This window comes from Deinococcus planocerae (genome assembly GCF_002869765.1).
In the GTDB taxonomy this organism is placed as follows: domain Bacteria; phylum Deinococcota; class Deinococci; order Deinococcales; family Deinococcaceae; genus Deinococcus; species Deinococcus planocerae.
Window position 1 is genome coordinate 1 of sequence record NZ_PNOR01000020.1, and the last position, 88,172, is coordinate 88,172.

Here is an 88,172-nt window from a genome sequence, read left to right on the forward strand (position 1 = left end):
TCGCCCCGGGCTCTGCCGCCGCCGCCGCCGTCCCCTCGGGGCCCGCGCTCGCCAGGGTGAGCTGCGCGGCGCGGCCCGCCGGAACGCCCGCGCGCAGGTGCGACTGCATCACCTCGATCAGGGCAAGGTCGTGCGGGGAGTACAGGCGGTAGCCGCTCGCACTGCGCGCCGGGGAGGGAAAGCCGTATCTGCGCTCCCACTGCCGCAGGGTGGCGGCGGGCACACCGACCCGCGCCTCCACCTCCGACGCGGTGAACATCGCCGTGGTGTCGGTGGCCGTGCCCGGTGCGGCGGGCGGGGGGGAGCCTTCCATCTGAGCCCCATTTCGCCACATGGCCCCCCCGTGAGACCGTAAGGATTGTTAGCGGTTGCGCTTGCTGGCCGGCTGGGAAGGACGCGGCGGGAAACCTCCTTTGTCCCGGCGCGCGTCTGCCGCCCCCTCTACAATGCGGCGAGGCGTCCGGCTCCGGCCCGCTCCCCCTCCGGACCTCCCCCCACGATGCGCACCCTCACCGTCCCCGCCCGACTGCCCCTGCGCCGCGTGCTCGCCGTCTCCCGCCCGGCGCTGTGGGTGAACACCGTCGGCACACTGGTGACGGGGGTGTGGCTCACCGGACACCTGTACGCTCTGCACCCCGGCGTCCTCGCCCTGCTCGTGTACCTCACCCTGCCCTTCAACCTCCTGATCTACGGCCTGAACGACCTCGCCGACCGGGAGGAGGATGCCGTCTCGCCCCGCAAGGGTGGGTGGCAGGGCGCGAGACTGCGGGCGGGGGAGGGCGGGCCGCTCCTCGCCGCGGTGCTCGCGGTGAACGGGCCGTTTCTCTGCGTCCTCGCGCTGCTGCTGCCCCCGGCGGCGAGCGGGCTGCTGCTCGTGACGGCGGCGCTCTTCGTGGCGTACAGCGTGCCGCCGCTGCGCCTCAAGGGCCGCCCCTTCCTCGACGGGCTGAGCAACGTCGCCTACGCGCTGCCCCTCGCGCTGCCCGCCCTGACGCTGGGCACCCCCGTGCCGTGGCTCCCGCTCGCCGCCCTGATGGCCTACTCGGTGGGCAAGCACGCCTTCGACGCCGCGCAGGACGTGCCCGCCGACCGCCTCGCGGGGACGCGCACGGTCGCCACCGTCCTCGGCGTGCCCGGCACCGCGCGCTACGCCCTGGGGTGGTTCGTCCTCGCCGGGGCGCTCCTGTGGCCGGTCAGCCTCCTCACCGCCGCCGCCCTGTGGGCCGTGTGTGGGGGGATGGCACTCGCCCTCCTCCGCGAACCCACCCCCGAGCGCGCGGCGCGGCTCTACCCCCTGAGCATCGTCACGCCCTGGGTCGTGGGGACGGTGGCGGGGGTGGGGCTGGTGTACCTGCTGGCGCGGGGGCTGTGGCCTTGAGCGGTCAGCCGCCAGCCGTCAGCCCTCAGCCTTCAACCTCTGCGCCTCTTTCTTCCTCCATCGGCCTCCTCGGCGGCGGCCTCGCCGGGCTCGCGCTCGCTGCGCTGCTGGCGCATCGGGGGCACGCGGTCACCGTGTACGAGCGGGACCGGGCGGGGGGGAAGCTGCGGCGGGTGACGGTGGGCGGGCTGAGCTTCGACACCGGGCCGAGCCTCTTCACCCTGCCGGGGGTCTGGCGGGCCTTCCTCGCGCGGCTGGGGGAGCCAGACCCCCTCGACCTGCGCCCGCTGCCCGGAGGGTTGGGGGTCCACCACACGCCGTTCGGCCCGGTGCCGCTGCCCCTTCCGCCGGATCATCCCCTCCACGCGGCCTGGGAGACGTACGGTGCCCCCGCCCGCGCCCTCACCCCGCACCTCGAAACGCTGCTCACCACGCCGCCGCGCCTGACCAATTCCAGCTTCCGGCGGGCGAGCGCGGCCCTCTTCCGGGCGACGGGCGGCCACCTGACCGCCGAGGGGTGGGTGCGCTCACGACGCCTGCCCCCCGCCCTCGCCCACGCCGTTCGCACCCACGCCCTGAACGCGGGGCTGGCCCCGGTGGACGCGCCCGCCCTGTACGCCCTGCTGCCCGCGCTGATCGCCGGGGACGTGGCCCGACCGGCGCGCGGGATGGGGGCGTTGCCCGACGCCCTGCTTGACCTCGGGGCGGCGCGCGGGGCGCGGGTTTTGGAGGGGGCGGAGGTCGTCCGCGTGGACCTGGCGGGCGGCACCCTGGCGCTGAGGGGGGGAGAGGTCCGGCGTCACGACCTCTTTGTCAGCGCCCTCGACCCGGCCCGACTCGCCGCGTTAACGGAACGTCCTGCCCGCTCGCCCGTCTCGCGCCGCACGGTGAGCGGGGTGGCGCTGTACGCCGCGCTGCCGGAGGACGCGCCGCTGCCCGCCACCAGCGTCCTGCCGCCCGCCGACTTCGCCACCTTCCGCGCCGCCGTGCGGGCCGGGGCGCTGCCGCCGGACACCCTCGCCCTCGTCCACGCGGACGGGCCGCGGCTGGCCGTGCTGCTCACCGCGCCCGCGACGGGCCGGGACCTCCCGCCCGATCACCCCTGGGTGCGCGCTCAGGTCGAGCGGGTCGAGCGGACCCTCGGCGTGCCCGGCCTGCTCGCCTCCGCCCGCGACGTGGTGGCCCTGCCGCCCGCCCTCTACGCGGCGGGGGGGCATCCCGGCGGGGCGATCTACGGCGCGGCCCCCCCCGCCTGGCGTGGCGGCCCCCTCCACCCCCAGCCGTACCGCCCGCACCGGAGGCTGTGGCAGGTCGGGACGGGCGTTCATCCGGGCGGCGGGATTCCGGCCATTCTCGGCGGCGCGCTCATCGTGGACCGGCTGATGGGGGAGGGCGGGGTGTAGAGGCACCGACAAGGCCGCCCCCAGGATCAGGAGCGGCCCCTCTCTTGCCTGCGCTTACTGCCCGGTGATCGCCTTGAGGGGATCGACCAGCCCGTACCCGAAGCTGTCGTCCTTGCCCGCTGCGCCGAGGTCCTTCGCGGTGCTCGTCAGCAGGCTCAGGAGCTGCGCGTTCGTGAGGGTCGGCTTGGCGGCCCAGACGACGGCGGCGGCGGCGCTGACGTGAGGAGTCGCCATGCTCGTGCCGTCGAAGTACTCGTAGTCCGCGCCCGTCACGCTGACGGTGCCCGTGGTCGGGAGCTTGCCCAGCAGGCCCTGCCCGTCCGCCTGGGTCAGGCCCACGACGGGCACGCTGTAGGTGTTCGTCAGGCTCATGCCCAGGGAACCCGCCGTGTTGTTGTAGATCATGACGGCCTTGGCGCCGCTGGCGACGGCGTTGGCGGTCTTCTCCTCGAAGGAGCAGGTGCCGCGTGCAATGAGGGCGATCTGGCCGCTGAGTTGAGCGTTGCGCGTGGTGGTGCCGCAGAACTCGTTGTTCGTGCCGCCCGCGGCCACGATGGTGCCGCTGGCACTCCCCTTGCCGCTGAGGTCGGCAGACTGCACGTCCGCGAAGGTCACCCCGCCGCCGCTCGCCGAGGCGCGGGTGCCCTGCCCGAGGGGCACGCTGCTCAGGACGTGGACGCCGGGCCCGGCGAGATCGACCTGGGGGCCGAAGTTGGAGAAGTCCGCCTTCGCCCCCGCGTCGTCGATGGCGCCCACGCCGACCACGTTGTCGTACGCAGCGGGGTAGGAGACGGCGGCCCCGTCGTTGCCGGTCGCGGCGATGATCAGGACACCCTTGCTGTAAGCGCTCGTGTACGCCCGCTGCTCGGTCTTGCTCGCGCGGCCCCCGCCGAGCGAGAGGCTGACCACCACCTTGTCCTCGGTGCCGCCCTGGCTCTTGAGCTGCGCCGCGCACCAGTTCACCCCGTTGATGATGCCGCTCGACGCCCCCGACCCGTCGTCCCCGAGCACCCGCGCCATGTAGAGGTTCACCCCGCTCGCCACACCGCCCACGCCGTTCGGGTCCATGCCCGACTGCTGGCCGCTCGCGCCCGTCCCCGCCCCGTACTGGGCGAACACCGTGCCCGCCACGTGCGTGCCGTGGTGCGACACGTCGTTGAGCGCGTAGGGATCGTTGCGGTTCGTCTCCGTCGTGATGAAGTTCTTGAAGCCCTTGAGTTTGCGGGAAAACTCGGGGTGGTTGCCGTCGATCCCGGTGTCCCCGATGCACACGGCGACCCCCGCCCCCGTGTAGTTGCTCGTCCGGAGGTTGGCGACCCGCAGCGCGCTGTCACCCCAGGTGTACTCGCCGCTCGCCGTGTAGAGGGGCGTGGCCTGCGCGGTCAGGGCCTGGGCGCCGAGCGAGGTCCGGGCCACCCCCGCGTCCGTCCCCCCGCTCCGGGCTCCCAGCGCGCGGCGCACGAGGTCGGGCTCCACGTACTCCACCAGCAGACTCCTCTGGAGGCGGGCGAGGGCTTCCGGCGACAGACGCGCGGCGGCGGCGCTGATCTCCGCCCACTGGCCCGTGAGCTGGCCCCCCGCCGCCGTGATCGCCTGCGCCTGAAGCTGCGCCTGCGCCGCGAGGTCCTGTGCGCTCAGGCTCTGCGCGCCGAGCCCGCTCTCCTTGAAGCCCACGAGGTAGGCGCCCCCCTCCGAGGTGGTTGGGCTGGGCGCGGTGGCGACGGGCGCACCCACCTGCCCCTGCTGTCCGCAGGCGGCGAGCGTGAGGGCGAGGGTCGCGGCGAGCAGCGTGCGGGTGTGCTTCATGGGAGACCTCCGTGGAGTTCGGAACGAGGAGGAAAACCGCGCCGGAAGGAGCGGAAACCGGAGCCGGGGCAGCCTGCACTTGAGGTGGGTCTGAGCGGGATGCTAGAGCGGCCTTCACCCTCTCCTCACGGCTTATCTAGACTTTTTTGGATCAGGTTCAAATCATCTTCCCTCACGGACCATCCTGCCCGCGCATCTGTAATTGTCATTCGGAAGATATGAGGAGGCTACTGAGGACAAATGCCAAGACAGCAAGCCGCCCGGCGTATGTGGCAGAGGGGCAAGCCCCAGGCCGGGCCGTGATGACCAAAGGGACAGGACGGGCCAGCCTCGACCCGTCCTGCCTCGGTTGCCTTGTTGTCAGGCTTGGCCTTACCAGCGCTCGGTCACGGTCTTGAGCTGGAGGAAGTTGGCGAGGTAGTCCGGGCCACCCGCCTTGGAGTCGGTGCCGCTCATGTTGTAGCCGCCGAAGGGCTGCACGCCCACGATGGCGCCCGTGATCTTGCGGTTGAAGTACAGGTTCCCGGCCTCGAACTCCTCGCGGGCCTGCTCCAGCCGCTCGCGGACATTGCTGCACACGCCGCCCGTCAGACCGTACTGGGTGCCGTTGGCGATCTCCAGCGCGTGCGCCCAGTCGCGGGCGCGCAGGACGCTCACGACCGGCCCGAAAATCTCCTCCTGGGCGAGGCGGGCCTGCGGGGGCACGTCCCCGAAGATGGTGGGCTGGACGTAGTACCCCTTCTTCCCGTCATGCTGGCCGGGCGCCTCGCCGCCGAGGAGGAGCTGGCCTTCTTCCCTGCCGATCTCCAGGTAGCCGCTCACCTTGTCGAAGCTCATCTGGTTGACGACCGCCGTGACGTTCGCGTTCTCCTCGCCCGTGCCGACCTTCAGCGTCCGCGCCCGCTCGACGAAGGCGTCCACCACCCGGTCGTACACCTCGTCCACCACGATCAGGCGGCTCATGGCCGAGCACTTCTGGCCGTTGAAGCCGAACGCGCCCTGCACGGCGGCGGTCACCGCCACGTCGAGGTCGGCGGTCTCGTCCACGATCATCGCGTCCTTGCCGCCGAGTTCGAGGATCACCTTCTTGATCCACTTCTGGCCGGGCTGGACCCTCGCGGCGACCTCGTTGATGTGCAGGCCCACCGCCCGCGAGCCCGTGAAGGTGATGAAGCGCGTCCTCGGGTGGTTGTTGAGGTACTCGCCGACCTCCTTGCCCACCCCGGGCAGGAATTGCAGCACCCCGGCGGGCAGCCCCGCCTCCAGCATGATGTCCACCATGAATCCGGCGATGAGCCCCGAGTCCTCGGCGGGCTTGGCGATGACGCAGTTGCCCGCCACGATGGGCGCGGCGGCCATGCCGATGAAGATCGCGCACGGGAAGTTCCAAGGCGAGATCGAGACCCCGACGCCCAGCGGCAGGTACATCAGCCCGTTTTCCTCGCCCTCGAACCACGTCGTCTCGGCGGCGCCGAAGCCCACGTACTTCATGGCGCTTCTGGCGTAGTACTCCAGGAAGTCAATCGCCTCCGCGACCTCCACGTCGGCCTCGGCGTAATTCTTGCCGACCTCGATGCTCATCAGGGCGCACGCTTCCAGGCGGCGGCGCTTCAGGATCGCGGCGGCCTTGAGCAGGATGCGCGCGCGCGCGTCCATGTCCCACCGCTTCCACGTCTCGAAGGCTTTCCAGGCGCCTTGCAGGGCACGCTCGGCGTCCTCGACCGTGGCCTTGGCGGTCGTGCCGACGACCTCGCAGGTGTCGCAGGGGTTGAGGGAGGTCAGCCGCTCCGCCGTGTCCACCCGCTCGCCGTCGATCACGAGGGGATAATGCTTGCCGAGGAGGTCGGCGCGGACCTGTTGCAGCGCGGTCTGGTACGCCTGGCGGTTTTCCTCCAGGGTGAAGTCGGTGAAGGGCTGGGGGCGGTAGTCCTGGATTTTGAGCATGGGGGTGCGTCCTTTGCGGGAGTCAGGGTCGGTTGCCAGGCGGCGGCAGGAGGTCGAAGAGAAAATCATCGGGCCGGTCGATCCGCCGGGCGTGGGGGTCGTGGGCGGGAAGGCCCGCCGGGAAGAGGCGGTCAGCGACCTCGGCGAGGAAGGCGCGCGGGTGGGGAGTCGCGAAGGGGAGAGTGCCGAGCAGGAACCACGCGAGGTCGCGGTCGTCGAACTCGGCGACGGCGTAGGCCCAGGTGCGGACGAGCGCGGCCTCCTGCGCTTCTCCCAGGGCGTCGAGGTGGGGGATCAAGAGGGCCGCGACGGCATCCAGCCCCTCGGGGGTGCGCGGGTCCACGTACTCCAGCGGGTGGTCGTGCCCGCCCGACGCCCATTCGGTCATGCCGAAAAACTGGCGGAGGTAGAAGCCGTTGACGTGCCCGGGATCGGGAAAGGTCACGCCCCCTCCCCGCGGATGAGGTCGGCGTGGTCGCGCGCGAAATCGTCCACCGTGCGCGGCGAACGGCCCAGCAGCCGGGCGAGGTCCGGCGTGACCCGCCCCGCCAGCCCGAGCCGGGCGACCCCGTAGATCGCCTCCATCACGAGGATCTGCCCCGGCGCCACCCCCCGCGCCCGCAGGTGGCGGTAGAAGGCGAGCGGGCTGGGGTCGGCGTAGCGGATGGGCCGCCCCGTCACCGCCGAGAAGTGCGCCGCCACCTCCCCGTAGGTCAGCGACTCGGAGCCGGTCAGCTCGTAGGCGCGGTTCTCGTGCCCGCCTTCCGTCAGCACCACCGCCCCCGCCTCCGCCACGTCGCGCACGTCCACGAAGCTCGTGCGGCCCCCCCCAGCGGGCACGTAGATTTCGCCCCGTTGCAACTCCGGCAGGTGGGTGGTCGTCAGGTTTTGCAGGAAAAAGGACGGGCGCAAGAAGGTGTACCGGGCGCCGCTCTCCTGCATGTACGCCTCAAGCTTGGCGTGCGGCACGAAGCGCAGCCGCTCGACCCCCTGGAGGGAGAGCAGGGCCATCTGCTCCACCCCCGCCCCCAGCGCCACGTCGAGGGCCGGGATCATGTCGCGCCCCACCTGACTGAGCTGCGGGGGCCGCGTGACGAAGAGGCGCCGCACCCCCCGGAAGGCCGCCACGTACGTGCGGCGGTTCCCGAAGTCCAGGTGGCCGAACTCCACCCCCGCCAGCGCCCCCTCGCCGAGCACGTCCCCCAGCACCTGCCGGGCGTGGTCAGGGCGGCGGGCGAGCACCCGCACCCGTGCCCCGCGCGCGAGCAGCTCCGCCACCAGCGGCGTGCCCACGTTGCCCGGCACGCCCGTCACCCCGATCAGGTCCATAGCCCCAGCCTACCCCTAGCCCCTCAGCATTCCGCGCAGCACGAACATCACGTTCGCCGGGCGCTCGGCGATGCGGCGCGAGAAGTAGGGATACCAGTCGCGCCCGTAGGGGATGTACGCCCGCACCCGGTAGCCCCGCGCGGCGAGGTCTTTTTGCAGGTCGCGCCGGATGCCGTAGAGCATCTGAAACTCGAAGGCTTCACGCGCGATCCCGTGCGCGAGCGCGAAGTGCTCCACGTCCGCGATGATCCCCTCGTCGTGCGTGGCGACGTTGACGTAGCTCCCCGCCTTCATCTGCGCGTATACCAGCCGCCGGTACGCCGCGTCCACGTCCGCCTTGTCGGGCATCGCCACTGTCTCGGGTTCGAGGTACGCGCCCTTCACGATGCGCAGGTTGGGCTTCAGGTCCTGCAAGTCCGCCCAGTCGCCCTCCGAGCGGTAGAGGTAGCTCTGGAGCACCGTGCCGACGTGCTCGTGCCCGAACTCGCCGACCAGGGTGCGGAACTGGGCGAGGGTCACATCCACCCGGGGGTGGTCCTCCATGTCCAGGCACACAAAGCCGCCGTAACCTTTCGCCCTGGCGACGATACGCCGGGCATTCGAGAGGCCGAGGTCCTCACCCTCCGGCGTGGTCATCCCCTGCCCGATGCTGGAGAGCTTGACGCTGACGTAGGGCTTCAGGCCCGCCGCGTGCGCGTCGTTCAGGAGGCCGAGCACCTTGGCCGCGAACTCGTTCGCCGTGTCCGGGGACGTGACGAACTCGCCGAGAAGGTCGAGGTTGCCGAGGATGCCGTCTTTGTGCAGGTCCTGAACGGCGCGGATGGCCGAGGTGGCGTCCTCGCCCGCCACGAAGCGCTGGGCGACCCCCCACCCGCGCGAGCGGACGAGGGACTCGACGGGCTTTTGCCCCGAGACGGTGAGGACGGCCTTGCGGTAGAGCTGGTCGATCATGCGCTATCTCCGAGTTGGTGCAGCACGAGGGCGGCGAAGGTGCGGACGTGGTGCCGGGCGGCCTCCCGGGCGGCGGGCGCGTCGCGGGCGAGGACCGCTTCCAGGATCGCCGCGTGCTGCTCGCCCGTCTCGGGGTGCGCGTTGTACGTGCGCGTCTGGTGCTTGATCAGGGTGACCCGCAGCGAGAGCCCCCGCGCCAGATCGGCCAGGGCGGCGTTGTGCGCGGCGAGCGTCACCGCCTGGTGGAAGGCGAGGTCGAGCCGCGTCTGAACGCGGTAGCCCGCCTCCCGGGCCGCGTTCAGGGCGCTTAGCGCCGCGCGCAGCCCGGCGGCGTCGGCGGGGGTGTGGGCGCAGGCGGCGAGGGCGGCGGCCAGCCCGTCGAGTTCCTCGCGCACCACGTAGGTGTCCCGCGCCTCCCCGGCACTCACCGTGCGGACCCGCACCCCCTTGTTCGCCTCCGCCACGAGCAGCCCGTCTTGCGTCAGCCGCGCCAGCGCCTCACGGATCGGCGTGCGGCTCACCCCCAGCCGCTCGCCCAGCTCCACCTCGCCCAGCCGCTCGCCCGGCGCGATCTCGCCGTCGAGCACCGCCCGGCGCAGGTGACCGTACACGCCGTCACGCACCAGGGTGGGGCGCTCGAAAGGAGTCATCGTGGATATTGTATACAATCCTGGGCAGGTGTCCAGAGGTGGGGGCGCAGAGGGTTCTAGCCGTCGTCCTCCGCCTCCTGCCGGGCCTTGATCCTCTCGCCGACGAGGGGACCCAGCCACCCCAGGGTGAAGAGGAAGAGGAGGGTCGCCCCGGTCGCCAGCACGTAGAGGTGCAGCCCGCAGGCGACGCCGACGCTCGCGGTGGCGAGGAGACCCGCCGCGGTGGTGAGGCCCCGGGCGCCCTGCCCGCGCCGGTCGGAGAAGATCGCGCCCGCGCCCAGGAAGCTCACGCCGCTGACGACCGCGCCGAGCACGCCCACGAGGTCGAAGCGGACCTGCTCGGAGTCGTCGGCGAAGCGGTAAATCAGGGTGTCGGCGAGCACGACGAAGAGGGCCGCGCTCACCCCCACGAGGATGTGCGTCCGCAACCCCGCGCTGTGGTGGCGCCGCTCGCGCTCCCAGCCGATGAGCCCGCTCAGCACGAAGGCGGCGACCAGGCCCTGCATCAGCCGCAGTTCCGCCCAGAAGGTTTCCATGCGGCCTAGCCTAGGCGCAGGCGCGGCGGGGGCCTTTCCCCGTTCCTTCAGCCGCCTGTCATGGGGAGGTCAGGTGGCGGCCTCGGTGTGCAGGCAGCTCGCGCACACCCAGTCGTCGCCGCGCGTCCCGCGGGCCCGGCGCCGCCGGATGTGCCTGCGCCACCAGAAGGTCAGCCACATGGAGCCCACCGCCCACACGAACCCCGCGAGGATCACCACGCCCGCCGAGCGTCGCCCCCCCAGAAGCATCCACAGCACGCCCGGCGCCACCAGCCCGAGGCCCGCCAGCAACGCTACCCCCTCCCACGGCACCGGCAGCACCCAGCGGCCCGGGTCCCAGATCAGCCAGGGCCGCTCGGGGAGCCGTGCGAGCGAGGCCCAGCGCGTCATGGGGTGGCGGCAGCGCGGGCACTCGCGCCAGACCTCACGCCCGGGCGCGGCGCCGGGACGCCGAGAACTCACCCTCAGTCCGCGTACACGGGCTCGATGGGGAAGATGCGGTCGGCCAGATTCTCCAGCCCCCGGCTTCCGGCGCGCCTCTGGCAGCCCTCGGTGCCCAGGCAGAGGGTCACGTAGCGGGTGCGGCGGGCGGCGACGACCACCCGGTAGACGGCGGCTTCGGAACGCGAGCGGGTGTAGTGGCACAGGTCGCAGTGCAGGGCGTTGCGGCCCCTCGGCTCCAGCGGCGTGAACTCGGCGAGCTGCTCACCGTGAACGAGGGCGAGGCGACCGTCCGCGACCGGGTAGAGCCCCAGGGTGGGCGCTCCCCCCTGCGGGTCCTCGCCGAACAGCTCGCGGTACGACTCCGGGAAGAGTTCCCGCAGCACGTCGCGGGCGCTGTGCCTCTTCGGTGGGGTGTCACTCATGAGGGGCAGTGTAAGGGGCGGGAGAGGCCCCGAACGTGGAGGACCTGACGCATGTTGGAGAGGCGAGCCCTCACCACGCGCCCTGTGCTCCGAGCCGTGCGACACCTCATCCTCTGCGGCGGCCTGCGCGGGACGCTCAGCTCTTTGCGTCGTAGCTGCGCTCCCGGATGCCGTCCCCAGCGGTCATGGAGAGGATCAGGGCCAGGGAAGCCGCCGAGCGGGCCCTGGGTGTCCCAGTTCACGGGCCGGGAGAAGGTTCGCCATAAACAGAACGCCACCCGGCTTCTTCGCTAAACTGTTCTTGTGAGATCGCGCAGCACCACCCGCAGCGGCATCGTGATACGTCGGCGCGTGACACCCGCCGGGGACATCATCGTCACGCTGCTCACCCCGCAGGGCAAGGTCAAGGCCATCGCGCGCGGCGGGGTGCGCGGGCCGCTGGCGAGCCGCCTGAACCTCTTCCACCACGTCGGCGTGCAGGTCTACCAGACGCCGCAGGCCGACCTGGCGACCGTGCAGCAGGCGGTGCTGGAGGGCGCCCTGCCGAAGCTCGCCGAGCCCGGGAGGTACGCCTTCGCGCACCTGATGGCCGAACTCGCCGACGCCCTGTTTCAGGAGGGCGAGTTCAGCGAGCAGGCCTTCGAGCTGTTCGCGGGGGCCCTGCGCGGCGTCTCCCACCAGCCCGACCCCGAGTGGGTGGCCCTGGTGATGAGCTACAAGCTGCTCGGCCTGGCGGGCTTCGTGCAGCAGACGGCCCGCTGCGCCCGCTGCGGCGCCCCCCACCCCGAGCACCCCGATCCGCTGGGCGGGCAACTCCTGTGCTCCGCGTGCTCCAGCCTCCCCGCCTACCCGGAGGCCAGCCTCGACTTCCTGCGGAACGTGGTGCGGCGGAGTGTCCGGGTCAGCATGGAGGCCCCGGTGCCGGAAGGCGAGCGGCCCGCGCTGTGGCGGGCGCTGGAACGCTTCGTGACCGTGCAGGTGGGGAACGTGCAGAGCTGGCGGCAGTTAGTACCGCAGACATCTGTCGTTTCTGTTTAACCTGTAAATCCAGAGTGTTTCATTACTGGCCGTCAGTACCGCCGATGTGGTTTCCCTCTTCTGGCGCAAAACCATTCTATTCCCCTGTTGTGAAGAACGAGGTAGGCGCTATTCCTACCAGGGCACGGCCATACCAGGACGTTCACAATCGGAATGACCACAGCCGAGCTGCCCACCTGCGCTTTGATCTGAGCAATGTTTCCGAGGCTCAGGAGCCAAAAGAGGCCACAGATAAAAACCACGCGCGTAAGAATTGCCGGACGTTTCCCAAAAGAAAGCATCAGGCTAAGCTTACGAAGCCATCCGTCACCTCCGCCTGACAGCCGGTCGTATTACTTGTGTCTTTCGATGAAATCAATCATCGCCTGCCGCGTCCCCCCCAGGAACGTCAGGGGCCGGGCGATGGCGGCGGCGATGGTGATGTGGTTGACGCGCGGCAGCACCGTGCGGGTGACGGGCACCCCGGCGGCCTTGAGGGCGGCTTCCATGTTCAGCGCGTTCTGCGGGTGGACGGTCCGGTCGTTCGCCGCGACGAGCAGCAGGTGCGGCGGCGCGTCCCGGCGGACGTGGCGGTCGGGCATGACCCCATCCGGCGTGCCGTTCTCGGGAAAGGCCACCCGGCTCTGGAACTGCCGGAAGTCGTAGGAGTACGGCCCCGCGATGCCGATGACGCCCCGCACGGCGCGGATGGGCACGCCCGCCTCACGCAGCCAGCGTTCGTTGTCCACCGCCTCGACCGCGTTGAAAGCACCCGCCGAGTGCCCGGTCACGAACAGCACGTCGGGGTTGCCGCCGAAGGTCTTGGCGTTGTCGCGCAGCCACCTCAGCGCGGAGGCGGCGTCTTGTACGAAGTCGGGGTAGCGGTTTTTCGGCGCGAGGCGGTAGTTCATCACGCCCGTCACGTACCCGGCCCGCGCGAGGCTCTCGCCCACGAAGCGGTGCCCGGACTTGTCGCCGTTTTGCCACGAGCCGCCGTGGATGAAGAGCACGACGGGCGCGTTCTGCACGTTCCTGGGCGCATACACGTCGAGCGTGTTGCGCGCGTCCGGGCCGTAGCGCTGATCCGTAACGACGTTGAGCCCAGCGAGGTTCACGGCGCGGTTGAGGCTCTGCTGCGCGTCCACCCCCGAGCAGGCGGTGAGCAGGGCGGCCAGGGTCACGGCCAGCGTGCCGAGGGTGAACTTCCGGCGCCGGGAGGAGGCGCGGGCGGGGAGGCGGGTCATGGGGCGCAGGCTAGCGGCTGCGGCGGCGGGACTCGGGCGCAGGAGGCACAGTCGGACTTGAGGGTGGCTTGACGCGCGACTTACCCGGCGGTCAGGCGCCCTGTCGTGAGAAGGGCCCGGCGGGAATCCCCACACTCACCCCGCCGCCCGCCGCGTTAGGCTGCCCGCGATGGCCCCGCACCCCGACCTCACGGACGCGCTGGTGATCGGCGGCGGCCCCTCCGGGCTGAGCCTCGCCGCCGAACTCGCCGCGTGCGGCCTGAGCGTGCGCCTCGTCGCCCCCCACCCGCCGCGCCCCTTCCCCGCCACCTACGGCGCGTGGCTGGACGAGGTGCCGCTCCCCGTTCGCCCCGCCCTCGCCCAGGTGTGGACGGACGTGCGGGTGTACACGGGCGAGGCCCCCACCCCCCTCCTGCGCCCCTACGCCCTGTTCGACAATCCCCGCCTGCTGGAAACGCTGCTCGCGCGGGCGGGCTCGGGCCTGACCTGGACCGTCGGTGCGGCGGCGTGTGCCGAGCGGGTGGGGGAGGGGTGGGAGGTCCGGGGCCGTGGCGGCGAACGGTGGCGGACCCGGCTGGTGGTGGACGCGGGGGGGCATCTCGGCGGGCTGAAGCGGCCCGCCCACCCGGGCGGCGCGGCCCTCCAGACGGCCTTCGGGCTCGTCGCGCGCTTTGGCCGCCCGCCCGGTCCTCCCGGCGGAATGGTGTGGATGGACTACCGCGCGGGCCACCTCCCGCCCGACGAGGTTCGTGCCGCCCCGACCTTCCTCTACACCATGCACCTCGGAGAGGACCGTTACCTCGTGGAGGAGACGAGCCTGATCGCCCGCCCCGGCCTCACGAGAGAATTGCTCGAACGCCGGTTGCACGCCCGCCTCGCCGCGCAGGGCACCCCGCCGGGTGAGGTCGAGAGCACCGAGTGGGTCGCCTTTCCGATGAACACGGCGGCCCCCGCGCCCGGCGCCGTCCTCGCCTTCGGGTCGGCGGCGGGGCTGGTCCACCCGATCAGCGGGTTTCAGGTCGCCGGGGCCCTGCACGACGCTCCCGCCGTCGCGCGGGCGGTCGCGGGGGCGCTGGACCGTCACGGCCCCGCCCAGGCCGTCCAGGCCGGTTGGGACACGCTCTGGCCCGGGGAGCGCCGCGCCGCCCGCGAGGTCGCCCTGCTCGACGCCGACGCCCTGCTCGCCCTGCCGGGAACCCTGCTGCCCGCCTTCTTCGCCGCCTTCTTCCAGTTACCCGCCTCCGAGTGGCACGCCTTCCTGGCCCCCCGCACGAAGGCCGGGGCCCTCGCCCGCACGATGCTGCGGCTCTTCGCCCACGCGCCGAACCCGGTCCGGGTGCCCCTCGCCCGCGCCGCGCTGGGGCAGGCGGGCCCGAGCGGGCGGGCGCTGCGGGCGGCGGTGGGGGGAGGCTGACCTGGGCAGGCCGCAGGCCCTCCGCCTCGACCCTCACCGGGATGCGCCGGGGCAGTTCCGACCTCCGGGCAGAAGACCGCCCGAATTGGGTCGGGAACGCCGTTGATCACGCCGGGCATTTCGGTGAAGCCGGGCGTGGCGTTCACCATCCCGAAGACCCGCCCCCAGGCCGCTCCCCGGTCGAGGCTCCCCAGCATGGAGCGGGCCACCGACCGCGCCGACTGCCACGCCTGCTCCGGGCTGACCTCGGCGCCGATCTCGCAGAAGGGTGGGGCGAGCGAGCTGCCCCGTGTCTGTGGACCGTCCCCCGAGATGATCGCCCACAACGCGCACCAGGACGAAAGGCCGCACCACCTCGGCGAGGGCGGAATGAGACCGGGTTCACGGCCCTGGGATGCTGGAGTGCTGGCCGAGCCTCCCCACTCCGGTCCAAGCGTCCCTGCGCCCCGGACAATTGCCTAGACGCCTGCCTATACTGGGGTCATGTCCCTGCTCGACATGATCGGTCCCGTGATGATCGGGCCGAGCAGCAGCCACACGGCGGGTGCCTGCCGTCTGGGGCTGGTCGCCCACCACCTGCTCGGGGAGGCTCCCCGCCGCGCGGTGATTGGCCTGCACGCGAGTTTCGCCAAGACGGGGCGCGGCCACGGCACCCACCTCGCGCTCGTGGCGGGGCTGCTCGGGTACGGGCCCGACGACCCCCGGTTGCCTCGCGCGTTCGAGGAGGCCGAGGCGGCGGGCCTCTCTGCCGAGTTCCGGGACGTGGACCTCGGCGACGTTCACCCCAACACCGCGCACATCGAGCTGCACGGCGCAGAGCAGGCCGTGACGGTCCAGGGCAGCTCCACGGGCGGCGGGGTGATCCGCGTGACCGAGGTGCAGGGGCTGGGGGTGAACTTCAGCGGGTCGAACCCGACCCTGCTGCTGCGCTACGCCGACGCCGTGGGCATGATCGCCCGGGTCGCCAGCACGGTCGCCGCCGACGGGGTGAATATCGCCGCCCTGACCTGCACCCGCGAGGCGCGCGGCGGTCAGGCCCTGCTCGCCATCGAACTCGACCAGGCGCTGAGCCCGGAAGCCCTCGCCTTCCTGAACCGCTGGCCCGACATGAACTGGGTCCGCCCCCTGCCCAAGCTGATGGACGGCTGAGCCCGACCCCCAAGGAGTTTTCCCCCCATGACCACCCTCGAAAGCCTGATGAACGCGCCCGCCCCCGCCTCCGCCTGGGTGCTGGCGCAGGATTGTGCGGAGACGGGCCTCGACCCGGAAGCCATCCGCGCCGAGATGGCCCGCCGCATCGGGGAGATGCGCGCCTCGGTCGAGCGCGGTCTGCGGAGTGACGCGAGGAGCATCACGGGCATGGTGGGCTGGAACGCCAAGGGGCTGTGGGACGCGCCCGACGTGCTGGGAGCGCCGCTGCTGAGGCGGGTGCAGGCCTACGCGATGGCCGTGAACGAGGAAAACGCCCGCATGGGCCGCATCGTCGCCGCACCCACGGCGGGAAGCGCGGGCACGATTCCCGGGGCACTCCTCGGCGTGGCGGATCACCTCGGCCTCCCCGACGAGCGGCTGGTGGACCCCCTGATCCTGGCGGCAGGGGTGGGCAAGGCGATCAGCAAACGGATGTTCATCTCGGGCGCGGCGGGCGGCTGTCAGGCCGAGATCGGGTCGAGCGCCGCGATGGCCGCCGCCGCCGTCGTGGAGTTGCTGGGCGGCAGCCCCCGCGCCTGTGTCCACGCCGCGTCCCTGGCCCTGATGAACACCATCGGCCTGGTGTGCGACCCGGTGGGCGGGTATGTCGAGGTGCCCTGTGTCAGCCGCAACGCCTTTTTCGCCGTCCACGCCGTCAGTGCCGCGCAACTGGCGCTGGCGCAGCTCGAATCGTTCATCCCGCCCGACGAGGTGGTGGGCGCGATGGCCTCGGTAGGCCGCCTGATGCCCGCCGAACTCCGGGAGACGGCGGAGGGCGGGCTGGCGCAGACGCCGACGGGGTTGGCGGTGACGGCGCGGATGGAAGGCCGGGAGGGCGAGAGCGGCATGATCGAACTGCCGATGGCCTGAGTGGGCGGCGTTTTCTCCTTCTCCCTACAGAACTCCCCGGTACATCTCCTCCAGGCTCAGCGAGCGGCCCAGGCAGGGCACGGCCACCTGCCCCGCCCCCCGGTGCTCGCGCATGACCCAGCCCGCCTCCCCGCGCTGGTACTCCACGACGTACCGCTCGTCCTGCGAGACGATGAGGTAGGTCTGGAGCGTGGGAATGGCCGTGTAGACCTGATGCTTGGTGCGACGGTCGTTGTGGGCCGTGCTGCCGGAGAGGACCTCGACCAGCAGGCAAGGGGCCGTCTCGAAATAGCGCCCCGGCTGCTCTCCGCTGCACACGAGCATCACGTCTGGGTAGAAGTAGCTCGACGCGCTGGGGATGTAGAGTTGCATGTCGGACTGGTAGATGCGGCAGCCCAGACGGTCGGCGTCGGGCAGCAGGGCCGCCATGATGCGCCCGCTGATCCGCACATGCTCCCCGCTCGCCCCCGCCTGGGCATGCAGCGGGTACACGAAGCCGCCCACGTACTCGCGCTTGTAGGGACTCTCGCGCTCGGTACGCAGGTAATCGGCCTCGCTCATCGCCCGGGGGGCAGGGTCCGTCATGGGGTTAGTTTACGGCGGCGGAGACGGATCCCTGCCGTGATGCTGAGCAGCCCCACCACGAGACAGCTCAGCGAGAAGATCAGGCTGCCGGTAGTAAAGGTGTAAGTCGCGAAATCGTAGCTGGGGCTGTCCGTTAACGTGCCGTCGGGTTCATGCCAGACCCCCTCCGAACGCACGAGAACACCTAGCACCCAAATCCAGAGCGGAATGAGCGTCAGAATGACGGTCCCCAGCCAGAGCCTCACCCGCAACCACCCCAGCGCGAGGCCGGTGCCGGTCAGGAGGCCCAGGAACAGCAGGTCGAAGCGAACCGGATTCGCCAGACCCCAAGTGCCCAGCGGGTTGGTATCGATGTGCCAGGCCGCCCGGGAGATCAGAACCGGCACCGCCAGCCAGCAGGCGGCCAGGGCCAGTGCGGCGGTCAAGGAGAGGAGGCCCTGGGAGAGCAGGGAGGTCACTCTGGCCCGGCGCAGGGTCCGCCGGACGTCCGACGCCCACCCCGCATCCTCCACGCTCGCCGCCTCGTTCTCCATCCCGCGCCGCCAGTCGTCGGGCCTCATGTCAGGGCTCCTCTCCGGGGGGCGGCGGGTGCGCTCTCCGACTTCTCCCGCGCCAGTCTCAGCCCCTCTTGGGTCAGCGTGTAGACGTGCCTCGGCGGCTTGCCCGCGTGCGGCGAGTCCTCCCACTCGGCCTCCAGGTAGCCCTGCGCGTGCAGCCGCTGGAGGATCGGGTAGAGCGTCCCGCCCTTCAGCCCCGCCCTCCGGCTCAGGTCGTAGCCGTAACTGGGGCCGGGATGGGAGGAGAGCAGGGCGGCGAGCACGGCGCGGGTGTGCGGGCTGGAGTTGGGCGAGCGGGCCATACTCTATTTCTATATATAGACTTTGAAGTCAAGAGGAGGCGAACCTCCCCTGTCCTCAGGCGGGGACGCTCAGGCCCAGGGCCTCACGCAACTCGGCGTGTGTACCGAGGACCCGTGCTGCGCCCGCGCCCAGCAGCGCTCCCGCGCCGTCCGGGTGGGCGTGTCCGCCCGCGAGGAGGCCCCAGACGGTCGCTCCCGCCGCCACGCCCGCGCGCAGGCCCGTCACGCTGTCCTCCACGACGAGGCAGCGGGTGGGGGAGACGCCGAGGGCCGCCGCCGCGTGGAGGTACAGGTCGGGGAGGGGCTTGCCGCGCCCGCCGACGTGCGCCGGGTCGTAAGCGTGCTGACCCACCAGCCCCGCGAGACCCGCCGCCGCGAGCTTGAGGTGCAACCTCCCCCGCTGGCTGTTGCTCGCCACCGCGAAAGGAAGGCCCGCCGCGCTCAGCGCCCGCAGGGTATCCGCCGCCCCCTCGATGGCCGGGGTGTCCTGGAAAGCGGCGGCGAGGCGCTCGTCCAGCAGGGAGACGAAGTGGCCGGGCCGCTCCCAGCCGTGCTCGGCGCGCAGCCAGGCGAAGAGCGCCTCGTGCGTCCCGCCCACCGCCCGCGCGAGCAGGGCCTCCCGGTCGAGCATGAGCCCATGTTCGGCCAGGGCCTGGGTCCACACGGTATTTGCCAGCGCCTCGCTGTCCACGAGCACACCGTCGAGGTCGAAGAGGACAGCTTCAAAGTCGTGCCCGCTCACAAAACGTCGCTCTCCGGCCCCTGCTCCCACCCGGCGAGGATGTGGACGTGGGTGTGGAAGACAACCTGCCCGCCGCCGGGGCCGCAGTTCACGACGAGGCGGTAGTCCGGCGCGTGCTGGCGGGCGACCCTGACCGCCGTGAGCCACAGCTCGCCCATCTCGGCGGCGTCCGTGATCTCATCCACCCGGGTCGTCACCTTCTTGGGGATCACGAGGAGGTGGATGGGCGCCTTGGGGGCGATGTCGCGGATGGCGATGAACTGATCGTCCTCGTACACCACGTCGCTGGGGAGCTCGCGGGCGATGATGCGCTCGAAGAGGGTGCGGGTCCGGGCGGAGTCGGGGGCGGGCTCGGCGTTGGTCATGCCTTCACTCTAAGGGGGCCGCGCCCCCCGGAACGGCAGACTCAGGGACATGAGCCGACGTTCTCCCCGTCTTTCCAAGCGTCTGCTGCTCGCCGCCGGGATCGGGCTGCTCGCCGCCCGGCGGACGCTGGCGACTCCCTACGCCCTGAGCGGCAGGCGCGTGCTGATCACGGGCGGGTCGCGCGGCCTGGGGCTGGCGCTCGCCCGCGAGTTCACGTCGCGGGGGGCCCGGGTGGTCCTGATGGCTCGCAGCGCCCCCGAGCTGGAGCGCGCCGCCGCCGACCTGCGGGGCCGGGGGGCCACCGTCCACACCGTGACGGGCGACCTGACCGTGGCCGCCGACATCGAGCGCGCGGTCGAGGAGGTCGCCCGGGTGTACGGCGGCCTCGACGTGCTCGTGCACAACGCGGGGCTGATTCAGGTCGGGCCGCTGGAGAATATGACGGAAGCCGACTTCCGCGAGATCACGGAGATCAACGCCTTCGCGCCCCTGCGCCTCACCCGCGCGGCCCTGCCCCTGCTGCGCGCCTCGCGGGGGCGGGTGCTGATCGTGTCCTCCATCGGCGGCAAGGTCGCCGTGCCCCACCTCGCCCCGTACTCGTTCAGCAAGTTCGCCGTCACCGGGCTCGGGCAGGCCCTGCGCGCCGAACTCGCCCGCGAGGGGGTGGGCGTGACCACCGTCTGCCCCTGGCTGATGCAGACCGGGAGCCCGCGCCACGCCCTCGTGAAGGGGCAGGTCACGAAGGAATACACCCTCTTCGCCACCCTCGACAACCTGCCCCTGCTGTCTCTCGACACCACCGTCGCCGCCCGCCGCATGGTGGACGCCCTCGTGCGCGGCGACGCCGAGGCGATGATCGGCGGCCCCGCCCTGCTGATGCGCTACGCCCAGGCCCTCGCGCCGCAGCTCACCGCCGACCTCCTGGCGCTGGGGAACCGTTTCCTGCCGGGCCCCTCCACCGGGGACCGCGCGGTGCCGGGCGCGAGTGCGGAAACGGCGCTGACCCGCAAAAACCCCATCAAGCGCGCGTCGGAGGCCGAGTTCAACGAGGGGGGCAGCGTCGCTTCGGGGGGAGAGGGGCGGTCCTGAGCCGCGGTCAGCTCTCCGCCATCCGCATAAGGGAAGCGTTCGCCCGGGCATCGGCGAACACTTCTTCCTGTCTTCGCTGAGGGCTGACCGCTCACCCCACCCCCTCGTCGAACGGCGTCACCGGCACCGCCCGTTTGTGCCGGGTCGCCAGGAAGAGCCGTTCGAGCCGCTCGGCGACCTCCCCCGGCACCTCGCGCCCCTCCAGGTAGTCGTCGATCTGGCGGTAGGTCAGGCCGAGCGCCACCTCGTCGGGGAGGCCGGGGCGGTCGTCCTCCAGGTCGGCGGTGGGCACCTTGCGCCAGGTGCTCTCGGGAGCGCCGAGGTGTTCGAGGAGGCGCGCCCCCTGCCGCTTGGTCAGGCCCGTGAGCGGCGTGAGGTCCACCCCGCCGTCGCCGTACTTGGTAAAAAAGCCCGTCACCGCCTCGGCGGCGTGGTCGGTGCCCACGACGAGCAGGTTTTCCTGACCGGCGACCGCGTACTGGGCGATCATCCGCTCGCGCGCCTTGATGTTCCCCCGCACGAAGTCGCGCAGCGGCGTGCCCAGCGCGGCGTGGGCCGCCCCCGCGCTCGCGTCCGCCGCCGCCTTGATGTTCACGGTGAGGGTGCGGTCGGGGCGGATGAATCCCAGGGCGGTCTGGGCGTCCGCCTCGTCGGCCTGCTCCCCGTACGGCAGCCGCATGGCGACGAAGGTGCACTCCCCGCCGCCCCCGCGCACCCGCTCGGCGGCCAGTTGGCACAGCCGCCCCGCGAGGGTGCTGTCCTGCCCGCCGCTGATCCCCAGCACGAAGCCGCGCGCGGGAGTGCGCCCCAGGTAGCCCACCAGAAAGGCCACCCGGCGCTCGACCTCGGCGGCGGGGTCGATGTCGGGCAGGACGTGGAGGTCGCGGAGGATGTGTTCCCGGAGGGCAGGGTCGGCAGGCATGGCGGGAGTGTAAGCCGTCCGGTCGCGGGTAGGCTTTCACCGTCTTTCCGCGACCGGCGCAGAAGGCGGAAGGCAGAAAGCAGCAGGCCGGGGGCAAGCTTTTCTCTTGACCAGGTTCAACCTATCGGGGCAGAAGAGGTTTGACCCTCGCCCCTTGCGGGAGAGGGCGTTGCGAAGCAACGGGAGAGGGGGCGTGTGACCCACATGGCCGCCCCCTCAAAGCCAACGGACGCAGGCCACTCGGCACAGAGAAAAGCCTGGGCCATAAGCGAGTGCCCTGGCCTTCTGCCTTCGACCTTCTGCTCGCACTCGTGCAGAAGGTCTACTCCACTGTCACGACCACCTTGCCGCGCACCTGATGTCCTTCCGCATAGGCGTGGGCCGCCCCGATCTCCTCCAGGGAGAAGGTCCGGTCGAGGGGCACCCGCAGCTTGCCGGAGTCGATCAACCGGGTGAGCAGGCCGAGGTCGAGCCCGCGTTCCGCCGTCCGCACAGAGGCGAAGCGGGGCTGGGGGCGGTGCAGGGAGGCGCGCACCTCGGCGGGGGAACCCGGAAAGGGCTTGGTGCTGACGAGCCTTCCCCCCGGCGTCAGGGCCCCCTCCACCCGCGCGAGGGTAAGCGCAGGGGGCGTGTCGAGGATCAGGTCCCACCGCCCGCCCCGCCCGCCCAGGTCGGCCTCCCCGGTGGCGAGGACCTCGTGCGCGCCCAGTTCCCGCACGAAGTCGAGCTTGGCGGCGCGGGCGACCCCCGTCACGTGGGCGCCGAACAGCCGCGCGAGGAGCACCGCGAAGGCGCCGATCCCGCCCGCCGCCCCGTACACCAGGACCCGTTCCCCGGGCCGCAGCCTCCCCAGCCCCCGCAGCGCCTGCAACGCGGTGAGCCCGGCCAGGGGCACCGCCGCCGCCTGCGCGAGCGGCACGCTCTCGGGGGCAATCGCCACCCGCGACTGCCGGATGGTCACGTACTCCGCCGCGCCCCCGCCCCCGTGGCCCACGACGGCGTACACCCGCTCGCCCGGACGGAAGGCCGTGACCGCCGGACCGCACGCGGCGACCTCGCCCGCCACGTCGAAGCCCGGGGTGAGGGGCAGTTGCAGCCGTCCGAGAAGGCCCAGCCCACCCCGGCGCAATCGCAGGTCGGTGCCGTTGACGCTCGACGCGCGCACCCGGATCAGCACCTCGTCCCGCTCGGGGAAGGGCCAGGGCACCTCCTCGATCCTCAGGACCTCGGGAGGGCCGAAGGCGTGGAGTCGGGCGGCCCGCACCTCAGTTGCTGATGGCGGGGGCCTGCCGCACGTACTCGCGCCCCTCCACCTGGTCGAGCATGAAGCGCGACACGCTCGCGCGGGTGATCTGCGTGCCGACCATTCCGACCATTCCGACCCGCAACGGTCCCTCGGGCCCGTCGGTGAGGCGCGGCACCCGCACGACCGTCCAGTCGAGGCCACTCTCGCGGATCAGGGTCGCGTGCGCCACCGAGTCGCGCAGCACGTCGGGCTGGAGGAGGCGCAGCGCGGTGCGGAACACGTGGTCCACGACCTTGGGCTGGTCCCCGGCAAAGGGCACCCCCGCCCCCGTCAGCGTGATCAGGCGCCCGATTCCCTGCTCGGACAGCACGCCGGTCAGGTGCCGCGCCGCGAGGGTCATCACGTCGGGCGGCCCGCCCCGCACCGGCCCGAGGGCGCTGAGCACCACGTCCGCCCCCCCCACGAGCCGGGCGACGGCCTCCCGGTCGCGGGCGTCCCCGGGAACGACGGTCAGGAGGTCATCTTCCTTGCGGTGCACCTTCTCCGGCGTGCGCGCGAGCACCCGCAGGTGGTGGCCCCCCACGAGGGCCTGGTCGATCAGGAGCCGTCCCGTGCGGCCCGTGCCGCCGAGCAGCGCGAGCGTCGTCATGCCCGCCCCGCGCCGGGAAGACCGGGAAGGAGGAGCGGGGACGCGAGGGGCAGGGGTGGATTCATGGTTTCGCCTCCAGGGCGCGCGCCGAAAGGGGGGACAAGCGCCGCGTGCCCGGAGTGTGACAGAAAGCCGGGTCCGTCAGCGGAGGAAATCTGACGGTGGGGCCCCGAGCCGTGGTTCCCACGCCCGAGAGCGGTCCTTCATGCAGGGGAAGCGGGACCGGGAGCGCAGGAGGACCGTATTAGACTCTCCGGCGATGACCAGCACCGTCTCCCCGCCCGCCCCACTTCCCGTGGACGACGCCATCGACCGGCTGGGCCTGGGCCCCTTCCAGTGGAGGTTGCTCGCCATCTGCGGCCTGACCTGGGCGGCGGACGCGATGGAAGTCCTCCTGATGGGCTTCGCCCTCCCCGGCATCAGCGCCGCCTTCAGCCTGGAGCGCGGCTCGGCCTCCGCCACGCTCCTCCTCACCGCCACCTTCGCGGGAATGCTCGTGGGCGCCCTCTTCTGGGGCTGGCTCGCCGACCGCATCGGGCGCCGCACCGTCTTCCTGATCACCGTCACGCTGGGGGTGGTCTTCGGCCTGGCGGGCGCCTTCGCCCCGGGGGTGGCGTGGCTCGTCGTCGCCCGCTCCCTGACGGGTTTTGCCATCGGGGGGACGCTCCCGGTGGACTACGCGATGATGGCCGAGTTCGTGCCGACGGCGTGGCGGGGCCGCTTCCTGGTGTACCTGGAGAGCTTTTGGGCGCTGGGAACGGTGGCGGTCGCGGCCCTCGCCTGGGGACTGAGCACCGCCTTCGAGCCCGAGGTGGCGTGGCGCTGGCTCCTCGCCCTCGCGGCGCTGCCGGGGGTGGTCGGGCTGGTCGCCCGGCTGGGCATCCCCGACTCGCCCCGGTCGCTCCTCGCGCGGGGGCGGCAGGGGGCGGCGCGCTCGGCGCTGGAACGGGTGGCGCGGGCGAACCGGACCCGCCTTCCCGACGCACCTCTCGCCGTGCCTCCTCCTGCTCCTCGCGTGACGCCCGCCGCGCTGTTTCGGGGATCACTCAGCCGCCGCACCATCCTCCTCGCGCTGGTCTGGTTCGGGCTGAGCCTGGGGTACTACGGCATCTTCTCGTGGCTCCCCTCCTACCTGCGGGCGCAGGGCCTCGACCTGGGGGCGGTGTACCGAACCTCCCTCCTGCTCGCCCTCGCGCAGATTCCGGGCTACGTCCTCGCCGCCTACCTCGTGGAGCGGATCGGGCGGCGGGCCACGTTGGTCGGTTACCTCGCCGCGAGTGCCCTGGGGGCGTACCTCTTCCTCCTCGCGGACACGGCCAACGGGGTGCTGCTGACCTCCGCCGGGCTGTCCTTCGCGCTGCTGGGCGCCTGGGGGGCGCTGTACGCCTACACGCCGGAACTCTTCCCCACGCCGCTGCGGACAACGGGCATGGGCTTCGTGAGCGGCATGGCCCGCCTCGCCAGCGTCCTGTCGCCGAGCGTCGGGGCGCTGCTGCTGACCGGGCAACTCGCGGTGGCGCTGACCCTCTTCGCCGTGTGCTTCGCCGTCGCCGCCGTCTGCGGGTGGGCCATCGGGGTCGAGACACGGGGCCAGCGGCTGCCGGAGGTGGTGGGATGACCGCCTCGCCGCTCTTCACCGACCTCTACCAGCTCACCATGATGCAGGGGTACTTCAGTCACGGGCTGCACGCCCAGGAGGCGGTCTTCGATCTGTACTTCCGCAAGCTGCCTTTTCAGGGCGGGTACGCGGTCTGGGCCGGGCTGGAACCCGCCCTGGAGATGCTGGAGGGACTGCGCTTGTCTGAGGACGACCTCGCCTATCTGGAGTCGCTGAACCTCTTCGCGCCCGACTTCCTGGAGGCGTTGCGGGGCTGGCGCTTCACGGGCCGGGTGACCGCCTTCCGCGAGGGCCGGGCCGTCTTCCCGCACGAGCCGCTGCTGACCGTCACCGCGCCGCTGTGGGAGGCGCAACTGGTCGAGACGGCGCTGCTGAACACCCTCAACTTCCAGACCCTCGTGGCGACGAAGGCGGCCCGCTGCGTCCTCGCCGCCGGGGCCAGCCCGCACGGTGGGCAGGTCGTTGAGTTCGGCGCCCGGCGCGCGCAGGGACCGGACGGCGCCCTGAGTGCGGCCCGCGCGGCGTTCGTGGGTGGAGCGGTGGGCACGAGCAACGTGGAGGCGGGGCGGCTGTTCGGCATCCCCGTCAGCGGCACCCACGCCCACGCCTGGGTGGAGAGCTTCCCGGACGAATTGGCCGCCTTCCGCGCCTACGCCGCGCTCTACCCGGACGCGACCACCCTGCTGCTCGACACGGTGGACACGCTGAGGAGCGGGTTGCCGAACGCCCTGACCGTCGCCCGCGAACTGCGCGCCGCCGGGCACGAGTTGAAGGGGGTGCGGCTCGACAGCGGCGACCTCGCGTACCTGTCGCGGCACATCCGCTCGGCGTTCGACGCGGCGGGCTTCCCGGACGTGCGGATCGTGGCGAGCAACGACCTGTCCGAATCCGTCATCGCCTCCATCATCGCGGAGGGCGGGCGGGTGGACGTGTACGGGGTGGGCACCGGGCTCGTCACGGCGGGCGGCGAGGGGGGCGGGGCGCTTGGCGGCGTGTACAAGCTCGCAGCGCTGAACGGCGTGCCCAAGATGAAGCTGACGGGCGAGCCCGCCAAGTCCAGCCTGCCGGGGTCGAAACGGGTGTGGCGGGCGGTCGATGAAGACGGCCAGTATGCCCTCGACGTGCTCACGCTGGGGGACGAGCCGCAGGCGGGCGAGCGGGTCAGCGACCCCACCAATCCCCTGCGCTCCACCCGACTGCCGGACGGGTTGGTCTGGACGGACGCCCGCGAGGTCGTGATGGAGGGCGGACGGCGCACTGGGACCCCCGAGACGCTGGCCGAGGTGCAGGCACGGGCACGGGAGGAGCTGGGTCGCCTTCCCGCGGGCACCCTCCGCCCCCTCAACCCCCACCTCTACCGGGTGAGCCTGGGCGGGGACGTGGCCGAGTTGCGCGACCGGGTGGCCGACTCGCTGCGCGCCCACACGGGATGAGTGGGGGGGAGGCTCGGGCGGCGGTCTACGTGGGCCGTTTCCAGCCGCCGCACCGGGCGCACCTGGGGACGGTGCAAGGCGCCCTGGGCGCCTTCCCGCGCGTGCTCGTCCTGCTGGGCAGCGCGAACCTCGCCCGCTCGGTCCGCAACCCCTTCACGGCGGAGGAACGGGCCGGGATGTTCCGCGCGGCGTTGAGGGACGTGGGGGTAGCCAAAGGCCGTGTCCTCTTCCGCCCCATCGCCGACCGCTTCGACGCGGACGCCTGGGCGGCGGACGTACGGGCGGCGGCGCGGGACGTGCTGGGGGACGTGACGCCCGCCCTCGTCGGCTTCGAGAAGGACGCGAGCACGAGCTACCTGCGCTGGTTCCCCGGCTGGGAGCGCCTTCCCACCCCGTCCGTCCCCGGCCTGAACGCGACCGACCTGCGGGCAGCGTTCCTGACCGGGCGACCCCTGCCGGAGGGGGTGCCGGAGGCGGTGCGCGCCTTCCTCGCCCGCTTCGCCCTCACCCCCGCCTTCAGACGTTTGCAGGTCGAGTGGGCGGCGGTGGAGGCGTCCCGCGCGTCCCTCCCGCCCGGCGTCCATCTCCACGAGGAACGCTGGCTCTGCGTGCGGGGGGAGCAGGTGTGGCTGCACACCCGGACTGAACCCATCGGACGCGGCCTGTGGGAACTCCCGGGGCGTGTCCTCCCGCCCAATGAGCGGCCCGCTCTCCCCGCCGATGTCGTCATCGACCACCCCGCCCGCGCCCTCGTCGCCCCCACGACGGCGCACGTCTACCTGCGGCCCGTTCCCGACTTCCTGCCCGCCCGCCCGCGGACCCTCGCCCGCGCCCTCGTCCAGCCGCGCCGCTTCCACGAGGATCACCACGTCTTGCTGACGCGCTGGCTGGCGGGGGAGTTGCGGGGCGAAGGGTAGTCACTCCCCCAGCAACTCCCGCACTCCCTGCACCGGCGTCAGCGTCCCCGCCAGCACCTCCGCCCGCAGCGACCGCAGCCGCTCGGCGTCGATCCCCGCCTGAAACGCGCGCCACGCCGCCTCCCGAAGCAACTCCCCGAACCACGCCCCGGTCTGCGTGCGGCGGCGGCGCTCCACCCGCTCCGGGTCCGAGCGGTACTCCTCCACCGCCGCCCACACCTCGTCCAGCCCGGCCCCCGTCAGCGCGGAGGCTTGCAGGGCGCGGGGTCGCCACGGCGCGTCGTGGGGGGTCAGCAGCCGCAGCGCCGCCGAGAGTTCCCGCTGGGCGACCCTCGCCGCCGCCGGGTCCGCGTCGGCCTTGTTCACCACGCACAGGTCGGCGAGTTCCATGATCCCGCGCTTGATGCCCTGGAGTTCGTCACCTGCATTGGGCAGCGTCAGCAGCACGAAGAGGTCGGTCATCGCCGCCACCTGCGTCTCGCTCTGGCCGACGCCCACGGTTTCGACGAGGATCACGTCGAAGCCCGCCGCCTCGCAGAGGGTGATCGCCTCGCGGGTGCGCCGCGCCACCCCGCCGAGCGTCCCGCCGCTGGGGCTGGGGCGGATGTAGGCGTTCGGGTGAACGGTGAGGGCGGGCATCCGCGTCTTGTCCCCCATGATCGACCCGCCCGTCCGCTGGCTGCTCGGATCGACCGCCAGCACCGCGACCCGGTGCCCCGCGTCCGCCAGCCGCACCCCCAGCGCCTCGATGAAGGTGGACTTGCCCACCCCCGGCACGCCCGTCAGCCCCACCCGCACGCCCCGCCCGGCGTGGGGCAGCACCTGACTGATTAACGTCTGCGCCTCCCGCTCGTGGTCGGGTCGGGTGGATTCGGCGAGGGTGATCGCCTTGGCGAGGGCGCGGCGTTCCCCGGCGAGGAGGGGAGCGGCGAGGGGGTGCGGCGGGTCGGCGGCGGGCATGGGGCTCAGTCTGGCGCGTTTGGGGAGGGCAGCACTACTCCCGGACGCCCGTCCAGACCAACGGCGTTTCATCGGCACACAGCGGGCAGCTCTCCGCCGCGAAGGTCCGGTAAGGGTGAGGCGCGAGCGGCACGGCGGGCACGTCCGGCAAACGGGCCCCATCCCGCACCGCCCAGGCACTCAGCCCCAGCGCCTCGTGCCCCCCCTCCCGCAGCGAGCGGACGAGGACGCGGGCGCCCTGCCCGGTGCAGATCAGGTCGTCCACGAACACGACCCGCTCGCCCGGCTGCGGCACGTGCATCCGGTGGAAGACGGCCCGCTCCCCCTCCACGTTCAAGAAGGCGACGGGAAGTCCCAGGTGCCGGGCCACGAAGGCCGCGAGCACCGCGCCGCACTGGCTGGCCCCGACGATGAGGGTCGCTCCCGGAAAGGCCACGGCGATCTGTCCCGCCTGCGCCGCCGCCAGCGAGTCCAGCCGCGCCGGGCCGCGCGTCACCTCCCCCTTCTTCAGCCAGCCGGCGCCATGCAGGCCATTTCGGAAGGCCGTGTGTCCGCCGCGGCGCATCAGGTCCAGAGTCACGCCGCACACGGTAGAGCATGGGGGCAGCAAGGCGGGGAGCCCGCGCTCGTCAGGCTCCCCGGTGCTGTGCTCGGTCCCCGCTCAGGCGGGCTGGAGGTCCAGCATCCGGTTCTTCGCGTCCACGAGGACAACGCGGGGCTCGAGAAGGCGGGCTTCTTCCTCGCTGTAATTGCCATACGCGGCGATGATCACCATGTCGCCGGGCCGCATCAGGTGGGCGGCGGCCCCGTTGATGCCGATGACGCCGCTGCCGCGCGGGCCGCTCAGGGCGTAGGTGCTCAGGCGGTTGCCGTTGGTGATGTTGTAGATGTCCACGCGCTCGTTGACCAGGATGTCCGCCGCGTCCAGCAGGTCCTGATCGATGGTGACACTGCCCACGTAGTCGAGATCCGCCTGGGTGACGGTCGCGCGGTGGATCTTGGCCCTGAACATGATGCGTTCCACAACCGGGAATTGTACGGCCCACCCCCCACCTTTTGCCGTGACCTGATCCTTGATCTGACGGGGGAGGCAGGGCAGGCGTCAGCCCGCCGCCGCGCTTTCCTCCGGCAGCGTGCCGTCCACGAAGACCGTCTTCTGGTCGGTGTAGTGGACCTGCCCGGCGGGAGACCCCCGGGGCCGCCACACGAATTTGACCCGGGTGTAGTCCACCGGGACGTTGCTGCTCCCGCGCGCCTTGGAGTGCGCGGCGGCGAGACGGGCGGCGTACAGGATGTCCGGCAGCGCGAGGTCCTTGCCCCCCGCCCGCACGAGGACGTGGCTGCCGGGATACCCCTGCGCGTGGAACCAGTAGTCCAGGCTGCGCCCGATGCGGTGGGTCAGGGTCGCGTTCTCCTTGTTGTTCCGCCCGACCAGCGCCTCGAAGCCCCCCGGCGTGGTGAAGCGGATGCCGTAGGGACTCTTCTCGGGCCGCTCGGCCTGGAGGGTCTGCGAGAGCGCCTCCAACTCCTCCAGGCTCGCGGCGTCGAGTTGAGCGAGCCGTTCGCGCGCCTCCTCCAGCTCCGAACGCAGGGCGGGCTCGCGTTCGGCCAACCGCTCGTACACGTCCTCGCGGCGGCGGGCGCGGGTGTAGCGTTTCTCGGCGTTCTGCACGGCGGAGAGCTGCGGGTCCAGAGAGACGGGCACCTCGCCGCTCCCGTCGAAGGCGGGCAGGAGGGCAGACGCTGCGCCGGGCTCCACCGTGTGCGCGTACGCCATCAGGAGGTCGGCCTCGGTGCGGTCCTGGGCGGCGTTGTCGAGCCCCGCATCCGCCCGCGTCACGTCGGCGAGCTGGTTTTGCACGAGGGTCAACCTCTTTTCCAGCGGCTCGCGCAGGGCCTTGCGGAGCTGGGCGGCCTTCTCTGCCCGCGCCGCCTCGCGCGCCCCCTCCCGCATCGTCCCCTCGCTGACGGTGGGGTCCTCCACGAGGGAGCGCAGGGCCGCCAGCGCCTCCGGCCAGCGGTCGCCCGGCGCCTCGTCGGGGGAAAGGCCCGTTCGCCGGACGAGTTCGGCCCCCAGGAGCAGCCCCAGCCCGTCCACCCGTTCCCGCCACTTGCCGAGGGGAAGGGAGGCGAGAGAGCGGGCGTCCTCCTCCGTCACCCTGCGCGGGTCGAGCTTCTCGTAGGGGGGCGGCGGCGTGTAGACCCCGCCCGTCCGCACCGTGCGGAAGCGGTTGCGGCTCCCCGTGATCTCCCGCGCGGCGAGGACGATCCGCCCCTCGAAGCCCTCGCCCGCCTCCAGCACGAGGAGGTTGGCGTTGCGGCCCGTGACCTCGAAGAGGAGCCGCACGGGCGGCTGGTCCACGAAGCCCGTCTCGCCCGCGAAGTGCAGCGCGAACACCCGGTCGAGCTTGAGCTGCTCGGCCTGCACGAGGTCCCCCCGCACCCGGTTCGCCAGATACCGCTGGAACCCGTTGTGCGGGTCGCCCCTCATCCGCTCGCGCGACAGGAAGACCACGGGCTGCGGCGGTCGGTACGAGAGCACGAGGTTTCCAAGGCCGTCGAGGAGCAGCGCGGCGGTCGTCTCGTCGGGGAAGGCCCAGCCGAGCGTGCGTGCGGGCAGATGCCGCGATAAGTCCCGCAGCACCCGGGCGAGCATCAGCCCTTCCATGTGTGGCCCTCGGATCGGTGGTCGGTCATCGGGGCATGGTAGCGGCTGGGTGGAGGCGACAGACGAAAACCGCCCCGGCAAGGGCGGCAAACAAGGTGAAAGGAAGGGTGCAACCGGGAGCGAGGGCTTTACTTCAGGGCTTGCAGGACCGCCGCGAGGCCGGTGAGGAAGGCGCCGAGGGCCGTGAGGATCACGGCGATCTCAGCAGGCTTCCATTGCCTGCGCGGGCGTTTCGGTTTATCCTTACGGTGTCGAGCCATAAGGAATCACCTCCTTTCTGCACCCGAGCGGCAACTCGGGTGCTTTCGCTTGTACCCGTGTTGCGCCCCCCACCCGGTTGTCATGCACCCCGTCCCGTGAAGGGACACGGTGACTCTACCTCATTTCGGGAGCATGGCCGGGCGGTTCCCAAGCTGCCCGACCCAACTTCCCCAGATAAAACGAGAGGCGGGCCCCGCAAGGCCTGCCCCTCCCTTTCCCTGCGTCTTACCAGAAGTTGCCGATGCGGAAGTAGAACTTGCTGCTCGCGTTCTGGGGGCTGTAGCCGTAGTCGAAGCGCAGGCTGGGCAGCCGAGCCCCGCCGAAGCCCAGGTTGAGCTGGACGCCCGCGCCGACGCCGTAGTTAAGGCTGAAGGCCTCGCCGTCGTTCCAGGCGTCGCCCGCGTCGGCGAAGAGGACGCCGTACACGCCCTGGGTAAATGAATTGGTGAGGTTGAAGTCGTAGCGGTACTCGGCACCGGCGGTGAAGTAGTTCGTGCCGAAAAGCTGGTTGTTCTCCAGCCCGCGCAGTTGCCGCGCCGCGACCGGGGTGCTGCCGCCGCCCACGTAGTAGCCCGTGCCCGTGGGAGTGGTGCCGTTGATCGTGCCTGCGTTCGCCCGCACGGCAATCGTCTGCTGGCGGGTCTGCACGCCGAAGCCCTTGTCGAGGGTGCGGCCCAGCCCGAAGTAGGTGCTCGCGCCGCCCTCGATGTCCGTCCAGCCCACCGAGCGCGCCCCCGAGACGCCGAAGTTGTACGACAGGTCGGCGCTCGCGCGCACGCCCCGGCTGGGGAACTCGGGGTTGTCGGTCGTGTCGTAGTTCAGCCCGGTGCGCAGGGTGGTCGTGCGGGTGGCGGGCGTCAGCAGGGTCCGCGCCTGCTCGTCGGTGGTGGCGCTCGTCTCGCCGTCCTGGAGCCCTTCGAGGAAGTAGGTGCGGTAGCTCGTGCCCACGCCCACCGAGCCCCTCAGGTTGCGGGTGAGGTTGCGCCCCACGTTTACGCTGAAGCCGCTCGTCCGCACCGTGTACTGGCGCCCGGTGTCCTCGTCCTCGCCCGTGGTGGGATTGTTCTGCGTCAGCGGCAGGTTGCCCGCCACCGAACTCCCCACCGAGGCCGTCAGGCTGGTGCGGTTCTCGCGGAAGTCGAGGAAGTTCAGGTCCAGCCACGGAATCGTGTACGAGACGTTGCCGACGAGGTTTTGCCCCGCGTCGTTTTGCTGGGCCCCCGCCGTCACGCTGACGTTGTGCCCCAGCCCGAAGACGTTCGGGTTGCTGTACGACGCCTCGCCGCCGAAGCCCGTCAGGCTGTCGTAGGAGAGCGCGAGGCTCACCGGGATGCCCTGGTTGCCCTCCGCCACGGTGAGCACGTACGTCACGCTCTCGGGGTTTTGCGGATCGCTGCGGACGTTCTCGCCCACAACCTGCACGTAGCCCAGGCGGCTCACGTTGGCGAGCCCGGCGCGCAGTTCGTTCAGGTTGAAGAGGCCTCCCGGCCTCGGCAGCTCGCGCAGGATCACCCGGTCCTGGGTGCGGTGGTTGCCCTGCCACTGAAGCTCGTACCCGGCCAGCCTCACCTCCCGGAGGTTGAAGGTCAGCGTGCCGTTCTCAAAGGTGATCGCGTCCCGCGTGCTGACCTCGTACCCGGCCTTGCGGTAGGCGTCGCGGATCGCCAGGAAGTCCTCCTGCGCGAGCTGCGGCGAGTACACGTCGCCCACCTTCGTCTTCACGGCGGCGCTCAAGGTGGCGGTGGGCACCCGGGTGTTGCCCCGGAAGGCGATGGTCCGCACCGGCCCGGTCGTCACCTCGGCGGCCCCGAAGAACACGGCGGCCTGACCGGGATTCTGGGGGTCGGGTTGCAGCGCGAAGCCCACCGGCTTGCCCGTCGCGTTCGAGAGCGCGCGCACGTCCGCCTGGATGCGCGAGAGCACCAGCGGCTGCCCCACCCGCGTCTGGAGGGCGGGCGTGGCCGTCCCGGCGGGCAGCCCCAGCGCGTCGAGACTCACCGCGCTCGCCCGGCCCTCGACCACCCGCACGCGCAGCACGCCGTTTTCCAGGGTGGTGGACGCCGTGTTCACGCCGCTCTGGAGGTATCCGGCAGTCGAGTAGGCCCGTTGCAGGCCCTCGACGGCGGCGTAGTACGCGGGCACGGAGAAGCGCTTGGCGTCGTAGATCGGGCGGAAGAGGTTCGTCACCGTCTCGCGGGGGATCAGGGTCACGCCCTCGACCTCCACGCGGGTCACGGGGGCGGTCTCGTCCACCACGAAGTTGACGTTCACCGTGCCGTCGCGCTGCGTCTGGGTCTGCGCGCTGATGCTCGGCACGAAGGGGAAGCCCTCCGAGCGGAAGTTCTGCGCCAGCGCTTCTTTGGCCTGATCGAGCCGCCCGGTGTTCAGCGTGGCGCCGGGCGCGATGTTGAGCAGCTCGGCGATGCTCGACTTGAAGCCCTCGGCGGGGAGGAAGGTCAGGCCCGTGACATCGACCTTGCCGATGGTCGCGTTGGGCGTGACCGTGATGACGAGCGTGTCGCGCCCGCCGATGGTCCGCAGGTCGGCGGTGGCGGTCTTGAAGTACCCGGTCGCCAGCACGTCCTGCTCGACGAGGCGCAGGTTGACGCTGGAGAGCGCGGCGCCCGGCTGGACGCTGAGCGTGGCCCGAACATAGTTGGAAAGCAGGTCGTTGGTGCCGTTGACCACCACGTCCTGCACGGTGGCGGCGGTTTGCGCCACGGCGACCGGAGCGGCGAGGACAAGAGTCAGGGCGAGGGTGTGGGGATGTCGCATGCTTCTCCTAGTCTGGCACGGGGCGGCGGGGCTCTCCCCGGCAAAGTGCCGCAGATGGACACGGAACCTCACCTTTCCCGCTCCAGGGCTGAGAAAGGTGAAGGGGACTTGACGCGCCCTCCACCTCCGGCGCCCGCCTGGACGTGCCCCACCGCTCCGGCCCACAATGTCGGGCGTGTGCCCCGCCCCCCGTTCCCCCGCGAGCCCGCCCCGATGAGCCTGCCCGAGGTCCTGGCCGGACTGCGCGAGGCCGAGGCCGCCTCGGGCCGCCCGCCCGGCAGCGCGCGCCTCGTCGCCGTGACGAAGGGGCAGCCGCTCGCCGCGATCCGGGAGCACGTGCTCGCCCACGCCGCCCTTCAACCCGGAGGCTTCCCCCTGGGTGAGGGCCGCGCCCAGGAGCTGCGTGACAAGGTGGCCGAGTTCGAGGCGGAGGGCTTGACCGGCACCGAGTGGCACTACATCGGGACGCTGCAACTCAACAAGGTCAAGTACATGCGGGCTGTGACGCTGATTCACGCGCTGGAGGACGTGCGGCAGGCGCAGACCATCGCCGACCTCGCCGCGAAGTGGGGCCGCGCCCCCGACGTGCTCCTGCAACTCCATAACGGTGAGCCGCAGAAGCACGGCGTTGCCCCGGGGGACCTGCGCGCCGTGTACGACGGCGTGAGGGCGACCGGCCTGAGTGTGCGCGGCCTGATGGTGATGGCCCCCGACACGGAGGACGAGGCGGCGATCCTGCGGGTTTTCAAGGACACGGCCCGCCGGGCGTACGACCTCGGGCTCGGCGAACTCAGCATGGGCATGAGCGGCGACTACCCGCTGGCCGTCCGGGCGGGGGCGACCCTCGTGCGGGTGGGCACGCGGCTCTTCTCATGACGCGCGGGCCCATCATGAAGCCGTCATGAACGTCCCCATTCCATCCTCGCCCCTCCCCGCGTCCGAGCCCGGCCTGAGTCCCCGTGACATCCGCTACCAGGAGTTCCCCAGCCGCCTCCAGGGCCTCGACCGCGCGAGCGTGCGCGCCTTCCTGGGCCGGGTGGCCGACGGGCTGGAGAGCCTGCTCAAGGAACGCCAGGTCCTGCAAGGCCGCCTCGCCGCGCTGGAGACCGAGCTGGAGGAACGCCGCGAGGCCGAGGACGCCATCCGCCGGGCGGTGGTCGCCGCCGAGAACATGGGGCGCGACCTGCGAGAGGCGGCGGGGCGGGAGGGCGAGGCCTTGATCGAGCAGGCCCAGGCCCGGCGCGAGGCCATCGACCGTGAGGCGGAGGCCCGCGCCGCCGAGCTGACGGCCCGGCACCGCGCCCGCCTGAGCGAGCTGGAAGACGAGTTCCGGGGGCGGCGCGCGGAGTTGGAGCGCGAGCACCACGCCCTCACGCTGGAGCGCGACCGGGCGCACGCCGAGCGCACCGTCTACCTGGAGAGGGCCTACAGCGAGCGCCACGCCGACCTCACCGCCCGCCTGAGCGCCGCCCGGGGCGAGTACCTGCAATTCGTGGCCCAGTACCGCGCCCTCGTCCACGCCTTCGCGGAGATGAGCACCCGCCACCTCCCCAACGCGGACGACCCGGCCCTGCCCGCCGGGGCCCCCCTCGACCTCCACGCCCGCGCCGTCCCCCTCCCCGAGGAGCACGAGACGGCCCACGACTCCCGGGCGGAGGCCCAACCGTCGTAGCCCCCTTCTCAGGCGTCCACGCGCCGCGCCCGGAACCGGGCGTTTCTCTTGACTGAGGACCAGGCGTTTCCTGGCTTTGAGTGAGCGGTTTCGTGGGTCACACGTCCCCTCTCCCGTTGCTTCGCGGACGCCCTCTGCTCCGCAGCTCTCCGAGTCACCCGCAAGGGGCGAGGGTCAACAACCTTCGGCCAGCGGCAATTTCCACCTTCCTTGGCTGACCCGGTAGGGTGAATCTGGTCAAGATCAAAGCCTGGCCCAGAACCGCTCGACTGGAACGCCTGGGCTCAGCCACACCAGGGCCACGCGCGCGCCCATCCCCCACAGCACCGCCGCCTGCCCGAACTCGCGGCCCCAATCTGTCGCCTGCCGCAACGTCGCGCCGGGGACGATGAGCGCCTCCTCCTCCCACTCGCCCTCGCCGTTGAGGGCCGGGAGGGGGGAGAGACCCGCCGCCGTGACCCGGGCCAGCAGGTCGGCCCCCGCCCGCGCGTTGTCCTCGTTCCTGGCCCGCCGCCCGCCCGGATTCCACGCGGTGACGACGGCCCAGCGTTCCCGTGCCCAGGAGGGAGCCGGCCCGCGTGCCTCCGAGAGCCGGAAGCGTTCGCCCGGAGTGCCGTACGTCGTGGCGAGGAAGGCCGCCCGCTGTGCCGGGTCCCCCCCGATCACGGACGGCGGACGGCGGCGTCCACGTTCAGCAGGCCCGCGCCCCGGAATTGCAGGGTGAGCTTCACGCGCTGCCCCGGCGGGAAGCTGCCTCCCAGCGCCACCCGGTACGGCGTGTCCCCGTTCACGAGGAGCGTGCCCTGGACAGGGATGGAGGAGACGGCCACGCACAGCGGCGCGCATCTCAGGAGCCGGGCGCGGCCCTGGGGGCTCCACACCCCGCTCAGCTCGTCCGCCCCCGCCGCCGTGACCCGGCCCTCCAGCACCGCCCCCGCGAAGGCCGGGCGCAGCGTCACCTCCGCCGTGGGTGACCGCGCCGCCAGCCCCGCGCCCAGGGCGGCGAGCAGGGCGAGGGGAAGGGCCCGCCTCACTCCCCCTCCTCCGCGTCCCCGTCCTCCGGCTCGCCCGCCGCCGCGTCCACGTCCGTCTTCATCAGCTCGCGCAGGACGCTCGTGGCGAAGCTGCCCCTGGGCAGGGTGAAGGCCACCGTGTAGCCGTCCTCCCCGGGCCGGAGCTCCGCCCCCTCCAGAAACACGCGCGTCAGGCGGCGGTCTCCCCGGCGGGAGGCGAAGACCTCGGGCGTCAGGCCGAACTCGGACAGCGCCTCACGTTCCAGCTCGCCCGCGTCTAGGGTCAGCGGTCTGGCCTTCTTCCCGAAGAGGGTGCCCGTCGCGCTCACCTCGCCCCGCTCGGCGCGGGGGGACTCGGCGTGCGGGTCCTCGACGAGGAAGACCCCGCCCGTGTCGTGCTTCTTCGCCATGTCGCCCGCGAGCAGCCGGTCGAAGAGGTCCCGCTCCAGCCGCAGGCTCAGGAAGCGGTTGAAGACGAGGCTCTGCACGCTCGTCGTCAGAAAGCGCCGGACGCGGGGATCGCGCAACCTCGACTCGCCGCGCAGCACCCGCAAGCCCTCCTCCGCGTTCAGACCCCGCAGGCCGAAGCGTTGCGGCCCGAAATAGTTCGGCACCCCCCGCGCCACGAGGAGGGCGAGCGTGTCCGCCGCCGTGTCCGCCGCGCCCGGCGCCTCCCGCACCCGCACCACGAAGCGGTTGCCGCGCAGGTGGCCCAGCCCGAGCTTGTTGGTGTGCCGCGCCGTCTCCAGCACCCGCACGCCCTCCATCCCGAAGGCGGGCAGCCGCTCCTCATATTTCGCGGGCACGCTGACCCACTGGGTCGTGACGGCGTGCCGGTCCTTGAGCCCCGCCACCCCCACGTCGCGGTCGCGCACGCCGAGCTGGGCGCACAGTTCGCGCACCACGTGGGCGGTCGTGTGCCCGGTCTTTTCCAGGTGGAGGTAGAGGTGCTCGCCCTCGCCGGACAGGGGGTAGGCGGGCAGTTCCTCGACGCGGAAGTCTTCGGGTCGAGCCCGCAGCCGTCCCCGCGTGCCGGGCGTGTCCGTCAGCGCGGCGAGGGCCGACCAGTCGAAAGCGAGACTCACGATGGTTGCCACCATACGCCGGGGCGGGGAAGGGGGTCCAGTCTCGGGCGGTCAGGTGGAGAGGGCGGCTGTTTTGCTCCTCCCCCTTGAGGGGAGGAACTGAACGGCGCTGGGTCTGCTCCCTCTTTACCAGTCTTCAGTTCAGCACCCGCATGTCCGCATAGGCGGGCGGCGTCCAGTCCGCGCTGAAGAGCCTGGCCTCGGCCCCCCCGCCCCGCCCCTCGGGCACGTACCACACGCGCACGCCGCCCGCGCGCTCGCCCAGCGGCAGGAGGGCGCTTTGCCCGGCGGCGAGGCGGTTGAGGGGCAAGCCGCCCTCGTCGCGCACGCGTAGCCAGGCGTTCACACCGGAAGGAGACCAGCCCGCCACCCGCACCGGACCGCTCGACACGTTCACCAGGCGCGCGCCCCGCTCGGTCAGGGTCACGCTGAGGTCGGGCCACTCGGGCTGGCGCACCCGCCCGAAGCGGACCTCCAGCCCCGGCAGCCGGGGGGCTGCGCGCCCCGCCGGGAACAGCCCCGCCGCGAGCAGCCCGCCCAGCCCCGCCAGCAGCGCGGCGAGCGCGGCGGTGACAGACGCCCCGCCGCCCCCCTGCACGGCGACGAGGCCGAGCAGGGTCAGGCCGCTCAGCAGGAAGGTCAGCGGCCACGCCCAGCCGGGCCGCTCCCGGGTGGGGCGGAAAGCACCCGGCCAGAACTCCGCGAGCAGCAGCAGGGCCGCCCCCACCCCGAAGAGGGCGGGCACGTCGGTCAGCGGGGTCAGCCACAGCAGCGCGAGGCCGGGCACCGCCCACCACGCCGCGCGCGGCACCCACCGCCGCCTCGCCTCGCCCGCCACCCGCCACAGCCAGTACGCCGCGATCAGACCCAGCACCAGCGCGTAGAGCGGCGTCAGGCGCGAGATGGGCGCGAGGGTCAGCCAGTCGTCCACGGCCTCAGCTCCCCCCTCCGGGCTGCCCCCCCGGCTGGCCGTGCCGCGCGACCTCGAAGGCGAGGTGGCCGAGTTCGTCCCGGAGGAGTCCCGTCCAGGCGGTCTGCACGGCGTTGAGGCTGCCGGGCAGGGCGAAGAGGAGCGTGCCCCCCGCCAGCCCCCCCACCGCCCGCGAGAGCATCGCCGCGCCGCCGACCTCGCGGTAGGAGAGCATCCGGAAAAGTTCCCCGAACCCCGGCATCGGCTTGGTGAGCAGCGACTCCACGACCGGAATCGTCACGTCCCGCCCGGTGATGCCCGTGCCGCCGCTGGAGATCACCACCACCGCGCCCTGCATCAGCTCGCCCAGGGCCCGGCGAATCTCGTCGGCCTCGTCGGGCACGACGCGGTAGCCTGTGACCTCGTGCCCGTGTGCGCGCAACTCCGAGAGCAGGTAGGCGCCGCTCGTGTCGGTTTCGGGGGTGCGCGTGTCGCTCACGGTGAGCACGGCGGCCCGCACGGATCTCGGCGCGGCCCCGTGGTGCTCGGTGGGGGGGTGCTCGGTGGGCGGCGGGTGGGGGGCGGGGGCGTCCGTCATGTTCGGCACGATACGCCGGGGAGGGGCGGGGGCGGGGTGGACCACTTCACCGTGCGGCCCCCGCGGCCCGGGCCCCCTCCCTGTGGCCCGTATACTTGACCGCGTGAAGCCCATCGGCCCCTACGTCGCCGCACGTGACCTGACGGGCGACCTGCCCGGGGGTGAGGTGCGGACCCTCCGCGCCACCGACCGCCTCACCGGGATGCCGGTCTTGCTCCACGTGCTGGACCAGGCCGTGGCCCTGCCGGCGCTGCCCCACGACCCGGCCCTGCTCCCCTTCACCGACTCGGGCGTGGACGGCGAGGCCGTCTACCTCGCCACCGAACTGCCCCCCCACGCCGTTCCCGCCGCCGACCCCCTGCTCGCCGCACGCGGGGCGCTCGCCGGGCTGGCGGCCCTGCACGAGGCGGGTCTCACCCACGGCGGGGTGGGGCCCGCGCAACTGTGGAGCGTCGACGGTCGCGTGGCCCTCGCCGGGGCCGGGCTGCCGTGGGCCCGGGGCAAAGCGCCGGGGGACGACCTGCGCGACCTCGCCGCCACCCTGGAGACGCTCGGGGGCCTTCCCGCGCCGCTAAGGGGCGCCCCCGAGACCCTCTCCGCCCGCGACCTCCTGGCTCGGCTGGGGCACCCCGCCGCCCCCGCCCACCACGGGACCTCCATCCTGCCGGGCGAGACGGACCCGGACGAGGCGGCGCCGGAGGAGCCCGTCCCCTCTGGCCGCCGGCTCGGCCAGGGCCGCGTCGGTTGGAAGGTGCCGGCCCTGGGCCGCGCGTCCGGGCCGGGCGGGGATGACCGGGCCGGCCCGGAGCCCGGGACCGCGCAGGGGCCCGCCGCCCTGCCCGTGGTCGAGCCGCTCGCGCCCGAGGTGCCCGGGGGGAGCCGCGGCGGCCAAGGCGCCGAGCCGCCTGTCCGGGAGGGCCCCGCGACGCGGGGGGAACCCTCCGCCGCGCCCGCCCGCGAGGTCGCCCTGGTCCCCCCGCCCCGGGTGGACATCGACCTCGGGGCCGCCGACCTGGAGGCGCTCGCCGCCGATCAGGAGGACCTGGCCTCGGTGCGGGAGAGCCTGCGCGAGACGGCGGGCCTGCCGCCCGAGCCCGACTCGCTCATCGCCGCCGCGATCCGCAGCCAGGCGGGGGAGCGTCCCCGCCCGGGCGCGGCGCCGGGTGGGGGGGCCACCCCCCGGCGCGTGGTGGACAAGCCCATCCGCATCGGTTGGGAGGACGACCACTCGTGGCGGGTGGTCCGAGGCGGGCAGAGCGCCCCCGCTCGCCCCGCCCGGAACGTGCCGCGCTGGCTGGGGCCCGCCCTGGCGCTGGGGGCCCTGCTCCTGATCGTGGCGCTGGTGTGGGCGCTGATCGCCGGACGGGCCACCCGCACTGGGGTCGCTGCCCCCCAGGCGCGGGTGGCGCAGGCCTGCTGCGACGTGCGCTTTACCGTGCGCGGCGGGGCGGGCGTGCCCGTGCGCCTGAGCATCGTCTCGGCCCCCGAGGGGTCGGGGGTGCCCTCCGGGGCGGCGGTCGGCACCGTGCCCGGCTCCGTGCGCCTCCCCGGCCCCGGCACCTACACCCTGCGCGTCGTCGCCGAGGGCTACACCCCGGGCACCGTCACCATCACCGCCCCGAGTTCGCAGCCTATCGCCATCGACCTGGGCCTGTGACCGGGTTTCCCGGCGCCCCCGTGAGAGAATCGGCCCCGTGAGCGTCGTCATCCTCGACTTCGGCAGCCAGTTCACGCGCCTGATCGCCCGGAGACTGCGCGAACTCGGCGCGTACAGCGTGATCCTTCCCGGCACGGCCAGCCTGGAGCGTATCGCGCAGGAACATCCCCAGGGCCTCGTCCTCTCCGGCGGCCCGAACAGCGTCTACGACCCCCAGTCGCCCCGCCCGGCCCCCGGCGTCCTCGACCTCCCCGTGCCCATCCTCGGCGTGTGCTACGGGATGCAGTTCCTCGCCCACGAGGCGGGCGGCGAGGTGCAGCGGGTGGGCAAACGCGAGTACGGCAAGGCCGACCTCACCCGCTACGGCGGGGGGCTTTTCGCGGGCATCCAGGGCGAGTTCGTCGCCTGGATGAGCCACAGCGACTCCGTGACGCGGCTGCCCCAGGGCTACGAAGTCGTCGCCGAGACGGCAGACACCCCGGTCGCCGCCATCGAGAACCCGCACACCCGGCGTTACGGCGTGCAGTTCCACCCGGAGGTCGTCCACACCCCCAAGGGCGGGCAACTGCTGGCGAACTTCCTGGAGATTTGCGGCGTGAGCCGTGACTGGAACGCCCAGCACATCATCAACGAACTCGTGGAGGGCGTGCGTGGGCAGGTGGGCGAAGGGCGGGTCCTCCTCGCCATCAGCGGGGGGGTGGATTCCTCCACGCTCGGGCTGCTCCTTGCGCGGGCCATCGGCGACCGCCTTACCGCCGTATTCATCGATCACGGGCTGCTGCGGCTGGGCGAGCGGGAGCAGGTGGAGGCGGCCCTGCGCCCCCTCGGCGTCAACCTGATCACGGTGGACGCGCGCCGGGAGTTCCTGGGCCACCTGGAGGGCGTCTCCGACCCCGAGCAGAAACGCAAGATCATCGGGCGCGAATTCATCCGGGCCTTCGAGCGCGAGGCGCGGGAACACGGCCCCTTCGACTTCCTCGCCCAGGGCACCCTCTACCCGGACGTGATCGAGTCGGCGGGCGGGCTGGCCGCGGACAAGCACGGCGCGGCGAACATCAAGAGCCACCACAATGTCGGCGGCCTGCCCGAAGACCTCCAGTTCAAGCTCGTCGAGCCCTTCCGAACCCTCTTCAAGGACGAGGTGCGGGAGATCGCGCGGCTCCTCGGCCTTCCCGACGCGATCCGGATGCGCCACCCCTTCCCCGGCCCGGGGCTGGCGATCCGCTGCCTGGGCGCGATCACCGAGGAGAAGCTCGATATCCTCAAGCGGGTGGACGACATCTTCGTCTCGGGGCTGCGCGAGTTCGGCCTGTACGACGGCTGCTCGCAGGCCCTCGCCATCCTGACGCCGATCCAGTCGGTCGGGGTGATGGGCGACGGGCGCACGTACTCCTACACCGCCGCCCTGCGCGCCGTGACCACCGACGACTTCATGACCGCCGAGTGGGCGCGGTTGCCCTATGACTTCCTGGCGACGATGAGTAACCGCATCGTCAACCAGGTCCACGAGATCAACCGCGTCGTCTATGACATCACCGGCAAACCGCCCGCGACCATCGAGTGGGAGTGAGGCGGGGTTCGAGGCAGTCGGAGGGCTGGAAACGCACGGTCAGAAGGATTGTGGTCCGATTCGAAGGGTGGATGGCGCGGCAGTTCGGTCACCCGGCAGGAGCGTTCGGTGGGCTGATCGGACTCCTCATGGACTGGGAAAATCGCCAGCTCAATCACTTGGTTTACAGTCAGCTCGCGCTCACGGGCCATGAGCGCATTTTGGAGATCGGCTTTGGGACTGGGCGGACGCTCGCACGCATCGCTGGGAAGATTCCGCAGGGATTCGTGGCTGGCATCGATCCTTCCGAATCGATGGTCACGAGCGCTCGCCGTCGGTGCCGACGTTGGATTCGTGCGGGCCGGGCCGAGGTCCGTCAGGGTGAGGTCTCGGTGCTTCCTTACGGGGATGGATGCTTTGATGCCGTTTTGTCCGTCAACACCGTCTACTTCTGGCCTGACCCTGAACGGGCACTGTCTGAGATTCACCGTGTGTTGAAGCCGGGTGGGCGCCTTCTGCTCGGGTACCATCCGGCGGCGGGCCTGAAAAATAAGGGCCTGGAGCAGTATGGCTTCCGGTTGTACTCCGAGGGGGCGCTGGACGCGCTGCTTCGTGAGAGGGGGTTCGCGTCCATCCGCCATACCCACGGCACCGGCACCCCCTATGGCGCTATATGCACCCGCGCATACCGCGGACCAGCTCAAGCTGATTAGTGGATTGAGGTTTCGTCAGGTCGTCACCCAACATGGGCAGGACGGCGCAGATGATTTGTCGAGTCGTTTTTGACATCATCAGCAATTCGCTTGTCACAGGTGGGTGTAAAGAGCCATCGCCCCCGAATACCCTAGTCCAGCCCGAGGTCGGTGACGGGCTCGCCCTCGAACAGCACCCCCAGCGCGGCGGCGCGGTCGTGGTCATATTGGGTCAGGTCCTCCGGGAAGGTCTTGCCCGGCTTCATGGAGAGGTACAGCGTGCCGTGGCGAAAGCCCATGCGGGTATGCCCACCCAGCGTTTCTCCCAGCAGCCAGGGCGTGCCGTGGGGAGGCAGGGGCCGCGTGTATTTCTCTCCGGTCGCGAGCAGTTCCAAACGGGTCGGCGTCTCTGCCATGATTAAGTTTGAATAAAGATGCGGCGGAAGGGTATCCCCACGGTGGGGGAAGGGAGGCCCGAGCGGTGTGATGAGGCTTCCCAACCGACCGGGGAAGCTCACGGCAACACCTGCACGAAATGCTCCACCGTCGAGAAGGAGTTGTAGAAATAGTGAAGCAACGAGCGCCACTCCTGGTACTCCGCACGTTCCTAAAAGCCCACCGTGTGGTTCTCCAGAGCCAACGCGGCACGCCCCAGTGGAGGGAAGCCCAGGGTCGGGTCTCTACCCGAACCCCTCACGCCGTCGTCTGATCCACCTGGGCGCTCTGGGAAGGCTCATCTATACCGTGCGCCAGGATGAGGTGGCCGGTCGCCATCTGCTGCCGCAGTGGGCGAATCCGGGCGTACCCCTCCGAGTCGTACCAACCGCGGGCCTGCTCGGCAGAGGGAAAGGCGAGGACCACCACCCGTTCCGGCACCGTGCCTTCCAGCGCTTGGGGCTCGCCGCCGCGCACGAGAAACTGCCCACTGTAAGGTTCGAGGGTCGCAGAGACCTGCCGCGAGTAGGTGGGGTAGCCCTCCGGGTCCTGCACGTCGATCAGGCCGATCACGTAGACGGTCATGCTTCCTCCTGAACTTCGGGGCCAGACACCTGGGGTGAAACCGCATCTCAGCCGGTCTCTGCGCTTCTCAAAGGGCAACAGGCGGAGTTGCCCCCGCCCCCTGCCTTCTCCCCCATTACACCGTCGTCTGGCTCACCTGGCGGCTCTTGCCCACCCCGGCGACGATCTGGTTGATCACCCGCAGCCACGCCCGCGCCGACGCCTCCACCACGTCCGGCGCGACGCCCGTGCCGTGAATGCTCATCTCGCCGTAACGGGTGTTCACGCTGACCTCGCCGAGCGCCTCGGCCCCCTTCGTGACGGCCTGGACGCGGTAAATCTCCAGTTCCGGCTTGATGCCGGTCACGCCGTTGAGCGCATTGAAGACGGCCTCGACCGCCCCGTCGCCGCTCGCCGTGCCCTCGCGCGGGCCGTCGGGTGTGGTCAGGCGCACGAAGGCGAGGGGCTGCATGTCGGTGCCGCTCGTGACCTGGAATCGCTCCAGCACGAAGGTCTGCGGCACGTCGGTCCGGCTTTCCACCAGGGCGCGCAGGTCGTCGGCGTAAATCTGCCCCTTGCGGTCGGCGAGGTCCTTGAAGCGGGCGAAGAGGTCCTTGACGCGCTCCTCGGGCACGTTGTAGCCCAGGTCGGTGAGCGCCTTGCGGAAGGCGGCGCGGCCCGAGTGCTTGCCCATCACCAGGACGGCGGCCTCGCGGCCCACCAGTTCGGCGTTCATGATCTCGTAGGTCTCGCGGGCCTTGATCACCCCGTCCTGGTGGATGCCCGACTCGTGCGCGAAGGCGTTGTCCCCCACGATGGCCTTGTTGGGCTGCACCGGCATCCCGCTCAGGCGGCTCACCATCCTAGAAGCGCGGTACAGCTCGCGGGTGCGGATGCCCGTGGTGAAGCCGTACACGTCCCCGCGCGTGTGGAAGGCCATCACGATCTCCTCCAGGCTGGCATTTCCCGCCCGCTCGCCGATCCCGTTCACCGTGCACTCGATCTGCCGCGCCCCGCCCTGCGCCGCCGCGACCGAGTTCGCCACCGCCATCCCCAGGTCGTCGTGGCAGTGGGCGGAGAGGATGACGTGCCCCGGTAGCGCGCCCTTCAGGTAGGCGAACAGGGCGCGCATTTCCTCGGGGGTGGTGTAGCCCACCGTGTCGGGGACGTTGATCGTCGTGGCGCCCTCGGCCACCACCGCCCGGAAAATGCGCGCCAGGAACTCGGGCTCAGAGCGGGTGGCGTCCTCCGCGCTGAACTCCACGTCATCCACGAAGGAGCGGGCCAGGCGCACCGCCTCGACCGCCCGCTCGATCACGGCGTCGGGCTCCAGGTTCAGCTTCTTCGCCATGTGAATCGGGCTGGTGGCGATGAAGGTGTGGATGCGGGGCTGTTCCGCCAGCTCCACGCCCTTCGCCGCCGCCTCGATATCGGCCCGGTTCGCCCGCGCCAGCCCGGCGATGATCGGCCCGCGGACCTCGCGCGCAATACGGCTCACACCCTCCAAGTCGCCGGGGGAGGCGATGGGGAAGCCCGCCTCGATCACGTCGACGCCCAAGCGGGCGAGCTGGTGGGCGATCTCCAGCTTCTGGGTGTGGTTCAGCGCCACGCCGGGCGACTGCTCACCGTCGCGCAGGGTGGTGTCGAAGATGCGGATGGGCTGGGGTTGTTGCTCTTGCTGGGTCATGTCGGGGCTCCTGGGGGCGCGAGGTCGGAGACGGACAAAGAAAAGCCCCGGAGGGCGGTTCCTCCGGGGGTTCAGGCAAACCTCTTTGCCGCTCACTCCACCGGAGGAACGCCAAGAAGAAGGAGGCCGAACGCTTTCATGGCTGGCATGGTAACGAGGGACACCCTGGCGGAAGGCGCAGGTGTCTAGACGCTCAGACCTCCAGCTCCTTCTTGCTGATGAAGGGCATCTGGTCTCTCAGTTCCTTCCCCACGACTTCCAACGTGTGATCCCGCATCTTGCTCCGCTGCTCGTTCATGTACGGGAAACCGCTCTCGGCGTCCCGGATGAAGCTCTGGGCGAACTTGCCCGACTGGATGTCGCCCAGCACGTCCTTCATGGTCGCCTTCGTCTCGTCCGTGATGATGCGCGGGCCGGTCACGTAGTCGCCAAATTCCGCCGTGTTGGAAATGGAGTGTCGCATCCCCTCGAAGCCCTTCTCGTAGATCAGGTCCACGATCAGCTTGACCTCGTGCAGCGTCTCGAAGTAGGCGATTTCCGGCTGGTAGCCCGCCTCCACCAGCGTCTCGAAGCCCGCCTGGATCAGGTGCGTGACGCCGCCGCAGAGAACGGACTGCTCGCCGAAGAGGTCCGTCTCCGTCTCCTCCTTGAAGGTCGTCTCCAGCACGCCCGCCCGGGTGCCGCCGATGCCCCGCGCGTAGGCGAGCGCGATCTCCCGTGCCTGCCCGGTCGCGTCCTGCCCCACCGCGAAGATGCTGGGCATCCCCGCCCCGTCCACGTACACGCGCCGGAGCATGTGGCCGGGACCTTTTGGAGCGACCAGGAACACGTCCACCCCGGCGGGCGGCTTGATGCGCCCGAAGTGGATGTTGAACCCGTGCCCGAAGGCGAGCGCCTTGCCGTCGGTGAGGTTCGGCGCGATGCTCTCCTCGTACACCTTCGGCTGCGTCTCGTCGGGGATCAGCAGCATCACCACGTCCGCCTCGCGCGTCGCGTCCTCGATACTGGCGACGCGCAGGCCCGCCTGCTCCGCCTTGACGCGGCTGCTCGACCCTTCCCGCAGACCGACGACCACGTTCAGGCCGCTGTCCCGCAGGTTCTGCGCGTGCGCGTGCGCCTGCGAGCCGTAGCCGATGATGGCGATGAGCTTGTCCTCGATGGGGGAGAGGGACACGTCGCGGTCGTAGTACATCTTGGCTGGCATTGGGGGATTCTCCTACAGAGTGTGAGGTGGGGGGGAATGTGAGCTAGGGGAGGGGGCGGCGTAAACCCCTCAGTCGCCTTCGGCGCCAGCTCCCCTCAAGGGGAGCCAGGGTGCTTTTTGGCTCCCTTTTCAGGGGAGCTGTCAGTGAAGCTGACTGAGGGGTCGCCCTCGACTCAGAACAGATTCGGCACCCCTCCCGCCTGCGTCTCGCGCGCCTCGGCAGCCTCCACGACGGGCCTCAGCGTCTCCGTCTCCCCCTCGTGGTAGACGTGGCTGGGAATGTCGGCGTTCGAGCCGCGCGTCAGGGCCACCCGCCCCGTCCGCATCGTCTCGATGATGCCGAAGGGGCGCATCTGCTCGATAAAGGCCGTGATCTTGCCCTCGTCGCCCGTCACCTCGAAAGTCAGGGCGTGGCGGCCCACGTCCACGATGCGGGCGCGGAAGTCCTCGGCGATCTGGCGCACCTCCACCCGGCTTTCCGGCGTGATGGCGACCTTCACGAGCACGAGTTCGCGGTCCACGAACTTCTCCAGGCTGTGGTCGATGATCTTCACCACGTCGTGAAGCTTTTCGAGCTGGCGCATCGCCTGTTCCACCACACCCCGGTCGCCCGTCACCACGAAGGTCATGCGGCTGAGGCCGGGGTGTTCGGTCGAGCCCACGCTGAGACTCCTGATGTTGTACCCGCGCCGCCCGAAGAGTGAGGTGATGCGGGTCAGCACGCGCGGCTCGTCGCGCACGAGGGCGGAGACGAGGTGGTCTTTCTGGCCGGGGTCGAAGGGGGCCGTCATGCGTTCTTCGCCTCCTCGGCGGCCTCGTTCTTCTCGATGCCGGGGGTGGGGCGGGGGGGTTCCGTCTCGATCATCTCGCTCAGGGAGGCCCCGGCGGGCACCATCGGGAAGACGCCGTGCTCGTTGGGCACCACGATCTCCAGCAGCGAACTCTTGGGGTCGTTCAGCCACGCGTCGATGGCCTCGGGCAATTCCTCGGCGCAGTCCGCGCGGTAGGCGGGCACCCCGTAGGCGTCGGCGAGCTTCAGGAAGTCGGGGTTGGAGTCGCCCAGGTACACCTCGGAGTAGCGGCGCTCGTGGAAGAGTTCCTGCCACTGGCGGACCATCCCCAGGAACGAGTTGTTGATGATGCAGATCTTGACGTTCCGCACGTCGTACTTCTTCAGGGTGGCGAGTTCCTGGGCCGTCATCTGAAAGCCGCCGTCCCCCGCGACCACGATGCTCCGCACGCCCGGCTCGGCCATCCCCGCTCCAATCGCCGCCGGGAAGCCGAAGCCCATCGTTCCCAGGCCGCCCGAATTGATCCAGCGCCGGGGCTTCTCGAAGCGCGCGAGCTGCGCGGCGAGCATCTGGTGCTGGCCCACGTCCGAGGAGAGGATGTCGTCGGGCCGCAGCCGGTCCACCACCGCTTTGACCGCGTACCCGGCGCCCCAGTGGTCGGGGTCCTGGGTGCGGGTCTTCCACTCGGCGACCCTTTCCCGCCACTCGGGCAGGTCGAGCTTCTGCGCCCCCTCGGCGAGAAGCCCGGCGGCCACCCGCGCGTCCCCCCGCACCGGAACATGCGTCCGCACGATCTTGCCGATCTCGGCGGCGTCGAGGTCCACGTGAATGATCGAGGCGTTCGGCGCGAAGCCGTTCACCCGGCCCGTCACCCGGTCGTCGAAGCGGAGCCCGATGCCGAGAAGCACGTCCGCCTCGGAGATGGCCCGGTTCGCCGCAACCGAGCCGTGCATCCCCGGCATCCCCAGCCAGAGGGGGTCGGAGGACGGAAAGGAACCCAGCCCCATCAGCGTCGTAATGACGGGAATGTCCCAGGCGCGGGCGAGGGCGGTGATCTCCGCCGCCGCGTCCAGCGAGCCGCCGCCGACCATGATGACGGGCTTTTTCGCGCTTTGGAGGAGTTCGCGGGCCTTCTCGATGGCCTCAGGCTTGGGCGCGGGAATCTCGGGCCGGGCGTGTGGGACGGCGATCTCCCCGTGGTAAGGCGCGAGCTGGATGTCCTTGGGAATGTCCACGAGCACGGGACCGGGCCGCCCGCTGCGCGCGATGCGGATGGCCTCGGCGATCACGCGGGGCAGTTCCTCCACGTCGCGCACGACGTAATTGTGCTTGGTGACCGGCAGGGTGATCCCGGTGATGTCCGCCTCCTGGAAGGCGTCCGTGCCCATCAGGTGCCGGGCGACGTTGCCCGTGATCGCCAGGATCGGCACCGAGTCGAGCATGGCGTCCGCCAGCCCAGTCACGAGGTTGGTCGCCCCCGGCCCGGAGGTGGCGATGCATACGCCGATCTCGCCCGTCGCCTTGGCCCAGCCCTCCGCCGCGTGGATGGCGCCCTGCTCGTGCCGCGCGAGCACATGCCGCACCTCCGGGTAGAAGGTCAGCGCGTCGTACACGGGCATGATCGCCCCGCCGGGGTAGCCGAACACGGTCGAGATGCCGTGCGCGGAGAGGGCGGCCCAGAGGGCCTTGGCGCCGTTGAGTTCCGTCTGCGTCATGCGTTCCTCCTCACAGTCCCGCTCGTGGCCGACTCCAAAAGACGCGCGCCACGCTTCCCCGAAGGCGGCGCGGCGCGAAGTGACAGCCCCTGTCGGGCCGCTTCTCGTTGTCCTTGCTGTCCCCTGATCCCCATGCCTGACCTCTCCTTTGCCCCCATTGAGAACCCCCCGCCCTGTGGTCGGCGGGGGGGTGGCACGCGCTCGCGCTTAGCGGCCATCAACCCCCGGCGCTAAGAAATACCACCACGAGAATGCGGCTCATGGGTTCACCCTACGGCGCGGGCAGGGGAAGGATCAAGGCGCGTCTAGATGAGGCGGGCGGTACGGGACAGGGAACAGACGGGCGTTCGGGAAAGGGTGGCTCCGGTCAGGACGAAGGGCGCCGCATCCCCTCGTGACCCTGAACGGGGAGAGTCCTGCGGGCCAGCACGGGTGTCCGCGGACCTTTTGCCCACCCCCACAGCAAAAGCGCCCCCACCACTCGGGCAGGGGCACGACCTGAAAAGTTGCTTCAGCGTCCGGCGGGCACGAACTCGCGGTCGGCGAAGTCCTCGCGGCGACGCTCGCCGCCCTGGTTGCCACCGTCGCGCTCGCGGCTCCAACGGCCCTGACCGCCACGGTCGTTCCGGTAGCCGCCCTGGTTGCCGTAGCCGCCGCGCCCGCCCTGGCCGTTCCCGTAGGAGCCGCCGCCCTGGCGTCCGCCACGGTAGCCGCCCTCGTCGCGGTAGCCACGTCCGCCGCCGGAGTTGCCACCCTGGCGTCCCTCGCGGGCAGGCTGCTCGAAGAGTTCGGGGAGTTCCTCGGCGACTTCCACGCCGATCTCGCCCTCCAGAGGGGAGGCGGCGAGCAGCTTCTCGACGTACTCGCTGGGCACGTCCGCCACCGCGCCGCCGCGCCACTGGCGCACCCGGCCCAGGCGGCGGGTGTCCACGTCGCTGCCCCGCGCCAGCAGGGCCACCGCGCGGGCCACGCTCAGGCGCTCGCCGTGCAGGATCAGGGTGGTCAGCCCCTCCTCACCGCTCAGCAGGCTGGCGGCCTTGACGGGCTCGCTCACGCCACTGACCTTGGCAAGCGCGCGGGTCAGCGCCTCCAGGCCGAGTTCGCTGAAGAGGCGTTCGGCCTCTGCCTGGAAGCTCGTCGCCACCTCGGGGTCCACCTTGCGGATCAGGTCGGCGGCGGACTTGGCGCTCGCGGCCTGCACTTCCTTCGGGGTGGGCAGGGGACGCTCGACGAACTGCACGCCCGTGCGGTACTCCAGGCCCCGCATCTCGCGGCCATCACGGTCGCCGTACATCACGATGGCGGTGCCGGTGCGGCCCGCGCGACCCGTGCGGCCCGAGCGGTGGATGTAGCTCTCGTGGTCCTGCGGCAGGTGGTACTGCACCACGAGGTCCACTTCGGGGATGTCCAGCCCACGCGCCGCCACGTCGGTCGCGACGAGCACGCCGACCCGTCCGGCACGGAAGGCGCCCAGCGCCCGCTCACGTTGAGACTGCGCCAGGTCCCCGTGCAGCGCCTCGGACTCGATGCCGCGGTGGATCAGCTCGTTCGCCAGCTCGTCCGCCTCTCGCTTGGTGCGGGTGAAGACGATGGCCTTCTCGGGGTTGTAGACGGTCAGCAGGTCGGCCAGCACGCGGGTGCGGGTGCGGCCCACCTTCACCTTGAGGTGCTCGACGCTCTGGGCGGCCTGGCTGCGGCCCTCGCCCACGAGGTCCACCACCACGGGATCCTTGAGGTACTTGCGCGAGATACGGCGGATGTCGTCGTTCAGCGTGGCGCTGAAGAGCATCGTCTGCCGGGTCTCGGGGGTCGCCTGGAGGATCGTCTCGATGGCGTCCGCGAAGCCCACGCTCAGCATCTCGTCGGCCTCGTCCAGGACGGCGTACTCGACCTTGCTCAGGTCGATGTTGCCGCGCTCCAGGTGGTCGATCAGGCGACCGGGGGTGCCCACGATCACGTCCACGCCCCGGCGCAGCGCGCCCTCCTGCGGGCCGTACGCGGCGCCGCCGTACACCGTCGCGGTCACGAGGTCGCCGCCGCTCTTGGCGAACTCCTCGGCGACCTGCTTGGCGAGTTCGCGGGTGGGGGCGAGCACAAGGGCACGCGGCGCGCGGCCCCGCTCGCGACTGGGTTCGAGGTTCTGGATGATGGGCAGCGCGTACGCGAGCGTCTTGCCCGTGCCCGTGCGGGCGCGACCGATCAGGTCCTTGCCCGCCAGCGCGTGAGGCAGGCTCTCGACCTGGATGGGGGTGGCTTCGGTGATGCCGCGCTGGGCGAGACGCGCCGCGAGTTCGGGCGCGATCAGTTGATCAAAGTTCATTTGTGGTCCTTTCGGGAAAGCACGACCCCAGTGACCAGCAAACGCCTCAATCGGCATCCAGCATGTCCTGAAAGTGGGGGCACCTTCCAGCCGCCGGGCACATCCCGAGCGGCGCACGAAGAGAAAGTGTACACGGTACGCTTGGGAAAATCAAGTGGGGAGGCGGCGGTCCTTGGGTGAAACAGGTGTCGGTTCTGACGCTGGTAGCGTTGAGCTATGGACGCCACGCCCAATCGTCTAAGCCAGGCCGCCGCCGATCTTGGGTTGCCTGACCATGAGGGTCACCAGGACTGGGGCATCGAGTTCGCCGACCCGGAACGCCTGCCAGAGTTCGTCGCGTACTACCGGGACCATCAAGCAACGTTCGACGAGTACGCACAGGAATATCACCTGGGCGAACTGCTTTTAGGATCGGCTCGTGAGGCCATCTACGCAGGATGCCAGCCGCGCTCGCTGATTGAAGAGGCGGTAGCGCTGGTCGCGGCACGCCACGAATGCGAGCCAACTCAGGACCTGTTCACGGACTGGACCGGACTTACGCCTCATGACTGGACGGACCGGGAGAAGATTGCTGCTGTTCTTTTTGAGGAAATGGACAGGGAGTAGCCCTACCCCGACTCCGTTTCCAAGCTCCCCGGAACTGTCCCCCCCAGCGTCACCCACGCCCCCAGCATGTCGTCGGGGGCGGGCGCGTGGAGGTTCAAAGCCTCACCTGTGACAGGGTGAGGAAGAGTCAGAAAATGTGCGTGCAGCGCGTGTCGTCCGATCACGGCACTCTCTCGCCCGTACACCGGGTCCCCCAGAATCGGACTTCCCAGGTGCGCGAGGTGGACGCGAATCTGGTGGGTGCGGCCTGTGCGCGGCTGGGCGCGGACGAGGGCCAGGGTGCGCCCGTGCCCGTCTCCATGTGAGGCGAGCGGCGTGAAGAGGGTCTGCGCCTCGCGGGGGCTCGCACCGCCGACCGTCATGCGCTGCCTCGCGGTGGGATGTCGGCCAATCGGGGCGTCCACCCGCACCGGCCCCTCGGCCCGCCACGTCCCCGCCGCGATGGCGAGGTACGTCTTGCGGGTGTCGCGGTCCTTGAAGGCGGCGGCCAGCCGCGCGTGCGCCTGCACGGTCTTGGCGACCACGATCACGCCGCTCGTGTCCTTGTCGAGGCGGTGGACGATGCCGGGACGGTAGCCCTCGGGTCCCTCGAATCCCTCCTGCTCGGGCAGGGTCATGCGGCCCAGCAGGGCGTTGACGAGGGTGCCGCTGAACACGCCGGGCGCCGGGTGGGTCACCATGCCGGGCGGCTTGTTCACGGCGATGAGGTGTTCGTCCTCGTACAGCACGTCGAGGGGCACATCCTCGGGCGAGACGGTGGCGTCCGGGGGAGGGGGGACCTGCACGGTCAGCGCCTCGCCCCCCTTCAATTTCAGGCTGGCTTTCCGGACGACCACGCCCCCCACCTCCACATGCCCGCCCCCGATCCACCCGGCGACCTGCGAGCGGCTCTGCCCCGTCAGCTCCGCGAGCACCGTGTCCAGACGGCCCGGCGTGGCGGTGAGGTGGAGGGGGCCCGGGCGGTCGGTCACGGCGGGCAGTGTAGCGCCGGGCTGAGCGAGTCTTGAGGAAGGGTAGGCGGGCAATCCGAACCGGGGCGGGCGGCATATGGCCGGGTGAGGGCACAGACGGCTCTGGCCCGCAGACCAACCCCACGCCCCCTCTTCCGGCGCCGCCGGTCGCCCCCAGGGAGAAGCCCCATGCCCAACATCGGACCCGGTGAACTGCTCGTCGTCCTCCTGATCGCGCTGCTCGTCTTCGGGCCGCGCAAGCTGCCGGAACTCGGCAAGAGCCTCGGCCACGGCCTGCGCGAGTTTCGCAAGTCCACAGGCGCGGTCGGCGAAGAACTGCGCCGCGGCCTCGAGACCACCCCGGACGTGCCCGCGCCGGTGCCGGTGCTGTCTCCTGTCGGGAGGGCGGGAAAGACACCCCAGCCCGAGGCCGCCCCCGTTGATCCGCCCCACTCCTGACGCCTCGCCCCGCGGCCCTGTTAGGCTGAGCGTCACCCCATGACCCCAGCCCCCCCGCCCGCCGACGACGCCTCCGACGAGGCCCTCATACAGAGGGTGGCGGGCGGACACGAGGACGCCCTGCGGGAGCTGCACCGCCGTCACGCCCGGCTGCTCTACGCCCTCGGCCACCGGATGCTGCGCCAGCGCGAGGACGTGGAGACGTGCGTGCAAGACGCCTTCATGAACGCCTGGCGCCACGCGGCCCGCTTCGACCCCTCGCGGGCGAGCGTCAAGACGTGGCTGGTGAGCATCGCCCACCACCGCTTCTTGCAAGAACTCCGCGACCGACCCGACACGGCGCTCGAACTCGAAGACTGGGACGCGCCCGTGGCGGCGCCCGACCCCCTGGGCCGTATCCTGGCGGGCCGCGCGGTGCAGGCCCTCGACCCCTCGCAGCGCGAACTCGTCGAACTGGCCTACTACCGGGGCCACTCCCACTCGGAACTCGCCGCGCTGACGGGGCTGCCGGTGGGCACGGTCAAGTCCCGCCTGCGCGCGGCGCTCGACCGGATGCGCCGTCACCTGAGCGGCAAGGCCCAACCCGACCCCTCGACTGCACCGGACGCCCTGGAAGGAGGTGAGCACCCGTGACAAGCCCCGACCGCGACCAGCTCACCGCCTACGCCCTGGGCATCCTGCCTCCCGAGGAGGAGGCCCGTGTCCGCGCCGCGCTGGAGGCCGACCCGGAATTGCGCGCGGGGGTGGACGCCGACCAGCAGGCCCTCGCTGCCCTGGCTGAGGAACTGCCGCAGGAGCCGGTGCCGGACGGCGCCGAGGAGCGGCTGATGGCCCGCCTGACGCGGGAGAGGTCGGTGACCGCGGCTCCGGTGGTGTCCACCCCCCCACCCGCTCCCGCCCGCAGGAAGAACCGGCCCTGGCTGCCCTTCGCCGCCCTGGGCCTCGCGGCGGCCCTCGCCCTCGTGTTCGTCCTGCGGCCCGGGGATGACCCGCTGCGGCGCTACGCGAACACGCCGGGGGCGACCGTTCAGCGGCTGGAGGCGAACGGGGGCGACCTCGGGCAACTCGTGCGCCTGCCGGATGGCCGGGCGTACGTGCATCTGGCGCGGCCCGCCGAGGCCGGGCGGGTCTACCAGATGTGGCAGATTCGGGGCGGCGTCCCCGTCTCGCTGGGGGTGTTCGAGGGACAGGGCTTCCTGCTCACGGGGCTCACGCCCGGCGCGACGGTTGCCGTCAGCGTCGAGCCCCCCGGCGGCAGCCCCCAGCCCACGACGACGCCGATTCTGGTGCGGCAACTCTGACTCGTACGAACGACACGGCCCGCCTGGACGCAGGAAGGTCCGGGCGGGCCGCCCTCTTCCTCAGCGCGACGACGTTTCCGATTTCAGAGGCGGCACACGCAACCCCCCGCGCCCGTCCCAGCCCTTGAAGGCGTAGAAGCGGCCCGGCTCGCCCGTGCGCAGGTAGTCGCTCAGCGGCTCGCGCATGGGGGGCGACTCCAGCCTTTCGAGCGCCTCGTCGGGCGTGCAAAACCGCGCCTCCACGATGAAGCCGTCGGGGTCGGCGGGGTTTAAGAGGCCCTCCCAGGTCGCTTCGAAGGCCACGGCGATGGCCCGCTCGCCCCGGCGCTCGTCCTCGATATGGACCGTGTAGGCCATGTGCTTGATCCCGGTGAGCTTGAGGCCCGTCTCCTCGGCGATCTCGCGGTAGAGGGCTTCGAGCAGGGTCTCGCCGCTCTCCACCACCCCGCCCGGCAGGGTGTAGCGCACCCGTCCGAGCCCCTGCCAGTCGTTCCCGACGAGCAGCACCCGCCCGAAGCGGTCGCGCAGCACCCCGGCGGCGACGAGGAGGTCACGCCGCCCCATACTGCCCGCCCCCGTCCGCGCCGCCCATCTCCAGCAGTTGCCGCTCGCGCTCGTCTCTCGCCAGGGCCGCCACGACGGGAGCGAGCCCCCCCGCCATGACCGTCTCCAGCGCGAAGTTCTTGACCTCGCCCTCCAGCCGGTGATCGGTCACCCGGTTCTGCGGGTAGTTGTAGGTCCGGATCTTCTCGCTGCGTTCGCCCGTCCCGACCTGCGAGGCGCGCGTCTGGCGTTCCTGCTCCTCCCGCGCGGCCCTTTCCCGCTCGGCAAGGCGCGAGGCGAGGACGAGCAGGGCTTTTTCTCGGTTCTTGATCTGGCTTCTGCCGTCCTGGCACACGACCACGATCTCGTCCGGGGTCCCGGCGCGGTACACGGCGCGCACGGCGGAGTCGGTCGTGTTGACCCCCTGCCCGCCCGCCCCCTGCGAGCGGAACACGTCGATCCGCACTTCCGAGAGGTCGAGCCCCACCTCCCCCTGCTCGGCCTCGGGCAGCACGGCGACCGTCACCGTGCTCGTGTGGATGCGGCCCTGCGACTCGGTGGCGGGCACCCGCTGCACCCGGTGGACACCCCGCTCCCACTTGAAGGCGCGGAAGGCGAAGTCCCCCGTCACCTCGGCCACCACCTTGCTCGCCCCGCCCAGGTCGCTCTCGGAGGCGTCGAGGACGCCCAGTTTCAGGCCCAGCCCCTCGGCGTACCGGGTGTACATCCGCAGCAGATCGACCACGAAGAGGCCCGCCTCCGCGCCCCCGGCCCCCGCGCGCAGTTCCAGGATCACATCCTTGGCATCGTCGGGGTCGGTGGGGAGGAGCAGCACCTCCAGCTCGGCGTCGATCTCGGAGAGGCGGCTCGTCAGGGTCTCGACCTCGCCCGCCGCCAGCTCGCGCATGTCGGGGTCGGCGAGGAGGTCGCGGGCACCTTCGAGGTCGCCGAGGACCGCCTCCCGCTCGCGGTGGAGGGTGACGAGGGGCAGGAGTTCGCGGTGGCGGCGGGTCAGGCGGGTGTATTCCCGACCGTCGGAGAGGGCCGCCGGGTCGCCCAGCGCCCGTTCGACCATGCCGAATTCGGAGGCCAGCTCCTCCAAGCGGCCTCCACGCTTGGCGTCCCTCACCACGGCGGACGCGACCAGAGAAAAAACGGGGTGGACACGGGCATCATGAACCCAGTCTAGCGCCCGCCCCGGCAGGGCGACCGGAAGGCCACCCCAATTTCCGCCTCGGTCTAACCCGCCCGCCGCCCGCTGCCGCCGACGACGTTACATTCCGGGGGATGAGAACCGTCACGGTGGGCGTGCTGGGCTGCGGCACGGTGGGACAGGACGTGCTGCACCTCCTGAAGCGCCGCAAGGACATCTTCGACAACCTCGGCGTCGTGGTCGAGGTGGCGGGCGTGCTCGTCCGCGACACCGCCAAGGGCCGCAACGTTCCCGAAGGCACGCCTCTGACCACCGACCCCGCCTTCCTCCAGGAGTGCGGCGTCATGATCGAGGCGCTGGGCGGCATCGAGTCGCCCCTCGCCCTGCTGCGGCCCTACCTGCGTTCGGGTAGGCCCGTCATCACCGCCAACAAGGCCCTGCTCGCCGAGCGGTGGGAGGAATTGCGCGAGTACGCCCTGGACGGTCGTCTCTATTACGAGGCCAGCGTCATGGCGGGCACCCCCATTATCGGGCCGATGAGCACCGTGTTGCGCGCGAGCACCTTCGTGCGGCTCCAGGCGGTCCTCAACGGCACCTGCAACTACATCCTCACCCAGATGGAGGGGGGGAAGACGTACGCGCAGGCGCTGGAGGAGGCCCAGGCGCTCGGCTACGCGGAGGACCCGCCCACCCTCGATGTCGGCGGCTTCGACACCGCCCACAAGCTCACCGTGCTCGCCCGCTTCTGCGCGGACGGGAACTTTCCCTACGAGGCGGTGCAGGTGCAGGGCATCGAGGGGGTGACGTTGGAGGACGTGGCCGGGGCGCGGGCGGCGGGGGAGCGGATCAAGCTCGTCGCGGAGCTTTCCCGCGAGGGGGACGGCTGGCATGCCCGCGTTTCTCCGCAGCGTCTGCCCGAGACTCATCCCCTCTGCACGGCGGGGGCGAGCCGCAACGCGCTCGTGTACGAGGGGGAGGAGAGCGGCACGCTGATCTTCGCGGGGGGTGGGGCGGGGGGGATGGTCACCGCCTCAGCGATAGTGGGGGACTTGCTCGACTGGCTGATCGGGTTCCCGGGGCACGTGCCGCTGCATTGAGGAGTGTGAGGGGTTGGGGGGCGGGGCGACTTGCGACGGTTTGCCCCCACCCCCCAGCCCCCTCCCCCCTGAGGGGGCAGGGGGAGCTTTCCGCTGCGCTCGGCAAGGGCACATGGGCGGCGCGGGTGGTTGGGTCTTTCTCAGCGCAAGGTCGGATCTTGTCGCGTCCCAGTCGCCACCCCACCGTCTCGCTGCGCGAGCAAGGCGGGGCCGTGGGCCAGGAGCGTTCACTCTCTGTCACTCATGGGGCGTCCGGATTGACGTTTTGAATAGCGCGAAGGCTTCAGCTTTTTTCTCCCTCTCCTCTTGCGGGTGACTCGCAGAGCTGCGAAGCAGAGGGGTGGGGTGAGGGGGCGTGTGACCAGCTCCACCGAACCTTCCCCACCCGACACGCTGTCTTTTTGCTCCTCCCCCCTTGTGGGGGAGGCTGGGAGGGGGGGTGTCAGCGACCCCACCGCCCCACCCCCACCTTCCGGCCACCAGTTTCCAAGGGCGGCGAAACGGCCTTTCCACGCCTTGTTCTCTCTTTGTGGAAAACCCGGAGAGCCGCGGAGATGCGGGAGAGTACACCCCCAGCCCTCTTCATTCCACGCTTCCGCTACCCTCTGACGAGCACCACCGCCCCGCGCGCCGGAACCTCCATCTCGGTATCCCCGCCCAGCTCGAAGGTTCGTCCGCTCAGCACGTCCCGGTAGGTGCCCGGCTGCACGCCCGCCAGGGGGAGGCGGGCGGGGTCCTGGCCGCAGTTGAGGGCGACGTGGGCGTTCCCCTCCGCGTGCCTGCGCGTGTAGGCGAGGTGGTCACCCTGGGCGTGGGTCACCTCGAAGGTGCCGCGCCGCAGGGCCGCCGAAGCGTGCCGGGCGGCGGTGAGGGTCCGCGTGAGACCGAGGGTCTGGCGGTCCCAGCCCTCCTCGCCCTGCCAGGGAAAAGCGCGGCGGCAGTCGGGGTCGGGGCCGCCGTGGAGACCCACCTCGTCGCCGTAATAGATGCACGGCGCCCCCAGGTACGTCATCTGGAAGACGGTGGCGAGGCGGTAGGCCGTCGCGTCCCCGCCCACCGCCGTCAGGTAGCGGGCCGTGTCGTGCGAGCCCAGCAGGTTGAGCTGCGCGGCCACGATGTCGGGGTGGTAGAGCCGGGTCACTTCCGTCATACGGCGGGCGAACTGGGCGGCGTCCATCGGCTCCACGCGGCCCGTGCCGCTGCGCTCGTTCATGGGGTGGTCGAGCGTCCGCCCACCGAAAAAGGCCAGGCAGGGCCGGGTGAAGTGGTAGTTCATCACCGCGTCGAACTGGTCCCCGGCGAGCCAGCGGTGGGCGTCGCCCCAGATCTCGCCCACGATATAGGCGTCGGGGTTGATCCCCTTGACCCGGCGGCGGAACTCGCGCCAGAACTCGTCGTCGTCGATCTCGTTGGGCACGTCGAGGCGCCAGCCGTCGATCCCGAAGCGGGTCCAGTGTTCGGCCACCTCCCACAGGAACTCGCGCACGGCGGGGTTGTCCGTGTTGAACTTGGGGAGTGCGCGGTTGCCCCACCACGCCTGGTAATTCGCGGGTTTCCTCTGATGGTAGGCGTACAGCGGCCAGGAGGACACGTGGAACCAGTCACGGTACGCGCTCGCCTCGCCCTGTTCGAGCAGGTCGTTGAACTGGAACAGGCCCCGGCTGGCGTGGTTGAACACCCCGTCGAGCACCACCCGCAGGCCCCGCGCGTGCGCCTCGCCCAGGAGGTGGCGCAGCGCCTCGTCTCCGCCCAGCATGGGGTCCACCCGGAAGTAGTCGTGGGTGTGGTAGCGGTGATTGCTCGCCGACTGGAAGACCGGGCAGAAGTAGATCGCGCTGACCCCGAGGGCCTGGAGATGGTCGAGGTGCTCGGCCACGCCCCACAGGTCGCCGCCCATGTACCCGTGGAGCTGCGGCGGGCTGCCCCACGGCTGGAGGCTCAGCCCCCGCACACGACCGCTGCGTGCGAAGCGGTCAGGGAAGATCTGGTAGAAGATAGCGTCCTTGACCCACTCGGGCGTGACGGAGGGCGACTCGGGGCTCATCGCAGGGCAGGATACCGAGCGGGGCCGCGCCGGAACGTCACAGCACAGCGGAAGAGGGTTAACGCTCCCCGGCCCGCGCGAGCACCAGCGCCCGCGCCTCCTCGGGCGTCCGCACCTCGCCCAGCGCCTGCGCCTCCGCCACCTCCCGCAGCGCCTGACCGACGGCGGGGCCCGGCCCAATGCCCAGCAGCGCCATCACGTCCTCACCCGTCAGGAGGGGCGGGGGGGCGGCGGGCTGCTCTTCCAGCGCCGCGAGCACCCGGTCCATCGCTTCCGCGTAGGCGTGGCGGATCGCCGGGTGGCTGTCGGGCCCGCGCGCCGCCTCGCGGTCGGCGAGCATCAGGCGCAAGAGGTCGGGCAGGAGGTCGCGGCGGCGGTGGACGAAGCGCCGGGCCTCGCGCTCCCCCGCCGGAAGCGGGGCCATGTGCGCCCGCACGAGGGCGGAGGCCCGCTCGACCTGCGCGGAGGGCAGCCGCAGCCGGGTGAGAATCTGCCCCGTGAGCGCCGCCCCGATCCGGTCGTGCTCGTAGAAGGTGGTGCGGCCCGACCGGGGATTGGTGCCCCGCGCGCGCGGCTTGCCCACGTCGTGCAGCAGGGTGGCCCAGCGCAGGGGCAGGTCGGCGTCCGGGAAGCGGGCGAGAAGCTGGTGCAGCGCCTCCACGCCGTGCCCGAACACGTCGAGGTGGTGAAAGCCTCCCTGCATCACCCCGAGGCCCTCCCTCAACTCGGGCAGGGTGAGGGCGAGCAGGCCGAGGTCTTCCATCCGCAGGAGGCCGCGTGCCGCGTCCTCGTGGGCGAGCAGGGCATGCATCTCCTCACGCACCCGCTCGGGCGCGGGCATGGGGAGCGTCCCCGCCGCCAGCTCCGCCGTGACGGCCCTCACCTCCGCCTCTGTCTCCGCCTCCAACCGGAAGCCGAGGGTGACCTCGAAGCGTGCGGCCCGCCACGCCCGCAACGGGTCCGCGCGCAGGTTCGCCGCCGAGACCATCCGCAGCCGCCGTGAGCGGAGGTCGGCCCGCCCGCCCGAGGGGTCGAGCACGTCATGCCTAGCCGTCAGGGCAAGCGCGTTCACGGTGAAATCGCGCCGAAGCAGGTCGTCCGTCACGTCCTCCGGCAGCGGCACGAAGTCGTGTTGCACCCCGGTCCCCGTGTGAACGCGCCAGTAGCCGCGCTCCTCGTCGAGCGGAAAGGCCGAGCCTCCCAGCGCCGCCGCCAGCGTCCGCGCCGCGCCTTCCGGGTCGGGGGCCGCCCAGTCGAAGTCTCTGGGGGCCACGCCGCGCAGCCAGTCGCGGGCCGCGCCGCCCACGAGCAGGGCGCCCGGCGGGAAGGAGGGGAGCGGAGGGCGGCGGCGGAACATGGGGGCCATGCTAGCGGGGCTGCCCCGCCGTCACGGTGGGCGTGTTGGCTTAAGCCTTGCCTCGTCTCCCGGGCTCTGCTAGCCTGGGGCCGCTGGGGATTTAGCTCAGCGGGAGAGCATCCGCTTTGCAAGCGGAGGGTCTGGGGTTCGAATCCCCAAATCTCCACCAGTCAGGAAGCCGCGCCAGGAGCGCGGTTTTTCTTTTCGCCCCGGTGGAAAGACGCAGCCTTGCGGATTTCGGAGCAGGAGCACCGAGTTCCCAAGCGGCAGGATGTTGCTGCCCGCCAGGATGGTTACCCCTCCCCGTGACGTGCCTCGATCCCCCGCAGCAGCACCGCCGCGAAGTGCTCGGCCACCTGCCCAGGGCCGAGGCTTCCCTCAGGACGAAACCAGTTGGGCAGCCAGTTCGCCCCCGAGAGCGCGAGGACGGCGGTGAGCTTGACATCCGTGTCCGGCACGAAGTCTCCCACCGCCACTCCCTCCTGGAGGATGTCGCGAAACACGCGCTCCACCGCGTCGCGCCGCGCTTTGACCTGCGCCTGCCGCTCGGGAGGAAGTTGCCGCCACTCGCTGAAGAGCACTGTCGCATACTCCAGGTTGCGGGTGACCACCTCGGTGTAGGCCGTCAGGGCAGAGCGCAGCCGCTCGGAAGGAGAGAGGGCCTCGTCCCCGGCGGGCCGCAGGGCCTCGTCGAACTCGTCGGCGACCCGGGTGACGATGCCCCACAGCAGCTCCTCCTTGCCCTCGATGTGCGAGTACAGGCTGCCCGCCTTGATCCCCAGCGCGGCGGCGATGTCGCGCATGGACGTGGAGCGGTACCCGACCTCCGAGAACAGCCGGGCCGCCGTGCGGTAAATCTGCTCCTTGCGTTCCGAAGAAGGGCCGGGGGCCGTCGTCATCTCCCGCGCAGGGTAGCAGGTGAGACGGGCCCGGCAGGCACCGGGCAGACGGATTTGACGCCGCCCCTCCCATCTTCTATACTTGCCTAACTACTGTTAGTTCAACTCCCGCGAGCCGCCCTCGCCGCCCCACCCAGGAGGACCCCATGACGACGAACATGGACAGTGTCGTGACGGAGAGTGCCGAGCAGCACGCCGCCTTCGAGGCCCGTATTGGGCGCGGCGAGAAGATCGAGGCTGGCGACTGGATGCCCGCCGAGTACCGCCGCCAGCTCATCCGCATGATCTCCCAGCACGCGCACTCGGAAGTCGTCGGGATGCTCCCCGAAGGCGAGTGGATCACCCGCGCGCCCAGCCTCAAGCGCAAGACCATCCTGATCGCCAAGGTGCAGGACGAGGCGGGGCACGGCCAGTATCTCTACCACGCCGCCGAGACGCTGGGCGCGACCCGTGAGGAGATGCTGGACGCGCTGCTGAGCGGCAAGGCGAAATACAGCTCCATCTTCAACTACCCCACCCACACCTGGGCCGATGTGGGCATGATCGGCTGGCTGGTGGACGGTGCGGCGATCAAGAACCAGACGATGCTCGCCGGGTGCTCCTACGGTCCCTACTCGCGGGCGATGGTCCGCATCTGCTCGGAGGAGACCTTCCACCACAAGCAAGGCAAGGAGATGATCGTTACCTACGCGGGGGGCACGCCCGAGCAGCGGCAGATGGCGCAGGACGCCCTGAACCGCTGGTGGTGGCCCGCCCTGATGATGCTCGGCCCGCACGACGCCGACAGCCCCAACACGGGCGCGCTCGCCAAGTGGGGCATCAAGCTCAAGACGAACGACGAGGTGAGGCAGGAGTTCATCAACGAGCACGTTCCCGAGTTGCTGGAGGCGGGCCTGACCATCCCCGACCCTGACCTGCATCAGGACGCAGACGGCAACTGGCGGCACGGGCCGATCAACTGGGACGAGTTCTGGGCGGTCGTCAAGGGGCAGCGTGGCCTCAATAAGGAACGCCTCGGCGCCCGTCAGAAGGCCCACGAAGACGGCGCCTGGGTGCGCGAGGCCATGCAGGCTTACGCGGCGCGGCAGGTGGCGCAGGCGGCGGACTGAGGCGAAGGCGAACCCCTCAGGCAGCTTCGCTGACAGCTCCCCTTAAAGGGGAGCCGGGCAGGCATCTTGCCTCCCCTTTAAGGGGAGGTGCCCCGAAGGGGCGGAGGGGTCACACGCCGCACCCCCGCCCATCAAGGACCCCAACCCATGACCCAGCCTCAGCCCACCCCCGACACCCAATGGCCCCGCTGGGAGGTCTTCAAGCAGGACGCGCCGAACCGTCCCTGGCAGGCGGTGGGGAGCGTCCACGCCGGGGACCCCGACCACGCCCTGCTCACCGCCCGCAACGTCTTCGCGCGCCGTCCCTCCGCCGTGAGCCTGTGGGCGGTGCGCGAATCCGACATTCTGACCGCTACCCCGGAAGAGATCGCGGCCCGGCCCGAGGTGCTGGAAACTCCCGGTGAAGCGGGCACCTACCACCTGGGGCTCAAGCGGACGCACAAACGCTCCATGACCTTCGTTGACCTCGTGGGCACGCTGGAGGCGAGCGGTCCCGGCGACGCGCTGCGGCAGGCGCGGGAACTGCACCCGGACGCGCTGACCTGGCTCGTCTTTCCCGAATCCGCCGTGGTCCGCACGAGCGACGATCCGGGCACGGTCGAGAGCTGGTTCGCCCCCGCCAAGGACAAGACGTACAAGCAGCAGCAGTATTACGGGGTGATCGGGCGGCGCGTCGGCGAACTCAAGCGGGAGGGCAAGATGCCGGGGCGCGTGAACGAGGAACCCCATGTCGGCGACCATAAGGTCTACGACCACCCGCACGACAGGGCGCCGAAGGTGCAGCGATGACGGGGAGCGGTCAGCCGTCAGCCGTCAGCCGTCAGCAGGAGATGCTCACGCCCGAGCTTCAGGCCGTATTGATCCGCAAGCTCACCGCCCTCGCCGACGACGAAATCATCCTGGCGCACCGGGACGGCGAGTGGACCGGGCACGCGCCCATCCTCGAAGAGGACATCGCCCTCGCCAACATCGCGCAGGACGAGTTGGGGCACGCCACGCTCTACCTCGACCTGCGGCGTGCGCTCGACGGCTCTGACTCCGACCGCCTCGCCTTCTTCCGGGACGCGGGCGAGTTCACGAACGTCCGCCTCGTCGAACTGCCGAAGGGCGACTGGGCCTTCACGATGCTGCGCCAGTTTCTCTTCGACGCCTACGAGGCGCTGTGGCTGGACGCGGCGCGGGGGAGCACCTACGCCCCGCTTGCCGAGGTTGCCGCCAAGGCCGTGCGCGAGGAGAGGTTCCACCTTCAGCACACCGCCCTGTGGGTGGAGCGCCTCGCCCTCGGGACCGAGGAGAGCCGCCGCCGCACGCAGAACGCGCTGAATGAGCTGTGGCCCCACGTCGCCCAACTGTTCGACCCGGTGCTCGGAGAGGCGGAGTTGGTGGCCGCCGGAATCGTCCCCGACCTCGGGGAAGTCCGCGTCCGCTGGGAGGGTTTCGTCGTGCCTCACCTCACTGGGAAGTGTGGCCTTCTCCTGCCGATGACCCTGGCAGAGGTGGCGGAAGGGCGGGACGTGCACACCGAACACCTCGCCCCCCTCCTCGCCGAGATGCAGGGCGTGGCGCGACAGCACGCGAACGCGGAGGTGTGGTGATGGAGCGGTCAGCGATCAGCCGTCAGCTTTCAGCAGATGACGTGTGGGCCGCCCTCGCCCACGTTCCCGACCCCGAGATTCCCGTCGTGTCCGTCACCGATATGGGCATGGTGCGGGATGTGGCGGTGGACGGCGGGCGGGTGACGGTCACGTTTACCCCCACCTTCTCCGGCTGCCCCGCGCTGCACGTCATCCGCGAGTCCATCGGCGAGGCGGTGCGGGCGCTGGGCGTGCCCGACGTGGAGGTTCGCAGCACCCTCACGCCCCCCTGGACGACCGACTGGATTCAGCCCGACGCCCGCGAGCGGCTGCGCCAGTACGGCATCGCGCCCCCCGCCCCCGCCGGAGACACCCCCCTCATCACCCTCGACCCCGAACCCACCCGCTGCCCCCGCTGCGGCTCGCTGAACGTGAGAATGACGGCTAGCTTCGGCCCGACGCTGTGCAAGAGGTTGTACGTGTGCGAAAGCTGCAAGGAGCCGTTCGAGGGGTTTAAGAGTGTTTAAAACGGAAACCGAACGCAGAGGACAGGTAACCGTAGATGGAGGGAACAACAGATGACTGCAACGGATACGCCTGTCTTTCGCCCGGACTTCCCGACCGAATGGCAGCCTATTGTTCATCAGGTGTCTGATACGCTCCGTTCTCTGGCGTTGCGCGAGGATGTCAAGGCTTACCTGGAACAAGACCCGGTTCTACTTGCGATTTTCCAGAGGGTGAGCAGGCGCTATGTCGCAGGAGAAACGCGGGAGGAAGCGTTAGCTCGAATTGCCGAGATTAACGCCCGTAGTCATGCGGCCACTGTGGATTACATGGGCGAGAGCTGCCGTGATGCTGGAAAAGCGAGAACCGAGACACAAGCTATCTTGGAGCTTGCGGCGGCTCTGGGCGAGCGGGGGCTGGAATCGTCCCTGTCCCTGGACATTTCGCATGTCGGATCACTCGTTGACGAAGATCTCTGTTACGAGAACATGTGCCACATCGCGCGGGCTGCCCAGAACATCGGTCAGGAGGTCATGATCTCGATGGAGGGGTCAGACCGCACGGACGCCACGCTCGAAATGTATAACAGGCTGCATAAGCGGCTAAACGAGCAGTTCGGGAACGTGGGCATCACCATCCAGGCCAGGATGCTTCGCACGGAGCGCGATCTTTCGCGCCTTCTCGAACGGCCTGGCCGAATTCGGCTCGTCAAGGGGGCTTATCATGAAAGCCCCTCGGTGGCATACCCGTTCGAGAGCACGGAGACGGGAGACGCCTACCGCCGTTATGCTCGGCAACTCATCGCGTCCGGCCACCCGTGCTCCATAGCAACCAGTGATCCCGGAATTCACACGGATTTGCAAGCTTTTATCGAGGCAGAGCACCATCGGGAACAGCCGTTCGAGTTTGAGATTCTGATGGGGCTGGGCAGCGAGCGCCTCGATTCTCTCCGTTCGAGGGGCTACCGGACTCGGGAATACGTCGTCTTCGGTAGTGAGTGGTTTTTGTATGTCTGCAACCGCATTGCCGATCAACCCATCCGTGTCCTCCAGGCGGTCGTTGACGCGATAGGGATAGATTTGGGCGGGCGGCGGCAGTAACGGCTTTCGAGCCTTCATTCTTTTGCTCCCGGCTCTGCACATCCGTTCTCGTTGACGAACAAGGAATTCCATGACCACCCTTCCCACCCCCGATATCCTGCGCCCCGCCTCCTACGTGTACGGCACCTGGCACGCGGGCGCCGACGGGCAGACGCTCGTGGACGCCGTGTATGGCCGCCCCGTGGCCGTCATCTCCTCCGAGGGGGTGAATTTCGGCGAGGCGTTGCGCTACGGGCGCGAGGTGGGCGGCCCGGCGATCCGGCGGCTGACCTTCCACGCGCGGGCGCGGGCGCTGCGGGCGCTGGCCTCATACCTGCTGGAGCGCAAGGAGGACTATTACACCCTCAACCTGCTGACGGGCGCGACCCGGCGCGACGGCTGGGTGGACATCGAGGGCGGGATCGGGACTCTGTTCAGCTACGCGAGCATGGCCCGCCGCGACCTGCCCGACGAACGCTTCCTGCCCGAAGGCCAGGTGGAGCGGCTGGGCAAGGGCGGGACCTTCGTGGGCCGCCACCTCCTCGTGCCGCGCGAGGGCGTGGCGGTGCAGATCAACGCCTACAACTTCCCGGTGTGGGGGATGCTGGAAAAGCTCGCGCAGGCCTTCGTCGGCGGGATGCCCAGCCTCGTCAAGCCCGCGCCGCAGACGGCCTACCTCACCGAGCGGGTGGTGCGCGACATCATCGCCTCGGGGCTGCTGCCGGAGGGGGCGCTGCAACTCGTGACGGGGGAGCCCGGCGACCTCCTCGACCACCTGGAGGAACAGGACCTCGTGGCCTTCACGGGCTCGGCGGCGACGGCAGCGAAGCTCAGGATTCACCCGAACATCGTCGCCCGCAACGTGCCCTTCAAAATCGAGGCCGACAGCCTCAACGCCTCCGTGCTGGGCCTGACCGTGCGGCCCGGGGACCCCGAGTTCGCCCTCTACGTCAAGGAGGTGGCGCGCGAGATCACGAGTAAGGCCGGGCAGAAATGCACCGCGATTCGCCGCGCCATCGTGCCCCGTGACTGGGTAGAGGAGGTCGTGGAGGCCCTGCGCCGCGAACTCGGCAAGGTGACCCTGGGCGACCCCGCCCGCGACGACGTGCGGATGGGCGCCCTGGTGAGCACCGACCAGCGCGAGCGGGTGCGGGGGACGCTGGATGCCCTGCAACGTGAGGCCCGCCTCGTCATCGGCGGCGAGGAGCGCGAACTGCTGGGCGGCGACCGCGAGAAGGGAGCCTTCCTCGACCCCACCGTGCTGCTGTGCGAGTCGCCCCTCACGGCACGCGGCCCGCACGAGTTGGAGGCGTTCGGCCCGGTCGCTACCCTGTTCCCTTACGACACGCTGGAGGACGCCGCCCGCCTCGCCGGGATGGGGCGCGGCTCGCTCGTCGGAAGCATCGTCACCCACGACCGCGCCGAGGCCACCGAACTCGTCCTGGGGATGGCGAGCACGCACGGTCGCCTGTTGGTCCTCAACCGCGAGAACGCGGGGGAGAGCACCGGGCACGGCTCGCCGCTTCCCCAACTCCTGCACGGCGGCCCCGGGCGGGCGGGCGGCGGCGCGGAGCTGGCGGGCCTCGCGGGCGTGCGGCACCACATGAACAAGGTCGCCGTGCAGGCCGATCCCACCACCCTCACCGCCGTCACGCGCGAGTACGTGCCGGGGGCCCAGGTGCGCGAGGACGTGGTGCATCCCTTCCGCAAGACCTTCGAGGAGTTGCAGGTGGGTGACAGCCTCCTGACCCCGCGCCGCACGGTGACGGAGGCGGACGTGAGCGCCTTCGCGGGCCTCTCCGGCGACCGTTTCTACGCGCACACCGACGAGATCGGGGCGCGGGAGAGCCTGTTCGGGCGGCGGGTGGCGCACGGGTACTTCGTGCTGAGCGCGGCGGCGGGGCTGTTCGTGGATCCGGGGGTGGGGCCGGTGCTGGCGAACTACGGGCTGGAGGGGCTGCGCTTTACCGAGCCGGTGGGCTTCGGCGACACCATCCGCGCCCGCCTGACCGTGCAGAGCAAGACGGCGAAGGACCCGAGGCCGGGCGAGCCCACCACCGGGGTCGTGAAGTGGCGGGTAGACGTGACCAATCAGAACGAGGTGCTCGTGGCGACGTACTCGATCCTGACGCTGGTGGCGCGGGAGGAGGGGACGGCCCATGCCTGACCCGGCGGTAACATCAGCCATGTTCAACCCGTCTGCGGAGGCCATGCCGCTTCCCGCCCTGCGCGCCCTGCAATTGGAGCGTTTGCAGGCCACCGTCGCCCGGCTGAACGAGCGCGTGCCCGCCTACCGGGAGAAGTTCGACCAGGCCGGGGTCCTGCCCGACGACCTGCGGACGCTGGCCGACCTGCGCCGCTTCCCCTTCACCCGCAAGAGCGACCTGCGAGACGGCTACCCCTTCGGCCTGTGCTCGGTGACCCGCTCCGAGTTGCGCCGCGTTCACGCCTCCAGCGGCACGAGCGGCAAACCGACCGTCGTCGGCTATGACGAGAACGACCTCGACGTGTTCGCCGAGGTGGTCGCCCGCAGCCTGTACGCGGCGGGGGCGCGGCCCGGGATGCTCTTCCACAACGCCTACGGCTACGGCCTGTTCACGGGCGGGCTGGGGACGCACGCGGGCGGCGAGCGGCTGGGGCTGGGCGTCATCCCCGTGTCGGGCGGCGGCACCGAGCGGCAGGTGCAGATCATCGAGGACCTGGAGCCCGAGGTGATCGCCTGTACGCCGAGCTACGCCCTCGTCCTCGCCGACGCGCTCTCCCGGCGCGGGCACACCCCGGAGACCCTCAGCCTGCGCTACGCCGTCCTGGGCGCCGAGCCCTGGTCGGAGACGATGCGCCAGGAGGTGCAGGCCCGCCTGGGCGTGAGGGCCACCAACATCTACGGCCTCTCGGAGATCATCGGCCCCGGCGTCAGCAACGAGGACGCGGAGGAGCAGCGCGGCAGCTACCTCTGGGAGGACCATTTCTACCCCGAGATCGTAGACCCGGAGACGGGCGAGGTGTTGCCCGACGGCGAGTACGGCGTCCTCGTCCTCACCTCCATGACCCGCACCGCCCTGCCGCTGCTGCGCTACTGGACGGGCGACATCACTCGCCTGCTGCCCGGCGAGAACGCCACGGGCCGCACGGTGCGCCGCATGGACGCCATCCGGGGCCGCAGCGACGACATGATCATCCTGCGCGGGGTGAACGTGTACCCCACCCAGATCGAGGCGGTGCTCGCGCACCTGTCCGAACTCAGCCCGCACTACCAACTGGTGCTCTCCCGCTCCGGGATGATGGACGAACTCATGCTCCGGGTGGAGAGCACGACCCTCGACGGAACCCTTCGCCACGAGGTCGTCCGGCTGGTGAAAACGCAGGTGGGCGTGTCCATCGCCTGCGAGCTGTGCGAGGTCGGCAGCCTGCCCCGCAGCGAGGGCGGCAAACTGCGGCGTGTGCTGGACCTGCGGGAGAGCCGTTGACCGCGCCCGACCTGACCCTCTACCGGGAGCGCTTCGCGTCCCTGAAGTTCGGGGCGCACCCGGACGGGATTCTCGAACTCATCCTGTCGAACGAGAAAACGCTCAATTCCGCCGACGCGACCATGCACCGCGATCTGGCGTACGTGTGGCGCGAGGTGGACCTCGACCCCCGGGTGCGCTGCGTGGTCGTGCGCGGGGAGGGCCGGGGCTTTTCCTCCGGTGGGGACCTGGGCCTGGTGGCGGAGATGGCCCAGTCGTGGGAGACGCGCGCCCGAGTTCACAAGGAAGCGCGCGACCTCGTCTACAACATCATCAACTGTTCCAAGCCCGTCGTGAGCGCCATTCACGGGCCCTGCGTCGGGGCCGGGCTCGCCGTCGCCCTCCTCGCGGACATCAGCCTCGCGGCGCCTAACGCCCGCATCCTCGACGGCCACACGCGGCTGGGAGTCGCCGCCGGAGATCACGCCGTCATGGTCTGGCCGCTGCTGTGCGGGCTGAACAAGGCCAAGTATTACCTGCTCCTCAACGAGCCGCTGAGCGGGGCGGAGGCCGAGCGGATCGGGCTGGTCAGCCTGTGCGTGCCGGAAGAGGAACTGCTGGGCCGCGCCTTCGCCGTCGCCCGGCGTCTTGCCCAGGGCAGCCCCACCGCCGTGCGCTGGACGAAGGAGGCGTTGAACAACTGGCTGCGGCTGGCGGGGCCGAGTTTCGACGCCTCGCTGGCGCTGGAGTTCCTGGGCTTCTCGGGGCCGGACGTGCACGAGGGCGTGGCGTCCCTGCGGGAGAAGCGCCCGCCGAACTTTCCCGACGCGGGTGAGGGTTGAGGCCCGCCTGTCAGAAGCTCATCACCCTCTTCCCCCACCCTGGGGTATGCGTCCTTTCCTCCTCCCGCTGGCCCTGGCGACCCTGCTCCCCGCGGCACACGCAGCCACGGCCTCCCCGCTGAGCGGCACGTGGCAGCTCACCCACGTGCAGGGCCTGGGGGGCGGCCACGTCTCCCCGGGCACGGCCTACCTCGTGATCGCGGACGGCACAGTGCAGGGCCGCTTCGGGTGCGGGGGCTTCGACGGGTCCGCCCAGGCCGCCGACAGCAGGGTCGCCCTCAATGTCCGGCCTCTCGCCCCCACGCCCGGTGAACGCTGCCCCTTCGCCATCCCGGAGGCGTTCCTCGCGGCGCTGAACGGCGCGGAGCAGTACGTCGTGGGCGGGGGGGCGGGACAACTCGTGCTGTTTTCCAAGACGACCCGGCTGACCTTCGAGCGCCCGGGAGGCTCGGGCGACGAGCGCTAACCCTCAAGCGGGCACGAAATCGAAGACGACCACCTCGGGCAGGCAGTTCAGGCGGAAGGGAATGGTCGTCACGCCGAGCCCGCGAGAGACGAAGCCGGGCGCCGGACCCCGCACGAGGCCGGAGGCGAACCGGCGCCCATAGCGGCTGGACGTGACGACGGGCCAGGGCCCGGGCAGGCACACCTGGCCCCCGTGCGTGTGCCCGCACAGGGTGAGGCCGACGCGCCCCGGCACCTCGGGCAGGAGATCGGGGGTGTGGCTCAGGAGGAGCACGGCGCCGTGGGCCGGAGCGTGGGCGAGGGCCGCCCCCAGGTCCACCCGTCCCCGCCGCAGGTCGTCCACGCCCGCCAGGAACAGGTCCTCCCGCAGTCTCACGCCCCCGTTGCGCAGGAGGCGCACACCGGCCCGCCGGAGGTCCAGCTCGAACGCCTCCCGCACCCCCTGAACCGTTTGCCGGGAGCGCCGGGCCACCTTGCCCACGTACTCGTGGTCGTGGTTGCCCCACACCCCCCAGACGCCGAGGGGGGCGCGCAGCCGGGCGAGTTCTGGAAAGAGCGGGGCGGGGGAGACGACGGACTCGGCGTCCACGAAGTCCCCCGTGACGAGCACCACGTCGGGCCGCAGGGCCAGCGCCGCGTCCACCCACACCCGCACCGACCCGCGCCCGATGTAGGCCCCGTAGTGGAGGTCCGAAAGCAGCACCACCCGCAGCGGGGCACGCAGGCCGGGCAGCCCGCGCTCGTGGCGATTGACCTCGAAGGTGTACGCCTGCGCCAGCGCGACTCCGGCGAACGCACTCAGGCCCAGGGCGCCCAGCCAGGCCGCCGCGTGCCTCACCCCTCCCGCCGGAACGCCACCTTTCCGTGCACCACCGTCAGGGTCGGCCAGCCCCTCAGGGTCTCGCCCGCCCAGGGGGTGAACTTGGCCTTGCTCCGGAACTCGGCGGGGTTGACCTCGCGCTCGGTGCCCAGGTCCAGCACCACGAGGTCGGCGGGGGCGCCCTCCTCCAAGGTTGGCTCGGGCCAGCCCATCACGCGGGCGGGGGCCCCCGTCATCAGGTCGAGCAGCTTCTCCAGCCCCAACCGCTCCCCGAAGCGCGTCCACATCAGCGGGAAGGCGATCTCGATGTACGCGATGCCGGAGGGCGCACTCAGCAGGTCGCGCTCCTTCTCCGCCCGCGTGTGCGGCGCGTGGTCGGTGGCGAGGCAATCCACCGTGCCGTCGAGCAGCCCCTTGAGGAGGTGGTCGGCGTCCGCCCGGGTCCGCAGCGGCGGGGCGACCTTGTAGATCGCGTCGAAAGACCGCAGCGCCTCGTCCGTCAGCGTCAGGTGGTGTGGGCAGACCTCGCAGGTCACGGGCAGGCCGCGCGCCTTCGCCTCCCGCACGAGGTCGAGCGCGCGGGCGGTCGAGAGGTGCTGGACGTGCAGCCGCCCGCCTGTCTGGGCCACGATCTCCAGGTCGCGGGCGACGCGGGCCGCCTCCGCCGCCGCGGGGTTGCCGGGCAGGCCCAGTTCCTCGGACACCGGCCCCTCGTTCATCACCCCGTCGGCGCGCAGGGAGGCGTCCTCGGCGTGGACGCTCACGACCATGCCGAGGGAGCGGGCGTACTCCAGCCCCAGGCGCAGCACGCGGGCATTCTCGTTCGTCCGCCCGTCGTCGGTGAACATGACGGCCCCCGCCTCCTTGAGGTAGGTCAGCTCCGCCAGTTGCTCGCCCTGCTGCCCCTTCGTCAGCGCGGCGGCGGGCTTCAGCCGGGCAAGACCCAGCCCCTCCGCTCGTTCGATCAGCGCCCGCACGGTGGCCGGGTCGTCCACGACTGGGAGCGTGTTGGGCATGGACACGACCGTCCCGTACCCCCCCGCCGCCGCCGCCGCGAGCCCAGAGGCGAGGTCTTCCTTCTCCGTCTGCCCCGGCTCGCGCAGGTGGGCGTGCAGTTCGATGAGGGCGGGTGCGACCGTTCCACCTTGCCCGTCAACGACTTCCCCGAGTTCGCCGAGGTTCCAACCCTGGATGACGCCGTTTTCGACCGTGATGGATTCGAGCCGTTCGGAGCCGGGGCGTTTGATGTTGGTGATGGTGAGTTGTGTCATTTCAGTTCCTTGAATGCAGCAGAACGCATCGGCCCTTTTGCTCCTCCCCCCTTGTGGGGGAGGCTGGGAGGGGGTGAACGCAAGCGACCTGCGGCGCGGCCTGTGGAAGAGGCAGGGCATCTTGCCCACGTTGGCGCCTGCGTCGTCGCCCCCTCATCCCGGCCCTCTCCCGCAGGGGGAGAGGGAGAAGTCACTCCCGCCCCACCAGCAGGTGATACAGCACGCTCATCCGTACGGCCTGCCCGTTCTCCACCTGGCGTACGATGCGGCTGCGTGGGCCGTCGGCCACGTCCGAGCTGATCTCCAGGTCGCGGTTCATGGGGCCGGGGTGCAGGGCGATGGCGCCGCTCTCGGCCTCCCGCATCAGAGACTCGTTCACCTGATAGGTGTCGGCGTACTCCTGAAGGCTGGCGAGGTATCCGGCGTCCATACGCTCCTGCTGAAGGCGCAGGGCCATGACCGCATGCGCGCCCCGCACGGCCTCGCGGGGGTCGGTCGTCAGCGTCACGCCGGGCAGCGCGGCGAGCCCCTCGGGGAGAAGGGTCGCCGGGCCGCACAGCACGACCTTCGCGCCCAGCTTCGGCAGCAGTTCCGCGTTGCTGCGCGCCACCCGCGAGTGCCGCACGTCGCCGACGATGGCGACCGTCAGGCCTTCCAGGGTGCCGAACTCCTGCCGCACCGTGTAGGCGTCGAGGAGGGCCTGGGTGGGGTGCGAGCGACGCCCGTCCCCCGCGTTGATGACGGGTTTGCCGGAGTAGCGTGCCACCAGATGCGCCGCCCCCGCCGCGTGGTGCCGCACGACGTAGGCGTCCACCTTGTAGGCGGTCAGCACCTCCACCGTGTCGCGCAGGGATTCGCCCTTACTCAGGCTGCTCGCGCCCGCCGCAAAAGAAACCACATCCGCGCTCATGCGCCGGGCGGCCAGCTCGAAACTCACGCGCGTGCGGGTGGAGTTCTCGAAAAAGGCCGTGCAGACCGTCAGCCCTTGCAGCGCCGGGACTTTCCTCACCGGGCGGTCGAGCACCTGACTCATCGTGTCCGCGTTGTCGAGAAGGGCCGTCAGCCGCTCGCGCGACCAGCCCTGAAAGTCGAGCAGGTGCCGGGGGCGGGCGGACGTGGAGAGGGTGAAGGCCGTCATCGCAGCGTCTCCACGTCGTGCAACTCCACGAGGTCCACCCCGTCCGTCTCGGTGAGCCGCACCTTGACGACCTCCGTGCGGGCGGTCGGGAGATTCTTGCCCACATAGTCGGCGCGGATGGGCAGCTCGCGGTGCCCCCGGTCCACGAGGACGGCGAGTTGGATGCCCTCGGGCCTGCCCAGGTCGATCAGGGCGTCGAGCGCGGCGCGCACGGTGCGGCCCGTGTACAGCACGTCGTCCACGAGGACCACGCGGCGCCGGGCGAGGTCGAAGGGCACCTGCGTCTCCCGGATGATGGGCTGGCGGGCGATCTCCGTCAGGTCGTCGCGGTAGAGGGTGATGTCGAGCCGTCCGGTGGGCACGTCCACCCCCTCCAGCTCGCTCAGTTTCGCCGCCAGCCGCCCAGCGAGCGGGATGCCGCGCGTGTGAATGCCGATCAGGGCCAGGTTCTCCGCCCCCCGGTTGCGCTCCACGATCTCGTGCGCGATGCGGGTCAGCGCCCGGCGCACCTCGTCGGCGGTGAGGATGGTGGCTTTCGGCGTCACGGGCGCTCCGCCTTGGGGAGAGCGGAAGGCCGAAGGCAGAAGGCAAAGGCGTTCCCGGCCTTCTGCCTTCCGCCTTTCGCCATCTGCCCAAAAAAAACGCCGCCCAGCGCAGGCTGTCGGCCCGTCAAATCATGGTGCATCTTCGCTCCTTCTCCTGCCTCACGGGGCGGGTGCGGTCTCACGGGGCCGCTGAGAAAGGCCGGGGGGCGTGTCTGCCCGCTGCCCCGGGGAGTGTACACCGGGGCGAGGCAGGTGGGGAGGGGATGACCAAAGCTCAGCCTGACCGCCCCCTTAAAGACGCACTAAACTTGACACGTCGGCACTCAGGTTTTAAGCTATAGGCAGTTGAGCGGAGGGCGATGCAGGAGCTGCCGAGCCGCTTCCAGTCACAGGAGGTAACGACCTTGATGCGTTTTGACCCTTTTCGTGAGATCGAGGAACTGACCCAGCGGATGGACCGTGCCTTCGGCGGCGGCGTGAGCGGCCAGGTGGCCCGTCTGGCCCCGCCCGTGGACGTGCACGAGGACGAGGGGGGCTTGGAGCTGACCCTCGACCTGCCGGGCGTGCAGCCTGACGACATCCAGATCGAGGCCGAGAACCAGACGCTGACCGTGCAGGCCAAGCGGAGCTACAGCCGGGGCGAGGGCCGCACCGCCCACCGGGTCGAGCGCGCCTACGGCACCTTCTCGCGCACCTTCAGCGTGCCCGCGAAGTACGACCTCACCAAGGTGGAGGCGAATTTCGACCACGGCACCCTGACCCTGCGCGTGCCCCGCAGTGAAGCCGCCCAGAAGCGCACCGTCCAGGTCCGCACGGGCGGGCAACTGAATGCCCCGAGGACCGTCGAGGCCGGGCAGGACACGCCCGCCACCGAGACGCAGAACGCCGAGAGCACCCAGGGCGCATAAGCCTCTCCCAGACGAAACTCCCGCCGGGCATCACCTCGGCGGGAGCTTTGCTGTCTGGAACAGGGGAGGCGGCTCAGGCCAGCACATCCGGCGAGAGCTTGGACGGTTCCAGCGCGCCCGTCATCACCGACACGGTGTCCGCCATGCTGAGCTTGCGCGGGTTGACGACGGCGGCGCGGCGCCCCAGACGCTGGATGTGGATGCGGTCGGCGATCTCGAAGACGTGGGGCATGTTGTGGCTGATGATGATGACGGGCAGGCCCTTGTCGCGCACCCGGCGGATCAGGTCGAGCACCATATTGCCCTCCTTGACCCCGAGCGCGGCGGTCGGCTCGTCCATGATCACCACGTGCCGGGCGAAGGCCGCGCTGCGCGCCACCGCTACCCCCTGCCGCTGACCGCCGGAGAGGGTCTCGACGGGCTGGGTCATCGAGCGGATCGAGAACTGGAGGGTCTTCATGTGCTCGGTCGCCTCGGTCAGCATCCGCTTCTTGTCGATCAACCGCAGCATCCGCCCAATCGCCCCGCCCCGGTACAGCTCGCGGCCCAGGAAGAGGTTCTCGGCGATGGTCATGGCGGGCGCCACGGCGAGGTCCTGGTACACCGTCTCGATGCCCTGCCGCCGCGCGTCGATGGGGCTGCGGAAGTGCACCGGCTGGCCGTCGAGGAGAATCTGCCCGCTGTCGGGGACGATGGCGCCCGAGAGCGCCTTGATCAGGCTCGACTTGCCCGCCCCGTTGTCACCGATCACCGCCAGGATTTCCCCGGCGCGCAACTCGAAGTCCACGCCGTCGAGCGCCGTGACGTGGCCGTAGCGTTTGACGAGTTGCCGCGCCTCGAAGACGGTGGAGACGGGGGGGCTGACCGGCACGGCGCCCGCCTGTGAGGGGGAGGTCTGCATGGTCACGCCTTCCTCCGCGAAATCTGGTCCACGGCGACCGCCAGGATGGTGAGCAGGCCGGTGATGATGTACTGGTACACCGAGGGCACGCCCATCAGGGTCAGGCCGTTGGTGAACACGCCGACGATCAAGGCCCCCAGCAGCGTGCCGATGATCGCGCCCCGCCCCCCGAAGAGCGAGGTGCCGCCCAGCACCACGGCGGTGATCGACGCCAGCGCCTCGGTCTGCCCGGCGTTGGGGTCGCCCACGCCCGTGCGCGCGGTCAGCAGCAGCGCGGCGATCCCGTAGGTCAGCCCCGCCAGCGTGTAGACCATCAGCAGCACCCGGTTCGTGGGAATGCCCGTCAGGCGCGCAGCCTCCGGGTTGTTGCCGACCGCGTAGAGGTGACGGCCCGGCGAGGTCTGCGTCAGGATGAGGTGGGTGAGAAGGTAGAGCGCCAGCATCAGCAGGGTGCCGTAGGTCCAGGTCGTCGTTCCGATCTGGAAGGTGGAGCCGAAGAAGGTCAGCGGCGCGGGCAGGTTCGAGACCGTCTCCGAGCGCGAGTAGACCTGCGTCACCCCGAAGACGATGCCGAACATGCCCAGCGTGACGATGAAGGGTGGCAGCCGCAGCCGCGTGATCAGCAGGCCGTTGATCCACCCGATGAAGGTGGTGGCGAGCAGCCCCAGCCCGATGGCGAGGAAGGGGTTCAGGCCCGAGTTCACCGCCAGCCGGGTCATCACCACGCCGCCGAGCGCCATCATCACGCCCGCCGCGAGGTCGATGCCCGAGGTCAGGATGATCAGGGTCTGCCCGATGGCGAGCACCGCGACGTAGGAGACCTGTTGGAAGATCAGGGAGAAGTTCTGCGGGCTCAGGAAGCGGTCGGACTGGGTGGAGAAGAAGATGACGGCGAGCAGCAGCGCGAGCAGCGGCCCCAGGATGGCGATGTTGGGCAGCCGCTCGCGCAGGGTGAGGCGGTCGGGGGCCTTGGCGAGGGGGGCAGGAGGGGTGGTCATGCGCCGAAGTCTTCCTTTGCGGGTGAAGGCGGGGGAAGGCCAGCCTGAAGCGGACCTTCCCCCTGGGTCTGGGGCGCGTCAGGCGCCGGGGCTTACTGGCCCCAGCAGTTGGCGAGGCCGTACTGCACGCTCTGGCTGGGCACGCCGGACACCGCCCTCGCGGCGATCAGGTTCACGCCCGTGTCGGTGTAGCCGCTCCTCACCTTCTTGCCGGTCTTGGCGAACTCCACGCCCGCCGCCACGCCGAGGGCCGCCATCTTCAGCGGGTACTGCTGCGAGGTCGCCGCGAAGACGCCGCTTTGCACCCCGCGCACGCCGTTGCAGCCGCCGTCCACCGAGACGATCATCACGGCCTTGTCCTTGCCCGCGTTCTTCAGCGCCTGGTGCGCGCCGTACCCGGCGGGCTCGTTGATCGTGTACACGAGGTTGATGTCGGGGTTTTTCTGGAGGCAGTTTTCCATCGCGGTCTGCCCCTTGGCCTGGTCGCCGAAGGAGTCCTGCGCGCACACCACCACGCCGCCGATCACATTGGTGGGGGTCTGGGCCGTGATCGCCTTGCCGGAGCTGTCCTTCACGCCCAGCCCGGCCAGGAAGCCGTTGTGCCGGGCGATGCCCACCGGATGCCCCGGGAAGAGGTCGAGGGTGGCGACCTTGAGGGGCTTATTGCCCATCGCGGCCTTCGCGTAGCGCCCGATCAGGACCCCCGCCTGGAAGTTGTTCGTGGCGAACAGGGCGTCGGACGCACTCGCCGGGTCGGTGGGCGAGTCGAGCGCGATGACCTGCACGCCCTGGGCCTGCGCCTTTTTGATCGCGGGGATGATCGCCTTGGAGTCCGCCGGGGTGATCAGGATGGTCTTCGCGCCCGCCGCGACCATGTTCTCGATGGCGGTGACCTGCGAGGCGTTGTCGTTGTCCGCCTTGCCCGCCGCCGTCATCAGCCGCGCCCCGAGGCGGGTGGCCTCCTTCTGGGCGCCCTCTTTCATCTTCACGAAAAAGGGGTTGGTGTCCGTCTTCGTGATCAGCCCGATCACAGGCTGGTTCCCCTGCGCGAACGCGAGGCCAAGGACGGTGGCGGCGGCGAGGGCGGCGGTCACGAGCTTGGTGGGGGTACGCATGGTCTTCTCCTGGGCTTGAAGGGGGGCGGGGGGCCGGGGGCGGACAGGAAGGGGAAGGGCGAGGCGGGGAGGAATCAGGGGCCTGGAACGGTGCCGAGGGCGGCGCCGGGCGGGTTGGCGAGGTGCGGCGGGGCGGTCACGGCGAACCCGCCGGGTGGGGCTGCGGGCGGGGCTGCCCCGCGGGGGGAGCCACCGAGTCCCGCTCGATGAAGGTGGTCTTCAGCCGCACGGCGGTGGGGACCTCCTCGCCCGCGAGCCGGGCGAGCAGCGTGCGGCAGGCGAGCGCCCCGAGCTCGTATTCGGGCTGCGCGACCACCGTGAGGGCCGGGAGGATGGTCTGGGCCCAGCGCGAGTCGTCGAAGGCCACGACGGAAAGGTCGCCCGGCAGGCGCAGCCCCAGCTCGCGGGTGGCGAGCACGGCGCCTACGGTCATCTCGTTGTTGCCCACAAACAAGGCGGTGGGGCGCTCCCCGGCGGGCAGGGCGAGCAGGGCGTGGGCGGCGGCGCGGCCCCCCGCCTCGCGGTGGTCGCCCGGCAGCACGAGTTCGGGGCGGTAGGGGATGCCCGCGTCCGCCAGCGCCCGGCGGTAGCCCTCGTGCCGCTCGATGGCGGTGCTGATGTCGCGCCGTCCCACGATCATGCCGATGCGGCGGTGCCCGTGCGCGGCGAGGTGCGACACCGCCCGCTCTGCCCCCGCCTCGTTGTCCACCAGAACCGTGTGCGCGTTCGCGCGACCGCTCGCCCGGTCGAGTTCGATCACCGGGAGGCCCGGCAGCAGGTCGAGGTTGGTGTGGGTGGCGGGCGTGGGCACCACGATGAGTCCGCGCGGCAGGTGCCCGCGCAGCGTCTCGAAGGCCCGGCGCTCCCGGGCGGACTCCTCGTCCGAGTTGAACATCAAGACCGTGTAGCCCTGCGCCTCGGCCACGTCCTGCACGCCCTTGGCAAGCGTCGCGTGAAAGGGGTTGAGGATGTCGGTGACCACCAGCCCCAGCGTGCGGCTCCCGCGCTGGCGCAGGCTGCGCGCGAGCACGTTGGGCTGGTACCCCAGCGTCCGCGCCGCGTGCTGCACCCGCTCCCGCGTCGCCTCGGCCACCAGCTCCGGCTTCGTGAGCGCCCGCGACGCCGTGGCCGCCGACACCTGCGCGAGTTTGGCGACGTCTTCCAGACCGATCATGCAAACGGTTTCACTTTCACGAAGGGGCTGCGAGGCTCCCGGCAGGAGGCCCCGAAGGACGGCTCAGCCGTTGAGAAGGGGCCATCCTCTGGAGAGCGCCCCAGCTCGGAAATGCAAACGATTTCAACTTGCGTGAGGCGAGTCTGCTCGACCGCGGGCGAAATGTCAAGCTCTCCTCAAAGAGGCGGGGAAGGCGTCCTGCGGGGGTGTGTTCCAGGCCACGCTCCCGTGCGTGCGGGCGGTGAGGCTTTCGTTTTCGTGTAGGGGCGGGTGGGGGCCCTGCGCTAGCCTGCGGGCCAGGTGCCGATCCTGCTCACCGCCGCCGACCTCAGCCTGTCCTTCGGGGAGCGGGCGGTGCTGTCGGGCGTGGCTGTGGGGGTGGCGAGCGGGGAGCGGGTGGCCCTGCTGGGGCGCAACGGGGCGGGCAAGACCACCCTGCTGCGCGTGCTGCTGGGCGAGCTGACTCCCGAGGAGGGCACGGTGTGGCGTTCTCCGGGCCTGCGGGTGGGGGTGCTGGGGCAGCACCACGCCCACCCGCCCGGCCTGACGGTGCGCGCCCTGCTGGACGCCGCGCACCCCTACCGGGAACTGGAGGCCGAGCTGCTGGCGTTGGAGGCGAACCTGGGCGACCCGGGGACGCTCGCGGCCTGGACGGCCCTGCACGCCCGGCTGGAGGACGCCGGGGCCTACACCTGGCCCGCCCGCGCCGCGCGGACGCTGGGGGTGCTCGACCTCACCCGCTTTCTGGGCCGGGAGGCGGCCACCCTCTCGGGCGGGGAGCGCACCCGCCTCGCCCTGGCGCTGGCGCTGGCCCGCGAGCCTGACCTCCTGATCCTCGACGAGCCGACGAACCACCTCGACGTGCGGATGCGCGAGTGGCTCGAAGACCACCTGCGGGCCTTCGGGGGCGGCGTGCTGCTGACCAGCCACGACCGCGATTTCCTCGACGCGGTGGCGACCCGCAGCCTGTGGCTGGAGGGCGGCGAGGGGATCGAGTACCCGGGAGGCTACTCCCGCGCCCGTGCCCAGCGCGACCTGGAACGCCGCACCCAGGCGCGGGCCGCCCACCTGAGTGGACGCGAGGCCGCCCGCCTGTCGGGCAGCGCCGAGCGTGAGGGCGAGTGGGGAAGACGGTCGCGGGCCCTCAAGTCCCGGGTGGACCGCCTCCCCGTGACGGAGGCGCCCCTGCCCGAGCGGCAGATCCGGATGCGGCTCCTCGCGGGGACGGCGCGGGCGCGGCTCGTGGCCTGGGGCGAGCACCTCTCCAAGAGCTACGGGGGCCGGGCGGTGCTGCAAGGCGTGGCCTTCAAGCTGAGGCAGGGCGACCGGGTGGCCCTGATGGGCGCGAACGGCACGGGCAAGACGACCCTGATGCGGCTGCTCGCGGGCGAGACCCACCCCGACCCGCCTGCGCCCGGCGGGCCCGAACCCGTGCTCCGGGTGGCGAATGGGGTCGGTGTCGCCAGCCTCGACCAGACGTGGCACGGCCTGACACCGGGGGAGGGGCTGCGGGCGCAGTTCGAGCGGAGGTTCGGCGAGCGGGCGAAGGCGCTGCTGGGCCGGGCGGGCTTCGTCGCCGCCGACTGGCCCAAGACCCCCGAAACGCTCAGCGGCGGCGAGCGGGCGCGGGCGGGGCTGGCCCTCGTGAGCGCCCTGCGCGCCGACCTGCTGCTGCTCGACGAGCCCACCAACCACCTCGACGTGGAGGCCTTGCAGGCGCTGGAGGAGGCCGTCCACGCCTACGGGGGCGCCGTCGTGATCGTCACCCACGACCGCCGCTTCGCCCGCGAGGTGGCGACCCGGCTGTGGGTGATCGAGGACGCGGGGCTGAGGGAAGTCACCGGGTGGGGCAGCCGCGAGTACACCGACCCCGCGCGCACGCTGACGGGCGATCCTCCGCCGCCCCCGCCTCCGCCGACCCCCCGCGAGCGTCTGGCGGTCACCGAGGCCCAGCTCGCGGACGTGCGCCGGGGGCTCGACGCGCCCCCCGGCACCCTGACCGGGCGGGAGGAGGCGCGGCTGCGCGCCCGTGCCCACCAGCTCCAGACCCACCTCTACGACCTCTACGGTCAGGCCTTCGCCGCCCCGCAGTTCGACGCCGAGGTGCGCGAGCCGCCGCTGACCGTCCGCGCCCAGCGCCTCGGGGAGGTCGGGGGCATGTTCTGGGCCGCCCGCGACGAGGCTTGCCCGCACCTCGCCTGGGACGGCCACACCCTGCGCTTCAGCGAGCCGCCCCCCGCGTGGTACGGCGCGGCCCTCCTCGGCGGGGCGCTGCGCATCCTCTTCGAGCGCTGGAACGTGGGCCGGGCGCGGCTGGGGGAGGGAGGGCCGGTGCTGACGCGGCGGGAGTACTTCGAGCGGACCGGGGTGGCGCCGGGGGGCGGTCGGGAGGAGCAACCCCTCGGTCAGCCCCGCTGACAGCGCTCCTCAAGGGGAGCCAGGGACGACCTTTGCGCTAGAATACCAGTTCTGTTGCCTCCCTTGAAGAGGACTCGCAAAGCTGCGCAGCAGAGGGGTTAAGCGGGCCGCCGCAGTCTTCTCCCACTTCCCCCTAACCTCTTCCCGCGCCCCGCTATACTCCCCGGCATGGAAGACCTCATCAAGGGCCGTCTGGGCGGCGAGGCGGACGGGTACTCGGTCCGCTGCGCCATCGACGGGGACCGCATCACGGGCCGGGCGGGCGGCAAGCTCCACGGCAAGGACATCGAGCTGGAGATCACCGAGCGCGGCGTGCAGGGCACCGTGGGCGAGGAAAGCGTCCGCATCGAGCTGGAAGAAGGCGAGCTGCGCGGCAACGTCGGCGGCCAGCGCCTCGTGCTGCGCGGGGTGGACCGGGTGACGGGCTTTCTGGGCGAGCCCATCGTGGGCTGGAACGTCGTCGCCCAGCAGCAGGGGGACAGGCTCCAGGGCCAGCTCGGGAGCACGGTGCTGGGCCGCCCCTTCGAACTCTCCCTGGGCACCGCCCCCGGCTGGGTGGGGACCCTCGTCGCCGTGGTCGCCTTCTACGCGCTCGAACCCCGCGCGGGCGTGAGCGTCAGCCGCTAGGCGGGAGCAGGGACAGGGCCGCCCCGCGTACCTGGGCGGCCCTGTCCCTTTGGTCCCGGGACGCTCAGCCGTGCCGGGCCAGGAAGGCCTCCCGCTCCATCCAGGCCAGCCGGGGCTCGGTCTCCGAGGGCGCGACCCGCGTGCCGTACACGAGGCGCATCACCCGGAAGCCCAGCCCGTACACCCGGGCCTGGGCGGGCGGCAGGCTCATCACCGTGAAGCCGTTTTTCTCCAGCGGCCCGTGGAAGAGGGTGACGGCGAAGACGGCGCGGGCCTCACGGAACTCGGGCCGTTCGCGCAGCGCCCGGGCCACGTCCCGCAGCGAACGCTGGTAGGCGCGGTAGGCCGCCAGCGAACTCCGCGCGTTGAGGCCGACCAGGCGCGGGCTGTGCAGGTGCAGCTCGGCGGCGAGGCTGCCCGGCGGGAAGGGCAGCGGGCCCGGCCTGGGCCGCAGGGCCACCCGCATCACCGCGTCGGCCCGCTCGGTGAGGGGCCGCACCCCGTGCGCGCGGGCGAAGCGGTCGTCCACGAGGCGGCGGTACACGTGGATGAGCAGGTCGCGCGGCGTGGCGGGCCGCACCTCCGGCAGCTCCCGCACGGGGACGGGCCGGTAGCCCAGCGCCCCCAGCCGGGCGAGCGCGGCGGGCAGGTCGTTGGGAGACACCCGCAGGGTCAGGCCCGGTTCCGGCGCCGGGGAGGGCAGGGGGAGCGGGCGAACCCCCCGGGCGGCCAGGGCGCGGAGCTGACCCAGGCCCAGGGCGTCGGGGGCCCAGGCGGTCACGGCACCCCCCGCCGCCACGTCGAGGCCGGGGAGCCCGGCGGGGTCCCCCTGCCCGGCGACCTCGTGCCCGGCGCCCGCGGCGAGCCGCACCCCTTCCGGGTCGAGGGCCGCCAGCCGGGCCGGGACGAGCAGGGTCGCCCGCACCCCGGCGTTGTCCAGAACCGCGAGCCCCCCCCGCAGCTCGGCGGGCGTGGCGACGGGGACGGTCAGGCCCAGGCGGGGGTCGCCGGGGTGACCGCCGTGCCAGGCCCCGTGGGCTCCCGCCCGCACGAGGGCGCGCACGAGCGGCGCGCGCAGGGGGAGACGGGGGCGACGGTCGCGGCGCGCAGCGGTCATGCGCCACTGTAGCGGCGGCGGGCGCGTGAGGATTTCTGAAGGCCGATGAAGGCCAGAATCAGCCGCGGCATCGTATGCTCTCGGGCAGTGATGCTTCAGCTTTCCTTTAACAACCGGACGGATGCGGGGGGCCTGTGAGACCTCTGCGTATCGGTCTGTTCACCGACACCTTCTTGCCCGACCAGAACGGCATCGTCACCAGCGTCGGGCTCCTGAGTGACGAACTGCGGGCGCGGGGGCACCACGTCGAGGTGGTCGCCCCCTTCTTTCCGGAGCAGCGGGGCGACCGGCCCGACGTGCGCCGCGTCTCCAGCGTCCGGTACGTCTTCTTGCCGACCTACCGCCTGGCCTGGCCCACCCGCAAGGACTTCGAGCGGCAGTACGATCTCGTCCACACGCACACGCCGCTCACCCTGGGGCTGGCGGGCGCGCGGCTGGCGCGCAAGTGGCGGGTGCCCCACGTCGCCACGTACCACACCCACATCGAGGCGTACACCCACTACCTCCCCGGCCTGACGCCCATCCAGAGGCACACCGGGGTCGTCACCCGGATCATGGGGTTGTACTACCGCCGCGCCCAGGCCGTGATCACCCCCACCGCCGCCATGCTCGACGTGACCCAGGCGATGGGCGTGAGAAACCCGGTCGTCATCCCCACCGCCGCCCGGCCCGAGGTGCTGCGGTCGGCGCCTCCCATCGAAAGTCCCTGGCCCGCAGGCACGCGGCGGCTGCTCAGCGTGGGCCGCCTCGCCCGCGAGAAGCGCTTCGACCTCGTGCTCGACGCGCTCGCCGGGCTGCCGGGCGCGCACCTCGTCGTGCTGGGGGAGGGGCCGGAGCGTGGGCACCTCGTGGCCCACGCCGAGCGGCTGGGGGTGGCGGACCGGGTGAGCTTTCTGGGCGTGCGGCCCTGGACCGAGATCGGGGCGTACTACCGCCTCGCCGAACTCTTCCTCTTCGCCAGCGACACCGAGACGCAGGGCCTCGTTCTCCAGGAGGCGCAACTGATGGGCGTGCCCGTCGTGGCGGTCGGGGCGCGCGGCACGCTGAGCGGGGCGGCGCACGGGGAGAGCGGCTTCCTGGCCCTGCCCGGGGACGTGCCCGCCCTCACCCGCCACGCCGCCGAGGTGCTGGGCGACCCGGCGCTGTGGGCGCGGCTCTCGCGGGGGGCGCGGGCCTTCGGCGCGGCCTGGACGCCGGGCGGGGTGGCCGAGCGGGTGCTCGACGTGTACGCGGACGTGCTGGGCACGCCGCGCGAGGTCGCGTTTCCGGCGGAGGCCGCCTCCCTCACTCCCCGAAATACCCCCTGGTATGACCGCTGAGGTTTTGCGCGTGGCGCCACAGGAAGGGCAGCCAGCCCCCCTCCAGCCGCCGCGCGCTCGTCTCCACCAGGGCGCCGGGGACGTAGGCGACCTCGCCGAGCCGCCCGAGCGACCGCCCCAGCAGCACGTCCTCGTAAGCCTCCACGTCGGGGTAGCCGCCCGCAAGGTGAGCCGCCCCGCGCGAAAAGGCCATGTTCGCCCCCGCGAGGTTGGGGCGTCCGGCCACCGCGCAGGCGTGCAGGAAGGTGCCGTAGGCGAGTCCCGAGAGCGCCGCCACGGGCCGCGACACGCCGCAAAAGCGCATCGGCCCGTAGAGGGCGACCCGGCCACAGCCCCCCGGCCCGGCGTCCCCCTTTCCGGCGGCCCCACTTCCGACAGCCTCGGCGAAGCGCGCGAGCCACTCGGGGCAGGGCAACGAGTCGGCGTCGGTGGAGGCGACCCAGGGCGTGCGCGCGGCGTCCAGGCCCGCCTGGCGGGTGGGGGCGATGCCGCGCACGTGGCAGGAGACGACCGTGGCGCCCCAGGCCCGCGCGACCGCCGCCGTGTCGTCCTGGCTGGCGTTGTCCACGACGATCACTGCCGCGGGGGGATGAAGCTGGCGTTCCAGGGCGCGCAGGGTGAGGGGCAGGTACTTCGCCTCGTTGCGCGCGGGAATCACGACCGTGAAGTCCGGCACGGGCACAGGCTAGCAGGTGATCGCGAAATCCCCGCCACCCCAGCAGTGGGGGGACGGGCGTGACCCGCCGCTCGCCGCTGCGCCCGGGGACGCTCGGGCCCGTCGCCGCCGCCGCCGTGGCGCTCGCCTGCGCGGAGTTCGTGCGCAGCGGGGTGTACGCGGCCTACCTCCCGCAGGCGGGGCCGCGGGAACTGGGCCTGCCCCAGGCCGCCGTGGGGTTGGCGTGGACCGCCCATTTCGCCGCCGACACCCTGATGCGCGGCCCGGCGGGGGCATTGATCGCCCGGCGCGGGCTGCGGGTGGTGATGCTGCTGGGGTCGCTCCTGAGCCTGCTCGCGCTCGCGCTGCTGCCGCTGGCGCACTGGCCGTGGCTGATCGTCCTCATCGCCGCCCTGCACGGGGTGGGCTTCGCGGCGATGTGGCCGGGGGCGATGAATCTCACTGCCGACGCCGCGCGGGAGGGCTACCAGGGCCGGGCGATCACGGGGGTCGCGCTGGGGGTGATGCCGCTCGTCGGCGGGGGGGTCTTGCTCCTGGGGGGGCTGGCCCAGGGGAACGCGGGGCTCGCCCTGCTCGTCGCGCTGGGGATGCAGTCGCTGGGGGTGCTCGCCACCCTCGCCCTCCCCGCCCGCCGGGTGCGCCCCCGGGAGGAGGGCCAGGCCCCGGCGCCCGAGCGGGTGCGCCGCGCGGCCCGGGCGCTCGCGCCGCTGCTGCCCGCCGCCTTCATGCAAAACGTCACCATGTCCATGCTCGGGCTGCTGCTCTTTACCCTCGCGCCGGGGCTGGGACTGAACTACTGGGGCATGGTCGCCCTGCTCGCGGTGGGCGGGGTGGTCGCCTACGGCTCGCTGCCCTTCACCGGGCGGGTGGCGGACCGGGGCCGGGCCCGCCTCGCCCTGACGGCGGGCTTCGCCCTGGTCGGCCTCGCCCTGAGCGCCATCGCGGCCACCCCGCCCGTGTGGGCGCTCTACCCCCTCGCGGCGGTGGCGGGGCTCGGGTACGCCTGCATCTCGCCCGGCTGGGCCGCCCTCGTCACGGGCACCCTGCCGGAAGGCGAGCGCCCCGCCGCCTGGGGCGCCCTGATGACCTTCGAGAACGCGGGCACGGCCCTCGGGCCCCTGCTGGGCAGCCTGGCCTTCGCGCAGCTCGGCGTGCCCGGCCCCTTCCTGGTGGGGGGCGTGCTCGCGCTGACGACCGCCCTCGCCTACATCGTCTTCCGCCGCGCCTTCCCCGAGGGCCGGACGGCGCAGCCCGCGTGAGGCGGGGCCTTTCCCGACCCGCCCGCGCCCTCCTCGGCCTCGCCGCGCTCGCCGTCCTCCTCGCCGACGGGCTGGGCCGCGCCGCCGGGTGGGGGGCGCTGGGTCCCGGCGATCGGTCCTCCCCCCGGGTGGCCCTCACCTTCGACGACGGGCCGGGGGAGCGGACGGCGGAGCTGCTCGCGGTGCTCGCGCGGCACGGGGCCCCCGCGACCTTCTTCGTGACGGCCCCGGCCTGCGAGCGGCACCCGGACCTCCTGCGGGCCCTGACGGAGGCGGGCCACGGGGTCGAGTCGCACGGGCGCTGGCACACCCACGCCCTGGGGCTGCCCCCCTGGCGCGAGTGGGCCCAGGTGCGCTGGCACCCCCGCGCGGGGGAGGGCGGCCCCCACCTCTACCGCCCCCCCTACGGCGGTCACCGCCCCCCGCCCCCCCCCCTCGCCCCCCCCCCCCGCCCCCCCCTCCCCCCCCGGGACGTGGAGGGGCGGGACTGGACGGACGCCCCTGCCGCGGCACTCGCCGCGCGGGCCCTCGAGCAGGTTCGGCCCGGCAGCGTGGTCTTGCTGCACGACGGTCCCGCCGTCACGCCCGAACTGCTCGGTCTGCTGCTGGCCGGACTGGAGGCGCGGGGCCTCACGCCCGCCCGGCTGCGTGACCTGCCCATGCGGCGCATCGGCTTGCGCGCCGGCATGAGGCGACTGAGGGCGAGTTACGGCCTCTAGCCTCCTGGACACGAGCACACGGTCATGTTGCGCGGGGCCCACCGTTCGGTCTGCGTCGGGGAAAGCCTCCGTGCTTCGCTCAGGGCGACGACTTCACGGTCAACCGCTCGGGGAGGCGTCCCGGAGCAGGCTCCCCACCTCGGCGGCGATGACGGGCA

General features: G+C 71.4%; 88 protein-coding genes and 1 tRNA gene. 36 read left to right on the forward strand and 53 right to left on the reverse strand.

The window, feature by feature from the left end; translation table 11 throughout:
- Positions 1-313, reverse strand: a 313-nt coding sequence (locus tag A7B18_RS12445) for a MerR family transcriptional regulator (RefSeq protein WP_146009535.1), incomplete at its 3' end; no start/stop codon positions are given.
- A 186-nt stretch (positions 314-499) separates the two neighbouring features.
- Between A7B18_RS12445 and A7B18_RS12450 the strand changes: the two genes are divergently transcribed.
- A complete protein-coding gene (locus A7B18_RS12450; RefSeq protein WP_102127022.1) occupies positions 500-1,378 on the forward strand; it encodes a UbiA family prenyltransferase in 879 nt (292 codons plus the stop codon).
- Positions 1,375-2,781, forward strand: a complete 1,407-nt coding sequence (locus A7B18_RS12455) for a phytoene desaturase family protein (RefSeq protein WP_102127097.1) — start codon at positions 1,375-1,377, stop codon at positions 2,779-2,781. Before A7B18_RS12450 ends, A7B18_RS12455 begins: the two co-directional genes overlap by 4 nt.
- Positions 2,782-2,835: 54 nt before the next feature.
- Here A7B18_RS12455 and A7B18_RS12460 read toward each other — a convergent pair whose 3' ends face one another.
- From A7B18_RS12460 to A7B18_RS12500, 9 genes are all read right to left on the reverse strand, one after another.
- Positions 2,836-4,587: a S8 family serine peptidase gene (locus tag A7B18_RS12460; RefSeq protein WP_102127023.1), complete on the reverse strand. Its 1,752-nt coding sequence runs from the start codon at positions 4,585-4,587 to the stop codon at positions 2,836-2,838.
- Between the two features lie 372 nt (positions 4,588-4,959).
- A complete protein-coding gene (pruA, locus tag A7B18_RS12465) occupies positions 4,960-6,531 on the reverse strand; it encodes an L-glutamate gamma-semialdehyde dehydrogenase (RefSeq protein ID WP_102127024.1) in 1,572 nt (523 codons plus the stop codon).
- 22 nt (positions 6,532-6,553) lie between these two features.
- Positions 6,554-6,976 (reverse strand): hypothetical protein, encoded by a 423-nt coding sequence (locus A7B18_RS12470; RefSeq protein WP_102127025.1) that lies wholly within the window; start codon positions 6,974-6,976, stop codon positions 6,554-6,556.
- Complete coding sequence (locus A7B18_RS12475) at positions 6,973-7,860, reverse strand: SDR family oxidoreductase (RefSeq protein ID WP_102127026.1); 888 nt, start codon at positions 7,858-7,860, stop codon at positions 6,973-6,975. The genes A7B18_RS12470 and A7B18_RS12475 overlap by 4 nt, the downstream gene beginning before the upstream one ends.
- Before the next feature lie 15 nt (positions 7,861-7,875).
- Complete coding sequence (locus A7B18_RS12480) at positions 7,876-8,811, reverse strand: proline dehydrogenase family protein (RefSeq protein WP_102127027.1); 936 nt, start codon at positions 8,809-8,811, stop codon at positions 7,876-7,878.
- On the reverse strand, positions 8,808-9,461 hold the full coding sequence (locus A7B18_RS12485; protein ID WP_102127028.1) for a GntR family transcriptional regulator: 654 nt from the start codon (positions 9,459-9,461) through the stop codon (positions 8,808-8,810). Before A7B18_RS12485 ends, A7B18_RS12480 begins: the two co-directional genes overlap by 4 nt.
- Positions 9,462-9,517: 56 nt before the next feature.
- Positions 9,518-9,997, reverse strand: a complete 480-nt coding sequence (locus A7B18_RS12490) for an MgtC/SapB family protein (protein WP_102127029.1) — start codon at positions 9,995-9,997, stop codon at positions 9,518-9,520.
- Between the two features lie 69 nt (positions 9,998-10,066).
- Positions 10,067-10,459, reverse strand: a complete 393-nt coding sequence (locus tag A7B18_RS12495; protein ID WP_146009536.1) for a hypothetical protein — start codon at positions 10,457-10,459, stop codon at positions 10,067-10,069.
- 2 nt (positions 10,460-10,461) lie between these two features.
- Positions 10,462-10,863, reverse strand: coding sequence for a hypothetical protein (locus A7B18_RS12500; RefSeq protein ID WP_102127031.1), 402 nt, complete (start codon positions 10,861-10,863; stop codon positions 10,462-10,464).
- A gap of 303 nt (positions 10,864-11,166) precedes the next feature.
- On the opposite strand from A7B18_RS12500, the gene recO reads away from it, so the two are divergent.
- Positions 11,167-11,901 (forward strand): DNA repair protein RecO, encoded by a 735-nt coding sequence (gene recO, locus A7B18_RS12505; RefSeq protein WP_102127032.1) that lies wholly within the window; start codon positions 11,167-11,169, stop codon positions 11,899-11,901.
- Positions 11,902-12,233: 332 nt separating this feature from the next.
- Here recO and A7B18_RS12510 read toward each other — a convergent pair whose 3' ends face one another.
- Positions 12,234-13,124, reverse strand: a complete 891-nt coding sequence (locus tag A7B18_RS12510) for an alpha/beta hydrolase (protein ID WP_102127033.1) — start codon at positions 13,122-13,124, stop codon at positions 12,234-12,236.
- Positions 13,125-13,293: 169 nt separating this feature from the next.
- On the opposite strand from A7B18_RS12510, the gene A7B18_RS12515 reads away from it, so the two are divergent.
- The 3 genes from A7B18_RS12515 to sdaAA all read left to right on the forward strand — a co-directional run bounded on the left by A7B18_RS12515 (position 13,294) and on the right by sdaAA (position 16,599).
- Positions 13,294-14,538 (forward strand): lycopene cyclase family protein, encoded by a 1,245-nt coding sequence (locus A7B18_RS12515; RefSeq protein ID WP_102127034.1) that lies wholly within the window; start codon positions 13,294-13,296, stop codon positions 14,536-14,538.
- 483 nt (positions 14,539-15,021) lie between these two features.
- Positions 15,022-15,687, forward strand: coding sequence for an L-serine ammonia-lyase, iron-sulfur-dependent subunit beta (gene sdaAB, locus A7B18_RS12520; RefSeq protein ID WP_102127035.1), 666 nt, complete (start codon positions 15,022-15,024; stop codon positions 15,685-15,687).
- Positions 15,688-15,714: 27 nt separating this feature from the next.
- Positions 15,715-16,599 carry an L-serine ammonia-lyase, iron-sulfur-dependent, subunit alpha gene (sdaAA, locus tag A7B18_RS12525; RefSeq protein ID WP_102127036.1) on the forward strand — a complete coding sequence of 295 codons (885 nt, stop codon included), beginning with the start codon at positions 15,715-15,717 and terminating at the stop codon, positions 16,597-16,599.
- Between the two features lie 24 nt (positions 16,600-16,623).
- Here the strand turns inward: sdaAA and A7B18_RS12530 are convergent, their stop codons facing one another.
- The 5 genes from A7B18_RS12530 to A7B18_RS12550 are packed head-to-tail and all read right to left on the reverse strand — an operon-like array spanning position 16,624 to position 19,150.
- The gene (locus tag A7B18_RS12530; protein ID WP_102127037.1) at positions 16,624-17,184 is read right to left on the reverse strand and encodes a Uma2 family endonuclease; all 561 of its coding nucleotides are present in this window, start codon (positions 17,182-17,184) and stop codon (positions 16,624-16,626) included.
- Positions 17,181-17,744, reverse strand: a complete 564-nt coding sequence (locus tag A7B18_RS12535; protein ID WP_102127038.1) for a hypothetical protein — start codon at positions 17,742-17,744, stop codon at positions 17,181-17,183. Before A7B18_RS12535 ends, A7B18_RS12530 begins: the two co-directional genes overlap by 4 nt.
- Complete coding sequence (locus tag A7B18_RS12540; protein WP_102127039.1) at positions 17,741-18,043, reverse strand: PadR family transcriptional regulator; 303 nt, start codon at positions 18,041-18,043, stop codon at positions 17,741-17,743. Before A7B18_RS12540 ends, A7B18_RS12535 begins: the two co-directional genes overlap by 4 nt.
- 55 nt (positions 18,044-18,098) lie before the next feature.
- A complete protein-coding gene (locus tag A7B18_RS12545; protein ID WP_102127040.1) occupies positions 18,099-18,785 on the reverse strand; it encodes an HAD family hydrolase in 687 nt (228 codons plus the stop codon).
- A complete protein-coding gene (locus tag A7B18_RS12550; protein ID WP_102127041.1) occupies positions 18,782-19,150 on the reverse strand; it encodes a histidine triad nucleotide-binding protein in 369 nt (122 codons plus the stop codon). Before A7B18_RS12550 ends, A7B18_RS12545 begins: the two co-directional genes overlap by 4 nt.
- Positions 19,151-19,199: 49 nt before the next feature.
- Here A7B18_RS12550 and A7B18_RS12555 point away from each other — a divergent pair, with 49 nt between their 5' ends.
- Entirely contained in the window at positions 19,200-20,240 is a 1,041-nt protein-coding gene (locus A7B18_RS12555) for an SDR family NAD(P)-dependent oxidoreductase (protein ID WP_102127042.1), read from the forward strand.
- A 91-nt stretch (positions 20,241-20,331) separates the two neighbouring features.
- Here A7B18_RS12555 and nadE read toward each other — a convergent pair whose 3' ends face one another.
- The 3 genes from nadE to A7B18_RS12570 all read right to left on the reverse strand — a co-directional run bounded on the left by nadE (position 20,332) and on the right by A7B18_RS12570 (position 23,057).
- Positions 20,332-21,162 carry an ammonia-dependent NAD(+) synthetase gene (gene nadE, locus A7B18_RS12560; RefSeq protein ID WP_102127043.1) on the reverse strand — a complete coding sequence of 277 codons (831 nt, stop codon included), beginning with the start codon at positions 21,160-21,162 and terminating at the stop codon, positions 20,332-20,334.
- A 322-nt stretch (positions 21,163-21,484) separates the two neighbouring features.
- Entirely contained in the window at positions 21,485-22,426 is a 942-nt protein-coding gene (locus tag A7B18_RS12565) for an NADP-dependent oxidoreductase (RefSeq protein WP_102127044.1), read from the reverse strand.
- A gap of 1 nt (position 22,427) precedes the next feature.
- On the reverse strand, positions 22,428-23,057 hold the full coding sequence (locus A7B18_RS12570; protein WP_102127045.1) for an NAD(P)-dependent oxidoreductase: 630 nt from the start codon (positions 23,055-23,057) through the stop codon (positions 22,428-22,430).
- 259 nt (positions 23,058-23,316) lie between these two features.
- Here A7B18_RS12570 and A7B18_RS12575 point away from each other — a divergent pair, with 259 nt between their 5' ends.
- The 3 genes from A7B18_RS12575 to A7B18_RS12585 are packed head-to-tail and all read left to right on the forward strand — an operon-like array spanning position 23,317 to position 27,025.
- Complete coding sequence (locus A7B18_RS12575) at positions 23,317-24,675, forward strand: MFS transporter (RefSeq protein ID WP_102127046.1); 1,359 nt, start codon at positions 23,317-23,319, stop codon at positions 24,673-24,675.
- A complete protein-coding gene (locus A7B18_RS12580) occupies positions 24,672-26,108 on the forward strand; it encodes a nicotinate phosphoribosyltransferase (RefSeq protein ID WP_102127047.1) in 1,437 nt (478 codons plus the stop codon). The genes A7B18_RS12575 and A7B18_RS12580 overlap by 4 nt, the downstream gene beginning before the upstream one ends.
- Entirely contained in the window at positions 26,105-27,025 is a 921-nt protein-coding gene (locus A7B18_RS12585; RefSeq protein ID WP_102127048.1) for an adenylyltransferase/cytidyltransferase family protein, read from the forward strand. Before A7B18_RS12580 ends, A7B18_RS12585 begins: the two co-directional genes overlap by 4 nt.
- Here A7B18_RS12585 and meaB read toward each other — a convergent pair whose 3' ends face one another.
- From meaB to A7B18_RS12610, 6 genes are all read right to left on the reverse strand, one after another.
- The gene (gene meaB / locus A7B18_RS12590; protein ID WP_180970141.1) at positions 27,026-27,985 is read right to left on the reverse strand and encodes a methylmalonyl Co-A mutase-associated GTPase MeaB; all 960 of its coding nucleotides are present in this window, start codon (positions 27,983-27,985) and stop codon (positions 27,026-27,028) included.
- A 34-nt stretch (positions 27,986-28,019) separates the two neighbouring features.
- Entirely contained in the window at positions 28,020-28,565 is a 546-nt protein-coding gene (locus A7B18_RS12595; protein WP_245872859.1) for a type I phosphoribosyltransferase, read from the reverse strand.
- A gap of 81 nt (positions 28,566-28,646) precedes the next feature.
- Entirely contained in the window at positions 28,647-29,009 is a 363-nt protein-coding gene (gene panD, locus A7B18_RS12600; RefSeq protein ID WP_102127050.1) for an aspartate 1-decarboxylase, read from the reverse strand.
- Between the two features lie 78 nt (positions 29,010-29,087).
- The gene (locus A7B18_RS12605) at positions 29,088-30,653 is read right to left on the reverse strand and encodes an Rqc2 family fibronectin-binding protein (RefSeq protein ID WP_102127051.1); all 1,566 of its coding nucleotides are present in this window, start codon (positions 30,651-30,653) and stop codon (positions 29,088-29,090) included.
- A gap of 128 nt (positions 30,654-30,781) precedes the next feature.
- Positions 30,782-30,913 (reverse strand): hypothetical protein, encoded by a 132-nt coding sequence (locus tag A7B18_RS22900; protein ID WP_281260162.1) that lies wholly within the window; start codon positions 30,911-30,913, stop codon positions 30,782-30,784.
- A 226-nt stretch (positions 30,914-31,139) separates the two neighbouring features.
- Positions 31,140-33,689, reverse strand: coding sequence for a BamA/OMP85 family outer membrane protein (locus A7B18_RS12610; protein ID WP_102127052.1), 2,550 nt, complete (start codon positions 33,687-33,689; stop codon positions 31,140-31,142).
- Positions 33,690-33,902: 213 nt separating this feature from the next.
- Between A7B18_RS12610 and A7B18_RS12615 the strand changes: the two genes are divergently transcribed.
- Together A7B18_RS12615 and A7B18_RS12620 are read left to right on the forward strand one after the other, a co-directional pair.
- Positions 33,903-34,565, forward strand: coding sequence for a YggS family pyridoxal phosphate enzyme (locus A7B18_RS12615; RefSeq protein WP_102127053.1), 663 nt, complete (start codon positions 33,903-33,905; stop codon positions 34,563-34,565).
- Between the two features lie 25 nt (positions 34,566-34,590).
- On the forward strand, positions 34,591-35,361 hold the full coding sequence (locus tag A7B18_RS12620) for a DivIVA domain-containing protein (protein ID WP_102127054.1): 771 nt from the start codon (positions 34,591-34,593) through the stop codon (positions 35,359-35,361).
- 243 nt (positions 35,362-35,604) lie between these two features.
- Here A7B18_RS12620 and A7B18_RS12625 read toward each other — a convergent pair whose 3' ends face one another.
- The 5 genes from A7B18_RS12625 to A7B18_RS12645 form a co-directional block, all read right to left on the reverse strand.
- The gene (locus tag A7B18_RS12625; protein ID WP_245872860.1) at positions 35,605-36,027 is read right to left on the reverse strand and encodes a DUF3293 domain-containing protein; all 423 of its coding nucleotides are present in this window, start codon (positions 36,025-36,027) and stop codon (positions 35,605-35,607) included.
- Positions 36,024-36,395 carry a hypothetical protein gene (locus tag A7B18_RS12630; RefSeq protein ID WP_102127055.1) on the reverse strand — a complete coding sequence of 124 codons (372 nt, stop codon included), beginning with the start codon at positions 36,393-36,395 and terminating at the stop codon, positions 36,024-36,026. Before A7B18_RS12630 ends, A7B18_RS12625 begins: the two co-directional genes overlap by 4 nt.
- Positions 36,392-37,474 (reverse strand): tRNA pseudouridine(13) synthase TruD, encoded by a 1,083-nt coding sequence (gene truD, locus A7B18_RS12635; protein ID WP_102127056.1) that lies wholly within the window; start codon positions 37,472-37,474, stop codon positions 36,392-36,394. Before truD ends, A7B18_RS12630 begins: the two co-directional genes overlap by 4 nt.
- Positions 37,475-37,595: 121 nt before the next feature.
- A complete protein-coding gene (locus tag A7B18_RS12640) occupies positions 37,596-38,390 on the reverse strand; it encodes a hypothetical protein (RefSeq protein WP_102127057.1) in 795 nt (264 codons plus the stop codon).
- 4 nt (positions 38,391-38,394) lie between these two features.
- Positions 38,395-38,967, reverse strand: a complete 573-nt coding sequence (locus A7B18_RS12645; protein WP_102127100.1) for a MogA/MoaB family molybdenum cofactor biosynthesis protein — start codon at positions 38,965-38,967, stop codon at positions 38,395-38,397.
- A gap of 103 nt (positions 38,968-39,070) precedes the next feature.
- On the opposite strand from A7B18_RS12645, the gene A7B18_RS12650 reads away from it, so the two are divergent.
- The 3 genes from A7B18_RS12650 to A7B18_RS12660 are packed head-to-tail and all read left to right on the forward strand — an operon-like array spanning position 39,071 to position 42,886.
- A complete protein-coding gene (locus A7B18_RS12650; RefSeq protein WP_102127058.1) occupies positions 39,071-40,624 on the forward strand; it encodes a PEGA domain-containing protein in 1,554 nt (517 codons plus the stop codon).
- A 37-nt stretch (positions 40,625-40,661) separates the two neighbouring features.
- Positions 40,662-42,194: a glutamine-hydrolyzing GMP synthase gene (guaA, locus tag A7B18_RS12655; protein WP_102127059.1), complete on the forward strand. Its 1,533-nt coding sequence runs from the start codon at positions 40,662-40,664 to the stop codon at positions 42,192-42,194.
- A gap of 50 nt (positions 42,195-42,244) precedes the next feature.
- Positions 42,245-42,886, forward strand: a complete 642-nt coding sequence (locus A7B18_RS12660; RefSeq protein WP_245872861.1) for a class I SAM-dependent methyltransferase — start codon at positions 42,245-42,247, stop codon at positions 42,884-42,886.
- Positions 42,887-43,017: 131 nt separating this feature from the next.
- Here the strand turns inward: A7B18_RS12660 and A7B18_RS12665 are convergent, their stop codons facing one another.
- The 7 genes from A7B18_RS12665 to A7B18_RS12700 all read right to left on the reverse strand — a co-directional run bounded on the left by A7B18_RS12665 (position 43,018) and on the right by A7B18_RS12700 (position 51,581).
- Entirely contained in the window at positions 43,018-43,281 is a 264-nt protein-coding gene (locus tag A7B18_RS12665) for a hypothetical protein (RefSeq protein ID WP_102127061.1), read from the reverse strand.
- A gap of 277 nt (positions 43,282-43,558) precedes the next feature.
- Positions 43,559-43,885, reverse strand: a complete 327-nt coding sequence (locus A7B18_RS12675; protein WP_102127062.1) for a DUF1330 domain-containing protein — start codon at positions 43,883-43,885, stop codon at positions 43,559-43,561.
- A gap of 115 nt (positions 43,886-44,000) precedes the next feature.
- Positions 44,001-45,551: a 2-isopropylmalate synthase gene (locus tag A7B18_RS12680; protein WP_102127063.1), complete on the reverse strand. Its 1,551-nt coding sequence runs from the start codon at positions 45,549-45,551 to the stop codon at positions 44,001-44,003.
- A 193-nt stretch (positions 45,552-45,744) separates the two neighbouring features.
- Positions 45,745-46,755: a ketol-acid reductoisomerase gene (ilvC, locus tag A7B18_RS12685; protein ID WP_102127064.1), complete on the reverse strand. Its 1,011-nt coding sequence runs from the start codon at positions 46,753-46,755 to the stop codon at positions 45,745-45,747.
- Positions 46,756-46,928: 173 nt separating this feature from the next.
- Positions 46,929-47,546, reverse strand: coding sequence for an acetolactate synthase small subunit (ilvN, locus tag A7B18_RS12690; RefSeq protein WP_180970143.1), 618 nt, complete (start codon positions 47,544-47,546; stop codon positions 46,929-46,931).
- Entirely contained in the window at positions 47,543-49,261 is a 1,719-nt protein-coding gene (gene ilvB / locus A7B18_RS12695; protein ID WP_102127065.1) for a biosynthetic-type acetolactate synthase large subunit, read from the reverse strand. The genes ilvN and ilvB overlap by 4 nt, the downstream gene beginning before the upstream one ends.
- A 511-nt stretch (positions 49,262-49,772) precedes the next feature.
- On the reverse strand, positions 49,773-51,581 hold the full coding sequence (locus tag A7B18_RS12700; RefSeq protein ID WP_102127066.1) for a DEAD/DEAH box RNA helicase: 1,809 nt from the start codon (positions 51,579-51,581) through the stop codon (positions 49,773-49,775).
- Positions 51,582-51,797: 216 nt separating this feature from the next.
- On the opposite strand from A7B18_RS12700, the gene A7B18_RS12705 reads away from it, so the two are divergent.
- Positions 51,798-52,187, forward strand: coding sequence for a hypothetical protein (locus A7B18_RS12705; RefSeq protein WP_102127067.1), 390 nt, complete (start codon positions 51,798-51,800; stop codon positions 52,185-52,187).
- Positions 52,188-52,189: 2 nt separating this feature from the next.
- Here A7B18_RS12705 and A7B18_RS12710 read toward each other — a convergent pair whose 3' ends face one another.
- Positions 52,190-53,158 (reverse strand): RluA family pseudouridine synthase, encoded by a 969-nt coding sequence (locus A7B18_RS12710; protein ID WP_180970144.1) that lies wholly within the window; start codon positions 53,156-53,158, stop codon positions 52,190-52,192.
- 168 nt (positions 53,159-53,326) lie between these two features.
- Here A7B18_RS12710 and tatA point away from each other — a divergent pair, with 168 nt between their 5' ends.
- The 3 genes from tatA to A7B18_RS12725 are packed head-to-tail and all read left to right on the forward strand — an operon-like array spanning position 53,327 to position 54,897.
- Positions 53,327-53,596 (forward strand): twin-arginine translocase TatA/TatE family subunit, encoded by a 270-nt coding sequence (gene tatA / locus A7B18_RS12715; protein ID WP_102127069.1) that lies wholly within the window; start codon positions 53,327-53,329, stop codon positions 53,594-53,596.
- 39 nt (positions 53,597-53,635) lie between these two features.
- Entirely contained in the window at positions 53,636-54,229 is a 594-nt protein-coding gene (locus tag A7B18_RS12720) for an RNA polymerase sigma factor (RefSeq protein WP_102127070.1), read from the forward strand.
- Positions 54,226-54,897, forward strand: a complete 672-nt coding sequence (locus A7B18_RS12725; protein WP_102127071.1) for an anti-sigma factor — start codon at positions 54,226-54,228, stop codon at positions 54,895-54,897. The genes A7B18_RS12720 and A7B18_RS12725 overlap by 4 nt, the downstream gene beginning before the upstream one ends.
- 60 nt (positions 54,898-54,957) lie before the next feature.
- Here A7B18_RS12725 and A7B18_RS12730 read toward each other — a convergent pair whose 3' ends face one another.
- Together A7B18_RS12730 and prfA are read right to left on the reverse strand one after the other, a co-directional pair.
- On the reverse strand, positions 54,958-55,461 hold the full coding sequence (locus A7B18_RS12730; RefSeq protein ID WP_102127072.1) for an NUDIX hydrolase: 504 nt from the start codon (positions 55,459-55,461) through the stop codon (positions 54,958-54,960).
- On the reverse strand, positions 55,448-56,542 hold the full coding sequence (gene prfA, locus A7B18_RS12735; RefSeq protein ID WP_281260163.1) for a peptide chain release factor 1: 1,095 nt from the start codon (positions 56,540-56,542) through the stop codon (positions 55,448-55,450). Before prfA ends, A7B18_RS12730 begins: the two co-directional genes overlap by 14 nt.
- Positions 56,543-56,727: 185 nt before the next feature.
- Between prfA and A7B18_RS12740 the strand changes: the two genes are divergently transcribed.
- Positions 56,728-57,690 (forward strand): homoserine dehydrogenase, encoded by a 963-nt coding sequence (locus A7B18_RS12740; RefSeq protein WP_102127073.1) that lies wholly within the window; start codon positions 56,728-56,730, stop codon positions 57,688-57,690.
- Between the two features lie 598 nt (positions 57,691-58,288).
- Here A7B18_RS12740 and A7B18_RS12745 read toward each other — a convergent pair.
- Positions 58,289-59,734, reverse strand: coding sequence for a glycoside hydrolase family 13 protein (locus A7B18_RS12745; protein WP_102127074.1), 1,446 nt, complete (start codon positions 59,732-59,734; stop codon positions 58,289-58,291).
- A gap of 58 nt (positions 59,735-59,792) precedes the next feature.
- Complete coding sequence (locus A7B18_RS12750; protein ID WP_102127102.1) at positions 59,793-61,091, reverse strand: HD domain-containing protein; 1,299 nt, start codon at positions 61,089-61,091, stop codon at positions 59,793-59,795.
- A 94-nt stretch (positions 61,092-61,185) separates the two neighbouring features.
- Here A7B18_RS12750 and A7B18_RS12755 point away from each other — a divergent pair.
- Positions 61,186-61,260 (forward strand) — tRNA-Ala (locus tag A7B18_RS12755).
- A gap of 124 nt (positions 61,261-61,384) precedes the next feature.
- Here the strand turns inward: A7B18_RS12755 and A7B18_RS12760 are convergent.
- Positions 61,385-61,990 carry a TetR/AcrR family transcriptional regulator gene (locus A7B18_RS12760; protein ID WP_102127075.1) on the reverse strand — a complete coding sequence of 202 codons (606 nt, stop codon included), beginning with the start codon at positions 61,988-61,990 and terminating at the stop codon, positions 61,385-61,387.
- Positions 61,991-62,136: 146 nt separating this feature from the next.
- Here A7B18_RS12760 and paaA point away from each other — a divergent pair, with 146 nt between their 5' ends.
- From paaA to A7B18_RS12805, 9 genes are all read left to right on the forward strand, one after another.
- Positions 62,137-63,099: a 1,2-phenylacetyl-CoA epoxidase subunit PaaA gene (paaA, locus tag A7B18_RS12765; RefSeq protein WP_102127076.1), complete on the forward strand. Its 963-nt coding sequence runs from the start codon at positions 62,137-62,139 to the stop codon at positions 63,097-63,099.
- Positions 63,100-63,246: 147 nt separating this feature from the next.
- Positions 63,247-63,888: a phenylacetic acid degradation protein gene (locus A7B18_RS12770; protein WP_102127077.1), complete on the forward strand. Its 642-nt coding sequence runs from the start codon at positions 63,247-63,249 to the stop codon at positions 63,886-63,888.
- Complete coding sequence (gene paaC / locus A7B18_RS12775) at positions 63,885-64,694, forward strand: 1,2-phenylacetyl-CoA epoxidase subunit PaaC (protein ID WP_180970145.1); 810 nt, start codon at positions 63,885-63,887, stop codon at positions 64,692-64,694. Before A7B18_RS12770 ends, paaC begins: the two co-directional genes overlap by 4 nt.
- The gene (gene paaD, locus A7B18_RS12780; protein ID WP_102127079.1) at positions 64,694-65,200 is read left to right on the forward strand and encodes a 1,2-phenylacetyl-CoA epoxidase subunit PaaD; all 507 of its coding nucleotides are present in this window, start codon (positions 64,694-64,696) and stop codon (positions 65,198-65,200) included. The genes paaC and paaD overlap by 1 nt, the downstream gene beginning before the upstream one ends.
- A gap of 51 nt (positions 65,201-65,251) precedes the next feature.
- Positions 65,252-66,277: a proline dehydrogenase family protein gene (locus A7B18_RS12785; protein WP_102127080.1), complete on the forward strand. Its 1,026-nt coding sequence runs from the start codon at positions 65,252-65,254 to the stop codon at positions 66,275-66,277.
- A 70-nt stretch (positions 66,278-66,347) separates the two neighbouring features.
- On the forward strand, positions 66,348-68,423 hold the full coding sequence (gene paaZ, locus A7B18_RS12790; RefSeq protein ID WP_102127081.1) for a phenylacetic acid degradation bifunctional protein PaaZ: 2,076 nt from the start codon (positions 66,348-66,350) through the stop codon (positions 68,421-68,423).
- A 19-nt stretch (positions 68,424-68,442) separates the two neighbouring features.
- The gene (locus A7B18_RS12795; protein ID WP_102127082.1) at positions 68,443-69,723 is read left to right on the forward strand and encodes an AMP-binding protein; all 1,281 of its coding nucleotides are present in this window, start codon (positions 68,443-68,445) and stop codon (positions 69,721-69,723) included.
- Entirely contained in the window at positions 69,720-70,544 is an 825-nt protein-coding gene (locus tag A7B18_RS12800) for an enoyl-CoA hydratase/isomerase family protein (protein WP_180970146.1), read from the forward strand. The genes A7B18_RS12795 and A7B18_RS12800 overlap by 4 nt, the downstream gene beginning before the upstream one ends.
- Before the next feature lie 46 nt (positions 70,545-70,590).
- Positions 70,591-71,010, forward strand: a complete 420-nt coding sequence (locus A7B18_RS12805; RefSeq protein ID WP_102127083.1) for an META domain-containing protein — start codon at positions 70,591-70,593, stop codon at positions 71,008-71,010.
- Positions 71,011-71,013: 3 nt separating this feature from the next.
- Here the strand turns inward: A7B18_RS12805 and A7B18_RS12810 are convergent, their stop codons facing one another.
- From A7B18_RS12810 to pyrR, 4 genes are all read right to left on the reverse strand, one after another.
- Complete coding sequence (locus A7B18_RS12810) at positions 71,014-71,847, reverse strand: metallophosphoesterase (RefSeq protein WP_245872862.1); 834 nt, start codon at positions 71,845-71,847, stop codon at positions 71,014-71,016.
- Positions 71,844-73,100: a dihydroorotase gene (locus A7B18_RS12815; protein ID WP_102127084.1), complete on the reverse strand. Its 1,257-nt coding sequence runs from the start codon at positions 73,098-73,100 to the stop codon at positions 71,844-71,846. Before A7B18_RS12815 ends, A7B18_RS12810 begins: the two co-directional genes overlap by 4 nt.
- A 190-nt stretch (positions 73,101-73,290) precedes the next feature.
- Positions 73,291-74,238, reverse strand: coding sequence for an aspartate carbamoyltransferase catalytic subunit (locus A7B18_RS12820; protein WP_102127085.1), 948 nt, complete (start codon positions 74,236-74,238; stop codon positions 73,291-73,293).
- Entirely contained in the window at positions 74,235-74,783 is a 549-nt protein-coding gene (gene pyrR, locus A7B18_RS12825; RefSeq protein WP_102127086.1) for a bifunctional pyr operon transcriptional regulator/uracil phosphoribosyltransferase PyrR, read from the reverse strand. Before pyrR ends, A7B18_RS12820 begins: the two co-directional genes overlap by 4 nt.
- A 404-nt stretch (positions 74,784-75,187) precedes the next feature.
- On the opposite strand from pyrR, the gene A7B18_RS12830 reads away from it, so the two are divergent.
- Positions 75,188-75,691 (forward strand): Hsp20/alpha crystallin family protein, encoded by a 504-nt coding sequence (locus tag A7B18_RS12830; RefSeq protein WP_180970147.1) that lies wholly within the window; start codon positions 75,188-75,190, stop codon positions 75,689-75,691.
- A 73-nt stretch (positions 75,692-75,764) separates the two neighbouring features.
- Here A7B18_RS12830 and A7B18_RS12835 read toward each other — a convergent pair whose 3' ends face one another.
- The 4 genes from A7B18_RS12835 to A7B18_RS12850 all read right to left on the reverse strand — a co-directional run bounded on the left by A7B18_RS12835 (position 75,765) and on the right by A7B18_RS12850 (position 79,879).
- Complete coding sequence (locus tag A7B18_RS12835; RefSeq protein ID WP_102127088.1) at positions 75,765-76,592, reverse strand: ATP-binding cassette domain-containing protein; 828 nt, start codon at positions 76,590-76,592, stop codon at positions 75,765-75,767.
- A gap of 2 nt (positions 76,593-76,594) precedes the next feature.
- Positions 76,595-77,590 carry an ABC transporter permease gene (locus tag A7B18_RS12840; RefSeq protein ID WP_102127089.1) on the reverse strand — a complete coding sequence of 332 codons (996 nt, stop codon included), beginning with the start codon at positions 77,588-77,590 and terminating at the stop codon, positions 76,595-76,597.
- 92 nt (positions 77,591-77,682) lie between these two features.
- Positions 77,683-78,705 carry a sugar ABC transporter substrate-binding protein gene (locus A7B18_RS12845; RefSeq protein ID WP_102127090.1) on the reverse strand — a complete coding sequence of 341 codons (1,023 nt, stop codon included), beginning with the start codon at positions 78,703-78,705 and terminating at the stop codon, positions 77,683-77,685.
- A gap of 136 nt (positions 78,706-78,841) precedes the next feature.
- A complete protein-coding gene (locus tag A7B18_RS12850) occupies positions 78,842-79,879 on the reverse strand; it encodes a LacI family DNA-binding transcriptional regulator (RefSeq protein WP_102127091.1) in 1,038 nt (345 codons plus the stop codon).
- A 300-nt stretch (positions 79,880-80,179) separates the two neighbouring features.
- On the opposite strand from A7B18_RS12850, the gene A7B18_RS12855 reads away from it, so the two are divergent.
- Positions 80,180-82,297, forward strand: a complete 2,118-nt coding sequence (locus A7B18_RS12855; protein WP_102127092.1) for an ABC-F family ATP-binding cassette domain-containing protein — start codon at positions 80,180-80,182, stop codon at positions 82,295-82,297.
- Positions 82,298-82,465: 168 nt separating this feature from the next.
- A complete protein-coding gene (locus A7B18_RS12860) occupies positions 82,466-82,924 on the forward strand; it encodes a hypothetical protein (RefSeq protein WP_102127093.1) in 459 nt (152 codons plus the stop codon).
- A 64-nt stretch (positions 82,925-82,988) separates the two neighbouring features.
- Here A7B18_RS12860 and A7B18_RS12865 read toward each other — a convergent pair whose 3' ends face one another.
- Positions 82,989-84,041, reverse strand: coding sequence for a YkoP family protein (locus A7B18_RS12865; RefSeq protein ID WP_245872863.1), 1,053 nt, complete (start codon positions 84,039-84,041; stop codon positions 82,989-82,991).
- A gap of 134 nt (positions 84,042-84,175) precedes the next feature.
- Between A7B18_RS12865 and A7B18_RS12870 the strand changes: the two genes are divergently transcribed.
- A complete protein-coding gene (locus A7B18_RS12870; RefSeq protein ID WP_102127094.1) occupies positions 84,176-85,360 on the forward strand; it encodes a glycosyltransferase in 1,185 nt (394 codons plus the stop codon).
- On the opposite strand, the gene A7B18_RS12875 is transcribed toward A7B18_RS12870, so the two are convergent.
- Positions 85,326-86,036, reverse strand: coding sequence for a glycosyltransferase (locus A7B18_RS12875; RefSeq protein WP_102127106.1), 711 nt, complete (start codon positions 86,034-86,036; stop codon positions 85,326-85,328). The two genes, A7B18_RS12870 and A7B18_RS12875, sit on opposite strands and share 35 nt — an antisense overlap.
- 59 nt (positions 86,037-86,095) lie before the next feature.
- Between A7B18_RS12875 and A7B18_RS12880 the strand changes: the two genes are divergently transcribed.
- Together A7B18_RS12880 and A7B18_RS12885 are read left to right on the forward strand one after the other, a co-directional pair.
- A complete protein-coding gene (locus tag A7B18_RS12880; protein WP_102127095.1) occupies positions 86,096-87,295 on the forward strand; it encodes an MFS transporter in 1,200 nt (399 codons plus the stop codon).
- Entirely contained in the window at positions 87,292-88,014 is a 723-nt protein-coding gene (locus A7B18_RS12885; protein ID WP_102127096.1) for a polysaccharide deacetylase family protein, read from the forward strand. The genes A7B18_RS12880 and A7B18_RS12885 overlap by 4 nt, the downstream gene beginning before the upstream one ends.
- Positions 88,015-88,172 lie beyond the last annotated feature (158 nt).

Coding starts and splice junctions, on each gene's coding strand:
- A7B18_RS12450 (WP_102127022.1), top strand. CDS start 500: ATGCGCACCCTCACCGTCCCCGCCCGACTGCCCCTGCGCCGCGTGCTC.
- A7B18_RS12460 (WP_102127023.1), bottom strand. CDS start 4,587: ATGAAGCACACCCGCACGCTGCTCGCCGCGACCCTCGCCCTCACGCTC.
- pruA (WP_102127024.1), bottom strand. CDS start 6,531: ATGCTCAAAATCCAGGACTACCGCCCCCAGCCCTTCACCGACTTCACC.
- A7B18_RS12475 (WP_102127026.1), bottom strand. CDS start 7,860: ATGGACCTGATCGGGGTGACGGGCGTGCCGGGCAACGTGGGCACGCCG.
- A7B18_RS12480 (WP_102127027.1), bottom strand. CDS start 8,811: ATGATCGACCAGCTCTACCGCAAGGCCGTCCTCACCGTCTCGGGGCAA.
- A7B18_RS12485 (WP_102127028.1), bottom strand. CDS start 9,461: ATGACTCCTTTCGAGCGCCCCACCCTGGTGCGTGACGGCGTGTACGGT.
- A7B18_RS12490 (WP_102127029.1), bottom strand. CDS start 9,997: ATGGAAACCTTCTGGGCGGAACTGCGGCTGATGCAGGGCCTGGTCGCC.
- A7B18_RS12500 (WP_102127031.1), bottom strand. CDS start 10,863: ATGAGTGACACCCCACCGAAGAGGCACAGCGCCCGCGACGTGCTGCGG.
- A7B18_RS12510 (WP_102127033.1), bottom strand. CDS start 13,124: ATGACCCGCCTCCCCGCCCGCGCCTCCTCCCGGCGCCGGAAGTTCACC.
- A7B18_RS12515 (WP_102127034.1), top strand. CDS start 13,294: ATGGCCCCGCACCCCGACCTCACGGACGCGCTGGTGATCGGCGGCGGC.
- sdaAB (WP_102127035.1), top strand. CDS start 15,022: ATGTCCCTGCTCGACATGATCGGTCCCGTGATGATCGGGCCGAGCAGC.
- sdaAA (WP_102127036.1), top strand. CDS start 15,715: ATGACCACCCTCGAAAGCCTGATGAACGCGCCCGCCCCCGCCTCCGCC.
- A7B18_RS12530 (WP_102127037.1), bottom strand. CDS start 17,184: ATGACGGACCCTGCCCCCCGGGCGATGAGCGAGGCCGATTACCTGCGT.
- A7B18_RS12535 (WP_102127038.1), bottom strand. CDS start 17,744: ATGAGGCCCGACGACTGGCGGCGCGGGATGGAGAACGAGGCGGCGAGC.
- A7B18_RS12540 (WP_102127039.1), bottom strand. CDS start 18,043: ATGGCCCGCTCGCCCAACTCCAGCCCGCACACCCGCGCCGTGCTCGCC.
- A7B18_RS12550 (WP_102127041.1), bottom strand. CDS start 19,150: ATGACCAACGCCGAGCCCGCCCCCGACTCCGCCCGGACCCGCACCCTC.
- A7B18_RS12555 (WP_102127042.1), top strand. CDS start 19,200: ATGAGCCGACGTTCTCCCCGTCTTTCCAAGCGTCTGCTGCTCGCCGCC.
- nadE (WP_102127043.1), bottom strand. CDS start 21,162: ATGCCTGCCGACCCTGCCCTCCGGGAACACATCCTCCGCGACCTCCAC.
- A7B18_RS12570 (WP_102127045.1), bottom strand. CDS start 23,057: ATGACGACGCTCGCGCTGCTCGGCGGCACGGGCCGCACGGGACGGCTC.
- A7B18_RS12575 (WP_102127046.1), top strand. CDS start 23,317: ATGACCAGCACCGTCTCCCCGCCCGCCCCACTTCCCGTGGACGACGCC.
- A7B18_RS12580 (WP_102127047.1), top strand. CDS start 24,672: ATGACCGCCTCGCCGCTCTTCACCGACCTCTACCAGCTCACCATGATG.
- A7B18_RS12585 (WP_102127048.1), top strand. CDS start 26,105: ATGAGTGGGGGGGAGGCTCGGGCGGCGGTCTACGTGGGCCGTTTCCAG.
- meaB (WP_180970141.1), bottom strand. CDS start 27,985: ATGCCCGCCGCCGACCCGCCGCACCCCCTCGCCGCTCCCCTCCTCGCC.
- A7B18_RS12605 (WP_102127051.1), bottom strand. CDS start 30,653: ATGGAAGGGCTGATGCTCGCCCGGGTGCTGCGGGACTTATCGCGGCAT.
- A7B18_RS22900 (WP_281260162.1), bottom strand. CDS start 30,913: ATGGCTCGACACCGTAAGGATAAACCGAAACGCCCGCGCAGGCAATGG.
- A7B18_RS12610 (WP_102127052.1), bottom strand. CDS start 33,689: ATGCGACATCCCCACACCCTCGCCCTGACTCTTGTCCTCGCCGCTCCG.
- A7B18_RS12615 (WP_102127053.1), top strand. CDS start 33,903: ATGAGCCTGCCCGAGGTCCTGGCCGGACTGCGCGAGGCCGAGGCCGCC.
- A7B18_RS12620 (WP_102127054.1), top strand. CDS start 34,591: ATGAACGTCCCCATTCCATCCTCGCCCCTCCCCGCGTCCGAGCCCGGC.
- truD (WP_102127056.1), bottom strand. CDS start 37,474: ATGGTGGCAACCATCGTGAGTCTCGCTTTCGACTGGTCGGCCCTCGCC.
- A7B18_RS12645 (WP_102127100.1), bottom strand. CDS start 38,967: ATGACGGACGCCCCCGCCCCCCACCCGCCGCCCACCGAGCACCCCCCC.
- A7B18_RS12665 (WP_102127061.1), bottom strand. CDS start 43,281: ATGGCAGAGACGCCGACCCGTTTGGAACTGCTCGCGACCGGAGAGAAA.
- A7B18_RS12675 (WP_102127062.1), bottom strand. CDS start 43,885: ATGACCGTCTACGTGATCGGCCTGATCGACGTGCAGGACCCGGAGGGC.
- A7B18_RS12680 (WP_102127063.1), bottom strand. CDS start 45,551: ATGACCCAGCAAGAGCAACAACCCCAGCCCATCCGCATCTTCGACACC.
- ilvC (WP_102127064.1), bottom strand. CDS start 46,755: ATGCCAGCCAAGATGTACTACGACCGCGACGTGTCCCTCTCCCCCATC.
- ilvN (WP_180970143.1), bottom strand. CDS start 47,546: ATGACGGCCCCCTTCGACCCCGGCCAGAAAGACCACCTCGTCTCCGCC.
- ilvB (WP_102127065.1), bottom strand. CDS start 49,261: ATGACGCAGACGGAACTCAACGGCGCCAAGGCCCTCTGGGCCGCCCTC.
- A7B18_RS12700 (WP_102127066.1), bottom strand. CDS start 51,581: ATGAACTTTGATCAACTGATCGCGCCCGAACTCGCGGCGCGTCTCGCC.
- A7B18_RS12705 (WP_102127067.1), top strand. CDS start 51,798: ATGGACGCCACGCCCAATCGTCTAAGCCAGGCCGCCGCCGATCTTGGG.
- tatA (WP_102127069.1), top strand. CDS start 53,327: ATGCCCAACATCGGACCCGGTGAACTGCTCGTCGTCCTCCTGATCGCG.
- A7B18_RS12720 (WP_102127070.1), top strand. CDS start 53,636: ATGACCCCAGCCCCCCCGCCCGCCGACGACGCCTCCGACGAGGCCCTC.
- A7B18_RS12730 (WP_102127072.1), bottom strand. CDS start 55,461: ATGGGGCGGCGTGACCTCCTCGTCGCCGCCGGGGTGCTGCGCGACCGC.
- A7B18_RS12740 (WP_102127073.1), top strand. CDS start 56,728: ATGAGAACCGTCACGGTGGGCGTGCTGGGCTGCGGCACGGTGGGACAG.
- A7B18_RS12745 (WP_102127074.1), bottom strand. CDS start 59,734: ATGAGCCCCGAGTCGCCCTCCGTCACGCCCGAGTGGGTCAAGGACGCT.
- A7B18_RS12750 (WP_102127102.1), bottom strand. CDS start 61,091: ATGTTCCGCCGCCGCCCTCCGCTCCCCTCCTTCCCGCCGGGCGCCCTG.
- A7B18_RS12760 (WP_102127075.1), bottom strand. CDS start 61,990: ATGACGACGGCCCCCGGCCCTTCTTCGGAACGCAAGGAGCAGATTTAC.
- paaA (WP_102127076.1), top strand. CDS start 62,137: ATGACGACGAACATGGACAGTGTCGTGACGGAGAGTGCCGAGCAGCAC.
- A7B18_RS12770 (WP_102127077.1), top strand. CDS start 63,247: ATGACCCAGCCTCAGCCCACCCCCGACACCCAATGGCCCCGCTGGGAG.
- paaC (WP_180970145.1), top strand. CDS start 63,885: ATGACGGGGAGCGGTCAGCCGTCAGCCGTCAGCCGTCAGCAGGAGATG.
- paaD (WP_102127079.1), top strand. CDS start 64,694: ATGGAGCGGTCAGCGATCAGCCGTCAGCTTTCAGCAGATGACGTGTGG.
- A7B18_RS12785 (WP_102127080.1), top strand. CDS start 65,252: ATGACTGCAACGGATACGCCTGTCTTTCGCCCGGACTTCCCGACCGAA.
- paaZ (WP_102127081.1), top strand. CDS start 66,348: ATGACCACCCTTCCCACCCCCGATATCCTGCGCCCCGCCTCCTACGTG.
- A7B18_RS12795 (WP_102127082.1), top strand. CDS start 68,443: ATGTTCAACCCGTCTGCGGAGGCCATGCCGCTTCCCGCCCTGCGCGCC.
- A7B18_RS12805 (WP_102127083.1), top strand. CDS start 70,591: ATGCGTCCTTTCCTCCTCCCGCTGGCCCTGGCGACCCTGCTCCCCGCG.
- A7B18_RS12815 (WP_102127084.1), bottom strand. CDS start 73,100: ATGACACAACTCACCATCACCAACATCAAACGCCCCGGCTCCGAACGG.
- A7B18_RS12820 (WP_102127085.1), bottom strand. CDS start 74,238: ATGACGGCCTTCACCCTCTCCACGTCCGCCCGCCCCCGGCACCTGCTC.
- A7B18_RS12835 (WP_102127088.1), bottom strand. CDS start 76,592: ATGCAGACCTCCCCCTCACAGGCGGGCGCCGTGCCGGTCAGCCCCCCC.
- A7B18_RS12840 (WP_102127089.1), bottom strand. CDS start 77,590: ATGACCACCCCTCCTGCCCCCCTCGCCAAGGCCCCCGACCGCCTCACC.
- A7B18_RS12845 (WP_102127090.1), bottom strand. CDS start 78,705: ATGCGTACCCCCACCAAGCTCGTGACCGCCGCCCTCGCCGCCGCCACC.
- A7B18_RS12850 (WP_102127091.1), bottom strand. CDS start 79,879: ATGATCGGTCTGGAAGACGTCGCCAAACTCGCGCAGGTGTCGGCGGCC.
- A7B18_RS12860 (WP_102127093.1), top strand. CDS start 82,466: ATGGAAGACCTCATCAAGGGCCGTCTGGGCGGCGAGGCGGACGGGTAC.
- A7B18_RS12865 (WP_245872863.1), bottom strand. CDS start 84,041: ATGACCGCTGCGCGCCGCGACCGTCGCCCCCGTCTCCCCCTGCGCGCG.